The 115,343-nt window shown below is 35.4% G+C and carries 106 protein-coding genes, 3 pseudogenes and 1 riboswitch (1 of these 110 running past the window's edge); of the genes and pseudogenes, 72 read left to right on the forward strand and 37 right to left on the reverse strand.

The annotated features are described in order from the left end of the window. Positions 1-307: 307 nt before the first annotated feature. From walR to BAQ49_RS01830, 9 genes are all read left to right on the forward strand, one after another. Positions 308-1,015, forward strand: coding sequence for a cell wall metabolism DNA-binding response regulator WalR (walR, locus tag BAQ49_RS01790; protein ID WP_000971867.1), 708 nt, complete (start codon positions 308-310; stop codon positions 1,013-1,015). A gap of 3 nt (positions 1,016-1,018) precedes the next feature. Then, positions 1,019-2,854 (forward strand): cell wall metabolism sensor histidine kinase WalK, encoded by a 1,836-nt coding sequence (gene walK, locus BAQ49_RS01795; protein ID WP_071743967.1) that lies wholly within the window; start codon positions 1,019-1,021, stop codon positions 2,852-2,854. Next, positions 2,851-4,194, forward strand: a complete 1,344-nt coding sequence (locus BAQ49_RS01800) for a YycH family regulatory protein (protein WP_071743968.1) — start codon at positions 2,851-2,853, stop codon at positions 4,192-4,194. The genes walK and BAQ49_RS01800 overlap by 4 nt, the downstream gene beginning before the upstream one ends. Beyond that, entirely contained in the window at positions 4,175-5,011 is an 837-nt protein-coding gene (locus tag BAQ49_RS01805; protein ID WP_000383744.1) for a two-component system regulatory protein YycI, read from the forward strand. Before BAQ49_RS01800 ends, BAQ49_RS01805 begins: the two co-directional genes overlap by 20 nt. After that, a complete protein-coding gene (locus tag BAQ49_RS01810) occupies positions 4,995-5,789 on the forward strand; it encodes an exodeoxyribonuclease YycJ (RefSeq protein WP_071743969.1) in 795 nt (264 codons plus the stop codon). The genes BAQ49_RS01805 and BAQ49_RS01810 overlap by 17 nt, the downstream gene beginning before the upstream one ends. A gap of 63 nt (positions 5,790-5,852) precedes the next feature. Next, complete coding sequence (locus BAQ49_RS01815) at positions 5,853-7,040, forward strand: S1C family serine protease (protein WP_071743970.1); 1,188 nt, start codon at positions 5,853-5,855, stop codon at positions 7,038-7,040. Between the two features lie 53 nt (positions 7,041-7,093). Further along, complete coding sequence (locus tag BAQ49_RS01820) at positions 7,094-7,279, forward strand: CxxH/CxxC protein (RefSeq protein ID WP_001052825.1); 186 nt, start codon at positions 7,094-7,096, stop codon at positions 7,277-7,279. Between the two features lie 59 nt (positions 7,280-7,338). Next, positions 7,339-7,818, forward strand: coding sequence for a 23S rRNA (pseudouridine(1915)-N(3))-methyltransferase RlmH (gene rlmH / locus BAQ49_RS01825; RefSeq protein WP_071743971.1), 480 nt, complete (start codon positions 7,339-7,341; stop codon positions 7,816-7,818). Positions 7,819-7,998: 180 nt separating this feature from the next. Then, entirely contained in the window at positions 7,999-8,877 is an 879-nt protein-coding gene (locus BAQ49_RS01830; protein WP_070145736.1) for a radical SAM/SPASM domain-containing protein, read from the forward strand. Between the two features lie 35 nt (positions 8,878-8,912). Here the strand turns inward: BAQ49_RS01830 and pepF are convergent, their stop codons facing one another. Both pepF and guaC read right to left on the reverse strand, forming a co-directional pair. Beyond that, positions 8,913-10,730 carry an oligoendopeptidase F gene (pepF, locus tag BAQ49_RS01835; RefSeq protein ID WP_071743972.1) on the reverse strand — a complete coding sequence of 606 codons (1,818 nt, stop codon included), beginning with the start codon at positions 10,728-10,730 and terminating at the stop codon, positions 8,913-8,915. A 136-nt stretch (positions 10,731-10,866) separates the two neighbouring features. After that, positions 10,867-11,850 (reverse strand): GMP reductase, encoded by a 984-nt coding sequence (gene guaC, locus BAQ49_RS01840; protein WP_033708487.1) that lies wholly within the window; start codon positions 11,848-11,850, stop codon positions 10,867-10,869. 237 nt (positions 11,851-12,087) lie between these two features. On the opposite strand from guaC, the gene BAQ49_RS01845 reads away from it, so the two are divergent. Continuing rightward, positions 12,088-13,119 carry an acyltransferase gene (locus BAQ49_RS01845; protein ID WP_071743973.1) on the forward strand — a complete coding sequence of 344 codons (1,032 nt, stop codon included), beginning with the start codon at positions 12,088-12,090 and terminating at the stop codon, positions 13,117-13,119. Between the two features lie 229 nt (positions 13,120-13,348). Next, complete coding sequence (locus tag BAQ49_RS01850; RefSeq protein WP_071743974.1) at positions 13,349-14,794, forward strand: DEAD/DEAH box helicase; 1,446 nt, start codon at positions 13,349-13,351, stop codon at positions 14,792-14,794. 42 nt (positions 14,795-14,836) lie between these two features. Here the strand turns inward: BAQ49_RS01850 and BAQ49_RS01855 are convergent, their stop codons facing one another. Continuing rightward, positions 14,837-15,397, reverse strand: a complete 561-nt coding sequence (locus tag BAQ49_RS01855) for a DUF1836 domain-containing protein (protein ID WP_071743975.1) — start codon at positions 15,395-15,397, stop codon at positions 14,837-14,839. A gap of 164 nt (positions 15,398-15,561) precedes the next feature. On the opposite strand from BAQ49_RS01855, the gene trhA reads away from it, so the two are divergent. Together trhA and galE are read left to right on the forward strand one after the other, a co-directional pair. Next, the gene (trhA, locus tag BAQ49_RS01860; protein WP_071743976.1) at positions 15,562-16,209 is read left to right on the forward strand and encodes a PAQR family membrane homeostasis protein TrhA; all 648 of its coding nucleotides are present in this window, start codon (positions 15,562-15,564) and stop codon (positions 16,207-16,209) included. Between the two features lie 184 nt (positions 16,210-16,393). Continuing rightward, positions 16,394-17,410 carry a UDP-glucose 4-epimerase GalE gene (gene galE, locus BAQ49_RS01865; RefSeq protein ID WP_071743977.1) on the forward strand — a complete coding sequence of 339 codons (1,017 nt, stop codon included), beginning with the start codon at positions 16,394-16,396 and terminating at the stop codon, positions 17,408-17,410. A gap of 54 nt (positions 17,411-17,464) precedes the next feature. On the opposite strand, the pseudogene pelG reads toward galE, so the two are convergent. Beyond that, positions 17,465-17,869, reverse strand: a pseudogene (gene pelG / locus BAQ49_RS01870) (exopolysaccharide Pel transporter PelG); the annotation flags it as partial. Between pelG and BAQ49_RS01875 the strand changes: the two are divergent. The 5 genes and pseudogenes from BAQ49_RS01875 to BAQ49_RS01900 form a co-directional block, all read left to right on the forward strand. Then, positions 17,860-18,045: pseudogene (locus BAQ49_RS01875) on the forward strand (endo alpha-1,4 polygalactosaminidase); the annotation flags it as partial. The pseudogenes pelG and BAQ49_RS01875 sit on opposite strands and share 10 nt — an antisense overlap. A 438-nt stretch (positions 18,046-18,483) precedes the next feature. Beyond that, positions 18,484-19,074, forward strand: coding sequence for an AmiS/UreI family transporter (locus tag BAQ49_RS01880; RefSeq protein WP_071743979.1), 591 nt, complete (start codon positions 18,484-18,486; stop codon positions 19,072-19,074). Between the two features lie 101 nt (positions 19,075-19,175). After that, positions 19,176-20,054, forward strand: a complete 879-nt coding sequence (locus tag BAQ49_RS01885; protein ID WP_071743980.1) for an NAD-dependent epimerase/dehydratase family protein — start codon at positions 19,176-19,178, stop codon at positions 20,052-20,054. A gap of 379 nt (positions 20,055-20,433) precedes the next feature. Further along, entirely contained in the window at positions 20,434-21,504 is a 1,071-nt protein-coding gene (locus BAQ49_RS01895) for a nitric oxide synthase oxygenase (RefSeq protein ID WP_071743981.1), read from the forward strand. A 362-nt stretch (positions 21,505-21,866) separates the two neighbouring features. Beyond that, positions 21,867-23,435, forward strand: a complete 1,569-nt coding sequence (locus BAQ49_RS01900) for a BCCT family transporter (protein ID WP_071743982.1) — start codon at positions 21,867-21,869, stop codon at positions 23,433-23,435. Positions 23,436-23,571: 136 nt separating this feature from the next. On the opposite strand, the gene BAQ49_RS01905 is transcribed toward BAQ49_RS01900, so the two are convergent. Beyond that, entirely contained in the window at positions 23,572-24,870 is a 1,299-nt protein-coding gene (locus BAQ49_RS01905) for an MFS transporter (protein WP_071743983.1), read from the reverse strand. Between the two features lie 328 nt (positions 24,871-25,198). Between BAQ49_RS01905 and lytS the strand changes: the two genes are divergently transcribed. The 6 genes from lytS (at position 25,199) to msrB (ending at position 31,416) form a co-directional block, all read left to right on the forward strand. After that, the gene (gene lytS / locus BAQ49_RS01910; RefSeq protein ID WP_071743984.1) at positions 25,199-26,968 is read left to right on the forward strand and encodes a two-component system sensor histidine kinase LytS; all 1,770 of its coding nucleotides are present in this window, start codon (positions 25,199-25,201) and stop codon (positions 26,966-26,968) included. Continuing rightward, on the forward strand, positions 26,946-27,686 hold the full coding sequence (locus BAQ49_RS01915) for a LytR/AlgR family response regulator transcription factor (protein ID WP_071743985.1): 741 nt from the start codon (positions 26,946-26,948) through the stop codon (positions 27,684-27,686). Before lytS ends, BAQ49_RS01915 begins: the two co-directional genes overlap by 23 nt. 133 nt (positions 27,687-27,819) lie before the next feature. Beyond that, entirely contained in the window at positions 27,820-28,251 is a 432-nt protein-coding gene (gene lrgA, locus BAQ49_RS01920; protein WP_071743986.1) for an antiholin-like murein hydrolase modulator LrgA, read from the forward strand. 36 nt (positions 28,252-28,287) lie between these two features. Beyond that, complete coding sequence (lrgB, locus tag BAQ49_RS01925; protein ID WP_071151678.1) at positions 28,288-28,980, forward strand: antiholin-like protein LrgB; 693 nt, start codon at positions 28,288-28,290, stop codon at positions 28,978-28,980. 339 nt (positions 28,981-29,319) lie between these two features. Beyond that, positions 29,320-30,354, forward strand: coding sequence for an AI-2E family transporter (locus BAQ49_RS01930; protein WP_071743987.1), 1,035 nt, complete (start codon positions 29,320-29,322; stop codon positions 30,352-30,354). Between the two features lie 96 nt (positions 30,355-30,450). Next, positions 30,451-31,416 carry a peptide-methionine (R)-S-oxide reductase MsrB gene (gene msrB, locus BAQ49_RS01935; RefSeq protein ID WP_071743988.1) on the forward strand — a complete coding sequence of 322 codons (966 nt, stop codon included), beginning with the start codon at positions 30,451-30,453 and terminating at the stop codon, positions 31,414-31,416. 27 nt (positions 31,417-31,443) lie between these two features. Here msrB and BAQ49_RS01940 read toward each other — a convergent pair whose 3' ends face one another. Continuing rightward, a complete protein-coding gene (locus tag BAQ49_RS01940) occupies positions 31,444-34,560 on the reverse strand; it encodes an efflux RND transporter permease subunit (protein ID WP_071743989.1) in 3,117 nt (1,038 codons plus the stop codon). A gap of 301 nt (positions 34,561-34,861) precedes the next feature. On the opposite strand from BAQ49_RS01940, the gene BAQ49_RS01945 reads away from it, so the two are divergent. Beyond that, the gene (locus BAQ49_RS01945; RefSeq protein WP_071743990.1) at positions 34,862-35,737 is read left to right on the forward strand and encodes a TetR/AcrR family transcriptional regulator; all 876 of its coding nucleotides are present in this window, start codon (positions 34,862-34,864) and stop codon (positions 35,735-35,737) included. A 133-nt stretch (positions 35,738-35,870) separates the two neighbouring features. Here the strand turns inward: BAQ49_RS01945 and BAQ49_RS01950 are convergent, their stop codons facing one another. From BAQ49_RS01950 to BAQ49_RS01960, 3 genes are all read right to left on the reverse strand, one after another. Next, on the reverse strand, positions 35,871-37,424 hold the full coding sequence (locus BAQ49_RS01950) for an ABC-F family ATP-binding cassette domain-containing protein (RefSeq protein WP_071743991.1): 1,554 nt from the start codon (positions 37,422-37,424) through the stop codon (positions 35,871-35,873). Positions 37,425-37,706: 282 nt separating this feature from the next. Beyond that, positions 37,707-39,128 (reverse strand): oligosaccharide flippase family protein, encoded by a 1,422-nt coding sequence (locus BAQ49_RS01955; RefSeq protein ID WP_071743992.1) that lies wholly within the window; start codon positions 39,126-39,128, stop codon positions 37,707-37,709. A gap of 93 nt (positions 39,129-39,221) precedes the next feature. Continuing rightward, positions 39,222-40,202, reverse strand: a complete 981-nt coding sequence (locus BAQ49_RS01960) for a glycosyltransferase family 2 protein (RefSeq protein ID WP_071743993.1) — start codon at positions 40,200-40,202, stop codon at positions 39,222-39,224. A 236-nt stretch (positions 40,203-40,438) separates the two neighbouring features. On the opposite strand from BAQ49_RS01960, the gene BAQ49_RS01965 reads away from it, so the two are divergent. Further along, complete coding sequence (locus tag BAQ49_RS01965) at positions 40,439-41,710, forward strand: glycosyltransferase family 39 protein (RefSeq protein WP_071743994.1); 1,272 nt, start codon at positions 40,439-40,441, stop codon at positions 41,708-41,710. 176 nt (positions 41,711-41,886) lie between these two features. On the opposite strand, the gene BAQ49_RS01970 is transcribed toward BAQ49_RS01965, so the two are convergent. The 3 genes from BAQ49_RS01970 to BAQ49_RS01980 all read right to left on the reverse strand — a co-directional run bounded on the left by BAQ49_RS01970 (position 41,887) and on the right by BAQ49_RS01980 (position 43,707). Then, on the reverse strand, positions 41,887-42,249 hold the full coding sequence (locus tag BAQ49_RS01970) for a DUF2304 domain-containing protein (protein ID WP_071743995.1): 363 nt from the start codon (positions 42,247-42,249) through the stop codon (positions 41,887-41,889). A gap of 6 nt (positions 42,250-42,255) precedes the next feature. Next, the gene (locus tag BAQ49_RS01975) at positions 42,256-42,984 is read right to left on the reverse strand and encodes a glycosyltransferase family 2 protein (RefSeq protein WP_071743996.1); all 729 of its coding nucleotides are present in this window, start codon (positions 42,982-42,984) and stop codon (positions 42,256-42,258) included. 210 nt (positions 42,985-43,194) lie between these two features. Continuing rightward, positions 43,195-43,707, reverse strand: a complete 513-nt coding sequence (locus tag BAQ49_RS01980) for an acyl-CoA thioesterase (RefSeq protein WP_071743997.1) — start codon at positions 43,705-43,707, stop codon at positions 43,195-43,197. Between the two features lie 360 nt (positions 43,708-44,067). Here BAQ49_RS01980 and BAQ49_RS01985 point away from each other — a divergent pair, with 360 nt between their 5' ends. Then, on the forward strand, positions 44,068-45,381 hold the full coding sequence (locus BAQ49_RS01985; protein ID WP_071743998.1) for an ArnT family glycosyltransferase: 1,314 nt from the start codon (positions 44,068-44,070) through the stop codon (positions 45,379-45,381). 185 nt (positions 45,382-45,566) lie between these two features. Here the strand turns inward: BAQ49_RS01985 and BAQ49_RS01990 are convergent, their stop codons facing one another. Further along, complete coding sequence (locus BAQ49_RS01990; RefSeq protein WP_000924380.1) at positions 45,567-46,199, reverse strand: trimeric intracellular cation channel family protein; 633 nt, start codon at positions 46,197-46,199, stop codon at positions 45,567-45,569. Positions 46,200-46,694: 495 nt separating this feature from the next. Here BAQ49_RS01990 and BAQ49_RS01995 point away from each other — a divergent pair, with 495 nt between their 5' ends. The 8 genes and pseudogenes from BAQ49_RS01995 to BAQ49_RS33380 all read left to right on the forward strand — a co-directional run bounded on the left by BAQ49_RS01995 (position 46,695) and on the right by BAQ49_RS33380 (position 55,991). Continuing rightward, positions 46,695-48,146 (forward strand): O-antigen ligase family protein, encoded by a 1,452-nt coding sequence (locus BAQ49_RS01995; protein WP_071743999.1) that lies wholly within the window; start codon positions 46,695-46,697, stop codon positions 48,144-48,146. A 95-nt stretch (positions 48,147-48,241) separates the two neighbouring features. Continuing rightward, positions 48,242-49,351, forward strand: a complete 1,110-nt coding sequence (locus tag BAQ49_RS02000) for a glycosyltransferase family 4 protein (protein ID WP_071744000.1) — start codon at positions 48,242-48,244, stop codon at positions 49,349-49,351. A gap of 21 nt (positions 49,352-49,372) precedes the next feature. Beyond that, on the forward strand, positions 49,373-50,113 hold the full coding sequence (locus tag BAQ49_RS02005; RefSeq protein WP_016131015.1) for a WecB/TagA/CpsF family glycosyltransferase: 741 nt from the start codon (positions 49,373-49,375) through the stop codon (positions 50,111-50,113). Positions 50,114-50,267: 154 nt separating this feature from the next. Continuing rightward, a complete protein-coding gene (locus tag BAQ49_RS02015; RefSeq protein WP_071744001.1) occupies positions 50,268-51,467 on the forward strand; it encodes an MFS transporter in 1,200 nt (399 codons plus the stop codon). 210 nt (positions 51,468-51,677) lie between these two features. Next, positions 51,678-52,394 carry a LytR/AlgR family response regulator transcription factor gene (locus tag BAQ49_RS02020; protein WP_071744002.1) on the forward strand — a complete coding sequence of 239 codons (717 nt, stop codon included), beginning with the start codon at positions 51,678-51,680 and terminating at the stop codon, positions 52,392-52,394. 122 nt (positions 52,395-52,516) lie between these two features. Further along, a complete protein-coding gene (cstA, locus tag BAQ49_RS02025) occupies positions 52,517-54,592 on the forward strand; it encodes a carbon starvation protein CstA (protein ID WP_071744003.1) in 2,076 nt (691 codons plus the stop codon). Beyond that, positions 54,585-54,788 (forward strand): YbdD/YjiX family protein, encoded by a 204-nt coding sequence (locus tag BAQ49_RS02030; RefSeq protein ID WP_071744004.1) that lies wholly within the window; start codon positions 54,585-54,587, stop codon positions 54,786-54,788. The genes cstA and BAQ49_RS02030 overlap by 8 nt, the downstream gene beginning before the upstream one ends. Positions 54,789-54,935: 147 nt before the next feature. Beyond that, positions 54,936-55,991 (forward strand): annotated as a pseudogene (locus BAQ49_RS33380) (diguanylate cyclase). Between the two features lie 97 nt (positions 55,992-56,088). On the opposite strand, the gene pdxK reads toward BAQ49_RS33380, so the two are convergent. Next, positions 56,089-56,913: a pyridoxine/pyridoxal/pyridoxamine kinase gene (gene pdxK, locus BAQ49_RS02040; RefSeq protein WP_071744005.1), complete on the reverse strand. Its 825-nt coding sequence runs from the start codon at positions 56,911-56,913 to the stop codon at positions 56,089-56,091. A 134-nt stretch (positions 56,914-57,047) separates the two neighbouring features. Between pdxK and BAQ49_RS02045 the strand changes: the two genes are divergently transcribed. The 3 genes from BAQ49_RS02045 (at position 57,048) to BAQ49_RS02055 (ending at position 60,107) form a co-directional block, all read left to right on the forward strand. Beyond that, positions 57,048-58,619: a GAF domain-containing sensor histidine kinase gene (locus tag BAQ49_RS02045; RefSeq protein ID WP_071744006.1), complete on the forward strand. Its 1,572-nt coding sequence runs from the start codon at positions 57,048-57,050 to the stop codon at positions 58,617-58,619. Between the two features lie 20 nt (positions 58,620-58,639). After that, the gene (locus BAQ49_RS02050) at positions 58,640-59,287 is read left to right on the forward strand and encodes a response regulator (protein WP_071744007.1); all 648 of its coding nucleotides are present in this window, start codon (positions 58,640-58,642) and stop codon (positions 59,285-59,287) included. Positions 59,288-59,480: 193 nt separating this feature from the next. Beyond that, positions 59,481-60,107, forward strand: coding sequence for an FMN-dependent NADH-azoreductase (locus BAQ49_RS02055; RefSeq protein WP_071744008.1), 627 nt, complete (start codon positions 59,481-59,483; stop codon positions 60,105-60,107). Positions 60,108-60,165: 58 nt separating this feature from the next. On the opposite strand, the gene BAQ49_RS02060 is transcribed toward BAQ49_RS02055, so the two are convergent. Beyond that, positions 60,166-60,837, reverse strand: coding sequence for a transcriptional regulator YeiL (locus BAQ49_RS02060; protein WP_071744009.1), 672 nt, complete (start codon positions 60,835-60,837; stop codon positions 60,166-60,168). Between the two features lie 107 nt (positions 60,838-60,944). Between BAQ49_RS02060 and BAQ49_RS02065 the strand changes: the two genes are divergently transcribed. After that, positions 60,945-61,640, forward strand: a complete 696-nt coding sequence (locus tag BAQ49_RS02065) for a YjjG family noncanonical pyrimidine nucleotidase (RefSeq protein ID WP_071744010.1) — start codon at positions 60,945-60,947, stop codon at positions 61,638-61,640. 193 nt (positions 61,641-61,833) lie between these two features. On the opposite strand, the gene BAQ49_RS02070 is transcribed toward BAQ49_RS02065, so the two are convergent. After that, entirely contained in the window at positions 61,834-63,066 is a 1,233-nt protein-coding gene (locus BAQ49_RS02070; protein ID WP_071744011.1) for a chloride channel protein, read from the reverse strand. A 319-nt stretch (positions 63,067-63,385) separates the two neighbouring features. After that, positions 63,386-63,490, forward strand: a riboswitch (SAM riboswitch). A gap of 92 nt (positions 63,491-63,582) precedes the next feature. On the opposite strand from BAQ49_RS02070, the gene BAQ49_RS02075 reads away from it, so the two are divergent. The 3 genes from BAQ49_RS02075 to BAQ49_RS02085 all read left to right on the forward strand — a co-directional run bounded on the left by BAQ49_RS02075 (position 63,583) and on the right by BAQ49_RS02085 (position 67,207). Then, on the forward strand, positions 63,583-64,881 hold the full coding sequence (locus tag BAQ49_RS02075) for a bifunctional O-acetylhomoserine aminocarboxypropyltransferase/cysteine synthase (RefSeq protein WP_071744012.1): 1,299 nt from the start codon (positions 63,583-63,585) through the stop codon (positions 64,879-64,881). After that, a complete protein-coding gene (gene metA, locus BAQ49_RS02080; RefSeq protein ID WP_071744013.1) occupies positions 64,865-65,770 on the forward strand; it encodes a homoserine O-acetyltransferase MetA in 906 nt (301 codons plus the stop codon). Before BAQ49_RS02075 ends, metA begins: the two co-directional genes overlap by 17 nt. A 141-nt stretch (positions 65,771-65,911) precedes the next feature. Then, positions 65,912-67,207 (forward strand): homoserine dehydrogenase, encoded by a 1,296-nt coding sequence (locus BAQ49_RS02085; RefSeq protein WP_071744014.1) that lies wholly within the window; start codon positions 65,912-65,914, stop codon positions 67,205-67,207. A 29-nt stretch (positions 67,208-67,236) separates the two neighbouring features. On the opposite strand, the gene BAQ49_RS02090 is transcribed toward BAQ49_RS02085, so the two are convergent. Then, the gene (locus BAQ49_RS02090) at positions 67,237-67,863 is read right to left on the reverse strand and encodes a YczE/YyaS/YitT family protein (RefSeq protein WP_071744015.1); all 627 of its coding nucleotides are present in this window, start codon (positions 67,861-67,863) and stop codon (positions 67,237-67,239) included. A 97-nt stretch (positions 67,864-67,960) separates the two neighbouring features. On the opposite strand from BAQ49_RS02090, the gene BAQ49_RS02095 reads away from it, so the two are divergent. The 5 genes from BAQ49_RS02095 to BAQ49_RS02115 are packed head-to-tail and all read left to right on the forward strand — an operon-like array spanning position 67,961 to position 72,426. Next, on the forward strand, positions 67,961-68,938 hold the full coding sequence (locus BAQ49_RS02095) for a LacI family DNA-binding transcriptional regulator (RefSeq protein WP_071744016.1): 978 nt from the start codon (positions 67,961-67,963) through the stop codon (positions 68,936-68,938). Positions 68,939-68,948: 10 nt separating this feature from the next. Then, complete coding sequence (locus tag BAQ49_RS02100) at positions 68,949-69,830, forward strand: SGNH/GDSL hydrolase family protein (RefSeq protein ID WP_116733417.1); 882 nt, start codon at positions 68,949-68,951, stop codon at positions 69,828-69,830. Next, positions 69,827-70,744 (forward strand): ABC transporter ATP-binding protein, encoded by a 918-nt coding sequence (locus tag BAQ49_RS02105; RefSeq protein WP_071744018.1) that lies wholly within the window; start codon positions 69,827-69,829, stop codon positions 70,742-70,744. The genes BAQ49_RS02100 and BAQ49_RS02105 overlap by 4 nt, the downstream gene beginning before the upstream one ends. After that, positions 70,737-71,729 carry a DUF2705 family protein gene (locus BAQ49_RS02110; protein ID WP_001206485.1) on the forward strand — a complete coding sequence of 331 codons (993 nt, stop codon included), beginning with the start codon at positions 70,737-70,739 and terminating at the stop codon, positions 71,727-71,729. The genes BAQ49_RS02105 and BAQ49_RS02110 overlap by 8 nt, the downstream gene beginning before the upstream one ends. 19 nt (positions 71,730-71,748) lie before the next feature. Next, the gene (locus tag BAQ49_RS02115; RefSeq protein WP_071744019.1) at positions 71,749-72,426 is read left to right on the forward strand and encodes a uracil-DNA glycosylase; all 678 of its coding nucleotides are present in this window, start codon (positions 71,749-71,751) and stop codon (positions 72,424-72,426) included. A 43-nt stretch (positions 72,427-72,469) separates the two neighbouring features. Here BAQ49_RS02115 and BAQ49_RS02120 read toward each other — a convergent pair whose 3' ends face one another. From BAQ49_RS02120 to BAQ49_RS02130, 3 genes are all read right to left on the reverse strand, one after another. Continuing rightward, positions 72,470-72,760, reverse strand: coding sequence for a DUF3817 domain-containing protein (locus BAQ49_RS02120; RefSeq protein WP_002123681.1), 291 nt, complete (start codon positions 72,758-72,760; stop codon positions 72,470-72,472). Positions 72,761-72,969: 209 nt separating this feature from the next. After that, positions 72,970-73,791, reverse strand: a complete 822-nt coding sequence (locus BAQ49_RS02125) for a Cof-type HAD-IIB family hydrolase (RefSeq protein ID WP_071744020.1) — start codon at positions 73,789-73,791, stop codon at positions 72,970-72,972. A 207-nt stretch (positions 73,792-73,998) separates the two neighbouring features. After that, positions 73,999-75,282 carry a purine/pyrimidine permease gene (locus BAQ49_RS02130; protein WP_071744021.1) on the reverse strand — a complete coding sequence of 428 codons (1,284 nt, stop codon included), beginning with the start codon at positions 75,280-75,282 and terminating at the stop codon, positions 73,999-74,001. A gap of 95 nt (positions 75,283-75,377) precedes the next feature. Between BAQ49_RS02130 and BAQ49_RS02135 the strand changes: the two genes are divergently transcribed. The 3 genes from BAQ49_RS02135 to BAQ49_RS02145 all read left to right on the forward strand — a co-directional run bounded on the left by BAQ49_RS02135 (position 75,378) and on the right by BAQ49_RS02145 (position 77,097). After that, positions 75,378-76,370, forward strand: a complete 993-nt coding sequence (locus BAQ49_RS02135; RefSeq protein ID WP_071744022.1) for a potassium channel family protein — start codon at positions 75,378-75,380, stop codon at positions 76,368-76,370. Between the two features lie 6 nt (positions 76,371-76,376). Beyond that, on the forward strand, positions 76,377-76,664 hold the full coding sequence (locus BAQ49_RS02140; RefSeq protein WP_071744023.1) for a YwdI family protein: 288 nt from the start codon (positions 76,377-76,379) through the stop codon (positions 76,662-76,664). A 64-nt stretch (positions 76,665-76,728) separates the two neighbouring features. Then, entirely contained in the window at positions 76,729-77,097 is a 369-nt protein-coding gene (locus BAQ49_RS02145) for a DUF423 domain-containing protein (protein ID WP_000688311.1), read from the forward strand. A gap of 30 nt (positions 77,098-77,127) precedes the next feature. Here the strand turns inward: BAQ49_RS02145 and gerQ are convergent, their stop codons facing one another. The 4 genes from gerQ to hemQ all read right to left on the reverse strand — a co-directional run bounded on the left by gerQ (position 77,128) and on the right by hemQ (position 80,394). After that, complete coding sequence (gene gerQ / locus BAQ49_RS02150) at positions 77,128-77,556, reverse strand: spore coat protein GerQ (protein ID WP_071744024.1); 429 nt, start codon at positions 77,554-77,556, stop codon at positions 77,128-77,130. A gap of 27 nt (positions 77,557-77,583) precedes the next feature. Then, positions 77,584-78,006, reverse strand: a complete 423-nt coding sequence (gene cwlJ / locus BAQ49_RS02155) for a cell wall hydrolase CwlJ (protein ID WP_000538162.1) — start codon at positions 78,004-78,006, stop codon at positions 77,584-77,586. 172 nt (positions 78,007-78,178) lie between these two features. Beyond that, positions 78,179-79,456: a serine hydrolase gene (locus tag BAQ49_RS02160; protein WP_116733418.1), complete on the reverse strand. Its 1,278-nt coding sequence runs from the start codon at positions 79,454-79,456 to the stop codon at positions 78,179-78,181. Positions 79,457-79,650: 194 nt separating this feature from the next. Next, a complete protein-coding gene (gene hemQ, locus BAQ49_RS02165; protein ID WP_071744026.1) occupies positions 79,651-80,394 on the reverse strand; it encodes a hydrogen peroxide-dependent heme synthase in 744 nt (247 codons plus the stop codon). A gap of 279 nt (positions 80,395-80,673) precedes the next feature. Between hemQ and pta the strand changes: the two genes are divergently transcribed. Further along, positions 80,674-81,645 carry a phosphate acetyltransferase gene (gene pta / locus BAQ49_RS02170; protein ID WP_071744027.1) on the forward strand — a complete coding sequence of 324 codons (972 nt, stop codon included), beginning with the start codon at positions 80,674-80,676 and terminating at the stop codon, positions 81,643-81,645. Positions 81,646-81,708: 63 nt separating this feature from the next. Here the strand turns inward: pta and lipL are convergent, their stop codons facing one another. Continuing rightward, positions 81,709-82,554, reverse strand: a complete 846-nt coding sequence (gene lipL / locus BAQ49_RS02175; RefSeq protein WP_071744028.1) for an octanoyl-[GcvH]:protein N-octanoyltransferase — start codon at positions 82,552-82,554, stop codon at positions 81,709-81,711. Between the two features lie 109 nt (positions 82,555-82,663). Then, a complete protein-coding gene (locus BAQ49_RS02180) occupies positions 82,664-83,356 on the reverse strand; it encodes an RsfA family transcriptional regulator (protein WP_071744029.1) in 693 nt (230 codons plus the stop codon). Between the two features lie 290 nt (positions 83,357-83,646). Between BAQ49_RS02180 and BAQ49_RS02185 the strand changes: the two genes are divergently transcribed. The 6 genes from BAQ49_RS02185 (at position 83,647) to BAQ49_RS02210 (ending at position 89,605) form a co-directional block, all read left to right on the forward strand. Continuing rightward, positions 83,647-83,871 carry a YuzB family protein gene (locus BAQ49_RS02185; RefSeq protein WP_000526075.1) on the forward strand — a complete coding sequence of 75 codons (225 nt, stop codon included), beginning with the start codon at positions 83,647-83,649 and terminating at the stop codon, positions 83,869-83,871. Positions 83,872-84,108: 237 nt separating this feature from the next. Next, a complete protein-coding gene (locus BAQ49_RS02190; protein WP_000388282.1) occupies positions 84,109-85,164 on the forward strand; it encodes a FecCD family ABC transporter permease in 1,056 nt (351 codons plus the stop codon). Continuing rightward, a complete protein-coding gene (locus tag BAQ49_RS02195) occupies positions 85,161-86,177 on the forward strand; it encodes a FecCD family ABC transporter permease (protein WP_071744030.1) in 1,017 nt (338 codons plus the stop codon). The genes BAQ49_RS02190 and BAQ49_RS02195 overlap by 4 nt, the downstream gene beginning before the upstream one ends. 15 nt (positions 86,178-86,192) lie before the next feature. Beyond that, positions 86,193-87,005: an ABC transporter ATP-binding protein gene (locus BAQ49_RS02200; RefSeq protein ID WP_000212073.1), complete on the forward strand. Its 813-nt coding sequence runs from the start codon at positions 86,193-86,195 to the stop codon at positions 87,003-87,005. Between the two features lie 202 nt (positions 87,006-87,207). Next, a complete protein-coding gene (locus tag BAQ49_RS02205; protein WP_071744031.1) occupies positions 87,208-88,155 on the forward strand; it encodes an ABC transporter substrate-binding protein in 948 nt (315 codons plus the stop codon). A 145-nt stretch (positions 88,156-88,300) separates the two neighbouring features. Next, positions 88,301-89,605, forward strand: a complete 1,305-nt coding sequence (locus BAQ49_RS02210) for an HD domain-containing protein (RefSeq protein ID WP_071744032.1) — start codon at positions 88,301-88,303, stop codon at positions 89,603-89,605. A 39-nt stretch (positions 89,606-89,644) separates the two neighbouring features. Here BAQ49_RS02210 and BAQ49_RS02215 read toward each other — a convergent pair whose 3' ends face one another. Further along, positions 89,645-89,830, reverse strand: coding sequence for a 2-hydroxymuconate tautomerase (locus BAQ49_RS02215; protein ID WP_001147171.1), 186 nt, complete (start codon positions 89,828-89,830; stop codon positions 89,645-89,647). Between the two features lie 112 nt (positions 89,831-89,942). Here BAQ49_RS02215 and BAQ49_RS02220 point away from each other — a divergent pair, with 112 nt between their 5' ends. Further along, complete coding sequence (locus BAQ49_RS02220) at positions 89,943-90,617, forward strand: site-2 protease family protein (protein ID WP_071744033.1); 675 nt, start codon at positions 89,943-89,945, stop codon at positions 90,615-90,617. Positions 90,618-90,642: 25 nt separating this feature from the next. Continuing rightward, positions 90,643-91,152, forward strand: coding sequence for a YwhD family protein (locus BAQ49_RS02225; RefSeq protein WP_000136685.1), 510 nt, complete (start codon positions 90,643-90,645; stop codon positions 91,150-91,152). A gap of 165 nt (positions 91,153-91,317) precedes the next feature. On the opposite strand, the gene BAQ49_RS02230 is transcribed toward BAQ49_RS02225, so the two are convergent. Together BAQ49_RS02230 and BAQ49_RS02235 are read right to left on the reverse strand one after the other, a co-directional pair. Further along, complete coding sequence (locus BAQ49_RS02230; protein ID WP_071744034.1) at positions 91,318-93,369, reverse strand: transglycosylase domain-containing protein; 2,052 nt, start codon at positions 93,367-93,369, stop codon at positions 91,318-91,320. A gap of 100 nt (positions 93,370-93,469) precedes the next feature. Then, entirely contained in the window at positions 93,470-94,195 is a 726-nt protein-coding gene (locus tag BAQ49_RS02235) for a glycerophosphodiester phosphodiesterase (RefSeq protein WP_071744035.1), read from the reverse strand. A gap of 152 nt (positions 94,196-94,347) precedes the next feature. Between BAQ49_RS02235 and BAQ49_RS02240 the strand changes: the two genes are divergently transcribed. From BAQ49_RS02240 to speB, 4 genes are all read left to right on the forward strand, one after another. Continuing rightward, the gene (locus BAQ49_RS02240) at positions 94,348-94,755 is read left to right on the forward strand and encodes a MerR family transcriptional regulator (protein WP_071744036.1); all 408 of its coding nucleotides are present in this window, start codon (positions 94,348-94,350) and stop codon (positions 94,753-94,755) included. Positions 94,756-94,760: 5 nt separating this feature from the next. Further along, entirely contained in the window at positions 94,761-95,924 is a 1,164-nt protein-coding gene (locus BAQ49_RS02245; protein WP_071744037.1) for an MFS transporter, read from the forward strand. A 186-nt stretch (positions 95,925-96,110) separates the two neighbouring features. Next, positions 96,111-96,938 carry a polyamine aminopropyltransferase gene (gene speE, locus BAQ49_RS02250; protein ID WP_000424696.1) on the forward strand — a complete coding sequence of 276 codons (828 nt, stop codon included), beginning with the start codon at positions 96,111-96,113 and terminating at the stop codon, positions 96,936-96,938. A 217-nt stretch (positions 96,939-97,155) separates the two neighbouring features. Then, positions 97,156-98,028 (forward strand): agmatinase, encoded by an 873-nt coding sequence (gene speB, locus BAQ49_RS02255; RefSeq protein WP_001209823.1) that lies wholly within the window; start codon positions 97,156-97,158, stop codon positions 98,026-98,028. 99 nt (positions 98,029-98,127) lie between these two features. Here the strand turns inward: speB and BAQ49_RS02260 are convergent, their stop codons facing one another. Further along, positions 98,128-99,165 carry a PTS sugar transporter subunit IIC gene (locus tag BAQ49_RS02260; RefSeq protein WP_071744038.1) on the reverse strand — a complete coding sequence of 346 codons (1,038 nt, stop codon included), beginning with the start codon at positions 99,163-99,165 and terminating at the stop codon, positions 98,128-98,130. Between the two features lie 234 nt (positions 99,166-99,399). On the opposite strand from BAQ49_RS02260, the gene BAQ49_RS02265 reads away from it, so the two are divergent. Beyond that, complete coding sequence (locus BAQ49_RS02265; protein ID WP_071744039.1) at positions 99,400-99,762, forward strand: YxeA family protein; 363 nt, start codon at positions 99,400-99,402, stop codon at positions 99,760-99,762. A gap of 25 nt (positions 99,763-99,787) precedes the next feature. On the opposite strand, the gene BAQ49_RS02270 is transcribed toward BAQ49_RS02265, so the two are convergent. Continuing rightward, on the reverse strand, positions 99,788-100,774 hold the full coding sequence (locus BAQ49_RS02270; protein WP_071744040.1) for a S66 family peptidase: 987 nt from the start codon (positions 100,772-100,774) through the stop codon (positions 99,788-99,790). Positions 100,775-100,976: 202 nt separating this feature from the next. On the opposite strand from BAQ49_RS02270, the gene BAQ49_RS02275 reads away from it, so the two are divergent. Together BAQ49_RS02275 and argS are read left to right on the forward strand one after the other, a co-directional pair. After that, on the forward strand, positions 100,977-101,414 hold the full coding sequence (locus BAQ49_RS02275) for a YwiB family protein (protein WP_071744041.1): 438 nt from the start codon (positions 100,977-100,979) through the stop codon (positions 101,412-101,414). Beyond that, a complete protein-coding gene (gene argS, locus BAQ49_RS02280) occupies positions 101,414-103,084 on the forward strand; it encodes an arginine--tRNA ligase (protein ID WP_071744042.1) in 1,671 nt (556 codons plus the stop codon). Before BAQ49_RS02275 ends, argS begins: the two co-directional genes overlap by 1 nt. Positions 103,085-103,382: 298 nt before the next feature. Here argS and BAQ49_RS02285 read toward each other — a convergent pair whose 3' ends face one another. Together BAQ49_RS02285 and map are read right to left on the reverse strand one after the other, a co-directional pair. Beyond that, a complete protein-coding gene (locus BAQ49_RS02285) occupies positions 103,383-104,783 on the reverse strand; it encodes a M28 family metallopeptidase (RefSeq protein WP_071744073.1) in 1,401 nt (466 codons plus the stop codon). 536 nt (positions 104,784-105,319) lie between these two features. Further along, positions 105,320-106,114 carry a type I methionyl aminopeptidase gene (gene map, locus BAQ49_RS02290; RefSeq protein ID WP_116733419.1) on the reverse strand — a complete coding sequence of 265 codons (795 nt, stop codon included), beginning with the start codon at positions 106,112-106,114 and terminating at the stop codon, positions 105,320-105,322. A gap of 157 nt (positions 106,115-106,271) precedes the next feature. On the opposite strand from map, the gene BAQ49_RS02295 reads away from it, so the two are divergent. From BAQ49_RS02295 to BAQ49_RS02310, 4 genes are read left to right on the forward strand one after another with little or no spacing between them, the layout of a single operon-like run. Further along, complete coding sequence (locus tag BAQ49_RS02295; protein WP_071744043.1) at positions 106,272-107,174, forward strand: ABC transporter ATP-binding protein; 903 nt, start codon at positions 106,272-106,274, stop codon at positions 107,172-107,174. Further along, complete coding sequence (locus tag BAQ49_RS02300; protein WP_071744044.1) at positions 107,171-107,905, forward strand: ABC transporter permease; 735 nt, start codon at positions 107,171-107,173, stop codon at positions 107,903-107,905. The genes BAQ49_RS02295 and BAQ49_RS02300 overlap by 4 nt, the downstream gene beginning before the upstream one ends. Then, positions 107,906-109,036 (forward strand): sensor histidine kinase, encoded by a 1,131-nt coding sequence (locus tag BAQ49_RS02305; protein ID WP_071744045.1) that lies wholly within the window; start codon positions 107,906-107,908, stop codon positions 109,034-109,036. Continuing rightward, positions 109,033-109,635: a response regulator transcription factor gene (locus tag BAQ49_RS02310; protein ID WP_071744046.1), complete on the forward strand. Its 603-nt coding sequence runs from the start codon at positions 109,033-109,035 to the stop codon at positions 109,633-109,635. Before BAQ49_RS02305 ends, BAQ49_RS02310 begins: the two co-directional genes overlap by 4 nt. Before the next feature lie 12 nt (positions 109,636-109,647). On the opposite strand, the gene BAQ49_RS02315 is transcribed toward BAQ49_RS02310, so the two are convergent. Beyond that, on the reverse strand, positions 109,648-109,971 hold the full coding sequence (locus BAQ49_RS02315; RefSeq protein WP_071744047.1) for a bacillolysin: 324 nt from the start codon (positions 109,969-109,971) through the stop codon (positions 109,648-109,650). Between the two features lie 409 nt (positions 109,972-110,380). Here BAQ49_RS02315 and plcR point away from each other — a divergent pair, with 409 nt between their 5' ends. Together plcR and BAQ49_RS02330 are read left to right on the forward strand one after the other, a co-directional pair. Then, entirely contained in the window at positions 110,381-111,238 is an 858-nt protein-coding gene (gene plcR, locus BAQ49_RS02325) for a transcriptional regulator PlcR (RefSeq protein WP_071744048.1), read from the forward strand. A gap of 79 nt (positions 111,239-111,317) precedes the next feature. Next, entirely contained in the window at positions 111,318-111,464 is a 147-nt protein-coding gene (locus BAQ49_RS02330; RefSeq protein WP_000734736.1) for a quorum-sensing peptide PapR, read from the forward strand. A 16-nt stretch (positions 111,465-111,480) separates the two neighbouring features. Here BAQ49_RS02330 and BAQ49_RS02335 read toward each other — a convergent pair whose 3' ends face one another. The 3 genes from BAQ49_RS02335 to cls form a co-directional block, all read right to left on the reverse strand. Next, positions 111,481-114,159 carry a DUF4084 domain-containing protein gene (locus tag BAQ49_RS02335; RefSeq protein WP_071744049.1) on the reverse strand — a complete coding sequence of 893 codons (2,679 nt, stop codon included), beginning with the start codon at positions 114,157-114,159 and terminating at the stop codon, positions 111,481-111,483. A 128-nt stretch (positions 114,160-114,287) separates the two neighbouring features. Then, positions 114,288-115,241: a UV DNA damage repair endonuclease UvsE gene (gene uvsE / locus BAQ49_RS02340; RefSeq protein ID WP_071744075.1), complete on the reverse strand. Its 954-nt coding sequence runs from the start codon at positions 115,239-115,241 to the stop codon at positions 114,288-114,290. Positions 115,242-115,273: 32 nt separating this feature from the next. After that, positions 115,274-115,343, reverse strand: the end of a protein-coding gene (gene cls, locus BAQ49_RS02345) for a cardiolipin synthase (protein ID WP_071744050.1). It continues 1,124 nt past the right edge of the window; 70 of the gene's 1,194 nt are visible here — the last part of the coding sequence; its start codon lies off the right edge, out of view; it ends in the stop codon at positions 115,274-115,276.

The raw sequence follows: 115,343 nt of genomic DNA on the forward strand, positions 1-115,343 counted from the left end.
GGCGGTTCGATTCCGTCCCGAGCCACTCTCAGGATATTAAGTGGGCCCACTTAATATCCTTTTTATTTATGTAATTTTACAAAATTGAGTAGTTATTTTAAAATAGAATGGGGAGCCTCTAGCATTTGAAGCTAGGGGTTTTTCTATAGATCGTATAGGATTCCGTGAAAAAGTGGATCATACATGAGTCTATGAGAATAGAGGAGAAAATACTTAAACAAAGGGTGCGGTCATATAGGGACATACTATATAAACGTCAATGTGTTTAGGGATTATTGACCATATTTTTATAAGGAGGAAATAGACGATGATGGGAAAGAAAATTTTAGTAGTTGATGATGAAAAACCGATTGCAGATATTTTGAAGTTCAACCTAGAAAAAGAAGGTTTTGAAATTGTAATGGCGCATGATGGTGATGAGGCGATTGAAAAAGCAAATGAAGAACAGCCAGATATGGTTTTATTAGATATTATGTTACCGGGAAAAGACGGTTTAGAGGTATGTCGTGAAATACGTAAAAGCTCAGAAATGCCAATTATTATGCTTACAGCAAAAGACTCTGAAATTGATAAAGTATTAGGGCTTGAGCTTGGGGCGGATGATTATGTAACGAAGCCATTTAGTACGAGGGAGTTGCTTGCTCGTGTGAAAGCGAATTTACGTCGCCATCAGCAGGGTGGTGCTGCAGAGAAAGAAGAAAATACTGAAATGGTTATTGGACCAATCGTTATCAATTCGAACGCTTATAGTGTAACGAAGCGTGAAGAAAGCATTGAGCTTACACATCGTGAATTTGAATTACTACATTATTTAGCGAAGCATTTAGGTCAAGTTATGACTCGTGAACATTTATTACAAACAGTTTGGGGTTATGATTATTTTGGAGATGTACGTACGGTAGATGTAACAGTACGTCGTTTGCGCGAAAAAATTGAAGATAATCCAAGTCATCCTACTTTAATTGTAACTAGACGCGGGGTAGGGTATTACTTGCGTGACCCAGAACAGGAATAGTATATGAAGAAAGTTGGTTTTTTTCAATCTATTCATTTAAAATTTGTGCTCATATATATGCTGTTAATATTAATAGCAATGCAAGTAATTGGTGTATATTTCGTTAGGGAATTAGAAAAAAGCCTTGTAAAAGGTTTTCAAGATTCCTTAACGCAGCAAACAAATTTACTTTCTTATAACTTGAAGCAAGAGTTTGTAAAAGAACGTCCTAAAACAGACTCAGTAGATAAAGCTATTAATGATTCGATTCAAAAACTTGCATCGGATCGTAAGAGAGATATTCAAGAAATAAGCGTAATTGATTCTACTAAAAAATTAATGGCAATTTCAGACGCGTCTAAGCAAAATAAAGTAGGACGAACGTCAGCAGACACAGCTGTACAGCGGGTAATGGTACAAAAAAAACCAGAGTCAAAGGTTGAGAAAGACGTGAAAACAGGTCATCGGGTTCAAGTGATGATTACTCCTATTCTAAAAGAGCAAGAAGGAGAGGTACTTGGCGTCATTCGTATTGTTGCATCTATGGAAGATGTGTATAAACAAATGAAAGATATAAACCAAATTTTCGCGACGGGGACAGTAATTGCTTTACTAGTAACAGCTGTACTTGGGATTTTGTTGGCTCAAACAATTACAAGACCAATTTCAGATATGCGGAGACAAGCAATTGAAATGGCAAAAGGAAATTATTCGAGAAAAGTAAAAGTGCATAGCCATGATGAAATTGGACAACTAGCATTATCTTTCAATAATTTATCAAAAAAATTACAACAAGCCCGCTCTTCAACAGAGAGTGAAAGGCGCAAACTATCATCTGTTTTATCACATATGACAGATGGAGTAATTGCTACTGATCGAAAAGGTGACATCATTTTATTAAATGATCCTGCGGAAAAAATGTTAAATGTTTCGCGTGAAACGGCATTAGATCAATCTGTCTTAGAAGTGTTAGGGATACAAGAAGAATTTACGCTGGATCATTTATATGAAGAACCTGATTCAGTTTTATTGGATTTTAGTACGAGGAATGAACCATATATTTTACGTGCTAGTTTCTCTGTCATTCAAAAAGAAACAGGGAAGGCAAATGGTTTAATTGCTGTATTATATGATGTAACGGAGCAGGAGCGTATAGAGCGAGAGCGTCGAGAGTTTGTTGCGAACGTATCTCATGAGCTAAGAACACCGTTAACAACAATGCGCAGTTACTTAGAAGCACTTACGGATGGTGCATGGCAAGATCCGAATATCGCACCGCAATTTTTAACGGTTACACAAGAAGAAACAGAAAGAATGATTAGACTTGTAAATGCGTTGTTACAACTATCTAAACTAGATAGTACAGAACATCGCTTAATGAAGGAATGGGTCGACTTTACTGATTTCTTTAATAACGTTATCGATCGCTTTGAAATGTCTAAAGAGCAAAATGTAAGCTTCAAACGATCTTTCTCTAAAAAATCTCGATTTATTGATATGGATACAGACAAAATTACACAAGTTTTATATAACATTATTTCCAATGCATTAAAATATTCGCCAGAAGGTGGCACAGTAACATATCGCCTGCGTGACCGTGGTGAGTTATTAGAAATTAGTGTGAGTGATCAAGGAATGGGTATCCCGAAGGAAAATGTAGATAAAATATTTGAACGTTTTTACCGTGTAGATAAAGCTCGCTCAAGACAAATGGGTGGTACAGGTCTTGGATTAGCCATTGCGAAAGAAATGATTGAGGCACACGGCGGCTCAATTTGGGCGAAAAGTGAGGAAGGAAAAGGAACAACTATTTATTTCACACTGCCAATGGCAACTGATGAAGAGGACGATTGGGAATGAGTATGGAAAACTTTAAAACGATAGTTTTAATTAATTTAGTTGTTATTAGCCTATTTCTTACTTTTAACTTATGGACATATGTTCCTGATTCTACCTCGATACAAAATGCAAAATTTGTTCAAGGTAATGAAGAGATAAATCCAATAAAACTTTCGGAGGTTGTTCGCCCGTCCTCTGTAATCGTTCATAAAGAGAAAAATCATTATGTGAGTGAAAACAAGAGTAATGTGGATTTAATTTATAGAATTCTTGAAAATGGAGAGTTACATGATTTAAAGGAAATAACAGGGACAGTTCCTAAAGGTGATTTTCTTTCGTATGTACATGGAGAAGAAAAAATTGAATTTGTTTTTCCTACAAACATTCCACTGGGTACGATTAAAAGTATGTTTAATTTTAAAGATAAAAACATAGAAGGTAATAGGAGTTTCAATCGTATTATAATTGACCCTTCTCGAAGTAAGGACCAAGAAATTAAAATTAGTTTTGTTTCCTATGATACTTATCCTTATCGTAAAATATATGAAGCAAAATTGAGTGGTGTTTACGTAAAGGATGTTATAAATGCTCAAAATCAACTTATAACAGTAGCGAGACCGTATTTTGAATATCAAATAAGTGATAGAAAAAAACTTTACTTACCAGATGGAATTACGGAATTAAGTGAGGTAGAGTATTTTGGATCTAGGTTAGATGAGGATACATTTAAAAATGCATTATTTAGTGATCCACGTTATTTAAGCCCTATTTCTGAGAAATCAAAGAAAACATTTACAGATGGTATACGTTCTATGGAAATTGATCAGTCAAATGCAATGTTGAAATATAAAAACTCCGCTGTACATAGTGATGAATCTATGGATAATGCAGCACTTTTACAAAAAAGTTTTGACTTTGTAAGTGGGCATAGTGGTGCGTTAAAACTCTATCGTTTTGATTATATTAATAAGGGGAAAACGTCCTTCCGTTTTTATGAGGATGGGTTGCCTGTATTTAATAGCGATGGAATGGCGGAATTAAAGCAAGCATGGGGTTCAGGTGAAATCATGCAGTATGAAAGACCCTTTTTTGATCCAAGTTTCAAATTACCTAGTAAACAACTAACAACTTCTCTCGCATCGGGTCGTACAGTGATGACATCATTAGAGAATAATCCGCAAATTGATAAAAATTCAATTCAGGATGTTGGAATTGGTTATAAGTTATCATTGGAAGATTCCATTAACGAAGGAAAAAACATTATTTTAAAGCCAATATGGTATGTAAAATGTGAAGAAAATGGTAAGCAAAAAATATTTGAATGGAGTGAGGGGGGACTAAATGGATTGGGATCGAATTAAAACCATATTTATTGTGACCTTTTTTGTTTTAGATCTCTTTCTTATCTTTCAGTTCATTCAAAAGCAAGATAGTAATCAATTGGAACTTGTGACAGAAACAAAAATTGATCAACAATTAAAAGAGTCTAAAATTACTATGGGGAGTTTTCCTAAAGAGCCGAAAAAAGAGTCGTTTATTATGGCGAAAAATAAAAGCTTTAAGGAAGAAGATGTGCAGTCTTTAAAAAATCAAACAGTGCATCTGCAAGAAGAATATAAGATAGAAAGTAAGTTGAAAGAACCATTTTTAAATGCAAAATCGTTATCAAAGGACAAGTATAATGATTTCTTAAAAAACTACGTGCTTGATGGGCAGAAATACGAGTTTGGGGCAATGAAAGATTCAAAAATTTATTTCTTTCAAAAGTATAAGGATAAGCCGATTTTCTACAACAATCATGCAATGATTGTTGTAGATTTGAATGAAAAAAATGAGCTTGTTTCGTATACACAAACAATGTTAACGGATTTGAAGGAAATGGGCGAAAGTGAAAAAACGAAAGAACAAGAAATTATCACTGCTCAAACAGCTTTAGAAAATATATATGTAAAAAATAAAATTGCAGAAAATACGCACGTGAAAGAGGCGCAGATTGGATATGCGACTCTAGCTGAATCTTCTTCTAATATACAAGTGCTTGCTCCAACGTGGAACTTAAAGACAGAGCAGAAAAAGGACTATTTTGTGAATGCGATTGAAGGACAAGTTATGGAATTAGGGGAAACTCAAGTGCCGGAAGAACATAATGGAGTGAGAAAGAATGAGTATGCACTTTAGTGTACTTGCAAGTGGAAGTACAGGGAATATGCTATATGTAGGAACAGATGAAAAAAAATTGCTCGTCGATGCAGGTTTAAGTGGTAAAGCTACAGAGGCCTTATTTAAGCAAGCTGAACTGAATATAAATGACATATCAGGTATTCTTGTAACACATGAGCATAGTGACCACATTAAAGGATTAGGTGTATTGGCGCGTAAATATGATTTACCTGTTTATGCGAACGAGAAAACATGGAATGCAATGGAACATTTAATAGGTAATATCCCAACTGATCAAAAATTCATTTTCTCAGTAGGAGACGTGAAAACATTTGGAGATATTGAAGTTGAATCATTTGGTGTTTCTCATGATGCGGCAGAACCGATGTTTTATGCTTTTCATAACAATAATAGAAAGTTAGCTCTTATTACAGATACGGGCTACGTAAGTGACCGTATGAAAGGTGTTATTAAGGGAGCGAACGCTTTCGTGTTTGAAAGCAATCATGATGTGGAAATGCTTCGTATGGGACGTTATCCATGGAGCATTAAACGACGCATATTAAGTGATGTAGGTCACGTTTGTAATGAGGATGCTGCATTAGCGATGGCGGATGTTATTACAGATGAGACAAAACACATTTATTTAGCGCATTTAAGCTTGGATAATAACATGAAAGAATTAGCTCGTATGTCTGTATCACAAGTATTAGAAGAAAAAGGTTTTGGGGTTGGAGAATCCTTTAAAATACATGATACAGATCCAAAAATTCCTACGAAAATTCAATATGTATAATTCTTCATTTTAGTAAACAATAAAGGTGAATATAGTTGTTTTCAGGAAGATAGGTGAACAAATATGTCCTTTATTGATGAAGAAAAATATCGTATTAAACGTGCAGGGAAAAAGAAACATAAAGGTATTGTTATTTCTAGTATAGCGGGAACAATTGTAGGGGCTTCATTATTTGCATTTGGAGCGCCTTTATTTTCAAATCATGAAGGTAAGCTTCCGCAAGTTGAAGCGAGTGAAAAAAATATGGCTGAAGCTCAAAGCGGAAATGAGTCTGTTAAACAAGTAAGCTTTGTGGACGCTGTTGATCGTGCTTCGGAGGCTGTTGTGGGTGTTATTAATATTCAACGAGATGATTTTTCAGAGGCTGATTCGGAAGCTGGTACAGGCTCTGGTGTGATTTATAAGAGAACAGATGGGCATGCGTATATTGTAACAAATAACCACGTTGTCGCTGGGGCGAATCGTATTGAAGTTAGCTTAAGTGACGGTAAGAAAGTTCCAGGTAAAGTATTGGGAACCGATGTAGTCACGGACTTAGCAGTACTAGAAATAGATGCGAAGCATGTGAAGAAAGTGATTGAAATTGGTGATTCTAATACCGTTCGTAGAGGAGAACCAGTTATTGCAATTGGAAATCCACTGGGGCTACAATTTTCTGGAACTGTCACACAAGGTATTATTTCGGCTAATGAGCGCATTGTTCCTGTGGATTTAGATCAAGATGGACATTACGACTGGCAAGTAGAAGTATTGCAAACAGATGCGGCAATTAATCCAGGTAATAGTGGTGGAGCGCTTGTAAATGTATCTGGACAATTAATAGGTATTAACTCAATGAAAATTGCAGCAAAAGAAGTAGAGGGAATTGGACTAGCTATTCCAGTTACAAGAGCTGTTCCTATTATGAATGAGCTTGAAAAGTACGGTAAAGTAAGAAGGCCTTACGTTGGGATTGAACTAAGATCATTAAATGAGATTCCAAGTTACTATTGGTCAAAAACATTAAACTTACCAGGTAACGTAACAGAAGGAGTCTGTGTTTTAGATGTGAAAAGTCCTTCGCCAGGTACGGAAGCTGGTCTAAGAGAACATGATGTTATTGTCGCGGTAGATGGAAAAGCGGTGCACGATATTATTGAGTTCCGCACGGCCTTATATAATAAAAAAATTAATGATAAAATGACTCTTACGTTTTATCGTGGTACAAAACGAGCGACAACAACGGTGAAATTAGGCATTCAAAAGTATTAAAAACAGGAGGGCCTACCTCCTGTTTTCTATTGTAGAAAAGTGAGGTGAAGAATATGAATTTACCTTGTTGTTTAGAACATGTTGAATTAGCATTAGATATCATTGTGGATGAGTGTGAAGTTGCACCGGTTATTAACAATGTGGATAACTCTGAAGAAGAGAAAAAAACATGTGAATTTTGTCAAAATGAGGCGACATATGTTGTATCGAACACAGATTCTCACACAATATGTGGGTAACATTTGTGGATATGTGGATAAGTGCTGTGGATAACATGTTTGTAAGGTGGGGAATAGATGTGAATATCTCGATTATTTCAATCGGAAAATTAAAAGAAAAATACTTAAAACAAGGTATAGCAGAATACTTAAAACGATTATCTTCTTACGCAAAAGTAGAAGTAATTGAATTGCCAGATGAAAAGGCACCAGAAAATTTAAGTGAAGCAGAAATGTTAATTGTAAAAGAAAAAGAAGGTATACGTATACTGGATAAAATTTCTGATGATACGCACGTCATTGCGTTAGCAATAGAAGGAAAACAAAAATCATCAGAAGAATTTGCAGCAAGTCTAGATCGTCTTGCTACATATGGAAAGAGTAAAGTAACGTTTGTAATTGGTGGATCACTTGGACTTAGCTCAGAAGTAATGAAGCGTTCAAACGAATCTCTGTCTTTCTCAAAGATGACATTACCACATCAATTAATGCGTCTAGTATTGCTTGAGCAAGTGTATAGAGCGTTTCGTATTAATCGCGGTGAACCGTATCATAAATAAATTTTTCATTTGTATATAAAGAGTAAAAAAGGCCATTGGACAAAAATCACCGATGGTCTTTTAAACATTAATAGATGGTATGTAGGTTTCCTAAAATAAGTATGTTTCTATTTCTAAAAAAATATGCTGTAATATGAAGAGGAAAAAAGTATAGGTAGTCAGAGAAGTGAGGAATTAAAGGTGAAGAAGTTTAAGAAGTTTTACTTGGAGATTACAAGTGTATGTAATCTTGCGTGCAGCTTTTGTCCGCCGACGGAAAGGCAGAAGCAATTCATTTCTGTAGAGGATTTTGCTAAAAGATTAGACCAAATTAAACCTCACACAGACTACATTTATTTGCACGTGAAGGGTGAGCCGTTGCTCCATCCAAAAATAGATCAACTATTAGATTTAAGCCATGAAAAAGGGTTTAAAGTTAATATTACAACGAATGGAACGTTAATTAATAAGAGAAGGCATAGACTGTTAAATAAGCCTGCGTTAAGACAAATGAATTTTTCACTGCACAGTTTTGATGGACATCCAGGCTCGCAAGATAAAGAGGGCTATGTAAGGAGTATACTTTCCTTCATTAGAGAAGCGACAAGTCAATCGGATTTAATTGTTTCGCTAAGATTATGGAATTTAACTCAGGACAATAAAACGAATCTTGAAATTCAGCGGAATAGAGATTTATTATCTATTATAGAAAATGAATTTGATCTTTCTTATAAAATTGAAGAGAAGCTTACACCAGGAAAAGGTATAAAAATTGCGGAACGTGTATTTATTAATCAAGATTATGAATTCCAGTGGCCGGCATTGCATGAAGAAGAGGATGATGGAAAAGGATTCTGTCATGGTCTTCGAAATCAAGCAGGTATTTTAGCGAATGGAACGGTTATTCCTTGTTGTTTAGATGGTGAGGGAATTATTAACCTTGGAAATATTAATAATGATTCATTCTCTAATATTATTGAAGGCGATAGAGCGAAAAATATTGTAGATGGATTTTCAAAAAGAGTTGCAGTAGAAGAACTATGTAGAAAGTGCGGATACCGCAAAAGATTTGGAAAGTAATATAGAATAAGCCCTCATAAAGCGAGGGCTTATTTTTATTCTTGATAAGAACGCTCTAATTCATCAATTAAGGAACCGACGTAAGAAACAGCTTTACGGATTGCATCTGGTTGTGACATGTCTACTCCAGCGTGTTTCATTAATTCAAGTGGTTTCATTGTACCTCCTGCGCGAAGTACATCAAGCCAGCGATCAACAGCAGGTTGTCCCTCTTCTTTAATCATTTGAGCTACAGTAGTAGATGCAGTTAAGCCCGCAGAATATGTGTAAGAATATAGGCCCATATAATAGTGAGGTTGACGCATCCATGTTAAGCCAGCGCCTTCATCAATTTCTACGGAATCTCCCCAGAATGTCGAAAGGACCTTTGTTTTTATTTCAGTTAAAGTTGTAGCTGTGAGTGCTTGCCCTTCTTCCGCTAGGGTATATACTCGTCTTTGATATTCTCCCTCAAGTAGATGGGTAACGAAGTTGTGGTAATATGTGCCGAGTAGTTGCAGAATAACCCATCTGCGCATTCTCTTATCGTCAGTAGTTGCTAGTAAATGCTGGGCTAATAGTAATTCATTCATCGTTGATGGTGCTTCAACAAAGTACATAGATGGACGTACATTCATAATGCGCTGATTTTTATTGGCTAAATAAAAATGACCAGCATGTCCAAATTCATGAGCTAATGTGAAGCATCCACGCATCGTATTTTGCCATGTAATTAAAATGTAAGGATGGGAACCATATGGGCTAGAGCAGAAAGCACCTGTTGATTTTCCGATATTATCTGCAAGGTCTACCCATCTTTCCTTAAAGCCTGTTTCGATAATCGTATTATATTCAGGTCCTAATACTTTTAAAGATTCTTGAATTAATTTACCAGCTTCATCGTATGTGATGGTTGGATTAAATTCAGGATCTAACGGTGCGTGTAAATCGCAGAAGAGCATTTGATCGAGACCTAATACTTTCTTTTTTAAATCTGCAAAACGGCGCATATGAGGCGCTAATTCGTTATAAATAATATCTAGTTGATTGTTATACATTTCAAGTGGAACTTTTTGAGGTTCTAAAAGCATATGGGTAACAGACTCGTACTTACGTAAACGAGAAAGTGTCACTTGTTTTTTTACTTCAGTAGCATACGTTGTTGCAACTGTATTTTTATATCGTTTCAATGTGGAAACAAATGATGAATATGCTTTTCTGCGTATATATGCGCTTGGAGAAAATTCATATTTACTTTCAAATAATGCAAACGATACAGGTAAATCATTTCCTTGTTCATCTTGTATAGAAGGGAAATCCATATCGGCTAATTTAGTCATGCCGTAAATTTTGTAGGGAGAACTATGAACTTCGCCGAGTGCAGCAAGAGCTTCTTCTGTTTCAGGAGAGAGCGTGTGCTGCCTTTTTTGTAGTATTTCTAGTAACGATTTACGGAAAGGCTCAAGTTTTGTTTCCTCATTTAAATATTTTTCAATTGTTCCTTCTTCAAAGGAGAGGATTTCATTATGAATAAAGGATAGTGCGGTATGTACTTTCGTCCCTAAAGCGGAAATTTTGGAAGAGTTCGCTTGAATAACTGGATCTGTACGATCAGCGGATTCTTTTAAATTTGCATATGTGCCGAGTTTTGTTAATTTCATTAAAAGCTCTTCTTCTAAAAGTAGGCAATTTAATAAGGTAGCGGGGCCAGTGTGTAATTGTCCTTTAAATGCATCAAGTTTTTTTATGTCGTCTGTTAATACACGTAATGCATTTCCCCACTCTTTGTCAGATTCGTATAAATCTGAAAGATCCCATGTCAATTCAGTAGAGACTTCTGCGCGAATAAGGCGTTGCTCAATTACGTTTTTCATTTGTTATATCCCCCTTATTATAAGTATCTAAAAACATGATACTAGAAAATTCAGTAAAATAAAAATATTTTACATTTTTATACATGAAAAAGAAGGACAAGCATAAAATGCTTGTCCTTCTAATTAGATTTAAAAATTAATATACTTTATCACCGTTGAAAATAGAGTTTTTCACGACTACATAATCTACAGTACGAATTGAGTCTAACTTTGTTCCACCAGCGTAAGAGATAGAAGATTGAAGATCTTGTTCCATTTCGATTAAAGTGTCTTCTAAAGAACCTTTATGCTCAACGAACATTTTCTTACCTTCAACGTTTTTCTTCTCGCCTTTTTGGAATTCAGAGGCTGAACCGAAGTACTCTTTATAAAGTTTGCCATCTTTTTCGATTGTTTCCCCTGGAGACTCTTCATGACCAGCGAATAGAGAACCGACCATAACCATAGTTGCTCCAAATCGAATTGATTTAGCTACATCACCATGCGTACGAATACCACCGTCAGCGATAATTGGCTTACTTGCAGCTTTTGCACACCAGCGAAGTGCAGCTAACTGCCAACCACCAGTTCCAAAGCCTGTTTTAATTTTAGTAATACAAACTTTACCAGGTCCAATACCAACTTTTGTTGCATCAGCACCAGCGTTTTCTAATTCTCTTACCGCTTCTGGAGTTCCAACGTTTCCAGCGATAACGAAGCTTTCTGGTAAATGTTTTTTAATATGTTGAATCATGTTGATCACAGCATTAGAGTGACCATGTGCGATATCGATTGTAATGTATTCAGGTGAAAGTTTCTCAGCAGCTAATTGTTGTACGAATTCGTATTCGTCTTCTTTAACACCAACGCTGATTGAAGCAATTAATCCACGTGATTGCATATCTCTAATAAATGAGATTCGCTTCTCTGGTTGGAAACGATGCATGATATAGAAGTAATTATTTTCAGCTAAATAAGTTGCGATTCTTTCATCAATAATCGTTTGCATATTTGCAGGTACGACAGGTAATTTAAATTTATGTTTTCCTAAAGTGACAGTTGTATCACATTCAGATCGGCTATTTACAATACATTTTGCAGGAATTAATTGAATGTCTTCATAATCAAATACGTTTTCCATCATTTACACCCCTAAAATACGAATATTTTATATAGTTTACTTAAAAATGTTCGTCCAAATGATAATTTACAGTATTTTTAGTAATAAGTCAAAGGTTTTAATGTTTAATTTAAAAAAATAAAGTTTATTTAATATTCTTGGATTTATATGGTTATAATGTATTTTAATGTGTAATCGATTAATGTAGAATTATGTAGAGAGAATAATAGATAAATATATTAATTTAGGGGAGATTTTATGGGACGATTAGTGTATATGGATTGGCTACGTGTATTAGCGACAATTGCGGTCGTTACAATTCACGTTGCTGCTGGTTATGTTTCTACGTTAGATTCAAATAACGTGTCGCGTTGGCTGGCTGGTAATTTTTATGACTCACTTTCGCGTGCTAGTGTACCAATTTTTGTAATGATTAGTGGAGCCCTATTATTAAAGGGAACAAAAGATATTTCTATTGGCGAATTTTTGAAGAAACGTGCAAGTAAAGTGATTATACCTTTTATAGGTTGGAGTGCTATATTTTACATCTATGGGGCTTGTGTAGGATATTTTCCGGCTTCTTTAAAGCAAGGGATAAAGTACTTTTTAACAAATAGTATCGGGTTACATCTATGGTTCTTATACATGATTGTAGGAATATATTTAATCACACCTTTACTGAAAGTATTTGTGAAAAATGCTAAGAAGAGAGAGATAGAATATTTTTTAATTTTATGGATATATGCATCTGTTATAATAAAACTAGTAAATTATTATTATCCTATCAACTTTAATATTGAATTATTTTACGTTACAAATTATGTAGGATATTTTCTACTTGGTTATTACTTATCAAATTATGATATTGCGAAAAAATGGCGTAATATTTCTTATATTGGGGGAGTTGTAGGATGTATTGGTACATTCTTTATTACGTACCATTATACATTGAAAGCGAATGGACAGCTGGATCAATATTGGTATGAATATTTTGCGCCAGGCGTTGTACTTATGGCAATTGGGTTATTTGTCTTTTTCAGATATGCTTTCCAAAATTCAGAAAGACAATTGCCATTTTTATTACGTGGCATAAACCAAGCAAGTCTTGGGATTTATATTCTTCACTTTTTCTTATTAAATAATTATCTATACATAATCATTCCAAAGGTGAATGCACATGTACATGCAATATTGGCAATACCTATAAATGTAATTATTACACTTGTCCTTAGTATGGTAATTACTTTAGTATTGCAAAGAATACCGATTGTAAAAAGGTTAGTTCCGTAAAGAAATATCTGAAAAGAAGATATTTCCCATTATGTAGGTGGACAGGCTTATTATTAAGGCTGTCCTTTATTATGTTGTTTTAAAAAAACAATATAAAAAGAGTTATACTTAGGTTAAGCTGATATTTTAGCGAATTTAAAATATTAGTTTGATATATCATCTTAGTATAATTAAATGTAGGGGAATAAAAAATATAATTATTAAATACAGAATAAAATGAGGTTATTACATGAGTAAAAGAAGCTTTACCGATTATGCATTAAGTAAAGAAATTGTAAGAGCACTTACTGGTTTAGGCTATGAACATCCAACGGAAGTGCAAGGAGAAGTTATTCCTGTTGCATTACAGAAGAAGGACCTTGTTGTAAAATCACAGACTGGAAGTGGAAAAACTGCTTCATTCGGTATACCGCTTTGTGAAATGGTGGAGTGGGAAGAGAATAAGCCACAAGCTTTAGTTTTAACACCGACGAGAGAGCTTGCGGTACAAGTAAAAGAAGATATTACGAATATAGGCCGCTTCAAAAGAATTAAGGCCGCTGCAGTTTATGGAAAATCTCCATTTGCACGTCAAAAATTAGAGTTAAAGCAAAAAACACATATTGTAGTTGGGACTCCTGGCCGTGTGTTAGATCATATTGAAAAAGGTACTCTTTCTTTAGCGTGTTTGAAGTATTTAGTTATTGATGAAGCAGACGAAATGCTGAATATGGGCTTTATCGATCAAGTAGAGGCAATTATTGACGAGTTACCTACAAAACGAATGACAATGTTATTTTCAGCAACACTTCCAGAAGATGTTGAAAAATTATCTCGTAAGTATATGGATTCGCCAACGCATATTGAAATTAAGGCTGCTGGGATTACAACAGATAAAATTGAACATACACTTTTTGAGATGAGAGAAGAGGAAAAGCTTTCACTTCTTAAAGATGTAACAACGATTGAGAATCCAGATAGTTGTATTATTTTTTGCCGTACACAAGAAAATGTAGATCACGTATTTAAACAGTTAGATCGCGTTAACTATCCTTGTGACAAAATACATGGTGGTATGGTACAAGAAGATCGTTTTGAAGTTATGGACGATTTTAGAAAAGGAAAGTTCCGTTATTTAGTAGCGACAGACGTAGCAGCTAGAGGAATTGATATTGATAATATTACACATGTTATTAACTATGATATTCCATTAGAAAAAGAAAGTTATGTACATCGTACGGGAAGAACGGGACGAGCTGGTAATAAAGGAAAAGCTATTACATTCATAACACCGTATGAAAATAGATTTTTAGAAGAAATTGAGGAGTACATCGGCTTTGAAATTCCAAAGGCACTTGCACCTTCAAAGGAAGAAGTTATGAAAGGGAAAGCAGTATTTGAGGAAAAGATACATGCTAAACCAATTATAAAGAAAGATAAAAATGCGGACCTAAACAAAGGAATTATGAAATTGTACTTTAATGGCGGGAAGAAAAAGAAAATCAGGGCGGTAGATTTCGTCGGTACAATTGCTAAAATTAAAGGTGTTACAGCAGAAGATATAGGCATTATTACAATACAAGACAATGTTTCTTACGTTGAAATATTAAATGGAAAAGGACCACTTGTTTTAAAAATCATGAAAAACACAACGATTAAAGGGAAACAATTAAAGGTTCATGAAGCAATTAAATAAACAAAAAAACTATCCACTTCAAACAGGTGGATAGTTTTTTGTTCAAGATTCTTTGAGATCATCAACTAATTTTTCTGCTAAACGTCTATACATATTACTCATAGTCACGAAGGATGTTAGTAATAAAAACTTTTCTAGTGTTGGATCTTCTAAGGAAGAAACCTCATTTACTTCCGTAACACGCTTATTTACGTCTTGCTTAAAGCTTTCCACATTGGTTTCAGTAAGAGAAAGATAATCTTTATATAGAGTATTTAATTCGAATGTATCATCGTTTATTAACGGTGCATTTATATTTTCTAAGGAGCTTTTTATATCATTAATGGAAAGTGCTCCTTTTAATTGATAAATTAAGCTGATTAAAATCATATGTTCTTTTGAATACTTTTTATTTTTGATAGGGATGAATAGTTTCCCTTTTGCGTAATTGTTAATCATTGTTTTTGTTAATACTTTTTCATCATCAGTTCTCGTTGTATCCGCATAAGTATTCTCAAATAGTTGAACGACTTGATCTACATATAAGTCGACATTTGGGATATCCTCAAGTTTAATATTTTTTTCTAAATGTAATGATTCAAGTAATTTATTTATATTTTCCACGTAGAACCCCTCACTTTTATAACTTAGTGGAACTTAATGTTTAGTATATCTTTAAATATGGTATTACGAAACAAATGAAATGTAAATGTTGACCCGTATGAATAATATATATATAATTACAAGTAGTTATTAAAACTACATGTAATTATATGAGGGGTGTTTATATGAATGCTTATGTAAGAGAACCGGTTAATGCATTTACTCACTTAGGAGGAGCTGTATTATCATTTATTGCATTATTAGCTATGATTGTGAAGGTTTCTGTTAAGATGCCATCTTTTGCTGCAATTACAGCTGTTATTTTATTTGGTATCGGGATGATGGTCCTTTATATGGCATCAGCTGTGTATCATAGTGTTGTAGCGAGTGAACGGGTTATTTATTTCTTTAGGAAGCTAGATCATTCTATGATTTTTATATTAATTGCAGGTACATATGCACCCTTTTGCTTAATTACATTAAATTCGGCAAATGGTTTGCTATTATTTTGTTTAGTTTATGCAACTGCGATTTGTGGTATTGTTTTTAAAATGTTTTGGTTTAATTGTCCAAGATGGTTATCGACAGCAATTTATCTTCTGATGGGTTGGTTAATTGTTCTATTCTTTGCACCGCTAGCTGAGAATTTAAGTACAGGAGGTGTTCTTTTCCTAGTACTTGGAGGTATTTTTTATACGATCGGTGGGTTTATTTATGGTGCGAAGCCAAAATGGTTGGAGTTTAAATATATGGGACACCATGAAATTTTTCATGTTTTTGTATTGTTAGGTAGTCTTGCGCATTTTCTAAGTGTATATTGTTACGTAATTTGATCAAAAAACGCCACGCGATGTCTGTTATGTGGCGTTTTTTTAATATCTGATTGGAATCATGTATTATATAAAATAAGTATGGGATAAAATGTAAGTTTCTGTGTTCGCATAATAAACATAGGATAAGAAATATGTGATATACTTTGAGAAGTTTATAATGAATGAAATATGGAGGACTATAATTATGGCAATACTTGTAACAGGTGGAGCAGGATATATTGGTAGTCATACATGCGTAGAATTACTAAATAACGGTTACGAAATTATAGTAGTAGATAATCTTTCGAATAGCTCAGTAGAGTCTATAAATCGAGTGAAAGAGATAACAGGAAAACAGTTTAAGTTTTATAAAGAAGATATTTTAAATCGCGAAGCACTGGATACGATTTTTGAAGAAAATACAATTGAAGCTGTTATTCACTTTGCAGGCTTTAAGGCCGTAGGAGAATCAGTAGCAATTCCGTTAACGTATTACCATAACAACATTACAAGCACATTAGTGCTATGTGAAGTGATGCAGAAGCATGATGTGAAGAAGATGATCTTCAGTTCGTCTGCAACAGTGTATGGTATCCCAGAAACATCACCAATTACGGAGGAGTTTCCATTAAGTGCAACAAATCCATATGGTCAAACAAAATTAATGATTGAGCAAATTATGCGTGATATAGCATTTGCGGATGCAGGATGGAGCATTGCATTACTTCGTTACTTCAACCCATTTGGCGCGCATGAAAGTGGGCGTATTGGAGAAGATCCAAATGGAATTCCAAATAACTTAATGCCATATGTAACACAAGTAGCGGTAGGGAAGTTAAAGGAATTAAGTGTATTTGGAAATGACTACCCAACAAAAGATGGCACGGGTGTCCGTGATTATATTCATGTTGTAGACTTAGCAAATGGCCATGTGAAGGCGCTTGAAAAGGTACTTGGCACTACTGGGATAGATGCATACAATCTCGGTACAGGTACTGGTTATAGTGTATTAGAAATGGTTGAAGCATTTGAAAAAGTTTCAGGCAAGGAAGTTCCTTATAAAATTACGGAACGTCGTCCTGGTGACGTTGCAGTATGTTTTGCAGATGCATCAAAAGCGAAGCGTGAGTTAGGATGGGAAGCACTACGCGGGTTAGAAGAGATGTGTGCAGACTCTTGGAGATGGCAATCAAATAACAAAAGTGGCTATCTAGAAGTTTAATAAACAGATAAAAAAATGACCTTTGCATAAGCAAGAGGTCATTTTTTTATCTGTTTATTTTCCATTAAGTTTATTGCCCAGTTTAGTAAAGAAAGTTCGCTGTTTCATAGAAGTGTTTGACTGACAAAATGTATAGTAGTCAATATCTTTAATATAAGTAAAGAGTCTAGAAATAGCATATAAGAATGTAATAGAAGATCCGAGTGCAAAACTAATACCGTAACCATCGAATCCAAATGGTAGTAGAAGAAGACTTAACAACAGGTTTGCAAAAAAGAACAGAGCCGATGTTCGAAATGCCCCTTTACGATCTTCAAAATATAAGAGTAGTAACGTAATAACAAGAACCATACCGTTTGCATAAGCACCAATTATAGTCAGCTGCAAAATAGAGTATTCAAGTGTTACGTTTCCAGATTGTGAACTAAACATCCATATTATAAAAATGATGGGAAGACTTCAATAAACAAGTTATTGCGAAAGATGAATGGAGTCAAAATTGGATGCGCTATTTTAAACAACAAAGTAATAAAATTGTAACGTTTACCGTTACTCCAAATAACGTATCTAAAAAATATAGTTCTATAAATGGATTTATTCCCACAATTAATCCGAATGATATTTATGATAAATAGCAATTATTAGGAATGAGAAACTATCAAGATTGACTATGACAGTTTAGGTCAGTAATACGATTATCTTATAAAGATGAATGTATTACTGACCAGCACATTCTATAATATTCTATGTTAGAAATTAGTAGAGTGAGATAGGAACAATGCATTATCCTATTAATTTTTTATAGAAATAAAAAACGTAATATTGAAAAGAATTCCAATACTTGTATCATGGTCAGAGTACGTTTATAATCAAGGAATCCTATTTAATGTTTAGATAGGGTTATTTATTATTGAAAGCGTTTTAAAATCGGGCTTTTTTAAGGTAGGAAGTCTGACTTATTTAGATTGAAAATTATGTATGTAGTTTTAAATAAGAAGAAAAATAATAAAGGATCACTTTATATTGTGGGGAGGTTAAGGGTGTGAAAGAGAAAGACTTTCACACGAATATATATGGGTTACGTAGGATTATTACTTTCAGGTGCAGCTTTATTTTTAAATAGTCTTGTTATATTGGGCAAAGTAGAGATGAAAAGCGCAGGTGTCTTTAATTTATTTGTAGGGGCATTACAAATTATTATACCGTTTTATTTAATTATGATTTCTGATCAAAGTAATTGGACGGTATATTCATATGCAGCTACCTTTTTATTTGGTTTAACTTATTTATATGTAGGCATTACTTTTATTAAAGGAATGGATAGTAGTGGACTAGGCTGGTTCTGTATTTGGGTAGCAATTATTGCCCTATTCTATATGGTCGTTTCATTTGTTCAATTCCACGATGTTGTTAATGCGTTAACATGGTTTATGTGGGCATTACTTTGGTATTTATTCTTTGTGTTAAATGCACAAAAAAAGAATATCAATCAATATCTTGGCAGAATTGCCTTTGTACAATCATGGGTAACATTGACGTTGCCTTCACTCTTTTATTTTATGGGAGTATGGGGAGAGGGATTCGTATATGAACTATGGGTTTATGTATCAGTAATTTCTATTTTATATTTCTGCTATTGTATTTTTAAATATCGAGTACGTTAAAGTATCGTATGTAAGAAAGCATGGAATCTTGATAATGATTCCATGCTTTTTGTTTATATGTAGGTTTATAATTAAGGTAGTATTTTACAAAATAGGGGATGATGAAAGTGAAAAAAGTGTTGGTTCTAGGGGGAACAAGGTTTTTTGGTAAGCAGTTAGTAGAAGCGCTTTTACAAGAGGGGCACGATATAACAATTGCAACACGAGGATTTACGGAGGATTCTTTTGGGGATACGGTAAAAAGAATTGTAGTAGATAGAGAAGACGAAAAGTTACTGGAAGAGAGGTTGGAAGGTAAATGCTATGATGTTGTATACGATAATTTATGCTATAGCTCGAATGCTGCGGAAGTTATATGTAAAGTATTACGTGGTAAGGTGAAAAAATATGTTACGACATCCTCAATGGCGGTTTATGAGCCTACATTAAACTTGCAAGAAGAAGACTTTAATCCGTATAAATATTCAATTACGTATGGAGATAGAGGGGACTTCACTTATGGTGAGGGGAAGAGATTGGCGGAAGCAGTGTTGTTTCAACGAGCAACATTTCCTGTCGTTGCGGTACGATTTCCCGTTGTTATTGGAGAAAATGATTATACGAAGAGATTACAGTTTTACGTTGAAAATGTTGTGAAACAAGAACCTATTGTCGTGGATCGTTTAGAAGGGAAATTGTCGTTCATACATGAAAAAGAAGCTGGAGAGTTTTTAGCATGGTGCGGAATGGAAAACATAGAAGGACCAATTAATGCTTGTAGCAACGGGGTAGTTTCTACTGGAGAAGTTATTCATTTCATAGAAGAAAACACGGGAATAAAAGCACTTATTCAAGAAGTAGGAGATAATATAGCACCTTATAATGAAGTGACTAATTGTACGTTACATAATGGAAAGGCTCGTGAATTAGGATTTTCATTCCGAGAATTAAATGCAGAAATAAAAAACGTTTTACAGCATTACATAAACAGATTGAAGTAATTATAAATCCCCCGGTGGCAATCAGGGGGATTTAGGAGGATTTCAACAATACTAGTTTTACATTACCAAATTTACCTTACACGCATGATGAATGGCAGGTATCATCAATATATGGATCTAGTTCACCATAGCCTTATGAAAGATTGGGTAATTGAAAAAACATGCAATTACCGACTTTCTACTCAAAAAGTTGGTTTAGGTAAAAATAATTTCCTTAAGTCAAAAATACACTTGTTTTTTCGAAAGTCAACAATAATTCTAAAAATCTTCTGACAAATATTACGATAAAAGTAACACTTCCACTTTCGTTTGTGACTCTTATCTTTTTTGCTTATACTGTAAAGTAGTAGTGTCTTGTTGAGATAGAAGGAGATTGTTTATGAGTAAAACGAAACAATTAATAGAGGAAGCAAGTGACTTTATTACTATTTGCTATAAGGAACTTAATAAAGAGCAATTAATAAAAGAGCGTATGGAAGAAATTTCAATAGAGATAGAAAAGACGGGCACGTATGAGCATACATTTGAAGAGCTTGTTCATGGATCACGGATGGCATGGCGTAATAGTAATAGATGCATTGGGAGATTGTTTTGGAGTAAGATGCACATATTAGATGCGCGTGAAGTAAATGATGAAGAAGGTGTATATAATGCATTAATTCATCATATTAAATATGCGACGAATGATGGGAAAGTTAAACCGACAATTACGATTTTTAAGCAATATCAAGGTGAAGAGAATAATATACGACTTTATAATCATCAATTAATTCGATATGCAGGATACAAAACGGAAATGGGAGTAATCGGTGACTCACACTCTGTCGCATTTACTGATTTATGCCAAAGTCTTGGGTGGCAAGGAGAAGGCACAAACTTTGACGTATTACCACTTGTATTTTCTATTGATGGAAAAGAGCCTGTATATAAAGAAATTCCTAAAAAAGAAGTGAAAGAGGTACCAATTGAACATCCAGAATACCCAATTTCATCACTAGAAGTAAAATGGTATGGGGTACCAATGATTTCAGATATGCGTTTAGAGATTGGCGGTATTTCTTATACGGCAGCCCCATTTAATGGGTGGTATATGGGGACTGAAATTGGTGCTCGTAATTTAGCGGATTATGACCGTTATAATTTGCTTCCAGTGGTTGCAGAGATGATGAATTTAGATACTTCCAGAAATAGTACGTTATGGAAAGACAAAGCGTTAATTGAGTTGAATATAGCTGTTTTACATTCTTTCAAAAAGCAAGGAGTTAGCATTGTAGATCACCATACAGCAGCCCAGCAATTTCAGCAGTTTGAGAGGCAGGAAGTTGCTTGTGGACGGGTTGTAACTGGCAACTGGGTATGGTTAATTCCTCCATTATCACCTGCTACAACCCATATTTATCATAAACCGTATCCGAATGAAATTTTGAAGCCGAATTTCTTTCATAAATAATATTTAGTATAGGGGTTTTTTCTGCAAAATATAATTTTTTTAATTACTGTTACGTAGCAAATGGAAGCCTTTACTCTCGGTTATTTTTGGAAGGGGCTTTTTGAACCAAGGAGTTCCTTATGCTATAATCAAATTTCTGTTTCGAAGACCTTATAGAAATATAAGGTCTTTTGTTTTGCGATTTTATGTAAGAGGAATAGAATATTCTTTTAAAATAAAGGATTTAGCATATTTTTAGGGACAACATAAGTGTGTGTGAAATCATTAAATCGTTATGTTTATATAATTATTGTGTTTAGGATATAAACAATAAAACATAATGAAGTTGTTTTTTTAGATTGCTGAGGAAGGAGGAAGTGTAAATGAGGATGAAGAGTCGAAAAACAGATTGGCCTGTATTTCTTATTAGTGGTGGCTCACTTTTATTATTTGTAATTGCAGTTTTTTTAAATAAAAGTTACGTAGAGGGAGTCATTAATAGCAGTTTTGCAGCTTCAATTAAATATTTTGGTGCCTTTTGGCAAGTTTTATTAATTGGTACATTTGTGGTTGCTATGTGTATGGCATTCTCGAAATATGGGAGAGTTAAACTTGGGGGGTTAGAAAAACCTGAGATTAGTACGACAAAATGGCTCGCTATTATTATGTCTACATTGCTTGCCGGAGGTGGTGTTTTTTGGGCAGCGGCAGAGCCGATGTACCACTTGATGACGGTGCCACCAATACATGAAGGTATATCTGCTGGAACGAAAGAAGCAGTCATGCCGGCTTTAGCACAAAGTTACATGCATTGGGGTTTCTTAGCTTGGACGATTTTAGGGACAATTAGTGCAGTAGTCATGATGTATGGGCATTATCATAAAGGGATGCCGTTAAAACCCCGTACACTTTTATATCCTATTTTTGGGGAGAAATTGCGAAAGAGTTTGCTTGGAACAATGATCGATGCGTTTGCCATTATTGCGGTAGCTGCAGGGACGATTGGTCCAATTGGATTTTTAGGACTACAAGCAAGTTATGGATTACAAGCATTGTTTGACATTCCTGATGTGTTTACTACTCAATTAGCCATTATTGTTTGTGTAGTAGCTGTTTCTACTATATCTGCGGTAACAGGAATTGATAAAGGGATTCAAATTATAAGTAATTTAAATGTTAGGTTAGCAGTTTTATTAATGGTATTCGTATTACTGTTTGGACCAGGTGGATTTATTATCGATTCATTTGTTTCTTCGTTTGGATTTTATATAAATGAATTTATTCCAATGAGCACATATCGTGGGGATACAGGTTGGTTAGGATCGTGGACAATCTTTTTCTGGGGATGGTTTATTGGATATGGACCGATGATGGCAATTTTAGTGAGCCGAATTTCAAGAGGAAGAACAATCCGAGAAATTATCGTTGCAATTGGAATTATTGCACCCATTATTACAACGTTTTGGTTTACTATACTAGGGGGATCAGGTGTGTTTTATGAGTTAATGAATCCTGGTTCTATCTCGACCGCATTAAGTGAATCTGGTATGCCAGCAGCTATGATTGCAATTACAGAGCAACTGCCACTCTCTAATATTGTTGGACCGGCATTTCTTTTATTAACAATTTTATTTGTAGTGACAACAGGAGATTCAATGGCCTATTCGATTTCAATGGCAGTGACTGGAGATGGAAATCCTAGAATTAGTTTGCGAGTTTTTTGGTCGCTTATTATGGGCGCAGTTGCAGCGATTCTTTTATACATGGGTGAGGGGAGTATTAACGCCTTACAATCCTTCATTGTAGTGACGGCTGTTCCTGTATCCATTCTGTTATTCCCAATGCTATGGTTAGCGCCTAAAGTTGCAGGAGAATTAGCATTAAAACAAGGTATTGTAAAAGAAGAAGATAAAACTTCCTTCTTGTTCCAAAAAGCTAGTAAATCAAAATAAAAAATAAACAAATTGTATGTTTTATTTTATATAAAAAGAGGAAGCATTTCATTTGAGATGCTTCCTCTTTTCTATTTATCCAACTACTTTTCCTGAAGGGGATAGTACTCGAACAAACATTTCGTATAGTTTTAATCTATTCTAATACTTTATCTTTCGTCTCTGGGACACATAATAGCATCGTAACTAAACCGATTGGGTAAATAATGAAGATTAGAGATAGTGCTCCCATTAAATTACCACCTGCGGCAAGTAATCCGATAATAACAGGTCCAAATCCAGCTAACCCACGTCCTGTACCGAAAATAAAGTTTTCTGCTGTCGAGCGAGCTTCAGCAGGATAGTTTTCAGCTAAAATTGCTCCGAATCCTCCCATCATGCCATTGGCAAAGAATCCAAGCAATGCACTTCCCCATAACAATAATGTTGAGTCTGTGAATAAGAAGAAGTAAATGAGACAGTATATAGTACCACCGATATAATAGATTGTAAAAGTTTTACGGCGACCAATTTTATCGGCTAGAATACCAAAAGTCGCAATTCCAATTAGCATGCCGATCGTAGAGATGAACATCCAACCGCTCGCTTTTGCTAATGTGTAGTTATATTTATTCGCTAAAATAGTTGGCATCCATGTGAAGATTCCATAGTATCCGAAGTTCTGGATGAATGACATAATAATAAGACCAATTGTTGTTATCGTTACTTTTTTATTTGCAAATAACTTTCGAAGTGGGAACTTTTTCATTTGCTTTAGTTGTTCTGCCTCAGTAGTTGTTAAATTACCTTCAGCTTCTTTTTGTAACAATTCTTTTTTGTATCGTTGTTTTTGTTCCCATATTTTCGGTTCACTTAAACTTTTGCGGACGTAAACAGCTAGTAGAGCTGGAATGAGTCCAAATAAGAAAACAGCTCTCCATCCAAAATGCGGGACGATAAATGCCGGAAGGAGTGAAGCGACTAGTACGCCAAATTGCCATCCAAGTGCAACAACGGATGTCGCCTTAGCGCGCATTTCTTTAGACCATGTTTCAGTTACGATGGCCATTCCAATCCCGAATTCACCACCAACTCCCATTCCAACTAAAAAGCGAAGAATTAATAATTGCCAATAATCTGTTGCGAAATAAATGAGTGTTGTTGCTAGTGAGAATAGTAAGATTGTGAAGGCCATCGTACGGATACGCCCAAATAAATCAGCAATAAATCCAAATAAATAAGACCCGATTAGCATTCCTATTGTGGTAGCTAATGTTAAGTTTCCACCTTCAACAGGGCTTAAATGAAATTCTTTTAAAATGTAGACGAGTACGAAAGATAAGAGCAACATATCTAAACCTTCTGCTGCATATCCTAGCGCAGAACCAAACAATGTTTTATATCTTTTCTCTTTTGTCTCCTCTGTTGATGATTGTACATTAGTAGTGACGTTCATCATTACTCCTCCTTATTTTCTTCTACAGTCGCTATGGAAGAATAACAAAAGGCCTTCTCACCTGATATGATGAGAAGGCCAAAAAAGCATACGTATCCCTAAAAAAGACCATACGTATAGTATATTCCGACTTCCTTCTCAACCTCACGGGGTTGGGTTAAAGGACTGTATTATATTACTTTATTTTTAGCACTCTTCTGTTAGATTGTCAAATAAAGAGGGAATTGTTATGTGTAAAATATTTCAAAAGATATTTCATTCTTCTTGACGCACACTTCATTATTTTCCCATAATAAAACTAACTAATATAAAAAGGAATGAATCACAGATGCTAAATTTAGTACTTATGATGATTGAACGTGTCGGACTTATTGTTATTTTAGGATTTTTACTTTCTCATATTAAAACGTTTAGGCGCCTTCTTCATAAGCAAGACGGATATGTAGATAAAATTAAGCTTATTTGTATTTTTTCAGTGTTTACAATTGTAAGCAATTACACAGGGATTGAAATAGCGGGAAATACGATTATGAATGAAAATTGGCTACAAGGTGTTTCTTCATCAAGTACAATTGCGAATACACGTATTATGGGTGTTGGAATTAGTGGATTGCTTGGCGGTCCTATCGTTGGAATTGGAGTAGGATCAATTGCTGGTATTCACCGTTATATGCTTGGTGGGACGACAGCAGCAAGTTGTGCCATCTCGTCAATTTTAGCAGGAGTTATAACGGGTTATATTGGATACATTTTCAAAAAATATAATCGCACAATTACACCTAAATTTTCAGCGATTTTAAGTGTCTTTATCGTTTCTTTAGAAATGGTTATGATTCTATTAATTGTAGAGGATGGAATTAGTATTGTGAAAACAATTGCGATACCGATGATCCTTGTGAATAGTTTCGGGAGTTTTATTTTACTTTCTATGATACAAGCCATTTTGCGTCAGGAAGAGAATGCAAAAGCTCTGCAAACACATAAAGTATTACGAATTGCTGATAAGACATTACCGTATTTTCGCCAAGGGTTAACAGAAGAGTCTTGTAAACATGTGGCACAAATTATTCACCGCTTTACGGGAACGGATGCGGTATCCTTAACAGATACAGAGAAAATCTTAGCTCACGTTGGATTAGCATCAGACCATCATATTCCTTCACACAGTTTAATAACAGGTTTATCAAAATCCGTATTAAAAACAGGGGAAATAATGAAAGCGAAGTCGCGTGAGATGATTAATTGTCAACATGAAGGGTGTCCATTACAAGCGGCGGTTGTTATTCCATTAACTTCACATGGAAATACGATAGGGACATTAAAACTTTATTTTAAAAACTCTAATCAATTAAGTCGTGTTGAAGAAGAGTTAGCGGAAGGGCTGGCGAAAATATTCTCCACACAGCTTGAGTTAGGTGAAGCTGAGTTACAAAGTAAGTTATTGCAGGATGCCGAAATAAAAGCGCTGCAAGCACAAATCAATCCGCATTTTTTATTTAATGCAATTAATACGGTATCAGCTCTATGCCGAACAGATGTAGAGAAAGCGAGAAAATTATTATTGCAGCTTAGCGTTTATTTTCGTTGTAATTTGCAAGGGGCACGCCAATTACTTATTCCATTAGAACAAGAGTTGAATCATGTACATGCATATTTATCGTTAGAGCAAGCGAGATTTCCGAATAAGTATGAAGTGAAGATGTACATTGAAGAAGCACTAAAGGTAACCTTAGTACCACCATTTGTGCTTCAACTATTAGTTGAAAATGCATTACGCCATGCTTTTCCGAAAAAGCAGCCAGTGTGCCAGGTTGAGGTACATGTGTTTGAAAAGGAGGGGATGGTTCACTTTGAAGTGAAAGATAATGGACAAGGGATTGAGAGTGAACGTCTAGAGCAATTAGGAAAAATGGTAGTTCCATCAAAGAAAGGGACGGGAACAGCTTTATATAATATTAACGAACGACTTATCGGGTTATTTGGGAAAGAGACAATGCTTCAAATTGAAAGTGAGTTAGAGCAAGGGACAAAGATCCTCTTTGTAATTCCGAAAAAAGTAGAGGAGGAAAAACGGAGTGTTAAAAGTATTAGTAGTTGATGATGAAATGTTAGCACGGGATGAATTGAAATATTTATTAGAGCAAACGAAAGAAGTAGAGATAATTGGTGAGGCGGATTGTGTAGAGGATGTATTAGAAGAATTAATGAAAAACAAACCAGATATTGTTTTTCTAGATATTCAATTATCTGATGATAACGGATTTGAAATCGCAAATATATTAAAGAAAATGAAAAATCCACCTTCAATTGTGTTTGCTACTGCATACGATCAATATGCGCTGCAAGCGTTTGAGGTAGATGCATTAGATTACATTTTAAAGCCATTTGATGAAGAACGTATCGTACAGACATTAAAGAAATATAAAAAACAAAAGCAAATAAAATTAGAAACAAAGCAAGATGTAAAGAGTGTAGATGTAACGACCGAGATGCATAAATTAGCATTACCAATTGAGGAATCAATTGTACTTATTAATATTGAAGATATTGTTTATGTAGGGCTTGTAGATGGGAAAGTAGCTGTAAAAACAATGAAAGAAACATATGTAACACATGATACACTTGTGATTTTGGAAAAGAAATTACCGCAAACCATTTTTATGCGTGTTCACCGTAGTTTCATTACTAATATTAATCATATTTCTGAGATACAGCCGTGGTTTAATTCCACTTATAACTTAATTATGAAAGAGGGATCTAAAGTCCCGGTTAGCCGTACATATGCAAAAGAACTCAAAAAGCTGCTTCGTATTTAAGAAGTAGCTTTTTGTATTTCATCTGCCTATATTTGTAACTAATTTTGTATATTTGACGTTCCGTTGTGTAAACGCTTACAGTTTTGTTTGTATCTTATACAATAAAGGTACCAAATCGAAAGAGGTGGCCAAAATGAGTACGAAAAAAGTATATGGTTTCTTATCACAAGCATTCATATTTTCAGCTATTATGTTAGTTTCTAATATTATTGCAACACATTTACCAATTCCGATGCCTTCATCGGTAATCGGGTTAGTTGTTTTATTTAGCCTATTATGTCTAAAGGTTATTAAATTGGAGCAAGTTGAATCACTCGGAACGGCTTTAACGGGGATTATCGGGTTTCTTTTCGTCCCATCAGGTATTTCAGTTATTAATTCTCTTGGTGTAATGAGCCAATATTTCGTACAAATCTTAACTGTAATCGTTGTTGCAACAATTATTTTACTTGCTGTAACAGGTTTATTTGCACAATTAATTTTAGGTAAAGATGACAAAGAAACAAAAGATACAAAAGAGTTGAAAGTTGTAAACGAAGGAAGCAAACACGGAAAAGTTGCGTAACTATTTTAGACCATACATGGTTAGGAGGTAATGAACATGACAAGCACAATGACTCCATATTTCGGAATCGTCGTTTCATTAATTGCATACGGAATCGGAACATTTTTATTCAAACACTCAAAAGGATTCTTCTTATTTACACCACTATTCGTAGCAATGGTATTAGGGATTGTATTTTTAAAGGTAGGTAACTTTACTTTTGAAGAATATAATACTGGTGGGAAGATGATTAGTTTCTTTTTAGAGCCAGCAACCATCGCCTTTGCAATTCCATTATATAAACAAGTTGATAAGTTAAAAAAATATTGGTGGCAAATTTTATCGGCTATCGTGGTTGGATCTATTTGTTCAGTGGTTGTCGTGTTCATTGTCGCAAAAGCAATTGGTTTAGATACAGCTGTTATGAACTCGATGTTACCGCAGGCAGCAACAACAGCAATTGCATTACCAATATCTGAAAGTATCGGTGGTATTCCAGCAATTACATCATTTGCAGTTATCTTTAATGCAGTTATCGTATACGCATTAGGAGCTTTATTCTTAAAAACATTTAGAGTAAAACATCCGATCGCTAAAGGTTTGGCTCTTGGAACAGCAGGACATGCGTTAGGGGTTGCAGTAGGTATCGAAATGGGTGAAGTAGAAGCAGCTATGGCAAGTATAGCTGTGACAGTAGTTGGTGTCGTAACAGTGGTAGTTATCCCAATGTTCATTCCATTTATTGGGTGATAAAACTTACTTAAAAAAATATAAAAGCAAGCTATTTGTAGGACGGATTTCTACTGATAGCTTGCTTTTTATGTTACAGTGGTGGTAAGACCTATTTTTAGGAGAGTAAAAATTTCCTTAAATCTTCATTAATACTGTGCATAATGCATTTTGAAATAGGTCATTGTATTGTAAAATAAGAAGTAACATAATATATTAGCACAATTAACGAGCGGTTAGGATTGAAGATAAATTGCTCGCAATGGCTTTAATATTAAAGGATAATTATAAGTAGAGAATAGAGAGAAATCTACTTGTTAACGTTTTACTTTATAGGACAGGAGAGAGTACTCGTCGATTATGCAAATAAAAAACCTGTTTCAAAGCAAAGGATTTCAGAGGTTAATCGTATTAGTATTACTTGCTCTCATATTGTATGGGATGCAAAGTATGTTAAATTTAATTTTAATTACGTTTATGTTGACGTATTTAATGGATCGATTCCAAAAGTTTATTTCTCGTAAATTAGATCATTTCATGCCAATTAATCAGAAAATTATTATAGCGCTTTTATATGTAATGTTAGTGGCTGGAATTGCCATTACTCTATTTAAATATTTACCGGTATTAACAATACAAATTTCACAATTGATTTATCAATTTAATGTATTTTTAAGAAATCCACCTGATAGTGAATTAATTAAGTATGCAGTTAATGCTGTTAATCATATGGAGCTTTCTAAATATGTGGGGCAAGGCGTAGACATTTTGTATAAATCTATTACGAATGTTGGGAAATTTGGCCTTCAAGTTTTACTTTCCGTAATTTTAAGCTTATTTTTCTTACTTGAAAAGGCACGTATCGTTGCTTTTACTTCGAAATTTAAAGAAAGTCGACTTGCAATTTTCTATAACGAAATAGAGTATTTCGGAAAGAAATTTGCACGTTCATTCGGAAAAGTAATCGAAGCACAATTTTTAATTGCAATTGTTAACTGTGTTTTATCTGTTATCGCATTATGGATATTAGGATTCCCGCAATTACTAGGCTTGGCGTTAATGATTTTCTTGCTTGGTTTAATTCCAGTCGCAGGTGTTATCATTTCGTTATTCCCACTTTGTATGATTGCTTACAACATCGGCGGTATTATGTATGTCGTTTATATTTTAATTATCGTAACAGTAATTCATGCGCTTGAGAGCTACGTGTTGAACCCGAAATTTATGTCGCAAAAAACAAACTTACCAATCTTCTACACATTTATGGTATTAATTTTCTCAGAGCATTTCTTAGGTGTGTGGGGACTTATTATCGGTATTCCGATCTTCATTTTCTTATTAGATGTTCTAGACGTGACAAATGATGAAAATGAGAAAGATATTTCTAAAAAATAAAGTAAAGAAAAAGCATCGATATTCGATGCTTTTTCTTTTATAACATCATGTTTCTTATGCCATACTGTAAGGAGAATATAGAATAGGGGTGAAATAATGGCTGTAAATGAAAAAATAGAATTGGCTACGTTTGCTGGAGGGTGTTTCTGGTGTATGGTTTCGCCATTTGAAGAAATGGAAGGGATTATACAGGTCGTTTCAGGTTATACAGGTGGTCATAAAGAAGATCCAACCTATAAAGAAGTTTGTTCAGAAACGACGGGGCATTATGAAGCGGTACAAATTACATTTGATGCAAATAAAATGCCGTATGAAGAGTTGCTTCAAATATATTGGAGACAAATTGATCCAACTGACGTTGGCGGACAATTCCACGACCGCGGACAGTCTTATGAAACAGTGATTTTTTATCATAATGAAGAACAACATAAAAAGGCAGAGGCTTCAAAAGAAGAACTTGCGAAGAGCGAGCACTTTTCCAAGCCAATTGCGACAAAAATATTGCCAGCTACTACGTTTTATCCAGCTGAAGAATATCATCAAGGATATTATAAGAAAAACACATTCCGCTATGAGTTATATCGTAAAGGCTCAGGGCGTGATGCTTTTATAAAACAACATTGGCCGAAGGATAATGCTCATTTAAAAGAAAAGTTAAACGAGATGCAGTTTTATGTAACACAGGAAAATGGAACTGAACCACCTTTTCAAAATGAATACTGGAATCATAAAGAGGAAGGTCTTTATGTAGACATCGTTTCAGGGGAACCGTTATTTACTTCTTTAGATAAATTTGATAGCGGCTGCGGATGGCCAAGTTTTACGAAACCGGTTATGGCAGCTAGCGTGAAAGAAAAAATGGATGTTAGTCATAATATGACGCGCACGGAAGTGAGAAGTAAGGAAGGAGATTCACATCTTGGGCATGTATTTCCAGACGGCCCAGGACCAAATGGCCTTCGTTATTGTATAAACTCAGCAGCCCTTCGATTTATCCCAAAAAGGGAGTTAGAGAAAGCGGGATATGGTGATTGCCTAATCTTGTTTGGAGATAAAAAATAACCTCGCTAACTGCGAGGTTATTTTTTATTATTTTACTTTTTTCTTTTTAAACTTGCTTAATACTTCATAAACGATTGGAACGATAAGAAGTGTTAATAACGTTGAACTTGTTAATCCACCAATTACGGTTACACCAAGTCCTTTAGAAATTAAGCCGCTGCCTTCAAATCCTAATGCAAGCGGGATAAGAGCCCCGATTGTTGCAATGGCAGTCATTAAAATAGGACGCAGGCGTGTTGCACCGGCTTCTAGTAATGCTTCGCGTGTGGATAAACCTTCATTTTCTTTATGAATAACACGGTCAATAAGCACGATTGCGTTTGTTACAACGATACCGATTAACATAAGCGCACCAATCATTGCAGATACACTTAACGTCTCACCAGAGATTAGTAAGGCAACGAGTGCACCAATGATTGTGAATGGTAGTGAGAATAAGATCGCAAATGGTGCAAGGGCACCACCAAATGTAACGACAAGAACGAAGTATACAATGGCAATCGCAGCTAACATCGCTAAGCCAAGTTGTTTGAATGATTCTTGAATATCTTTTGTAACGCCTCCCATAGAAACGTCCACACCAGAAGGAAGGTCCATTTTATCTACTTCTTTTTGAACTGCAGCAGATGCTTTTGAAACGTCATCCGATGTTAATTTCGCACTAACTTCTGCATAAACGCGACCATCACGATGTTTTACTGTATTAGAAGTTTCACCTTCTTTTACAGTCATTACATCTTTAACAGCAATTTCATTGCCAAGTGGTGTTGTAATTTTTCGATTTGTTAAATCATCGATTGTATCATAATTTTGTTTTTCAGCTTCTACATATACATTTACATCTTTACCGTCTTTTTTAATTGTTGTTAAAACAGGACGATCATGTTGATTAGAAAGGCCCATTCCAATTTGAGCGGCCGTTAGACCCATTTTACTTAGCTTTTCTTGATCTGCTACTAAAGTGTACTCTGCATATGTTTTTGCAATACTAGAGTCAACGTCTTTTAAATCTTTATTTTTCTTCATGATATTTTGAAGGTCTTTCACCACAGGCTTAATTTCTTCAGAGCTATCTCCATAAACGTATAGCTTAATTTCGTTACTACCGCCACTTGCTCCGAAATCTTGGTTTTTCCATTCGCCTTTTCCAGACATCTTTTGTAAATCTTTCACGACTTGTTCTTTTTCTTTTTCAAAGTTTTTCGTATTGTTATCATATTGAACGAAGAACATTGCTTGATTTGATTGACCAGGACTCATTGGGTTTTCGCCACCTAATGAGAATTGAATTGTTTTGACGTCTTTATTATTTTGGAAGTGCTTCTCAGCTTTCGTTGCAATTTTTTCAACGTCTTCTAACGTTTGACCTGGCTCTGGATTGTACGTTGCAATAATCATTTTTTCTTCTTCAGAAGGTAAGAAACTTACACCGATAATTGGCACAAGTGCGAGACTACCAACTAATAGAAGGACAGCGATACTGGATGTAATGATTTTATGATTTAAAGCCCATGCAAGTATGCGTTTATAACCGTTTGCTAATTTACTTGGTTTCTCTTCATGATGTACTTCTTTTTCTCTCATGCTCTCTTTCTTAAATAAGGAGTGAGCTAACATTGGTACGATTGTAACGGCCACTAGTAACGATGCTAATAAAGCAAAGACAATAGTTAAGGCGAATGGTAAGAACATCTCACCAATCATACCTTTTACAAGTCCAAGCGGTAAGAATACAGCAATGGTTACAATGGTAGAAGACATGATCGGGATAAACATTTCTTTCGTAGCTTCACGAATTAAATCTTTCCCGCGTAATTTTTCTTCTGATAACGACATACGTCGATAAATATTTTCAATAACAACAATGGAGTCATCGACGACACGTCCGATAGCGACTGTCATTGCTCCAAGTGTCATAATGTTAAGCGTAATATCCATTTGTTTTATTACTAAAACTGCGATTAATAAAGAAAGTGGTATAGAAACGACAGAGATTAGCGTTGTTCGAATGTTTCGCAGGAACAACATAATAATAACAATCGCAAAGATAGCACCGAAAATAGCTTTGCTAAGCATTGTTTCGACTGATTTTTCAATAGGCGCACCTTGATCGAATGTTGAAATAATCTCTAAGTCTTTATATTTTTTCTCAAGGTCTGTTACTTTATCTTTAACTGCATTTACAACATCAACTGTATTCGCATCAGCAGCCTTCACAATTTGAATTCCAATTGCTTCTTTTCCATTTGTTCGAGAAATAGACTCTGCTTTTCCGACTTCTTTAATATCAGCAATGTCTTCTAATGCAACCGTTGGTATGCCGTTCATAGCGGCTGGATTCATCTGTGGTGCTTGTGTTCCGGCACCAGCATTTTGATTACCTTGACCATTTGGTGATGAAGGGATAGCTGGAATTTTTAATTCTTTTAATGCTTTAATTGTTGTAATGTTACCATCTACAACAACTGATTTTTCCGTATCTTTAAATGTATATAAGCCAAGTGGTAACGATACGTCCGAACCTTTAATCATATTTTTTACGGTATCTTCACTTAAACCTAATTCTTTCATCTTATCTTTTTTGAAGACAAGCTGTACCTCGTCTACTTGTTGACCTGCGATTTGAACAGATGCGACACCATCAAGTCCTTTTAATCCAGGAACAACATTTTTTTCTACATTTTCTGTTAACGTAGCTAAAGATTCATTTTTACTCGCTACGCTTAACGAAATAACAGGAAAAGCATTAAAGTTTACTCGAGAAACTTTCGGATCTGTTACGCCTTCAGGAAGTTTCACATTCGCGAGAGCTTCTTTAATTTCTGTTTCGGCCTTTTCCATATTTTTATCAAAATCATACTCTACTTGAATAGAAGATGCGTTTTGAAAAGATGATGAACTAACAACGTTCACACCGCTTAAATTCTGCAGTTGCTCTTCCATCGGTTTTGAAACTTTGTCAGCTACTTCTTCTGGTGTAGCACCAGGATAAACCGTAGTTACTGTTACAATAGGCGTTGTAATATCAGGGATTGTTTCTAACTTCATGTTCATCCCAGAATAAATGCCTGCAATGGTAACAATAATGGTTAGTAGCCAAACCGCGAACTTATTTTTTAACGAGAAATTAATGAGTTTGTTCATGTTTGCGCTCCCTTTTTATTGTATTGACCAACTGGTCAGTCTAATACATAATATAACTGACTGATTGGTCAGTCGTCAATGAAAAGAGATGGTATAATAAATTGAAACTATAAGGGGAGAGATTTTTTTATTATTCCTTACTGAATCATTAGCTTTTATTAATGGAGCTTTTAGGTAAGTAGTAGGCCTAAAAATAACTTTTTGACCCGCTATTGGGGTAGGGGTTTTGCTACTTGCTAATATAAGATTAAATTTACATTTACATAAGATGCGAAATTAAGTTTAGGAGAGAAGATATGATATGAAAGAAAAAGAGCGCTTAATTATAGAGATGGCTATGAAGTTATTTGCGACTAAGGGTGTAAGTGCAACGTCAGTACAAGAGATTGTCACAGCTTGTGGTATATCAAAAGGGGCTTTTTATTTGTATTTTAAATCGAAAGATGAGCTTTTATTAGCGACACTTCGATATTATTATGACAAAATCCAAAAGAAAATGTTGGATATTGAAAAAGAGTCTTTATTACCACGTGAAAAATTTGAAAAGCAGTTATATTTTCAGTTTACTGATGTGCAAAAACATAAAGAATTTATTATTATGCATGCAAGAGAAAATGCTATTCCGTTTAATAAAGAAGTAGAAGAGTTTATGATACGGATGAAGTTAGAATCTCATGCATTTTATCGGAATAGCTTATTGTCTATTTATGGTGAAACGGTCAGTCCATATTTATTAGATTTGGTAATTATGGTGGAAGGGATATGCCACGGTTATTTACAATTGATTATTTTAAATGAACCGGAAATTGATTTCTCTCATGTCGCTTCCTTTATTTTAAAAAGAGTAGACGATTTAGTAGAAGGGCTTCTAGATTCTTCGGAGGAGCCTGTTTTAAATGAAGAAAAGATTGGTGAGCTTTTTTGTAGCTCAGAGCTTATTAAAGAACAGGTGAAAGAGCACTTTTTAAATGAAATTATTATATTAAAACGAACATTAGCAGACCAACTGGAAAATGATGAGGTTTTAGTCACTTTAGATGTTTTAGAATCAGAAATGAGAGTTCAAAATCCTAGGATTCCAGTGATTCGAGGGATGTTAGCGAATTTGGAAGCATATAATGATTTAAAGGATTTTAGAGTAAGGTTAGCTCGATATTATAATATCGAGTTGAAATAATGAAATGTTAGTTTAATCTTTTCGTCGTACTGGCCTGAAGCTAATGAAAGTTTCATTATTATAAAAAAATCCGTTCCTAAGTACTTTCTAGGAACGGATTTTATTTTACAATTATAATGAAATAATTTAAGGCTTATTTATTTTGTTCTGCCCACTCTTCAACATTCCAAGTTTTTGTGATCCAACCTTCATAAAATTCTGGTTCGTGACATACAAGAAGGATTGTCCCTTTATATGCTTTCAGAGCTTTTTGAAGTTCTTCCTTTGCTGTAACATCAAGATGGTTTGTTGGCTCATCGAATAGGATCCAGTTACTTTCTTCACCCATTAGCTTACATAAACGAACTTTTGCTTGTTCGCCACCACTTAATTGATTTAGCGGGCGAGAGATATGCTCATTTTTTAATCCGCATTTCGCTAACATCGCACGAATTTGATGTTGGTCCATGCTAGGGAATGTGTTCCAAACATCATCAATTGGTGTTATATTATCCGCTTTTACTTCTTGCTCAAAGTATGCAGGCTCTAAGAAGTCACCAAGACTTGTTTTACCGCTTAAAGGTTTAATTTTTCCTAAAATCGTTTTTAGTAATGTTGATTTACCGACACCATTACAACCAACGATGGCAATTTTTTCACCGCGTTCAATTGTCATTGTTAGTTTTGGTAATAATGGATGTGTATATCCGATTTCTACATCTTCGCCTTCAAAGACGAAACGACTACTTGCACGAGATTCCTTAAATGAGAATTCCGGCTTAATTGCTGTTTCAGGACGATCAATACGCTCCATGCGATCAAGTTGTTTTTGACGACTCTTTGCACGACCTGTCGTTGAATAGCGAGCCTTGTTCTTCGCGATAAAGTCTTCTTGCTTTTTAATAAACTCTTTCTGCTTTTCATAAGCATTTATATGTTGATTTTTGTTAATTTCTGCTAGTTCTAGGAATTTTTCATATGTCGCTGTATAACGCGTCATTTTTGTAAATTCTAGATGGAAAATAACATCGACACATTTATTCATAAATTCCGTATCATGGGAAATTAATAGGAATGCATGTGGGTATTCCTTTAAATAAGTTGTTAACCAATGAATATGTTCAACATCTAAATAGTTAGTAGGCTCATCTAATAGTAATACTTCTGGTTGTTCAAGTAATAATTTTGCTAGTAATACCTTTGTACGTTGTCCACCACTTAATGCAGCAACATCACGGTCTAAACCGATTGCATCAATTCCAAGACCACGTGCCGCTTCTTCAATTTTAATATCTAATAAATAGAAACCACCTGCTTCGAGGGCATCTTGTATTTCCGCCATCTCCTCAAGAAGTTCCTCTAATTCTTCTGGTGTTGCAGTTCCCATTTTTTCTGCAACTTCATTTAAAGCTTTTTCTTTTTCAAATAAAGGTAAAAATGCGTCAGCTAATACATCACGAATTGTGCGACCAGGTGTTAAAATTGTATGCTGGTCTAAGTAACTGTAATTTGTACCAGGTGTCCATTCTACACGGCCCTCATCATGGATAAGTTGACCAGTAATAATATTCATAAATGTTGATTTACCTACACCGTTTGCACCGACTAATCCAACATGTTCCCCTGCTAGTAAACGCATGGATACATCTTTAAATAATGTGCGATCGCCAAATGTATGGCCTAATTTCTCGACTGTTAATAAGCTCATAGTATCCTCCGTCCATTTCAAAATAGTGTCTTGAATCATGATACTAAATTATTGAGTATAATGCTATCCTTTCAAAATGTATATTTTTGCAAGATTAACATCGCGTTGTTTCTGGGAAAATATAGAGTGTAATTGAAAGGTGTTTAATTACATTGTGGGATATGAAAAATGTCGTCGAGAAGAGTTGGTGTTATTAAGGGTCAAAAGAAACCATTTTATATGTAGAGGATAATAAATAAAAAGCCAAGTTCTTTTTCATAAAGATGAAAAAGAACTTGGCCTTTATGCTATTTTCTTACCTAGCTTTTTCTTTACAAATCCTAAAATCAACCCACGTATTTGAGGGTCAATGGCAAGACCGATAATACCGTACAATATACCAGTAAATGTTAAAGCTATTAGTGGTGGTAAGTTAATTAATACTGTGCGGTATATTGCGTAACTGACTATAAATGCTAGTGCATTGAATATTATTCCTTTGAATAGTAATGAAAAGCCTTTACGAACGAATAAAGTAAATCCGATTAATAATGTAATCTCGGTAATGATCGCAGCTGCCGCAGCTCCCATCATTCCAAATTGGCTACCTAATGCGATGTAACTTATAATAGCGACAGCTAATCCAATTCCCATCGTTGTCGCACGTTTCCACTGTTGACCAATTGTTGTTAAATTATCAGCAAGTGGATAGTTGATAGATTGTAAAATGACCATAAAGGCTAAAATTGCAAGAGCATCACCAGCTGGTGCATACTCTTCCCCTAATAAAGTAACAATCCAAAAGCTTGGATCAGCGATAAATGGGATAGAAATTCCCATTCCTAAGAAAGACATAAGCTTTAATTCAAACAGAGATAGTTTTCTATGTTCATCAATATTCTTTTCATTTCCAAAAGTAAATAACTTTGGATAAAAGGCTGCTGCAATTACACCTGGTATTTGATAAAGTACAGCGGGTATTTTCGATGCAGCGCCAAAGAATCCAACTTGCTCATACGTTGAAACTTTTTCTAATATAATAGGCCCTAACTGTGGTAAGAGCATAATGATAATGCCATTGATTGTGAAAATTAGTAATTGATTTAAAATACCTTTGTCCCAGCCTTTATGAACTGTTGTATGGCGGAGCACCATTATAAAGGCGATGACTCCTGTTACAAGACTAGATATACCGTACATGGCAGCGACCATCATAAGTGACCATTTAAATGACATTCCTAGTAGAAGCGCAGCTGCGGCTGTGACACCTTGTATTACAGAAATAATCGCTGTAAATTGCATACGTTCTGTAACTTGGAAATAAGCCATTCCCACACCTTGTAAAGTTGCTCCAAACATGGTCGGTAATACAACCCAATATACCATGGCGCGTAAGTAAGCATCAGTATAGAAGAACTGAGCAAAAATAGCGAAGAGTACGGAAATTACGATAGCTAATACTAAACGAATGCGTAAATAACTGCTGATTAGCACACTAATGTTAGCATCACTTCTCGTTCCTTCACGCATAAACGTATGTGTTAAACCTGCATCTGTAAAATAACAAATAACAGCGGAAACTGCTAATGCAGTTGTAAACATCCCATACTCACCTGGTGAAACATATCTTGCAAAGAAAATCGTCGCAATAGCAAGTACAAATCGAACAGTAATATTTCCTACAAAGAGGTAGGAGGCGTTTTTAAGGATTTTATTTGTTTTCATGGAAAAAGACCTTTCTATTCTTCAGGACGCGCTTCGTCCTATTTGTAAATTTGATTTGTTTACGGAAAGAATGTTTAGAAGCGTATTTTTTATTTAAGAAAACATAAACTTGATTCGTACAAACCAAAGCATCGCGTATAACTTCTTGCTTCGTTTTCCATTTTTTGAATAAATTTTGCGACAATATTTACTTATATCGCTTTTGATTAGTTGGACTTGTGATTTATCTAATTTAGAGCTGCTCTTAATGTATATACAAGCGTTATTAATGACTGTATATGGGAATAGGTAGGTTTCAAGAATTTCAAGAAGTTCTGTAGAATCATTCATGATTAAGTCTTTTGATTTATTATGAGCCCAATCCTTCATTCGATTAAATACTTCTAATTCTTTTGCTGTTTTTAATTCATAATCTTTATACTTTGAAGAAAGATTTCCTTCTGATAAGATTCGGTAATATGTCAAATATTCATCTACATAGCATACGTTTGCTACACTCATTAATTTAAATAGAAATTCTAAATCTTCTCCCCAGCTACATCCTGGTGTGAAACGAATGTTATGATCCATCACGATAGATCTTTTGAAAATCCAAGTACTCGTTTGAGCAACAACTTGATGCGTTAAGAAAGATTTCGTCATATCACCTTTAATAAAGTTTGTCGTGTGCTCAACTTTTTCACCAGTTTCTTCATAAAAGTTCATATAGCCACAATAACAAGCATTCATGTTGTTTTTATGCATGCTTTCAACTTGTTTTTCGATTTTTGTTGGATGCCATAAATCATCACTATCAAGAAAAGCAACATATTCTCCGCTAGCATTTTCAATTCCTGTATTACGAGCAACAGAAACACCTTGATTTTCTTGAGGGATATATTTTATTTGCCCTGGATATTTTTGCTCAAGATTTTTTACGATAGAAGCTGATTGATCTTTACTTCCGTCATCTACAATTACAATTTCAATATGTTTATATGTTTGATTTAGTATCGATTCCATCGTCTCTTCAATATATTTCTCTGCATTATATAAAGGAATAACAACTGAGACGAGTTGGTTTTGTTCTATCATAGAATTTTAACTCCTCAAATTTTTATTATGTAAATCTTTTTGTGAAAAAAGGTTATCAGAATACCTATCTGTATAAGTTTACCGCATATAAAGTTTGTAAATCAACTTTATGCATATAATAATTATTATTAAAAATATAGAAGTCCTATATGGAAATTGTTTATAATGAAAGGATGTATGTGTATATTTTTGTTTAAAATACAAATGTTTTGCAATAAAGGGGAGGAAACTTTAGAATGTTACAAAAGTATATTCGAAGACCTGAGTTAATAATATTGGGCATTATTCTGGTTATTGGCTTGATATTTCGGTTAATGACTTTAAAAACATACGGTAGTGATTTAACACTTGGTAGTGATGATTTAATGTATCAAAGAAACGCTGTCAATTTTTTAGAAACGGGTATGTTAACGTATCATGATCCGACAAAACCAACTGTTCATATTATGCCTGGACAAGTATTTTTATTAGCGGGCATATTCGCCATATTTGGGCACGGAAGCCTAGGGGTTTTATGTGCAAAATTAGTTATGATAACTTTTGGTATCTTAAGCATTTATATGACTTATAAGATTGGTACATATATCTTAAATCCAGCAGTTGGATTAATTGCTGCATTGCTATTAGCATTATACCCTCCTGAAGTGGTAGTAGAGAACTTGACGTTGACAGAAAGCCCGTATCTATTTCTATCATTAGGGCTATTATATTGGAGCTTGAAATTAGCAGATACGCATTCAATGAAAGATTTTTATATTATTTTATTATTCTACTTTGTAGCACTATATTTCAGGGTGCAAATCGCTTTATATCCAATTTTATTATTTGTATACCTTGTATTAAAACGCTATCCATTCCGCCTAATGATAAAGCAAGCCAGTATTAGTGTATTAGTGTTACTTGTTGTGCTTGGTCCTTGGTGGGCACGTAATTATATTCAATTTCACAAGTTTATCCCGCTTACAGCAGGTTCAGGTAATCCGTTGCTACTGGGCACATATCAAGGTGAAGGTTATCCGCCTGGAAAAAGTGTGGAAGAAATTGATGCGGAAATTCTCGCGAAATATCCGGGTATAGAAGCGCATGAATTAATGGCGAAGCAACAAGAAGTAGCGATGGACCGTATTAAGGAATGGTGGCATACAGATAAAAAATCAATGCTGAAAAGTTATTTGATTTTAAAGCCACAAATCTTCTGGGAAAAGGCATATTATTATCCAGCCACTCCAATTAGTATTTTTGATATATCTGGAGAAGATATGAAGAAAATTTATGACCCAATTAAAAAAGGCTTCATAATTTGCTCCATCTTAGCATTTGCATTCTGTTGGAGAAGATGGAGGGAGTATTCGTTTTTATGGATAAGTATTTTATTCCAAACTTATTTCAATAGCTTATACCTTGCATATGATCGTTATGCACTCCCATTGATGCCAATGCTATTTATAATGATAGGTGTAGGTATTGTCGCAACTGTTATGAGAGTTAGCAGACCATTCCTAAAATAGGTATATATATATATAATAAATATTTATATATATCGCTGTACGGAATAGAAGGTTATAATAAGAAAAATTGTATGCAAGTTATACGATTCGATTAAATTTATAAAAAACATTTCATCTAAGAGATATATTTAAAAAAATGACCTACTTTCTAAAAATAGAAAGTAGGTCATTTTTAATTATGCATCGTGTAAAGAATCATTTTGTTCTTTATTATTTAATTTTTGTTTTAGTAGCGCATAATCTTGTGTCAAGGTTACAAGTTGGTGATGCTGTTTAGAAACCTTACGAGTTAAATCAAAAATTAAAATAAAGCAGAATAAAAGTCCAAACAAGAATAAAACAGATGGTGGGTATTCCACGTGTAATAGCTTCCCAATCCAATTTATAATTTTATCTGTAGAGCTTAAAATTGCCATTGCGATACAAACGAAAATCCAAAGGATAGAATATTTTGTGTCTAAAGCACCTCTACGTATAGAATTAATAATTAGGAAAAATAATAATAAGATAAAGATAAATGAAAAGGTAATTATAGGCATGAATTATCAACCTTTCACAATTTTTTGCATTAATATGGCTAAACTTACTTTAATCATGTAATATGCAGATTTTAAAGGTGTAATAGAAGATTGTCCCCCTTGTCTTTCTTGCATATTAACTGATATTTCCTTAATGCGAAGGTTCTTCTTTTTTAAGTGAATGAGCACTTCTGGCTCTGGATAATCTTTCGGATAATTGTGTGCGAAAATCTTAATTACTTCGCGATTAATAGCGCGGTATCCAGATGTTGGATCCATAAATGTTTGTTTTGTTAGTAATTTTAACAAGGCAGTAAAGTAAAATATTCCAATTCGTCTTGAAAGACTTCCTTTATATGCAGTTTTTTTCGTAAATCGAGACCCCAGTACCATATCGCATTGATCTTCAGCAATAGGTTGGATGATTTTATATAAATCTTCTGGGTTATGTTGTCCATCGGCATCAAATTGAATAGCGATATCATAACCATGTTCATAAGCATATTTGTATCCAGTCTGTACAGCTGACCCAATCCCTAAATTATAAGGTAGATTTACAAGATGTACCGGGAATGTTGTGACAATTGCAGGTGTTTTATCTTTGGATCCATCATTAATTACGCAAATATCTAATCCTACAAAGTGTTCTTTTAGTTCTAAAAGTCTTGTTAATGTATCTGCGATCGCTTCCTCTTCATTGTAAGCGGGAATGATAATCAAGGTTTTAGGTATTACAATTGGTACCTCAACAGACATATTGCACCATCCTTTATATGATAATAGGCATTATTATTTTTAGTAAACATCATCTAATATACCATTAATAGTATAACAAAATAAAGGGTAGGTTAGTGGATTATTTTGTAAATAGAGGTTAAGTTTAGATGGTTATATACGTTTATAATTTAAGGAGAAATAAAAAAACACAGGCGAACATATAGGAATGTTTACCTGTGTTAAATAGCGTTAAATGCTCCATGGTTTATTTAAAGTTAACACTTCAGCCATTTCTTTACTTTTCAAACGTCCTTTTTTTCTATTTTCTGCACGCTCTGAACCAGTTGTATGTAGCCAATGTTCTTCCTCTGTTTCAGGAATTACTTGTGGTACAGATGAAGGTTTTCCGTCTTTTAATGCGACAAATGTAATGAAACAAGTTGCGGCCATTCTACGCTCGCCTGCTAGTAAATCCTCTGCAATTACTTTTACGAAAACTTCCATTGAAGATTTTCCTGTATAACATACGAATGCTTCATAACAGACAGAATCTGCTTGGTGAATTGGAGTTAAAAAATCAACGGAATCGATAGATGCTGTTACGCAATGTTTGCGGCTATGTCTCGCAGCTGCGATTGAAGCGATACTATCAATTTCTGCTAATAATTTTCCCCCGAAAAGTGTTTGGTGATTATTTAAATCGTTAGGAAAAACACGTGTTGTTTTAATTGCTTTTGATTCTCGCATGAATTTCTTTTCCATATATTCATCCCCTATTTTTTGTTTTCAATCAGAGTGACATGTGTAAGTGGAGTACTCATATTAGATATTTAATGAAGTAAAGTGTTCCAAGAGGATTATCCCGCGAATAGCAAGCTAATAGTCAGTGGAGGATGAAACCCCCGCGGATTAAAGTTTCACTTTATTGAAATTTCTGTATTTGTATTCATGTAACTGAAAGAAAATTTATCGTATATAAAATGTAGTGTAAAAGAGGATTCGCTTACATTGCAAGTGAAAAAGTAATGACTATGTGTTTGTCATAGAAATTCCCTATTAACCTTGTGCCTATTCATGATAGAATCGTTTTGTTATAAATGGAAGTAGAGGTGCAATGGACATATGAATCATATACAAACAAATTTTTCGTCTTTCTTCAGTAAAATAACGATTGGTGCGATGCTCGCATTTTTTGTTTATAGTTGTTGGTCGGCTTTTGAAACAAGTAAGCAATTTTTTGGGGGAAGTACAACAAGTATAACAATCGTATTAGTGATTTTTGTTATTCTTATTTTGTTAGTGGCATCGATTTTGCAATATCGTTTTACAGATAAACAATTTCTTATCTTTCTTATAAGCATATCTATAGTTGTAAGATTTATCACAGTTCTATTTGTAGATGGTCCAATAATAGGTGACATGAAAGCTATGTATGAGTCTGCAAAGCAGATTGCAATTGGAAATAATATAGCGAATGTAGCGCAGTTACCTTTTATTATTTATGAATCGATCATCATTCGTATATTTGGTGATACGGTATTCGCTTTACAACTATTTAATATTTTATTTTGTACAGGAACTGCATTTTTCATTTATCGCATTGCGGCAAGGGTCTTTGGAGAAGAGTGTGGTCGTATCGCGTCCGTGTTTTATGCTTTATATATTCCAAATATATTTATGAGTTCTGTATTAACGGCGGAATCACTCGCAATATTTTTATTTTATTGTGCTTGTTACATATTTTTATATAAAGGATTGGATCATCCTTATATGTGGGTAATTTCAGCCGTTTTATTTGCGCTTAGCAATATGATTTTCCCAATGGGGTTATTTTTACCTATGTTTATAGCTGTATATGTGCTGTTAATTGAATTATTTCAATCAGCAACGAAGCAAAAATTACTATTAAAAATGATAGGAATACTTATTCTGTTTTATAGTACTCATTTTGGTGTGAGCTATGGTATCAAGATGATGGGAATGTCACAGTATACGATTTCTAATCAGAATTATGTTCAATCTGTTTTAATTGGAAAAAGTCAAAATGAAGAAAAAACATCTGAAAATCAAAGTGTAAAAGAGCAAATTGATCAAGAGTTAAAAGAAATGGAAGTAGAAAGATTTAAACTGTTAAAACCAGTTATTAACCAGTTTTCAAATGAGGGAATAAATTCTATTCTTTTTAAATGTGAAAAGCTTATATATATAGTGGTGACACTGTTTATGGCCATAGCTTTATTACATTTTCTAATTAAGAAACAGCAAAATGAAGGATATATGTTGTTTGTATTATTAATTACCGGATATGTATCGTTAAGGCTCTTTCAAGTAGATATGGCATACTATAATATCATTATGCCAGCTTTGTTTATTTTACAAAGCTTTGGTGTTTATATGGGTTATTTTTATTGCCAAAAAATATTTTTCAGAAAATAAAAGAATCCATTTCGGATTCTTTTTTTGTATCGATTCGCCTTATCGGTTTAGTTCTAGTTGTAAATTATCCGCCGTTAAGGCCATTTTCGAGGAATCGTCTTGAATACTCTTCATTACTTGTGGGATGGTTTCTAATTCATTTTCAACTTTTTATATATAATTACTCTATAGTATGTAGAATTCTCTTAATGGCCTTTATTAATTTTTGCATGTGTTTTAAAGAAAACTGGGAAATGTACATTATATATTACGGTGACTACACGAATAACGAATGTTATTAATAAACAAACATAGAAAGCTAATACGTGTGCCCCCATTGCATGTGTAATTAGGAAACTAACTGCTCCTAAAATAGAAGCAATTGCATATATCTCTTTTCGGAATACATACGGGATATCTTGAGCGCAAATGTCGCGTAAAATACCGCCCCCAATACCTGTAATAACTCCCATTGAAACGACTAAAAATGAGGCGTCAACGTGATGCGACATCGCTGCATTTGCACCAATAGCTGTAAATACACCTAAACCAACAGCATCAGAAAGCATAATAACAACTTGAAGTTTATTAATGCGCTCAAAAAACATACATGTGAATAATGCTGATAGTACACTTACAAAAAAGTAAATGGGTTTTACAAATGCGACAGGAGGCAGGTTACCAATCATAATATCACGAATAATACCGCCGCCGAGCGCAGTAGCTACAGCTAAACAAAGGACACCAAATAAATCTAGATCTTTTTTCAAACCAACTAATGTACCAGAAATGGCAGCGGCGATAATGCCAAGAAACGTAAATATATCGATTAATAACATGGCTTTAATTCCTTCCTCTTAAAGATGTTCCAGAGAAAAAATATACACTAAAGTTTTGGAAATAACAATTACTTTTCGCTACATGTAGAAAAATGGATGAAATAGCTAAAGAAAGCGTTTGAAAATGCTTGATAAGTAGCGATAAAGTAAAGTGAAAAAGTGTGGGAAGATTCATTGCATAGTTTTTTGATGTAGCTTAGTTAGAGGGATGGTACAATAGGAGAAGTCCGTTTTGTACATTTGTATAAAATGATAAAAAAATATTTTTGCACTGTCGAAAATAAGTGCATATGTGTTAGATAGTTTTTATAGGGATAGGAAAGGATAGCTAAAGGACAATGTTTTCGGTTACTAATAATGCTGGATTTGACTAGTTTCGGCATGAAAAATAGTTCTCAATTTAAATATGAGTTATGTTATAATTGCTAGGTGTGTTTAAACAGTAGAAAACTATGATTAAAAGATAATGTGAAGATTTTGTATGGAGGTCTTGGAATGTTAGCAAATCAAGCTAGGGTTAGATTTGAGCATTTTTTGCTCTTTTTTATTATTTTACAGCCTGTTTTAGATTTATTAACGTCTCTTAGCATTGAGTTATTAAAAGTAAATGCGACAGTTGGAATTATGGTAAGATTCCTCATTATGGCAATGGGTGGCATTTATATTTTAATTCAGGCAAAAGAAAGAGAAAATAGGAAGTTTTTGATTTATCTTGTATTACTAGGAGTTGTATTAGGAATAGGATTTATTAATAACAAGTTAATCAAGAGTCCTATTGTACTCGCAGAAGAAGTTAAATTCATTGGAAAAGCATTGTATATATATATTATGCTTGGCTCATACATTTTAGCTTTAAAATCACTGAAGAAGACAGTGAATATTAGCGATAAAGTTAGAAATAACATTGTGTATTCAACATTAATTATTAATGCTGTTATGGTTATTTCTATTACAACTTCTACAGACTTTGGAAGTTATGAGTGGATGAAAGTTGGTTCCCGAGGATGGTTCTATGCAGGTAATGAACTAGGGTCAATCTTAGCTATTATTTTCCCTATTGTGGTACTATATTCTATTCAAAAAACAAAGAGCGTGAAACACGTTTTATATTGGATTCCATCGCTTTTAATGATTTACTCGTTAATTCAAGTTGGTACGAAAGTAGGGATGGGCTCAATTGGTGCTACGTTAGCAGCAGCAATCGGGATTATCGTACTACAATTATTATTTGATAGAAGAAATCCAAACAAAAGGTCCCTTGTACTTAATGGATTAATTGCTATTGCCCTATTAGCTGGTGTTGTCGGAACGTTTAAAATGACGCCATTAGCCCAAAATATGGGTATTCATAACAACTATTTATCAGAACAAAATGTAGCGCAGCAAGGTCAAAAAGAAAAAGAAATTAAAGAGAAAATTAAAAAAGAAGAAAAACAACATAAAGTTGAGAAGCCAGAAGAAAAGGCGAAGGTAGAAGCGGAAGTTAAGAAAGAGCTTGAGAAAGAGCAAAAGAAAGAAAATCAAGAAAATCTTATTTTCAGCGGACGTCAAGTATATGAAGAAAGACATAAGCAATTCTTTAAGGAAGCGCCAATGTCACAAAAACTATTCGGAATGGGTTACGCAGGTAACTTTAAGTATAACGAACAAAAACAACCAGATCCGAAGTTAATTGAAATGGACTTCCATGATTGGTTTTATGATTTCGGAATTATTGGTTTTGTATTAATGATGATTCCATTTATTTATTATGGCTTAAGAATCTTGATAGCATTTGTTACAAGATTTAAGGAAATATTTAATATAAAATATGGAATGATTTCAGCAAGCTTAGTATTAGCACTAGGTATTGCGTACATTGCAGGACATATTTTGACAGCACCAGGAGTGGGAATTTACTTTGTAGTGGTGTTAGCTTATCTAATTGTAGATTTAGAAATTGAATGATAAAAATAAAAGCTAACTTTTGTTAGCTTTTATTTTTTAGTACAGTAAAATAAAGATAGATGGAAATGTAGCGAGGATTTAAAGGAGGAAAAAATATGAGGATATTGCATATGAATGCAGGAGCAGAAGATGGTGGAGGAAAAACACATATTATTTCACTGCTCGATCAGTTTCCGGATGGTGAAGTAGAATTAGCAGTATTTGAAGATGGAATTGTTGCGAAAGAAGCAAGAGAGCTAGGGATAAAAGTTCATGTGTTTTCACAAAAATCTCGCTATGATTTATCCATTTTAAAAAACATAAGTGAATTCATTAATAAAGAAAAATTTGATGTAGTTCATACACACGGTCCTAGGGCAAATTTCTTTGTTTCTTTAATGAAAAAGAAATTCGCGGCAAAATGGGTAACGACAATTCATAGTGATCCATTTCAAGACTTCACTAAACAAGGCCTAAAAGGTTGGATTTTTACTAAGTTAAATTTAAAAGCTTTAAAAAATATAGATTTATTTTTTGTTGTAACGAATAGGTTGAAAAAAAGCTTAGCGGCATTAGGGATTTCAAATGAAAAGATGCATGTTATTTATAACGGTATTGAATATGATCAGGAAAAAGCAGCTGGCTATAATAACAAGGAAATGTTTAATATTGATGAAGATGTGTTTACGGCAATCCAAGTAGCACGTCTGCATCCTGTTAAAGGACATGAAGTTTTATTCGATGCGTTACAACAAACAAAATTGGAGAAGATTAAAGTATTATTAGTTGGTGACGGGCCGTTAGAAGGAGAGTTAAAGGCGTTAGCTACTGAAAAAGGAATTAATGATAAAGTTGAATTTTTAGGGCACCGTCAAGATGTGAAACGATTATTTGCTTCATCACATGTAAATTTATTAACTTCCCATAGCGAAGGATTTCCATTAGTTTTATTAGAAGCGGCAAATCAGCGTGTACCATCAATTGTGACTAGAGCGGGAGAGATCGAGCCGTTAATCGCAGACGAAACTTACGGATGGATTGTGCCAACTGGTGATGGAAAAGCATTAGCATCGGCATTAGAAGAAGCGTATGATAAGTGGAAAACTGGAGAGTTAGCAGCAATGGGTAAACATATTTATGAGCATGCTACTATGAACTTCTCACTTCAAAAATTATATGAAGATACGAAAGAAACATATCAGCAATTAATAACGAAAAACCTTTAATGATAGAGAGGATAGTTAAATATGGCAGTACAAACGGTTGATATTCTAGGTGTTCCTTTTTCTACAATGACAATGGATGAAACAATCCAATATTTAAAGAAACAACTAGAATTGGAGCAAACTCATACTTTTCAGGTAGTAACAGCGAATCCTGAAATTGTTATGTGCGCAAAAAAGGATGAAAAATTCCATAAAACATTATTAAATACAGATTTAATTACACCTGATGGTATCGGGGTTGTTAAAGCAAGTGGTATGCTTGGTACACCGTTAAAAGAGCGTGTGGCAGGTTTTGACTTAATGTGTAATTTACTTGCAAAGTTATCGGAAGATAATAGACCAGTATCTGTTTTCTTATTAGGTGCAAAACCACATGTTGTACAAGCTGCAGCTAATCATTTAACGAAGACATATTCGGCTGTATCTATTGTGGGTACACAAGATGGGTATTTTAAACAAGAAGAAGAAGAGAATATTGTTTCTCGTATTCAAGAAGCAAAACCAGATCTATTACTTGTTGCGCTGGGCTTCCCAAGACAAGAAAACTTTATCCAAAACAATAAGCATCGTTTAGAAACGAAAATGGCTGTTGGAGTAGGCGGTAGTTTAGATGTGTGGGCTGGAGAGGTAAAACGTGCGCCAAAATGGATCCAAGCTATTAACTTAGAGTGGTTTTACAGATTATGTAGTAATCCAACACGCTGGCGTCGTCAGTTAGTACTAGCTGAGTTTTTAAAAGAAGTAATGCGTTCAAAAAAGTAGCGGAACATCGCTACTTTTTTTATTTGTTTATTTTTGATAAACATTTTACCTTTGGGGAATGATGAAGGAGAATTTTTTACACGAAAGTATTTTACTTATACAATACACACATGTAAAATGATGTGTAAAGACAGCTGTGTAAGGAGGACTTCTTGTGAGCAAGGTAAAAGAAATTTCGAAGCGAAAGCTACTTGGTATAGCGGGGCTTGGATGGCTATTTGACGCAATGGATGTTGGAATGCTTTCATTTGTAATAGTGGCGTTGCAAAAAGATTGGGGATTAAGTACTCAAGAGATGGGTTGGATAGGTAGTATTAACTCAATTGGTATGGCTGTAGGAGCGCTTGTCTTTGGGGTACTATCAGATAAAATAGGACGGAAATCGGTCTTCATTATTACATTATTACTATTTTCTATTGGTAGTGGCTTAACAGCCTTAACGACGACACTCACAATGTTCCTCGTGTTACGCTTTTTAATTGGTATGGGACTCGGCGGAGAACTCCCAGTTGCATCTACCCTCGTATCAGAGAGTGTTGAAGCGCACGAACGTGGGAAAATAGTTGTACTATTAGAAAGCTTTTGGGCTGGTGGCTGGTTAATTGCAGCTCTTATCTCGTACTTTGTGATTCCTAAATACGGTTGGGAAGTTGCGATGGTATTAAGTGCAGTTCCGGCTTTATATGCTTTATATTTAAGATGGAATTTACCCGATTCTCCAAGGTTTCAAAAGGTTGAAAAAAGGCCATCTATTATTGAGAATATAAAATCGGTTTGGTCTGGGAAGTATCGTAAAGCAACAATTATGTTATGGATTTTATGGTTTTGTGTTGTCTTTTCCTATTATGGAATGTTCCTTTGGTTACCTAGTGTAATGGTACTGAAAGGTTTTAGTTTAATAAAAAGTTTCCAGTACGTACTTATTATGACATTAGCTCAATTACCAGGATATTTTACAGCAGCATGGTTTATTGAACGTCTTGGTCGTAAATTTGTATTGGTTACGTATTTAATTGGTACAGCATGTAGTGCTTATGTGTTCGGAATTGCGGATTCATTAACAGCATTAATAGTAGCGGGTATGTTATTATCCTTCTTTAACTTAGGTGCTTGGGGTGCATTATACGCTTACACACCTGAACAGTATCCAACAGTTATTCGCGGTACGGGTGCAGGAATGGCAGCGGCATTTGGACGTATTGGTGGTATTCTTGGACCACTATTAGTAGGATATTTAGTTGCTTCACAAGCTTCACTATCGCTAATATTTACGATTTTCTGTGGATCAATTTTAATTGGGGCACTTGCTGTGATTATACTTGGGCAAGAAACGAAACAGCAGGAATTGGTATAAAGTGAAACTTTAATTAGTGGAGGTTTCATCTATTCCCCACTGATTATTAGCACGCACCAATCGAGATAAAAGAAAAGGGGAAACCAAAGTGGTTTCCTTTTTTCTGTTTTTTTAGATAAATAATGGTATAGTAAGAAAAAGGGATTGTTTCTTACTAAAGCGAATGTATACAACAAGACATATGGACAAAGGAATTAGGTGGTTGGATAAATGAAAATTTTACTTATCATGGAAGAGACAGAAGAGCGAAGAAAATTAGTTGAGTACTTTACTGAGAACATTCGAAATGTAGAATGTTTTGAAGCGAGAACCGGAACAGAATCTTTGCTAATAATGAAAAAACATACACCTGATTTTGTTTTTTTAAATTCGCAATTAGTAGACGGCACTGGTTTTGAATATTCGAGCTTGTTACGAGAAGTGAATTGTTATACAAAATTTATTTTTATTGGTGAGGATATAGAAGAGACAATTACAGCTTTTCGTTTCCAAGCATTTTATTATTTATTGCAACCATTTCGTGAAGAAGATTTACAATTCATTTTATATAAAATGGGGAAAGAAAAAAGTGAGAAAGCAAAGAGTCATTTGCGTAAACTGCCGATAGAAGGCCATGAGGGAATTAGATATATTTTTCCAGAGGATATTATATATGTAAGTAAAAATAAGGAAAATAAAACAGTTTCAATTTATACAACGAATAATCATCATATTTCAACATATACACTTCAGGAATTAGAAAATAAGCTTAATGCATATGATTTTTTACGTGTACATAAAAGCTATTTAATTAATATGTTATATGTACAAGAACTTAAACCTTATTATAATGGCACGTATAATTTGTATTTAGACGGGTACGATGAGCAACCGATTCCAGTAAGTCGTAATTATGTAAAACGACTTCGAAATAAAATTGAACTATGACAAGTAATGAGAGAATTTTAACATGATAAACTAGAAATCCTTCATGATAAGGAGGATTTAACTTAAATATTCAGAAAATTTAGTACAATCTCCACTAAGAAGTAGTAATGGGGGGATTGTATGTGAAAACGTTGAAGTCAATTTTACTTTGGGGAGTTATTGCAGCACTAGGAGCATCTGCTTTTGGTGTAATAGCCTTATCTCAAGGCGAAACAATTAATGCTGTATGGCTATTAGTTGCTGCTGTATCAGTGTATGCGATTGCTTATCGCTTTTATAGTAGATTTATAGCGAGGAAAGTTTTCGGACTAGATAATAATAGGCAAACACCTGCTCATGCATTAAATGATGGGAAGGATTATGTTCCGACAAATAAATGGGTTTTATTTGGCCATCACTTTGCAGCGATTGCAGGGGCAGGTCCTTTAGTAGGTCCAATTTTGGCGGCGCAGATGGGCTATTTACCCGGGACAATTTGGATTATCGTTGGAGTAGTTATTGCTGGAGCTGTACAAGATTTTGTAATTTTATTTGCTTCAATGAGACGTAACGGTAAATCATTAGGAGAAATGATTAAAGATGAGATTGGTCCTGTAACAGGATTAATTGCGATGATTGGTATTTTAGGTATTATGATAATTTTATTAGCGGTATTAGCTTTAGTAGTCGTGAAAGCGCTCGTTGGAAGTCCGTGGGGAATGTTTACAATCACAGCAACGATTCCAATTGCTATTTTAATGGGAGTTTATATGCGTTACATTAGGCCAGGACGTGTAGGAGAAGGATCAGTAATTGGTATTATTTTACTAGTTTTATCTCTTGTTGGAGGACAATATGTAGCAGAAAATCCGACGCTTGCAAGTATGTTTACTTTTAGTGGTGAGACAATTGCTATTATGCTTATCGTATATGGATTTATTGCATCAGCATTACCAGTTTGGATGCTTCTTGCACCACGAGATTATTTAAGTACATTTTTAAAAATAGGAACGATACTTGGATTAGCAATTGGCATTTTAGTTGTAGCTCCAGATTTAAAGATGCCGGCAGTATCTCAATTTATTGATGGAACAGGACCTGTTTTCTCTGGAAATTTATTCCCGTTCTTATTTATTACAATAGCTTGCGGTGCTGTGTCTGGATTCCACGCTCTCGTTTCATCGGGTACGACACCGAAAATGATTGAGGAAGAAGGCCATGCAAGGCCAATCGGTTATGGAGCGATGTTGATGGAGTCGTTTGTAGCGGCGATGGCTATGATTGCAGCTTGTGTATTAACACCAGGAACTTATTTTGCAATTAATAGCCCAGCAGCACTAATTGGGACTGATGTATCACAAGCAGCTCAAGTTATTTCCTCATGGGGATTTGCTATTACACCGAATGAATTAAAAGAACTTGCTGTTAATGTCGGAGAACAGACCATTTTATCACGTACAGGTGGCGCACCAACATTAGCAATTGGTATGGCGTATATATTTTCACAAGTAATGGGCGGAACAGCGATGATGGCATTTTGGTACCATTTTGCGATTCTTTTTGAAGCACTATTTATTTTAACGACGATTGATGCTGGAACACGTGTAGGGCGATTTATGATTCAAGACATTTTAGGACATGTATATAAGCCGTTTGCGAAAACAGATTCTACATTAGCAAATGTGATAGCTACAACACTATGTGTACTAGGGTGGGGGTACTTTTTATATCAAGGGGTGGTAGATCCTCTTGGCGGAATTAATACGCTATGGCCACTTTTTGGTATTGCAAACCAAATGTTAGCAGGTATTGCATTATTACTTGGAACGACAATTTTGTTCAAAATGGGGAAAAAAGCATATGTTTGGGTGACACTTATTCCAACTGTCGGATTGCTTATTGTAACAATGACAGCTGGTTATCAAAAGCTATTTCATGAAAATCCTAAAATAGGATTTCTATCACATGCGAAAGTATTCCAGGGAGCATTAGATGACGGGAAGGTATTAGCTCCAGCTAAAAACGTTGCGCAAATGAAACAAATTATTTTTAATGACTATATTGATGCGGCACTTTGTGGGATTTTTATGATAGTTGTAATCGCTGTATTAATTTCTGCACTTCGAATTTGGATCCAAGTATTAAGAAATAAGCCGATGCCGCTAAAAGAGGCGCCATATATTCCTAGAGATGAAAGTGAGTCGAGGAACTATGCTTAAAAGTTTACGGAACGTATGGAGAAAGAGAAAGCAATTTATTAGTTTGCTTGTTGGAGTTCCAAGTTATGAAACGTATGTAAATCATATGAAAGCGCATCATCCAGAAGAGAAAATTCTATGTCAAAAGCAATTTTTTGCTGAGGCACAAGAAGCTAGATTTAATGCAAAAGGCGGAAAGATATCACGATGTTGCTAATGGAGGAGACGAAATTTCGTCTCCTCTTTTATTTTACTGTTCCACGTGGAACAGTAAAATAAAAGATATTGGGAATTATAGGGATTCCGTAATACAATAGCATATGGAAAGAGATAGATGGAAAAGAAAAAGTAGGGAGATTATTTTATGTTCAGAGATCTATTTGTAAATATGACAATCATTCTTTCCTTTATCTTTGTAGGTGCTCAGCTTTTAAGAGATAAGCCGTTAAAAGAAGGGTTCTCTTTTTGGCAGAAATGTTTGGTCGGTATTTTAACTGGAATATTGGGTATATTATTGATGCATTTTGGTGTACATATTGAAGATATTATGTTGGATTTACGTTATTTAGCAGTTATTTTGGCAGTTATAATTGGTGGCCCAATAGCTAGTAGTATAACAGTTATGATCATTTTAATAACGCGGGTGCTTTTTACTGAGTATTCTTTAGCCTCTGAATTGGCTTGCTATACTATCGTGGCAATAGGGATTGGCATTACCCTTATTTGGCGAATGAAAATTTCTATATTTACAAAATGGATAGGGTTCAATGTGTGCAGTTTGTCTATTTTAATACTGCCACTTTATATTTTATTTAAGGATATGTATGTAGTTTCATTATATTTAGTTTGCTGTATTGTAGCGGCATACATCACATTTGTAAGTACAAGTTACGTATTGCAATCAAATGAATTATTTCAAACGATGAAGCATTAAGCAACAATAGATGCATTAACGAATCTAGGAAATGTAAGGCAATTTGATTTAGAGATGAATCGTCATATTGATAACAAGTATATGAAAAATAATTCACTCTGTTTATTACTTATCGATATTGATCACTTTAAGTATGTAAATGATACATACGGTCATCCTGCTGGGGATGAAGTGTTAAAACAAGTAGAGCGTATTTTGTTAGCGAATGGACCATTCTCTAATTTGGTTTTTCGAAAGGGTGGCGAAGAATTTGCCTTGTTGATACCGAAAAAGGGATTAGCATTTAGAACTCGTATAGGGGAACAAATTCGACTAGCTGTTGAAAAGCATTCATTCCAACTGAAAAACGGAACAAAAATTAAAATTACAGTTTCTGTTGGGATTTCAGAGTATAAAAAATCACCTGAGCAATTTATTCAAGCAGCGGATGATGCATTATATTATTCAAAAAGAAATGGTAGAAACCAAGTTAGTTCAGCATCATAGGAATTCGAGGAGTAATTTAAAACATTTTTGCAAAACATACTAAAACCGACAGAGCAATGAATGCTCTGTCGGTTTTAGTATGTTTTTTAATTTATTATTAGACAAGCTCTTTCTGTGCAACGAATTTGCGGTATGCACCGTGATGTGTTGGTCCTACATACTCGTTAATTTTGAATGAATGACGAATTGCAGCTGTGATGAATTCTTTTGCAGTTTTTACCGCTTCTTTTACAGTTTTTCCTTTTGCAAGTTCTGCTGTAATTGCAGCAGAATATGTACAACCTGCACCGTGTGTATTTGTCGTATCAATCTTTTCTGATTCTAGAAGATCGAATGTGTCACCGTCATATAATACATCAATAGCAGTTTCTGTACCTAGTTTGCTACCACCTTTAATTAGTACGTATTTAGCACCTAAAGCATGGATTTTCTTTGCAGCTTCTTTCATGTCCTCAAGAGAATTAATTTTCACACCACTTAATTGATACGCCTCAAATAAGTTTGGCGTTACAACTAGTGCCTTTGGAACAAGAACGTCACGTAAGCAGTCGTTTGTTTCAGGGTGTAACGCTTCATCGGCCCCTTTACATACCATAACAGGATCAACTACTACATTTTTGAAATTGTGCTTTTCAATTGTTTCCGCAACCATTTCGATAATTTCTACTGATCCAAGCATACCTGTTTTTAAAGCATCTACGCCAACACCTTCAATTGTTGTTTCTAATTGTGGTTTTAATGTAGAAGCCGCGATTGGGAATACGTTATGTGCCCAACCGTTATGTGGGTCCATCGTTACGATTGTCGTAAGAGATGTCATTCCATATACGCCAAGTTCTTGGAATGTTTTTAAATCTGCTTGTATACCAGCACCGCCACTTGTGTCAGAACCCGCGATTGTAAGTGCCTTATTTAATGTCATTATGAAAGCCCCCTCAAGTGATATAATGAAAACTATGTTTTCACTATTATATCAATGTTACGAATAAGTACAAAGTGAAAAGTAGATGATTTATGTTAAGTACTATTTAAAATCTTGTATGCAGGAGACGAATTATGTTTCAAGAGAATCGTACAAATGAATTAGTTATATTAAAAGAGATTGCAGAAACGTTGAATACCTCAAATGATACCTATCATGTATTGCAAGCGGTCCTAGAAAAATTACTAAGTGTAACAGGTTTAACGACAGGATGGATTTTTCTTGCGGATGAAAATGGGAAGTATACGAAGTTAATCGATTACCAATTACCAGAGGCACTTACATATGAAAATAAACGCCCGATGTGTGAAGGTGAGTGTTGGTGTTTACGAGGATTTGTAGATGGAAAATTAAAACGAGCAGTTAATATTATTGAATGTAAAAGAATTAATAATGCAATTGAATATAATTGGGGAGATACGGAAGGAATTCTTCATCATGCTACGGTTCCTTTAAAAGCTGGAGGAGAAAAGTTTGGCGTATTAAATGTAGCAAGTCCAGGTAAAACACATTTTTCGGAAGAAGAATTAGTACTACTCCAATCCGTTTCTTTCCAAATTGGAACGGCTTTAAAGCGGGCAAAACTATATGAAAATGAAAAGCGAAGAGCGCATTATTATGTGAAATTGGAGCGTTTTATTCAAACCTTAAGAGCGATTCATAAATTTAATGCATTGCCAGAGGGGATTGTAGAACAAATAGGGAAATTATTTCTATGGGAGCAAGTTGTATTCTTCATTAGAGAAGAAAATGAACTTGCTGTAAGGGCTTCTTATAAGATGGATGAGCTGCAAGAAGATTTGAAGTTAGCAGCACAGGAAGCGCTGGAAAAAGAAGAACCTGTTTTATTAAAGAGTCAGGTTAGTAATATAGCACATCCTAATAGTGCAGTTATTGCCATTCCGATACATATTCAAAATCATATATTTGGCGTATTAAGTGTAAGTTCTAATAATGGAGAATTTGATATAAATACGATAGATGTAGTACAGGCTTTAGCAAATCATATATCATTAATGATAGAAAACTTAAGGTTAAATGAAAAACGCCGAGAGCTTGTACGAATGGAGGAACGTAATCGTTTAGCTAGAGATTTGCATGACTCTGTATCACAAAAATTATTTTCATTAACTTTTATGACGAAGGGTGCTGAAGCTGTTTTAAAAGGCCGAAATGAAAAGGTAGATAGTTCTTTGTATGAAATGCGTGAACTAGCGCAAGGTGCTTTGAAAGAAATGAGGACCTTGATTTGGCAGCTTCGTCCGGCAGGATTAGAGAAAGGGTTATTACCAGCTCTAAAGCAATATGGCGAAAGTTTGGGATTGAAAATTCGGGAACAGGTTACTGGTGTTCGTGATTTGCCACGCGTAGTAGAGGAAGCGCTATGGCGAATTGGACAAGAATCTTTAAATAACGTAAGTAAGCATGCGAATGTACGAGAAGCGACGATTTATTTCAAGGTGACGGAGAAAAATGTATCATTAGAAATAATCGATCAAGGAAACGGCTTTGAAGAAAAGGATATAAAAGAGAAGAAATCACTTGGTATGACTACGATGCGTGAAAGAGTAGAATTAGTTGGTGGAACAATTAAAATTGTAAGTGATAAGAAAAGAACAAGTGTAAAAGTAAATGTACCATTATGATGTGAAAATGAGGGAAGTTTGTGAAAATAAAAGTATTGTTAGTTGATGATCATACAGTCGTTTTAAAAGGATTAGCGTTTTTTCTAAGTACACAGGAAGATTTTGAATTAGTTGGGGAAGCCAATAATGGAAAAGAAGCGTTAGTGAAAGTAGGAGAAACAAATCCCGATGTTGTACTAATGGATTTATATATGCCTGAGATGGATGGGATTGAGGCGACAGCTTGTATTAAAAAAGAATATCCAAACGTGAAAGTAATTGTCTTAACTAGTTTTTCTGATCAGGCTCATGTATTGCCGGCATTGAAAGCTGGAGCGAGTGGTTATATTTTAAAAGATGTAGAACCGGATCAGCTTGTTGAAGCTATTCGAAGCGCATATAAAGGAAATATTCAATTACACCCGGATATAGCAAATGCTCTTCTCTCTCAAACATTACCTGTGGAAGAAAAGGAAGAAGAACCTTCTATTCAAGTGGATGTGCTAACAGCAAGAGAAAATGAAGTATTGCAGCTATTAGCGAAAGGGATGAGTAATAAAGAAATCGCCTCTGTTTTAGTTATTACGGAAAAAACGGTAAAAGCTCATGTGAGTAGTATTTTGAGTAAGTTACATTTATCAGATCGCACACAAGCAGCATTATATGCAGTGAAAAATGGAATTGTATAAGACTAAAGTCGTAAGACTGAGTTCGCCTTTAGAAGGTGGACTTTTTTTATGGAAAAATACGTCTATGTGAGGACGAAATTGTCTTGATATAAAGATAAAATGTATTTGTAAGCAACAACAATTACAAGGGAGAAACCCTTTTTCGTAAGTAATATATAACAACATAAGAGTGAATAGTAGGAGGAAAAGAATCATGGCAACAGTTTTATTTGTAAAAGCAAACAACCGCCCAGCGGAACAAGCAGTAAGTGTGAAATTATACGAGGCATTTTTAGCAAACTATAAAGAAGCACATCCAAATGATACAGTAGTAGAACTTGATTTATATAAAGAAGAATTACCATATGTAGGCGTAGACATGATTAATGGTACATTCAAAGCAAGCAGAGGATTTGATTTAACAGAAGAAGAAGCAAAAGTAGTAGCAGTTGCTGATAAGTATTTAAATCAATTCTTAGAAGCTGATAAAGTTGTTTTCGGTTTCCCATTATGGAACTTAACGATTCCAGCAGTACTACACACGTATATTGATTATTTAAACCGTGCAGGTAAAACGTTTAAATATACACCAGAAGGTCCAGTTGGCCTAATCGGAGATAAGAAAATTGCATTATTAAATGCACGCGGCGGCGTATACTCTGAAGGCCCAGCGGCGGAAGTTGAAATGGCTGTTAAATATGTAGCAAGCATGATGGGCTTCTTCGGTGCAAAAAACATGGAAACGGTAGTTATCGAGGGACATAACCAATTTCCAGATAAAGCAGAAGAAATCATTACTGCAGGTCTTGAAGAAGCAGCTAAAGTAGCAAGCAAATTTTAATTGAAATTATAATCGCCACTCAAAAAACAGCATTAACTTTTATGTTAATGCTGTTTTTTTATATTTTCAGCTCGTCAGCAAGTTTTTCTAATTGATTTCGAGCTTGTATATAATATGTTCGGCCTTCTTTTTTTAAATAATTTTGCTGGCAAAACTGGTTTAATACATATAAAAGATGGCGGTAACTGACGTTTAAGTATTCTGAGGCCTCAGTATGTTTTTCGGTATAGCAATTATTTTGTTCCGTTAATAGAATAAACGCAGCTAATCGGTTTTCAAACGGATAACTATAGTTTTTGGCGTAATTTTCTGTTCGGGTAATTGTTTTTTCTCCAATAAATTTGCATAGTTTCTGTAGAAAGGTATCATCTTGCAATAAAAGATGCTGACAATCTTTAAGAGGAAGCGCTAAGCAAATGCAATCTTCAATCACCTCAACCCCCTTCGTAACAGATTCTACGCCAATTAATCCTAATTCCCCAATGAATGAAGGTGCTTGAATAAAATTAATTAAAGAGACTTTCCCATTTTTATGGCTCATATATATTTTTGCTTTCCCGGAAATTAAGTAATAGAGATAAGGGAGGTCGATTCCCTCCTTACATATCATCTCTTTCTTTTGAAGAGAATGTAGTTCTACATATGGTAAGACATGAAAGGAAAAAAGAGTATGGAATTGATGAATTTGCATGTATTGATAAATTTCTTTCTCATTTTTACTGATTTTCATATTTTCACCCCTGTTTATAGTATGAGATATCTCCTATTATTTTTACAAGGAAGAATGATACGATTTATGTAAATTTGTTTTTGTAGAAAAGAGAGTGTGAGGGGTTTATGAAAAAATATAAAGCATTGCTATTTGATGTAGATGATACATTGTTAGATTTTCAGAAGGCGGAGAAAGTGGCGTTACGTATGCTCTTTGAAGAGAAAGGGATTCCTTTAACTAGCGAGGTTGAAGCGCAGTATAAAAAAGTTAATAAAAGCCTGTGGGATGCTTTTGAAGAAGGTGAAATAAACCGTGATGAAGTCGTAAATACACGATTTTCGATTTTGTTTAAAGAGTACGGGGAAGAAGTAGATGGGATATTATTCGAAAATAATTATCGTAGCTACTTAGAAGAAGGAAACCAACTCATGCAAGGTGCATTTGAATTTATAAATCAAATTCAAAGTGAGTATGATTTATATATAGTGACAAACGGTATTTCTAAGACGCAAGATAAACGTTTACGTAATGCAGGATTACATTCATTTTTTAAAGATATTTTTGTTTCTGAAGATACGGGATTCCAAAAGCCGCTGAAAGAGTATTTTGATTATGTTTTTGAAAGGATTCCTAATTTTGCTTTTGAAGAAGGGCTCATTATTGGGGATTCGTTAAGTGCCGATATTAAAGGTGGATATGTAGCGGGAATTGATACTTGTTGGTTTAATCCAGAAAAGAAACCAAATAATAGCGAGATTGTGCCAACATATGAAGTGCATAGTTTTGAAGAGTTATACGCGCTATTAAAGCAGCGTGTGTAATAAAGTGAAACTTTAATCAGTGGGGGTTTTGTCCATCCCCCACTGATTATTAGCCTTCACCAATCGGACTTTTACGGGCAGTTATCTCCCACCTAACTCCCTCGCACTCGCCGGATTTTGAGGTGAGAGTCTTACTGCCCACAAATAGCGGGATAAAAATAGGCAGTGGAACTTTTGTCCCTACTGTCTATTTTTATTCGTTTGTAGCTTCGTTGTTTTTAGGAAGTGGAAATGCATTACCAATCGCTGCCGCTCCAAGCATTGGTAATAGTAAATTGAGCGGGAAAAACATAAGTAATAACAAGGTTATAGCTATTGGCTTTCGTAATGCATAGCTTGAGATTGCTGTTGTTACGATGGCCACAGATGCTATTGGATCTATAGGAAGAATGGAAGCCATCGCGAATCCGATACTTGATCCAGCAAATATAATTGGGAAGATATGTCCACCGCGCCAACCTGTATTTAAACAAACGGCGGTAATACATAATTTTAAAACTCCTGAAAGAAGTAATACCCAAAAAGATAAATGGCTCCATTCAACAACTAAATCTTTTAATTGATGTTCCCCAGAAAATAGTGTGTATGGGAGAAAAGTCCCCGCAATTCCTAATAAAACCCCACCTATAATTCCAAGTGTTAGTTTGTATTCGCGGAAAGGATGGATAATTTTCTCTAATGTAAATTCTACTTTGAAATAAAGGAAACCGACGATAGCACCGATACAAGCAAGAGGGAGAAAGGCGATCCATTCATTGATTGAAAGAGATCCTTCCCCAAAATCAACAATAAAAGATCCACGATTATCGAGTTTACTAAGCAATAAATAAACGGAAAAACCAGCAAAAGTAGTAGTTAGATATACAATTGCTTTTTTTCTTTTAGAAAACCCATTAATTTGTTCACCCTCATTTTCATTCGGAGCTAAATAACCGAATAATGGAGCGTTAAAAATGACGCTTAAAGTGGCACCAATTCCAACTTCTGTTAGTTCGTTCATTCCCTTTAAAGCGAAGTTAAAGCGATCCCCTACCCATGTACAAAGTCCACCGATAATTCCAACAAGTGCGGCCTCTGGACCTAGACTAGCTCCAAATATTAAAACAATAAGCGCAGTTAAAGTAGCTTTATGTACAAAACGGTATTCAATTCTACCTGTTTTTTTATATTCACCCATTACTTCTGGCATAAGACGTGGATATGTACCGAAGTATTTTTGTGTTAAACCAACGAGGATACCGCCGATGATTGTTACACAAAGAGTGTAATAAGGAGGAGAAGAGAAAGCGTTAGGTAAATATCCCCAAATAAAGTGGATTCCGATATTTAGCGTAACTAAAAATAACCAAACTGTAGCCCCTACTATAGAGCCTAAAAGAATGCCATATAGGACGAGTATATAGTGCATGTCCTTTTTATTTTTCATGTTATACCTCCGTTATGTAAATTTTAATGTAGAAAGGATTAAATATGCTAGTGTGAAATGAATTGAATATATATAGTATCTTTTTGAGAGGCTGGCTTATTCAATATAATGGAGTCTCTTGAGAATCTTGAACCTATACGCTTAAACTACTTATTTAATTCTATATATTGATCGAGGTTTTTAAAAGGTCTTTTTTAAATGAATATGGAATATATTTCTTTTGTTGTCTATATTAAAGTTCACGAATTTGATTTAGAACATTCAGAAAAAACAATTGACATCAGGAAATTATTGCTATAAAATCAACGGTAATTGCATAGTCTTATCAAGAAAAGGTGGAGGGACAGGCCCGATGAAACCTTGGCAACAGCCGTATAACGGAATTGTGCCAAATCCTGCAGGTAATAATCCTGAGAGATAAGAAAGAGCCTTTAGAGCGTGTTTTCAAACTGCTCCTTTCTTGTTTTCAGGAAAGGGGCAGTTTTTTATTTTGTATAAAAGAAAGGAGAATGAGAGATGGGAGAATCATGGGGAAAAGGAACAATTTGTGTGCAAGGTGGCTATACGCCAAAGAATGGTGAACCGCGTGTTTTGCCACTTTATCAAAGTACAACGTATAAATACGATACCTCGGATGATTTAGCGGCACTATTTAATTTAGAGGCAGAAGGATATATATATACGCGTATTGGAAATCCTACTTTAGCTGCATTTGAGCAAAAGTTATCAGATTTAGAAGGCGGTGTGGGGGCTGTTGCGACAGCTTCTGGGCAGGCGGCCATTATGCTGGCAGTTTTAAATATTTGTAGTAGTGGAGATCATCTTCTTTGTTCTTCAACAGTTTACGGGGGAACATTTAATTTATTTGGAGTAAGTTTACGTAAGCTGGGCATTGATGTTACGTTCTTTAATCCAAATTTAACAGCAGATGAAATTGCGGCACTTGCTAATGATAAGACAAAACTCGTTTATGCAGAATCGTTAGGAAATCCAGCAATGAACGTTTTGAATTTCAAAGAACTTTCAGCGGCAGCAAAAGAATTAGAAGTACCTTTTATCGTTGATAATACATTAGCGACTCCTTATTTATGCCAAGCGTTCGAACATGGAGCAAATATTATTGTTCATTCTACGACGAAATATATTGATGGTCATGCAAGCTCTTTAGGTGGCATTGTAATTGACGGAGGAAACTTTGATTGGACAAATGGAAAATATCCTGAGCTTGTCGAACCTGATCCGAGTTATCACGGCGTAAGTTATGTACAAAATTTTGGAGCGGCAGCTTATATTGTGAAAGCGCGCGTTCAATTATTAAGAGACTATGGAAACTGTATGAGCCCATTCAATGCGTATATTAGCAATATTGGCTTAGAAACACTGCATTTACGAATGGAACGTCATAGCGAAAATGCTCTCGCAGTTGCCAAGTGGCTTGCTAACCATGAACGTATTGAATGGGTGAATTATCCGGGGTTAGATAGTAATGAAAATTACTCGTTAGCACAAAAGTATTTGAAAAAAGGTGCTAGTGGAGTTTTAACTTTCGGTATTAAAGGTGGATTAGAAGCAGCAAAAGAATTTATCGCAAATGTAAAACTAGCGACTCTCGTAACGCATGTAGCTGATGCAAGAACTTGTGTTATACATCCTGCTAGTACGACGCATAGACAATTAAGTGCTGAAGATCAGCGTTTAGCTGGTGTTACATCTGATTTAATTCGTTTATCGGTTGGTATAGAAGATGTTTCTGATATTATTGCAGATTTAGAAGCGGCATTAATCGGAGGCAAACAACATGCCGATCATAATTGATAAAGATTTACCAGCTCGTAAAGTATTGCAAAAAGAAAATATTTTTGTAATGACGAAGGAACGAGCAGAAACACAAGATATCCGGGCATTGAAAATTGCCATATTAAATTTAATGCCAACGAAGCAAGACACAGAGGCACAATTACTTCGATTAATTGGAAATACACCGTTGCAATTAGATGTTCATTTGCTTCATATGGAATCACATCTGTCCCGTAATGTAGCGCAGGACCATTTAACAAGCTTTTATAAAACGTTTCGTGATATTGAAAATGAAAGATTTGATGGGCTCATTATTACAGGAGCACCAGTTGAAACTCTTTCTTTTGAAGAAGTAGATTATTGGGAAGAGCTTAAAAGTATTATGGAGTATTCAAAAACGAATGTAACATCTACGCTTCATATTTGCTGGGGGGCACAGGCTGGTTTGTATCATCATTATGGCGTTCCAAAGTATCCTCTTAAGGAAAAAATGTTTGGTGTATTTGAACATGAGGTCCTTGAACAACATGTGAAATTGTTACAAGGCTTTGATGAGTTGTTTTTTGCCCCGCACTCTCGTCATACAGAAGTACGAGAGAGTGATATTAGAAGGGTAAAAGAATTAACATTGTTAGCAAACTCTGAAGAAGCTGGTGTTCACCTTGTTATTGGGCAAGAGGGAAGGCAAGTTTTCGCACTCGGTCATAGCGAATATAGTTGTGATACGTTAAAAGAAGAATACGAACGAGATCGTCAAAAAGGGTTAAATATTGATGTGCCAAAAAATTATTTTAAGCATAATAATCCAAATGAGAAACCGCTTGTTAGGTGGAGGAGTCATGGGAATTTATTATTCTCTAATTGGTTGAATTATTACGTGTATCAAGAAACCCCTTATGTATTGTAAAAAAAGATTGTGTAACACGTGGCAACGTTTTCTTTGTAAAGATTAATCTTTATTTTTCCGAATGTTCAAAATACATTGTTTTTCAGATTTTTTACTCATATAATTTCATCTAAACACAATTTTTGAGGGGTGGACAGTATTATGAAAGAAATTCAAGTTGGTTTATTAGGTCTTGGGACAGTTGGTAGCGGTGTAGTTCGTATTATTACAGATCATCAAGAACGACTCATACACCAAGTAGGTTGTCCAGTGAAAGTAACGAAAGTGTTGGTGCAAAACATTGAGAAGGAGAGGGAGGTCGAAGTATCTTCTACTCTATTAACACAAGATGCGAATGAAATTTTAGATAATCCTAATATTGATGTTGTCATCGAAGTAATGGGTGGCATTGATGATGCAAAAGCATATATTTTACAAGCTTTACAAAGTGGGAAGCACGTTGTGACTGCAAATAAAGATTTAATGGCGTTACACGGAGCGGAATTATTGGCGGTAGCAAAGGATAATAAAGCTGATCTGTTTTATGAAGCAAGTGTAGCCGGAGGAATTCCGATTTTACGAAGCATCGTAGAAGGACTTTCTTCAGATCTTATTACGAAAGTAATGGGAATTGTAAATGGAACGACAAATTTTATTTTGACGAAAATGTCAGATGAAGGGAGAGCATATAACGACGTGTTAAAAGAAGCTCAGCAGCTTGGATTTGCAGAAGCAGATCCAACATCAGACGTAGAAGGTTTAGATGCAGCAAGGAAAATGACGATTTTGGCTACTCTCGGTTTCTCTACAAATGTAGAGCTTGGAGATGTGAAGGTAAAGGGAATTACTTCTATTACAGCAGAAGATATTGAATATAGTAAGAGCTTAGGTTATACAATTAAATTAATTGGTCTTGCAAAGCGAGATGGTGAAAAATTAGAGGTTACAGTTGAACCAACGTTACTTCCAAATACACATCCTCTTGCGGCAGTACAAAATGAATATAATGCTGTCTATGTGTATGGTGAAGCGGTAGGAGAAACGATGTTTTATGGACCGGGAGCAGGAAGCTTACCGACAGCGACAGCTGTTGTGTCAGATCTAGTTGCTGTAATGCAAAATATTAGGTTAGGTGTAAACGGAAATAGTGCGGTATCTCCTCAGTATGAAAAAGTATTAAAAGAGCCAGATGAAATTGTTGTGAAAAAGTTTTTAAGACTTCATGTAAAAGACGAAATTGGTGTATTTGCAAAAATTACATCATTGTTCTCTGAGCGTGGTGTTAGCTTTGAAAAGATTATTCAAATGCCGCTTGAAGAGAAAGGGAAAGCAGAAATTGTAATTGTAACGCATCGTGCTTCTCTTGCGGATTACGAGTACATTCTACATACATTGCAATCGTATGAAGAAATAGATTGTTTGAAAGCAAACTATCGAATTGAAGGAGATGCTAAGTAGTATCTCTTATCATAAAATGAAAAAACCTATTAAGCGGCTTGCTTAATAGGTTTTTTTCTATTTAAAATCTGCGTACCAACTTGAATAAATGCTTGAATAATCCAACCTGTTGTAAAGGATAAGATAATTGTTCCAAAATAGATTGGCCCATCTAATAAGAAGCTTAATGTTAAAAATAAAAAAGCTAATGAAATTTCTGTTCTTCTAAATGTCCACTTCTTTTTCTCAGCAACAGTTAAAACGAAAGCCTCTTGAGGTGCTGCGCAAAGGTTAGTAGAGACGTAAAGACCAATTCCGGCTCCGACGAATAGATTTCCGCAAATAAGTGTTATATATTTTGGAAGAGAGCGGATAGCGTCCATAATAGTCGTAATAGAACCAACCCAATCAACAAAAAGAGAAATAAGAATCATCGTTACAATTGTGCCGATTGTAATTTGTTTTTTGTCCCAAAAGAGTACGATTAGGGTAAAAACAAAGTTAATCATGAAAATCCAAAAACCGATACTTATGCCGAAATTTTGATATAGTGCAATAAAGAAGGAATCATAAGGGCTAAGTCCAAAGGAAGTAATTGTCGTCATCATATTAATGCCGATGGCGAGAATGAGTAAACCACCAATGAAAAATATATATTCTAATTTGAATCGAAGCATAGTTGTATATCCTTTCAAAATGTATTTGCTAGGAAAGGATATATTGTGGAAAGCTTACCAGGTCAAGGGAGAATTTTTGTGAGAAGGGGAAAAAGAGATGACAAATATAAGAAAGATTGCTGAACTTGCTGGGGTGTCTGTTTCAACTGTTTCACGTGTACTGAATAATCATCCATATGTGAATGAACAGAAACGAAAAGAAATTTTAGCAATTATAGAAGAATTGAATTATACGCAAAATGTGAATGCAATTCATTTAGTGAAAGGAAAAACGAATGTCATTGGTGTTTTATTGCCGCACGTAAATGATCAATATTATAGCGCTATTATCGAGGGAATATCAAAGGAAACAGCAAAAAATAATTATAATATGATGCTTTGTCAGACGAATTATAGTGAGGAAAGAGAATTAGAAATTTTGAATATGTTAAAAATGAAAAAGCTTGATGGGGTTATTATATGTTCGCGGGCAAATAGTAAGGAAAAGCTTGAAGAATATACGAAATTTGGTCCAATTGTTATGTGTGAAGAAATAGATTCGAATTTAATTTCGAGTGTGCATATTGATTATTATAAAGTGTTTTCGCGCGGTATGAAGAGCTTAATAGATGCGGGCCATACAAGTATTGGGTATTGCATTGGAAGAAGTAATAGCATTAATAGCCAAAGGAGAAAACAAGCATATGAAGATTCGCTTCAACAGATGGCTGTAACACCGATAGAGGCCTGGAAGTTTAAAGGCTGTTTTACGGTGGAAGATGGACGTAATGTAATTAGGGAATGGGCCTCTATGTCAGTAAAACCAACTGCGTTTCTTGTATCTTGCAACCATATTGCAGCGGGAATGGTAACGGAGGCGAAAAAACAAGGAATTCGTATTCCAGAAGATATTACGATTATCGGTTGTGATGATCAAGATGTGGCAGACATTTTAGGCATTACGACGATTTCATATTGTAGTAAAAATGTTGGTGTGAAGGCATTTGAATTATTATATGAAAAGATTAATGAAGAGCAAATAGATGTAAAGCACGTGGAGTTATTGCCAGAATTAGTACAAAGGGAAACAACATAATAGATAAGGTGTGAAAATCGCTTTTCAAAATTGCGTTTGGTATAATTATGGACAATCTATGAGGGCTAAAAGGGGTTTTGATATGAGATCAAAAGTAGTAAAAGTAACTCTACTCATTACAATTGCATCTTTCTGTTTATTTGCATATGGCTTTGTTTCAGGTGTAAATGATGTATTAAATCCGAAAGCTTCAAGTTTAATTAAGAAAACGGATGTAGTAGCAAAAGAGAAAAAGAAAACCGGAACATTGCAAGTCGTTAGTTTAGGTGATTCATTAACACGCGGTGTTGGTGATAAAGAAGGAATTGGCTATATTGGGCGTATGAAAGAGGATTTACAAAAAGATTATAAGCAAAAGGTTGCATTAACAAACTTAGCTGTTAGTGGTGCGAAAATGCCTGACTTATTAAAACAAATTGAGAGTAGTGGCGCTCAATATTCAATTAAGCAAGCGGATGTAATCGTTTTAACAATTGGAGGAAATGATTTATTTCCAGGCTGGGAATCGCTTGGAAAGATAGATTTAGAAACATACCGTCCTGATACAGCGACGTTCCAAAATGAAGCGAAGAAAATAATAGAAGAAATTCGTAAGTTAAATACAGACAGCCCAATTTTTTGGCTAGGTTTATATAATCCTTTTGAAGATGTAGAAGATTTAAAAGGGTCTTCAAACATTGTTGTAGATTGGAATGCATCTTTAGAAAAATTGGCGATAAATAATAAAAATGTGTATATTACACCGACATTTGATTTATTCCAAAACCGTGGAAAAGATTTATTATACTCCGATCATTTCCATCCGAATGAAGTAGGGTATACATATATGGCGGACCGATTAGTTCAAAATGTTGTGAGTAAATTAAAACTAGAACAAGGAGGGGTAAAATGACGACGATACTTTCTGTACGAGACGTGAAGAAGGTAATTGGAAAGAAGACAATTGTAGAGAATATTTCCTTCGATGTAAAACAAGGGGAAGTGTTTGGCTTCCTAGGGCCAAATGGTGCCGGAAAAACGACTACAATTCGAATGTTAGTTGGATTGATTAAAGAAACAGAAGGTACGATTTCTATAGGTGGTTATTCTATTAAGGAAAATTTCAGAGAAGCGATGCGTCAAATAGGGAGTATCGTTGAAAACCCAGAACTGTATACATATTTAACTGGATGGGAAAATTTAAAACAATTTGCTCGTATGCTAGGTGGTATATCAGATGAACGTATTCTTGAAATTGCTCAAATGGTTCATTTGGATGAAAGAATTCACGACAAGGTAAAAACATACTCACTCGGTATGAAACAGCGCCTTGGAATTGCCCAGGCGCTTCTTGGAAATCCCAAATTGCTCATATTAGATGAGCCAACAAATGGTTTAGATCCAGCTGGAATTAGAGAACTTAGGGAATTTATACATAAGCTTGTGAAAGAAGAAAATATGAGTGTGTTTATTTCAAGTCACTTGCTAAGTGAAGTACAAATGATATGCGATCGTGTTGCTATTATTCATAAAGGAAAAATGATAACAGTTGCCAAGGTTGAAGAGTTAATTAAAACAGCAAGTGATCGTGTAGAATGGATTGTTACACCGATCTCTAAGGCGAAAAATATGCTTGAATTGGCTGAGGAAGTAAGGGAAGTGAGTATAGAAGATGACCGATTACTATGCCGCATGGATATTGCATCTATAAGTAGTTGGAATAAACTCTTTGTAGAAAATGGGATAGATGTGCATAGCGTTAAGGAACTGGTATTTACGCTAGAAGATTTATTTATTGAACTCACAAGGGGTGAGCAGCATGCGTGAATTTGCGAATCTAGTTTTAAATGAATCGGAGAAAATTTATCGTAAGAAACGTATTTTTGTTGTCATGCTTATTTTAGCAATCTTGATCCCACTTTTCGTGTATGCTCAGTATCGTGAAATAGAAACGACGCAAAAAAGGCTCGGTACAACGGATTGGAAAGTTTCATTACAACAACAAATTGTTGATTCACAGAACCGTTTGAACAACTCTAGATTGCCAGAAGAATGGCGTGATTGGCTAAAGGTAAGAGTGGAGCAACAACAATATTATTTAGATCATGATATTAACCCGATGGCGCCGGGCGCACCGACTTTTGTAAGGGCATTTATTGAGCAAGGAATTACATTATTTATTCCGCTTCTTGTAATGATTGTCGCTATTGATATTGTTTCAGGAGAACGAAGTGATGGGACGATGAAGATGTTACTTACGCGGCCGATCCGGCGCTGGAAAATACTTCTTAGTAAGTACGTGACGATGTTATTTTTCATTTCACTCATACTGCTTCTTGTAGGTTTGTTTGCTTACGTATTATCCGGGCTTGTATTTGGATACTCTGGATGGAACTTGCCTGTTTTAACAGGATTCGTCATTGATAAGGAGACATTAAATACGAATTTTGTACATCTTATTCCGCAGTGGCAATACATCTTAATGGCGTATGGATTAGCTTGGTTTGTCGCTATCGTTGTCGGAACTATATCATTTATGGTCTCTGTTTTAATTCGTAATACACCAGCTGGTATGGGCGTTATGCTAGCCGCATTAATTGCAGGAGGCATTTTAAGCTCATTTGCAACATCTTGGGAAGGTGCGAAATATATTTTTAGTGTGAACTTAACGTTAACGGATTATTTATCAGGAAAATTACCTGCATTACAAGGTTTATCGATGGGATTTTCTTTAATGAATTTAACTGTTTGGGCAGTTGTTTCCCTTATTATTTCGTTTGTAGTATTTACAAGGCAGGATATGGTGAATTAATTGGACAGGAAGTGAAAGTATGGAAAACATTTTGCAGAATGATTGGGGACCATTACTGGGGCCAGAATTTGAGAAAGAATACTATCAAGATTTAGCTAACTTTTTAAAAGAAGAGTATGAGGAGCATGTGATTTATCCAAAGGTAGAAGATATTTTTAACGCTCTTCAGTATACAAGTTATGAAAATACAAAGGTTGTTATTTTAGGACAAGATCCATATCATGGACCGAATCAGGCGCATGGTTTAAGCTTTTCTGTACAACCTGGTATTAAAACACCGCCGTCATTGTTAAATATGTATAAAGAACTTCGAGATGAATATGGTTATGAAATTCCGAATAACGGTTATTTAGTAAAGTGGGCGGAGCAAGGAGTTTTATTATTAAATACTGTATTAACAGTTCGACAAGGTGAAGCAAACTCTCATAAAGGAAAAGGATGGGAGCATTTCACAGATCGCGTAATTGAGCTATTAAATGAACGTGAAAAGCCAGTTATTTTCATACTGTGGGGACGTCACGCGCAGGCGAAGAAAAAGTTAATTACGAATACGAATCACCATATTATTGAATCTGTACATCCAAGTCCATTATCAGCAAGACGAGGTTTCTTTGGTAGTAAGCCATACTCTAAAGTAAATGAGATTCTATCTAACATGGATGAAAAAGAAATCGATTGGCAAATTCCGAATATATGAACGCAAAAAAGGTAGCTAACAATTGTTAACTACCTTTTTACTATTATTGTTCATTTTTTAATTTTGCATCTAGTACAAAAGTACCGAATGGGATAACTGATGAAACAAGTGCACCAAGTGCCCATAAAATTGATTTGCGATGTACGATTGTTACTTGAATTACTGCAAATATGAATAGAATAAATAAAACGCCATGAGCCATACCTGTAATTTTAACAGCTGTTGCAAATCCTGCGAAATATTTTAACGGCATTGCTACAAATAATAGTAATAGGAAAGAAATCCCCTCAACTAGTCCGATTGCTCGTAATCGTCCGATTGGTGTAGATAACATGAAGTAGCCTCCTTTAATGAATGCTTGTTTATAGTAAATTTGTATTCTTTTTCAAAATAAAATAGTCTATTTTGTTCCATTATATACAAAAAGAAAGTTTACACTACGAGAATAGTGCAAAGTTCAAAATATAGTCACAAAAGCGTTGTAATTTAAATAAAAACCTATTTGAAGTATTTGACTTCAAATAGGTTTTATGAATGAAAATATTAAACAAGTACTTCCGTTTTTAAAACGAATTTCTCTACAACTTTTGCAACACCATCGTTCATATTTGTGTCTGTCACGTAGTTCGCAATTTCTTTAATATCATCTGGTGCATTGCCCATTGCAACGCCAAGACCAGCAAATTCAATCATTGCTTGGTCGTTATAGCTATCACCCATTGCGATAACTTCTTCACGCTTAATACCAAGTTTTTGGATTAGTTGGTTTAGACTTGTTCCTTTTGTAACACCATATTCAGTAAATTCTAAGAAGAAAGGTTTTGAACGCATAACGCTTAATTGGCCTTCTAGTTGTTTTTGTAGTTTCTTTTCTACTTCAACAAGACGTTCAGCTTCTTTATTCATTAATACTTTTATTACAGGCTCTGTTACAGCGGCTTTAAAATCATCTACTACAACAATTGGCATACCAGTAATTTCGCCTTCAATTTCAGTGTATGGATTATTTTCTTCTGTTACGATATCATCGCCAATATAAGTATGAATCCATACACCTTCAGTTTTACTAATTTCAAATAGGTTGTGAACGATTTCAGGAGATAGCGTACTACTAAAGATTTCTTCATTTGTTTTACAGTTAATAATTTTTGCGCCGTTAAAAGATAGAATGAAGCTGCCGTATTCTTCTAAACGAAGTTCTTTTGCGACGTTGCGCATGCCAAACGTTGGACGCCCTGAAGCAAGTACGACCTTGACCCCCTGCTCTTGTGCTGTCATTAAAGCCTCTTTCGTACGAGGTGAAATGGTATGGTCATCGCGTAATAAAGTATCATCTAAATCTAAAACAATCATTTTATAAGTCATATAGAAAATTCCTTTCTTTGTTGGAATAGAAATAAATTTTTATGAAGATATTGGGGAATATATATAGTAAGACATCGAACCTCTTTGCATGAAGATAAGAAAGGTTCTGCATTGTTAGTATAAATTATCATGAGCGTGTTGCCCATGATAATTTATCATTATCGTAACAACTCTAAAGGTAGAGTGCAATAATGGAAGTTTTCCAATTTACGATAGTTGCTTTTCGTTCGAACGCGAAAATAGTATTTCCAGCAAAATAGCCATAACAGACCCAAGAACGAGACCGTTACTTAAAAATGATGCTAAAAATGGTGGTAGCGTAGAAAATGCTCCTGCCGGAATGAACATAACTCCCACTCCTGTAAATATTGAAAGACCTGCTACTTTAAATAATTGTTCTTTATTTTGTACAGTGTTATATTCGCGAAAAGCGAGACCAATCATGCTTGCAAATACAGGATAAATCGCAGCATACCCAACTGCAACGGGGATTGCTGCAAAGAATGAAGTAATCTTTGGGAATATACTAACAAGAATGATAAAGCTTGACCCTAACATAAATGGAAGGCGTTTATAAATATTTGTCGTTGCGATAAATCCTGCTGATCCAGAAATGGCAACAGGACCAATGGCTGAAAATAGGCCGCCTAGTAATTGATTTATTCCTGTTATAATGCCAGCTTGTTTGAAACGATTTGGAGCGGCATCTTCTTCATACTTAGAAACAACCTTTTGTACAACGCGAATACTTGCTAACATATTTGTTAGAAGTAGTAGTGTGACGAAAATTACTGTAATTGCCATGTTCCATTCAATGCGAGGCATGCCGAAAACAAATAGAGATGGAAGACGAATTATATCTGTCACAGGTGTTACTGGATTAGATAATCCGAAGCATGCGAATAATATCCAGCCGAAGACGATACTGAAAAGAACGGAATATTGTCCAATAATAGGTAGCTTCATAATGAAAAAAGATAGTAAAATAACAATGAGTGAAAGAATAAATACGTTAGCCTGTACTTCTGTATGTTGTCCATCAAGACCAAACATGCCTTTTAAGAAGGAGCCACTAAGTTGTGCGACAAGAAGGAATAAATATGTTCCAATTACTGTCGGTGTAAAGTAACGAACTAGTTTATCGATAAGTCCAAACACACTAAGAATAATACAAATAATTCCACTTAATAGGAAAGCGTACTGAAGAACTTTAAGCGTTTCATTGCTTGATCCAAATAATACGACACCTAAACTTGCATAAAGGGAGAAAATTCCCCACCAAAGGCCTGCAGGACCTTCTTGAATAGGAAGTTTATGACCAAATATAGCTTGCAGTAGGCCGGCAAAGCCAAGAACAAATAATGTTCTTTGTACAAATGCGATAGCTTCAGCACCATCGAGACCATAACTAGTTGCGACACTAATTGGTACAATAAGGCTTCCAGCTAAAATAAATAGTGCCCATTGTAAGGCGGAAAGAAATATCTTCATTATATCAACCTCTTTCATAGATTACGTATCTAGTATATACGTATTTCATTTCCACTGGCAAAGAATGTAGATAGAGAAAAGAGTTGAAACACGATATGAATGCACGCAAGCAATTATGGATAGCAGTTATATGTATGACCTCTGTTGTACTTCTAGGAACATTAGGATTTATGACAATTGAAGAGATTAGTTTATTTCAAGCATTTTGGATGACAATGATTACTGTATTAACTGTTGGATACGGAGATGCCGTTCCTGTAACGCAGGCGGGGAAATTATTTGCACTTCTTATTATCCCTGTTGGCGTCGGTATTGTTACGTATGCAATAGGGGTAGTAGCAGCTATGATTATTGAAGGGAATTTATTTCATGCAGTGCGGAGGAAGAAGATGGATAAACAAATAGCACAGTTACAAAATCATATTATAGTATGTGGGTGTGGTAGAGTAGGACTTCAAGTTGTACATGAATTACAGGAGAAGAAAATTCCATTTGTCGTTGTGGATAAAGATGAAAGTATATTCGAGCAGGAAAAGCTTTTATATGTAAATGGAGATGCAACGGAAGATCACGTATTACATAACGCGGGAATTTCAAAGGCGGCTGGTCTAGTTGCTATCGTAGCAAATGATGCTGAAAATGTATTTATTACATTAACAGCAAGAGGATTGAACGATGCAATTAAAATTGTAGCAAGAGCTGAAAAGCCAGAAACAGAAGAGAAGTTACGGCGTGCTGGCGCGAATAAGGTTATTAATCCGTCTAGTATGGCAGGAATTCATATTGCAAAAGGTATTGCGAATCCATTAACAGTTAATTATATTGATACAGTTTTATATGGAGTAGAACAGTCATTTGTCATTGAAGAAATTTTAGTTGGCAAAGATTCTATATTAGTTGGTAAATCATTATTAGAGAGCGATGTAAGAAATCAGTTTGATGTAACAATTTTAGCTATTTTAAGGAATGGAAATATTATTCATAATCCAACGGGGCAGGAAAAACTGCAAGAACGTGATATGATAATAGTATTTGGTTCAGTACAGAAACTGGGGCAATTTGAGAAAGAATTACAAAGTACGAGGTGATAAGGAATGCAAATATCTAGCGACAAGGTTTTAAATAAAATGGCGAATGAAATTGCAAAGGCAAAAAGTAGTGAAGGGCAAAAGTCTAAAGAACATTTATTAGTTGTGCGAGCATTATGTGATCTATTATTAGATGAACAAGTTGAATCGCATACGTATAGAGAGCCACAAGTTCAATCACAAATAATCGGATCTCAGCCTATGACAACAGTTCAACCAGTTATGCCGATTTCTGGAGAGCCAGTATATATAAAAGAAGATGATGCAAACGGTAACTCTTTATTGGATTTTTAAAAGCAAAATCGTTTGGCTTATATGAAAAAATTGCTTATGATAAAAGTAAAAAAGGGGAATTAAGATGAAAATTTTCTTTTTACTAGGTTGTATTGCAGCGGGGCTATCTGTTGCGTTAGGAGCCTTTGGAGCACACGGTTTAGAAAATAAAATTTCTGCAAAAATGTTAGAAGTTTGGAAAACAGGCGTTACATATCAAATGTTTCATGCGGGTGGACTATTTGTAGTAGCTTTATTGATGGATAAGATTCAATCATCACTTTTAACTACTGCTGGTTGGCTAATGGTAGCTGGGATTATTATGTTCTCAGGCAGTTTGTATGCATTAAGTACGACAGGTATTAAGTTCTTTGGCCCAATTACACCTCTTGGTGGTGTGGCATTTATTGTGGCTTGGATTCTAGTAGGAACTGCAGTTGTAAAAGGATTATAAAAAACAAAAGCTGGCAGGAGCCAGCTTTTTTTATGGTCTTGGAGGATAAGTTGCTTGTTGACTAGGTAAATACGTAATTTCTCCTGGGAATTCTACATAATCTAAGTAAATCATTAGTAGCAAGTAGCGTTTTCCGGATTTCGGTTCACTAATAACGATATGATCACGGCCAGCTGCCTCGATGATCCCTGTATAAGATTGTGTACCAAGCGAACTACCACGTTCATAAGTCATTACAACTGTAGCTGGCTTACCCTTGTTTAAACGAAGGATGTTTTCGATATACGATTGCTCTAGTGGTAACATCCCTTGAGAAACTGCAAGCTGAGCCTGAGCAACTTGTTGTTGCATCGCTTGTTGCTGTTGCTGTTGCCCAGGAGTCATTTGTTGCGGTTGCACATAAGTTCCAGATGGTTGATAAAAACCTGTTCCGTAGTATGGGTTTTGTTGCTGTGCCATTCAAAAATCCCTCCTCATTTTCATTCCTTAATATACGCCAGGACAATCCTCACCAGATGGTTGGAAGAAACAGTGTTTTTTAAAGCGGCCAGAATTTTGTTGGTCATACCAAGTTGGTGGGCAAGGGCCTTCAGGTCTAAAAAACCATAAGGAAAAGTTGGCAGGCCAAAAACGTTGCCCTTGAATGGTTCGTCTTGCTAAGGCGATATCTTGTTCCCTTGCTCGTTGATAAAAATACCCTTTTTGCGTTGCCTCAAAACCACCAGGATTTTGATAAACCATTTGACGTAAATTACGTATTTTTTTAAAATCTAAACAATTTCCGCGGACCCGATTTACCCCAACGTTTCCGACCATCAACATTCCTTGTTGCCCTTCTCCTTCGGCTTCAGCACGCATCAGTCTAGCTAATAACTTTACATCTTCCTCGTTATAAGCAATAACACCCATTATGTGTCACCTCTCTTTTTGGAATACCTTTTGGAAAGAGGTTATTTCTAGATGAAGTGTGGAACAATTACTAGTTCATACGTATGAGAAAAAGGACTCAGATATGACAACCAAACGAAGTTTTACATTTAGAGGGGGAAAGAAAAAAAGCTAGCGTGGGCTAGCTTTTTCATTAGAACATTTTAGACCATAAATTTGAGAAGAAATCACCAACGGAACGCATTGTTAATACGAACCAATTTGCTTTTTCTACTTCTTCTGTCGTTTTTGCAGCAACTTTCATACTTTTATTTCCATCTAAAAATCCGTATTTATCAGTTGGTTCTAAAACGATGGAACCGACCTTTGCATCTTTCTTAATAGGAGCAACTAAATGTCCATCTTCAGCGAGTGATTTATCCGCTTCAGTAGAAATTTTGTAAGGTGCTTTGCTACCTTTTGCAGTAACTACTGTCACTTCTTTTTCTGGTACAACTGTTACGTAGTCTTCTTTTCCTTTTACTACAGAAATTTTGTTATTTTTATCTATTTTTAATTTCTGTTTTTCGAAGTTATTAAACCCGTATTCAATTAATGCGCGAGATTCTGTGAAACGTTCGTCCATTGATTTCGTTTTAATAATAACTGAAATAAGGCGTAAATCACCGCGTTTTGCTGTAATAGTGAATCCATATCCAGCGGTATCAGAACTTCCTGTTTTTAAACCATCCGCTCCTTCATAAGAGAAAGCAGCACCTGGTAACATCCAGTTCCAATTTTCCATACGAATTGGTTTCGGATGATTATCTGGGAAGTTTCTAAATCTTTGTTTTGTATCCTCTAGCATTTCTGGATACTTTGTAATAATTGTTTTTGAAAGAATACCCATATCGCGAGCTGACATAGAGTTTTCTCCATTCGGATCAGTTCCTTCAGGATGTTTCCCTTTTAAATCAGCGTTATTCAACCCAGTAGCGTTTACAAATTTATATTTCTTTAACCCTAGTTTTTTTGCATGTTCATTTGCAAGATTTAAGAAGTTTTTCTCACTGCCTGCAAGTAATTCTGCTAAAGCAATACTAGATCCATTCGCAGAGAAGATAACGATAGAATGATATAATTCTCTCACAGTATATTGGCGTCCCTTTTCGAACGGTACGTTAGAGAATTCATTATTACGTGAAACTTCATAAGCGTAATCAGAAATGTTTACTTTCGTATCCCAAGTGATTTTTCCTTCTTTAATTGCTTCTAATACGGCATAAACAACAATTAATTTTGACATACTAGCGATAGCTAGTAATTCATCTGGATTTTGTTCATGCAGTATTTTTCCTGTATCTGCATCAAATAGAAGTGCAGCAGCTGCCTCTATATGTATTTTTTCTTCTGCATGGGATGTTGTTACTCCTGAGGAAGAAATTGACAATAGAAACACTAGTAAAATAGACAAGATTTTCTTCATATACATTATCACCTTCGCATCGTTATTAGCATATAGCTCGTACCATTTTAGCATAAATTTGGATGTAAAAAGGTTACAATCTTACAAGAAATTTGAAAAGAATTTGTCGATTTTTGTTCAAATTTGCAGAGAAAAGAAGTTTTTGGTGGGTAAATATAGAGGATAATAAAAAAGGAACGAAATTCGTTCCTTTTTCATTATTATATGTGTAAAAATTTCTCTACTTTTTCGTCTGGTAAAATGTTCCCAACGAAGAATGTACCGAATTCACCGTAACGAGCACTTACTTCATCGAAGCGCATTTCATATATAAGCTTCTTAAATTGAAGAACATCGTCAGCGAATAATGTTACGCCCCACTCAAAATCGTCGAATCCGACTGATCCTGAAATTACTTGGCGTACTTTCCCTGCGTATTGGCGACCGATTTTACTGTGACTGTACATCATTTTTTTACGTTCTTCCATAGGAAGCATGTACCAGTTGTCATCACCTTGGCGACGCTTGTCCATTGGATAGAAGCAAATATGATTTGCTTTTGGTAACTCAGGATATAAGCGAGCTAAGATTTGTGGATTTTGGTATGGATCTTCATCAGCTGGAAGGTAGTTGCTTAGTTCAACAACAGATACGTAAGAGTATGCGGGAACTAAATATTCAGCTAATGTTGTTTTATTTAATTCTGTCTCAATTTCATTTAATTCTTCCATTGTTGGACGTAAGATCATAAGCATAATATCTGCTTTTTGGCCAACAACTGTATACATTGCGTGACTGCCTTTTTTCGCAGCAGCTACTTCGTTCCATTTTTCAATGACATTTAAAAATTCAGACACAGCTTGTCCGCGTTCGTCACTAGATAATGTTTTCCATGCTGCCCAATCAATAGAACGTAAATCATGTAAACAATACCAGCCATCTAACGTTGTTGTTGCTTCACTCATTCTATTCACCTCAGTTAATGATATTTTACACGTTAACTATAGCATATATAGGGTTAAAAACATCTACATAAAGTTTCGGCGCATAAAATTGTCACATTTATATTTACTCAAAAACGGGAGAAAATAAGGATTAAGTAGGCTTTATTTTTCGGCTGAATTTTATGAAAATATAATCATTTTTATTTTATCTATTTTTTGGGAGCTATAAGTTTAAAATATAGAGGAAAAGCAGTATTCTTAAAGATAGAGTTTTTTTAACATATGTAGGAGGGTTTATTCGTGAGCAACTTATTTACAACAGTAAAAGAAAAAGTTCAAGGAAAAGGCATTTCTATCGTACTTCCTGAAGGAACTGATGAAAGAATTTTAGGCGCTGCAGAGCGTTTAGCAAAAGAAGAGTTAGTAAAACCAATCTTAGTTGGTAATAAAGAAGAAATTAGCGCGAAAGCTGCTAGCATGAACTTAACATTAGCGGGCGTTGATATTTACGACCCAGCTACATACGAAGAAATGGATGCAATGGTAGCAACTTTCGTTGAACGCCGTAAAGGTAAAGCAACAGAAGAAGATGCTCGCAAAATCCTTAAAGACGAAAACTACTTCGGTACAATGCTTGTATACATGGGCAAAGCACAAGGTTTAGTAAGTGGTGCAGCTCACTCTACAGCTGATACAGTTCGTCCAGCACTTCAAATTATTAAAACAAAACCAGGCGTTACAAAAACTTCAGGCGTATTCATCATGGTACGTGAAGAAGAGAAGTATGTATTCGCTGATTGCGCAATTAACATTGCACCAAACAGCCAAGATTTAGCTGAAATTGGTATCGAAAGTGCGAAAACTGCTGAACTATTCGGCATTGACCCACGCGTTGCTATGTTAAGCTTCTCTACAAAAGGTTCTGCGAAATCTCCAGAAACAGAAAAAGTTGTGGAAGCAACTCGCATTGCGAAAGAAATGGCTCCTGAATTAACTTTAGATGGAGAATTCCAATTCGATGCTGCATTCGTACCATCTGTAGCTGAGAAGAAAGCTCCAGGTTCTACAATTAAAGGTGATGCTAACGTATTCGTATTCCCAAGCCTAGAAGCTGGTAATATCGGCTACAAAATCGCTCAACGCTTAGGTAACTTCGAAGCAGTAGGACCAATCTTACAAGGTTTAAACATGCCTGTAAATGACCTATCTCGTGGATGTAACGAAGAAGAAGTGTACAAGTTAGCTTTAATTACAGCAGCTCAAGCACTTTAATTCTATAATGAATTAATATGAAAAAAGACCACCCTATTTCTTTTGAAATGCGGGTGGTCTTTTTTATTTTTCTAAACCAAGTGCTTTATTATTACGATCAATAATACGTTGCAAATTCGTCTCATATAAAGGAATCTCATCTATTGTTAATTGAGATGGTGTTAACTTTGGAGCGAATTGCTGTAATGTTTTTAAAAGACGCATCATTAAATTTTGTACTGTAATTGTTTCACCAAGTAATTCTGAGAGTGAGGCCATCGTACTCGGTACAATTTCAGGGTACGTGAAGCGTGTTTCTTCGCCTTGAATTGCTACATTGTAAAAGTCGCGAACAAGCGCAGCGCGTTCCGACCCGCTTCCTGTAGCACATAAGTAAATTTGTACAGCAACCCCACCGCGAATACGGCGCTGAGAAATACCTGCGAATTTTTGGTCGCGAATACTTAAATCATAGCTACCAGGACAATAAGAACCAACAATTTCTTTTGCCTCGATTGTAACGTCGTAATCGTTTAACATTTCCTTAATTAAATGCCACATTGTATCGTATCCAAGATCAATATCGATACCTTTTTCTGTTTCTTGGAATAAAAGTGATACGTTTAACACACCTTCATCAAGTACGACCGCAAGTCCACCGGAATTACGAACGATAACATTGAAGTTGTTTTCTTTTAAAAAGGAAATACCTTCTTCTAAGTGTGGTAGGCGTGAATCTTGAATGCCGAGAACGATTGTATTGTGATGAACCCAAGAACGCATTGTTGCAGCGGATGCGCCATTCCCAATACTTGTGCATAATGTGTCATCCATTGCGAATGATTGCAAGGCATGGAATGTCGGTCCTAAACTAGACTGATCTACAATACGCCACTCTGGCTGAGATAAAATTGAACGGGAATTGCTCATATAACTAACCCCTTATCTTTAAAATGACAATCTCTATTATAGCAAAAAATGAGGGGTTTTCTCGGATATAAAGTGAAAGAATAAAAAGGATGCATTGCCTGCATCCTTTTTATTCTGCAATTTTTTCTAAATTACCATTTCGATCCATTCGGAAAGATGTTTGTGAGCGTTCCTCATCATCCATTACTGCCAATTTGCGAGCGCGGTTCATGATATTCATAAGTGTTTCGTAATCTTCTTGTACAGTATGAGATTGTTGCTCTAATTTTTCTAGTTTCTTCTCTAGTTCTTCATTTCGGAGTATTTGCGCTTTAATTTCTTGTTTCAATCTCGTATTCTCGTTTTCAAGAGCTGTTACTTTTATATTTGAAGATCCAACTGTTTGTAAAAAGTAAATAACATCTTGCATTGTTATTGAACTTTTTGAAGTAGGAACAGTCGGTTCTTGATATGGACTAGCTTCTTTATATTGGACAGCTGTTTCGTTTGGCATTAGTTCCTCGTAATCAGTTATTGATCCTGAGGCTGTTGGTGTATAAAGTAAACGTTTTTTCGCTTGTTCACCGCTCGCAGCACGCATTTTATCTTTACGGTGTTTTTTTGCTAGTTGAAGAGCCTGCTCATAACTATAACGAACGACAGCGTTCCAGCGGAAACCACAAGCAGCGGATGTGCGGTTTAACTGATCTCCTACTTCTTCAAATGCATTTAATTGAGTACTTCCTTCTCGAACATGGCGAAGCACCGTTTCAGCAAGTAATAAATCGTCCTCGTCTGTCCAAGCATCTTGTCTTACTTTCATAGATTCAACTCCCTTTCTTTTTATGAACTTCCTATTTTTATAATGGGCAAAAAAAAAAGCTTTTATACAAAGCTTTTAAAAATATGGTAGATTTCGATGAAGAGAAGAAATTTTTGCTATGAATGGTGGAAGCTTTTGAAGGAGAAAATATAAATAATATGTAGCCTTATATAGGAATAGAGCCATGCCCGGAGACTTGCAACAAGCTTCAAAGAGCGGTAAAATACCATTTAGTGTTTATTTTAAAATGTACTTGTGAAAAGTTTAAAATAGAGGAAGTGTTATATATAATGGGAAACGAATTTCGTGTGTGTGATGATTGTCAGGCAACGAACGTTAAAACGTTGATTCCGAAGTTAAAAAAAGTAGATTCATGTGCAACGATTGAGGTCGCATGTCAGTCTTACTGTGGCCCTGGTCGTAAAAAATCATTCGCGTTTGTAAATAATCGTCCAGTTGCGGCTCCAACAGAAGACGAATTAATCGTAAAAATTGAAGCAAAGTTAAATAAGTAAGAAAAAGAAGAGTGAACAGATTACTCTTCTTTTTTTATGTCCATAAGATAGCGTTTTGTATGAATTCGTATTTCAAAATAATGGTTGACAGTCTTTTGACGTGGTAGGTAGAATAGAAAGTGTCTGATTCTGAGAATCATTATCAGGAAAAAGGTCAATTCACCTAATTTTTTTATTATTATTTGAGAATAAATTTCATTTTATTAAATATATGTTGTTGGTTAGGATGGTTGAGGGATGGAAGCGAGCGCAAGGAGTATAGAACAGCAAGATGTGAATGTTAAAGAGATTAAGAGCAGACCGCTCGTTGCTTCTATTATTTTAATAGCAGGCACAATTTTGTTAGCTTTAAGTATGGCAGTTTCTATTTCGTTTGGTGCAGCAGATATTAGTTTAAAGACCGTTTGGCAAGCTGTATTTCAGTTTGATGGTTCCATAACGCACCATAACGTAATTCAAGAATTACGCATGCCTAGAGCAATAGGGGGCGTAGTTGCAGGTGCCTTTTTAGCGGTATCAGGTGCAATTATGCAAGGTATGACGCGAAATCCACTTGCATCACCATCGTTAATGGGAATTACAGATGGAGCTGTATTTGGGATTGCAATTATGTATGCATTTTTCCCTAATTCACCTTATTTAATGTTTGTTATCGCATCTTTTATTGGAGCTGCGTTTGGAGCGAGCATTGTATATGGTATTGGGTCTTCTTCACCAGGTGGATTAACGCCTGTGAAATTAGCTTTAGCAGGTGCAGCAATTAGTGCTTTATTAGGGGCAATTTCATCTGGAATTGCATTGTATTTCAACCTTGCCCAAGAGGTAAGTATGTGGAATGCAGGCGGCGTTGCCGGAGTGAAATGGCAAAGTATTAATATGTTAGTACCAATTGGTCTTGTTTGTCTCATTATAGCAATTATGATGTCGAGATATATCACAATTTTAAGCTTTGGTGAAGAAATTGCGATTGGACTTGGTCAAAATACGACATTAATTAAATTTATAGGAACAGTACTTGTTCTTGTATTAACAGGTTCTGCGGTTTCTATGGCAGGATCAGTTGGATTTGTTGGACTTGTAATTCCGCATATGACTCGTTTCCTTGTCGGCTCAGATTATAGATGGGTTATTCCATGTTCTGCGGTCTTAGGTGGATTGCTAATTGAATGTGCAGATATGTTATCTCGCGTTATTAATCCACCATTTGAAACGCCAATTGGAGCAATTACAGCGCTAATTGGGGTGCCATTCTTCCTCTACTTAGCACGTAATGAAGGGAGAGGAAAGATGTGAGGACGAGCGTCTTAACAAAAAAGAACATTTCTATTTTAACGATTTTAGTAGGATTAATTGTTGCTGTATTTTTAATAAGTTTAAATACAGGAACATTTAAAATTCCTCCAATAGATGTATTAAAGTCATTGGTTGGATTAGGTGCAGAAGATCAATCTGTTATTTTATTTGAATTTCGTATGCCACGTATGGTTATTGCCATATTAGTTGGTTCTGCATTAGCTATGTCAGGTGCAATTTTGCAAGGGTTATCACGAAACCCACTTGCTGATCCAGGTATTATCGGTATTAACGCTGGAGCGGGATTAACAGTTGTTGTATTCGTCTACTTTTTCTTCGGGAAAGTTGGAACAGGTACACTTTTATCTGTATTTATCCTTCCATTCTTTGCGCTAGTTGGAGCGATATTGGCAGCGGTTATTATTTATTTACTAGCATGGAAAGACGGCGTTTCATCAACTCGATTAATTCTTGTTGGTATCGCTGTTGCAGCCGGCTTTGGTGCGGTTAGTTTAATTTTTTCTATGAAGATGACATCGAACGACTTCCGTTTTGCAACGATTTGGTTGGCAGGAAGTTTATGGGGAACAGATTGGAAGTTCGTACTAAGTGTGCTCCCATGGATGGTTATTTTCTTACCACTAGCTATTAGTAAAGCGCACATATTAAATGTAATGAATTTAGGCGACTCTACAGCAGTTGGGCTTGGTGTAAACGTAGAAAAGGAAAGACGGAAATTATTATTTATTGCAGTTTGTTTAGCAGGTGCATCTGTTGCTGTTGCGGGCGGAATCGGTTTTATCGGTTTAATGGCTCCGCATTTAGCGAGGCGCCTCGTTGGCGGTAAGCATCAAATTATGTTACCAACGGCTGCATTAATAGGAACGTTCTTACTTTTATTTGCAGATGTAATTTCAAGAAGTGTGTTACCAACTTCAGAGATACCGGTCGGTCTTGTTATTTCTGTAATTGGCGCACCATATTTCATATATTTACTTATGAGGACAAAATAAAGGGAGGCTTTTTGTATGGCAACTTTAGCAGTTGATGCGGTATCTGTTGGCTATAATGAAGGGTTAATTATAGATGGATTAACAGTTGAAATTCCGGAAGGACAAATTACAACGATTATTGGACCAAACGGTTGTGGGAAATCCACATTATTAAAAACGGCTTCTCGTATTTTGAAAGCAAAACGAGGTACTGTTTATCTTGATGGAAAAGCAATTGAGAAACAGCCAACGAAAGAAATCGCAAAGAAAATGGCGATTTTACCACAAACTGCAGAAGTGCCAACAGGCCTTACTGTGTTTGAACTTGTTTCATATGGACGTTTTCCTCATCAAAAAGGATTTGGAACATTGAAAGAAGAAGATTATCGCTACATTCATTGGGCACTTGAAGTGACTGGAATGACTGAGTTTGCAAATCGTCCAGCAGAAGCTTTATCAGGTGGGCAGCGTCAACGTGTATGGATTGCGATGGCTCTTGCACAAGGAACAGATTTACTTGTGTTAGATGAACCAACAACATACTTAGATATGGCTCATCAACTTGAGGTATTAAACTTACTGAAGAAGTTAAACAAAGAAGAAGGCAGAACGATTGTTATGGTTATTCACGATTTAAATCATGCTTCTCGTTTCTCTGATCATATGATTGCATTAAAAGCTGGGAAGTTAATGAAACAAGGAACGCCAGATGAAGTCATGACAAGTGAAACGCTTCGAAATGTATTTGAAATCGAAGCTCAAATCGTTCCATGTCCAGTAAACTGTAAACCAATTTGTTTAACATACGATTTAGCGATGATTAATAATCAATTGCGTAAAAAAGCGTAATTAATAGGATTTCTCCCTCTTAAAGAGGTGAGAGGGGGAGTTCTAATGGACGTTGAGCTTCTTACCCATGGATGGGAAGTTGAACGCCCGTTAGAACGGGCTATAAACAACAGTTAATAAATATATATTAATTAACTGTTGTTTTCGTTTCTTATAGTTACATGCAAATTATAAGAGAAATACAGCTAGAAGGAGTGGGAATATGAAGAATTTTAAAATGTCACTATTAGCAATGGTACTAGTTGTTACTTCTGTACTATTTGCAGCTTGTTCTAACAAAGAAGAAGAAAAGAAAGCAGATGCGAAGGATGCGAAAACTGAAGAGCGCACTGTACAACATGCAAAAGGGGAAATTAAAATTCCTGCAAATCCAAAGAAAATTGCTGACCTTAGTGGTTCAACAGAAGAATTATTAATTTTCGGTATGAAACCGATTATTACTGCAAATACAACACAAGAAAAAATTGATGGACATATTGCAAAGAAATTAGAAGGCGTGAAACCAGTAGGTTCTGCTTGGGGCGATAAAATTAACATCGAAGCAGTAGCTGCTGCAAAACCAGACTTAATTCTTGTAAACAATCGTCAAGAAAAGATTTATGATCAATTATCTAAAATTGCACCAACAGTTATGTTAAAAACTCCATTAGACCAATGGCGTCCAAAATTCGAAGAAGTAGGTCAAATCTTCGGTAAAGAGAAAGAAACAAAAGAATGGTTCAAACAGTATGATGAAAAAGCAAGCAAATTACATGACAAAATCATCGCTAAAACTGGTGATGCAACATTCATGAAAATGGCTGCATATCCAAATGCTTTCCGCGTATACGGTGACTACGGTTACGGTAGCGTAATCTTTAATGACTTAAAGTTACCAGCAGTTAAAGGTACACCAACTGATAAACCATTAGTACAAGTACAAAAAGAAGCTTTAATCGATTACAATCCAGATTACTTATTCGTATTTACAACTGGTGACGGTTCTCAGCGTCTAAAAGAATTCCAAGAAGAATCAATTTGGAAAAATATGAACGCTGTTAAAAACAATCACGTATTCACAATTAGCAATGAAGACCTAAACAAAGGATACTTCCCACTAGGTAAAGAAATGATCTTAGACGAAGTTGCTGAGTTTGTTTTAGGAAAATAATATATAAAGAAAAATCACTTTTACGTCGGTAAAAGTGATTTTTCTTTATATAACAGGAATTAATATAGTCTTTCATTTCTTTCTGTTTCTTATTTCGTTTATAATATAAAGTAAGAATGTAGTAAAGGAAGGGGGATGTCGGAAGGTGGTATATTTAAACGACAAACTCAGCGAAACAAAAGTGTTTAAAGACCCAGTACATAAATATGTGCACGTGCGTGATCGCGTTATTTGGGATTTAATCGGAACGAAAGAATTTCAACGCTTGCGCCGTATTAAGCAGCTTGGAACGACATTTTTTACATTTCACGGTGCAGAGCATAGTCGCTTTACTCATTCGTTAGGTGTATATGAAATTATTCGTCGTATGATTGATGATGTGTTTGATGGCAGACCGAACTGGAATGCTGAAGATAGATTATTATGTTTATGTGCGGCATTACTTCATGATGTCGGTCACGGCCCATTTTCTCACTCGTTTGAAAAAGTATTTTCGTTAGATCATGAGAAATTTACGCAAAAGATTATCGTTGGCGATACGGAAATTAATCGTGTGTTAAGCCGTGTTGATAAGGATTTCCCGCAAAAGGTAGCAGATGTCATTGCGAAAACATCTACTAATAAATTAGCAATTAGTATGATTTCAAGCCAAATTGATGCTGATCGTATGGATTATTTATTAAGAGATGCATATTTTACTGGTGTAAAGTATGGGAACTTTGATATGGAACGTATACTGCGTGTCATGCGCCCATACGGTAATCAAGTTGTCATTAAAAATAGTGGTATGCATGCTGTAGAGCATTATATTATGAGCCGTTATCAAATGTATTGGCAAGTATATTTCCATCCGGTAACACGTAGTGCAGAAGTTATTTTAACGAAGATTTTACACCGAGCTAAATCACTGCATGAGAAGTATTATGCGTTTAAAAATCATCCTGTTCATTTCTATTCTTTATTTGAAGAAGAGGTAACAGTAGAGGATTATTTAAAGTTAGACGAGAACGTAATGTATTATTACTTCCAAGTATGGCAAGACGAAGAAGATCCGATTTTAAGTGACTTATGCCGCCGCTTTATGAACAGAAATCTATTTAAATATGTAGAGTTTACTGATAAGCACGGTTTAGATAATTGGATGGAATTAAGTAGCTTATTTAAAAAGATTGGACTCGATCCAGAGTATTATTTAGTTGTTGATTCAACATCAGACTTACCGTATGACTTTTATCGTGCAGGAGAAGAAGAAGAACGTCTACCAATCTTACTTCTTATGCCGAATGGGGAACTTAGAGAGCTTTCGCGTGAATCGGATATTGTTGAGGCGATTACAGGTAAGAAGCGAACGGATCAAAAACTATTCTATCCGCATGATTTGATCTATGAAGATGGAAGAAGGGGAAAATATAAAGAGAGAATTATCGAGTTGTTAGAGGGAAAGAAATAAGAAGCAGCTAAGAGCTGCTTCTTATGAAAAAACTTGAAATTATTTGTCGCTTAAGCGTTTTCCGCCAACTGCATAATGGTTTTTAGACATTTCTTCGATGAAAACAACGATGTTTTCTTCAGGAGCACCAGTTGTTTCGCTTACTGCTGCTGTTACTTTCTCAGCAAGAGCTTTCTTCTGTTCTTCTGTGCGTCCTTCTAGCATTTTCACTGTTACGTATGGCATGTACAATCGCTCCTTTTATGTAAGTTACACTCTTATTATAGCGGATTATGAGGAAGAACAATCGAAAAAACAAATAATTTCTTTTTTTGACATATTGAAGAGGAGATGAGTTATGGATCAGTTATTTAGATACCCATTGCAACAAATTCCGTTGGTAGCAATGGCGATTATTATTGCGCTATCTGTGCATGAATTTGCACATGCGTATGTTGCATATAAATTTGGAGACGATACAGCGAAAAAACAAGGACGTTTAACGTTATCACCGATGGCTCATTTAGATCCTATCGGGATGATTGCTGTACTAATTCTTGGATTCGGTTGGGCAAGACCAGTACCTGTTAACCCGTATAACTTTAAAAGACCGCGTCTTGCGGGAATATTAGTTTCTATTGCGGGACCGATAAGTAATCTTATCTTAAGTGCAATTGGTTTAATTATTTGGTATAGCCTAATAACGTTTGGTGTGTTAGATGCGATTCCACCCGCAGTAGGAGAGACGTTAAATCAATTTTTCCAAATTTTTATTATGCTTAATATTGTTTTACTTGTATTTAACTTATTACCAATCCCGCCACTTGATGGATATCGCGTTGTGGAAGATTTAGCACCAGCAAATGTGCGAGCGAAAATGACACAGTATGAAAAGTATGGATCAATTGCGTTATTAATTCTTGTTATTACACCGCTTAGCAATTACACAATTCAGCCTATTTTCAATGTTGTTATCCCATATGTATTAGTGTTTTTACAAAATATCATTGCGCCTATTTTTGGGCTTTTATAATCTTTAAGTGAGGAGGAATTTACATATGACAGAGAAAAAGAAAAAAATCGGTTTTAATATTGTAAAAAATGATTCAACAGATGGACATGGTGGGTTTGGCGTTGGGGCATTAAGCCTAGAAAATATTTCACCTGTATTTGTCGATGTACTAGAGAAAACTGCATTCGTTGATATCGGGGCGATGCATGCGCGTAGTACAGTAGAAAAAGGTATTAAATTTTTAACAAATAAAGATGAAGTTCCAAACGGAAAACCATTTTGGCTTGTTTGGGTAACGATTGAAAGAACACCAAACGGTGCATATTACGCAGGTGTAACTGCTTGTGAAATGACAGTTGATCGTGAAATTCGCCGCGGATATAAATCACTTCCAGAGCATGTAAACAAAATGGATAAATCACTAAAGCGTCACATCATGATCGATCATATGGATGAATCATCTAAAAAAGTACTTGGTACATTCTTAAAAGAGCATAATGAAGCAATTTGGAACGAATCTAGTGAAGAATTGCGCCACGCATTATTAGGTGAATAAAAGAAAAGGATGTCCCGTAAGTCGAGTTTTTTGACTAGGTGACATCCTTTTTATTTAGTGAATAGGACCATGGCATATGAAAATATATCTAACGTAACTCACATATATCAACGATTCGATAAGGAATATCGATTTACCGATAAAGAATGACAATAGCCTTCTTTCTTACCACGGGAGATATTTCTTCCACCAACCCGTCTTTTTCTTCTCTTCACTAACCTTTTCAAACTCTTCTTTATCATCAACGTGATCCATACAATACTCAGTTGGCTCTGTACCTTTTGTGAAATACATTTTCACAGAAATGGGACAATTTTTTGTAGCAATCTTACCGTTTTCAGGGTTAACGTCGACAGCAACAACATCTGCTGGTTGTTTGAACTCTTTTTTAGGCTGTCCATCCAATCCTTTTTCCATTGTATCGGTCCATATTTTTTTCGCGTATCCTTGTTCTGCTACATTTGAAATGGATTTAGGTTGATCGTATCCAATCCAAACCCCTGTTACAAGTTGCGGAGTAAATCCAATCATCCAACTATCAGTTTCTGTTGAACCGGACTTTCCAGCATACGTTCTTGATAGTTTGGATAACATCGATTGTCCGGTCACAGCGGCATAACTACTTAGTTTTTTATTAAACATACCTGTCATCATTTCTTCCATCACAAATGCTTTGCTCTTATCGAGAACTTGATTGCTCTCCAAATGAGCGTCGTATAACATGTTCCCTTCATGATCCATAATGCGCCTTATAAAGATAGGTTTTACTTCTTTTCCGCCGTTTGCAAACATGCTATAAGCGTTCACCATTTCAATCGGTTTTACAGGGGACGTACCGAGAGCTAGAGAAGGCACATCTTTTAATGCACTCTTAATTCCGAATTGCTTCGCTGTTTTTGCGAGCGTGTCATCTCCTAAAAACAAATTTGTTTTCACAGCATATATGTTATCAGAGACTGCGAGAGCTTGCGCCATTGTTACGAAATCATCTGCATAATAATCTTTATAGTTTTTCGGTTTATATTTTGAAACGCCGTCACCTAAAGTGAATACAGTGTATTCGCTTTTTAAGCGCGTAGTAGGGGTGAATCCTCGTTCCAAGGCCGCGTAATATAGAAATGGTTTAAATGTAGAGCCAGGCTGACGAACGGCTTGTGTAGCCCTGTTAAATTGACTCGTATTATAATCAGTTCCTCCAACAAGAGCAGCCACTTCACCTGTTTTTGGATTCATAGAGACGAGGGCAGTTTGGATGTTTGTTGTTTCAGGTATATGATCTTTGACAGCTTGTTCTGCTACAGATTGTAACTTAGGATCTAGCGTTGTATAAATACGCAAGCCACCTCGTTGTAAGGCTTGCTCATCTAATCCGATATCCCGAAGAAGAGAAGCTTGTACAGCATCTTGGAAATAAGGCGCGACCTCTGCCACTTTTTTCGTATCTAATGAGGCGAAAGTTAGCGGTTCTTTTTTTGCTGAAGCTGCTTGCAGCTTCGTAATATAACCTTGCTCTACCATTTCATCTAATATGAGAGATTGACGTCCTTTAGCACGTTCTTCTTTTAAAAAGGGAGAGTAGACACTAGGTCCTTTCGGGATTCCTGCAAGCATACTAGCTTCTGCTAATGTTAATTCTTTTGCTGTTTTATCGAAATATAGACGAGACGCAGCCTCGATGCCATAAGCGCCATGTCCGTAATAAATTGTATTTAAATATCCTTCTAAAATATGATTTTTATTATAATTCACTTCAAGACGGACAGTGTACATTGCCTCTAGTAGTTTTCGTTTCCACGTTTTATCATGATCTAAATATAGATTACGTGCGTATTGTTGTGTAATCGTACTAGCTCCTTGCACCTTTGCCATTGCTTTTAAATCAGCAACAATTGCACCTGCAATACGTTTCATATCGAAGCCATGATGCTTATAAAATCTTTGGTCTTCAATAGAAAGTGTCGCTTCTTTTACATAGGGAGAAATTTCATCAAGAGAGACATTGTAACGCTTTTGTATTTCGTTACTTTGTCCAATCACTGTATCATCGTTCGCGTAAAAGACACTCGTTTGCGGAACTGCAACAGGGGGAGGCCCCATAATTTTTGCAGCTATAATGATAATGAAAAAGGAAAAAACGAAAAAAAGAACACAAGAAAACATTACGGTGAAGAAAAGACGTTTATATTTTTTAAGTTTTGGATTCATAGTTTGATCCATCTTTTTCAGCCCCTCATTAATACAAGCATTATTGTATTAGTATTGAGGGTTTTGGTTTATTTTAAACAATGAAATTTTGAAAACAAAAAAGCCCCTTCAATTAAGAAAGGAGCTCAAAGGCACGTGCTGGCCAATCGGTAATAATGACATCTACGCCATAATCAATCATAGTTTGCAAATCTTTGTATTCGTTCATTGTATAAGGACGGAAAACATATCCTTGTTCTTGTGCTAACTGTACAAATTCTTTGGTTAATAGCTGGAAATTTGGATGTAATCCAGTTGCTTCTCTACGTTTTGCCTCGGCAATAGGATCAGCAAGTGGCGTATCATATAAAATTGCCCTTGGGATTTCAGGGGCTATCTCTGCTAATAATGAAACAGAGTCATGGTTAAATGATGAGAATACAATTTGATTAGATAGATGGTATTCTCGAACAAGAGCGACAACTTTCTCTTCAATATTAGGATAGTGAATCACATCTGTTTTTAACTCAATGTTAAGTTGTAAATTTGTTGTAGATAGCCAAATGAATACTTCGCGTAACGTTGGAATTTTTGCTTCATGGAAAGAAGGATCTTTATGGCTACCAGCATCTAGAGTTTGTAATTCCTCTACAGTTTTTTCAGAAACAAGTCCTATGCCATTTGTTGTACGATCGACGGTTTCGTCGTGAATTACAACAAGTTCACCATCTTTTGATAAATGGACATCAAGTTCAATTCCATGAGCACCAATGCGTTCGGCTTCTTGAAAGGCAATCATCGTATTCTCTGGATGTGTCCCTTTTACCCCGCGGTGAGCGAAAATAAGTGGTTTATTCATGTGAAAATCTCCTTATCATCTCTTTTTCTTCATTATGAAACTGCCTTGGGAAAAATACAATTGAATAGGACAAACATTTACAAAAGTCTAACAGTTGCATAAAAGTTAACGTTAACGTAAAATGTAATAATCAAGTGAAGGGAGGAATAAACATGTATAAAATCGATGAAGTAACAAAGCAAGTTGGTTTAACAAAGCGTACACTTCGTTATTATGAGGAAATTGGTTTAATTCATCCCCCAGAACGAAGTGAGGGGAACATTCGCCTGTATACAGATGAGGACATTGCAAGAATTAAAAAGATTGTGGAAGCGAAAGAAGTGCTAGGAATTACACTTCAAGAAATGCAACATTTCTTATCGTTAAAAGAACGAATGGAACAAAGAAGAAATAGCGAGAATCCTCGTGACCGTGAAGTTATTCAAGAAATTAAAGAGATGCTTGAAAAACAAGTGCAAACGTTAGACGAGAAAATGGAGCAAATGCAGCGCGTGAAGGCAGAGCTAGAGGATAGTTTAAGTCGAGCGGTTACATTTTTAGAGAATACAAAAGGAGAGTAATCAAAATGGAGAGCAAACAAAAATTAGGGAGATTGATTACAGTGGTGGCTACCTTCCTTGCCTTTTCAGGTATAGGAGTAGTTGACCCAATTTTACCAAGTATTGCTGAACAAATTGGTGCTTCGCATTGGCAAGTCGAGATGTTATTTACAGCTTATATTTTAACGATGGCAATTATGATGTTACCAGCTGGAATATTTGCATCAAGATTTGGTGATAAACGAATGATGACGATCGGTCTTGCGATTGTAACTGTGTTTGCATTTATATGTGGTATATCGCAAACGATTGCTCAATTATCTCTTTTCCGTGCAGGGTGGGGATTAGGAAATGCGATGTTTTTTGCTACAGCAATGACACTTTTAATAGCATTAAGTAAAGAAGTTCATGAAGCAGTAGGATTATATGAAGCAGCTATCGGTTTAGGGATGGCAGGTGGCCCATTGTTAGGTGGTATATTAGGTGGACATTCTTGGCGTTACCCATTTTTCGCAACGAGTATTTTAATTTTCTTAGCATTTATTTTAGTATTCTTTTTTGTAAAAGAACCGGAGCGAGAAGTGAAGCGTAAAGCAGCAGGCGTAGGTGAATTACTTAACCTGGTGAAGTATAAACCGTTTATGCAAGGTGCCATTTCAGGAATGTTATACTACTACGGATTTTTCGTCGTGTTAGCATATTCACCACTGATTATGCATTTATCTGCTATTCAATTAGGATTTGTATTTTGCGGATGGGGATTAGCATTAGCTTACGGATCAGCAATTTTAGCGCATAAGCTAGAAGGTAAATATGAACCAAAAACATTGTTAAAAGGTAGTTTACTCGTATTTGCGATTTTCTTAATTGCACTATTCTTCGTTAAAATCATGTGGTTACAAATCGTGTTAATCGTTCTATCAGGATTAGCATCAGGATTAAATAACGCGTTATTTACAAGTTATGTAATGGATATTTCACCTTATGAAAGATCTGTTACATCAGGTGTTTATAACTTTGTTCGTTGGTTAGGAGGCGCGATTGCTCCAATTTTATCAGGAGTCATCGGTCATACAGTTTCACCACAAAGTCCGTTTTTAGTCGGTGGAATTGTTGTATTAGTTGGTTGCGTAATGATCTTAATTCCGATTCGTAAACCGGTAGAAATAGAGACAGAAACCCTTTCTTAAGAAAGGGTTTTCTTTCCTGGTGCAGAGCAAACCCTTTTTGCATATATGTTAGAACCCTCTGACTAAAATATATTTTCGGTATTTTTGTACTTTTAACTATACTTTTTGGATGTTTTGTTTTATTTTTGTTAGGGGACATTAATGATGTCCCTATTATAAATTTGCATTGAAAGGCGTGATTGTACGATGGAACTATGGTTCACTGAAAAACAAACAAAGCATTTTGGGATTACGGCGCGTATTAACCGCACATTACATACGGAGCAAACAGAATTCCAAAAACTTGATATGGTTGAAACGGAAGAGTTCGGAAACATGCTTATTTTAGATGGCATGGTTATGACAACTGAAAAGGACGAGTTCGTTTATCATGAAATGGTAGCGCACGTACCTTTATTTACACATCCAAACCCTGAAAACGTATTAGTTGTAGGCGGTGGCGATGGCGGTGTTATTCGTGAAGTGTTAAAACACCCAAGCGTAAAGAAAGCAACTCTTGTTGAAATCGATGGAAAAGTAATTGAGTACTCTAAACAATACTTACCATCAATTGCAGGCGCATTAGATAATGAGCGTGTAGAAGTAAAAGTAGGAGACGGTTTCCTACACATCGCAGAAAGCGAAAATGAATATGACGTAATTATGGTAGATTCTACTGAGCCAGTAGGCCCAGCGGTAAACCTATTTACAAAAGGCTTCTACGCTGGAATTTCTAAAGCGTTAAAAGAAGATGGTATTTTCGTTGCTCAAACGGACAACCCTTGGTTTACACCAGAACTAATTACAACTGTGTTTAAAGACGTAAAAGAGATTTTCCCAATTACTCGTTTATACACAGCGAACATTCCAACTTACCCAAGTGGACTTTGGACATTCACAATCGGATCTAAAAAACATGATCCACTAGAAGTAAGTGAAGAGCGTTTCCACGAAATCGAAACGAAATACTACACAAAAGAATTACACAATGCAGCATTCGCATTACCGAAATTTGTTGGCGATTTAATTAAGTAAGAAATCGAGTTTGAACAAATAAAGTGTAAGTAGCTCATTTAAGGTGTTTGTCCAGAAGACTTGAGCATGCTAGCTATTTACACTTCTGTAAATGAAATAATCTTCTTGTTATGAAACAGAAGACCCCGGTAAATCGAGAAAGAGGAGCAGTGCGCTCCAAATTTGAGAAATATGAAAGGTTGGGATACCTTAAGTTCCACATAAGGAGGAAAAGAATATGCGTTTTGATGAAGCTTATTCAGGTAAAGTATTTATTAAAAGTCATCCAAGTTTTGAAGAGTCAGAGGCAGTTATTTACGGGATGCCAATGGATTGGACAGTAAGTTACCGTCCAGGTTCTCGCTTCGGCCCTGCACGTATTCGTGAAGTATCGATTGGACTAGAGGAATACAGTCCGTATTTAGATCGTGAACTAGAAGAAGTAAAGTATTTTGATGCGGGTGATATCCCATTACCATTTGGGAACCCACAACGCAGCATAGACATGATTGAAGAATATGTATCAAAACTTTTAGATGCCGATAAGTTTCCACTAGGTCTCGGCGGTGAGCACTTAGTGTCTTGGCCAATTTTTAAGGCAATGGCAAAAAAATATCCGGATTTAGCAATCATCCACATGGATGCTCATACTGATTTACGTGAATCGTATGAAGGAGAGCCTTTATCTCACTCTACACCAATTCGTAAAGTGTGTGATTTAATTGGTCCGGAAAACGTATATTCTTTCGGAATTCGTTCTGGAATGAAGGAAGAATTTGAATGGGCAAAAGAAGTAGGTATGAACCTATACAAATTTGACGTATTAGAACCGTTAAAAGAAGTATTACCGAAACTTGCAGGACGCCCAGTCTATGTCACAATTGACATTGACGTATTAGACCCAGCTCACGCTCCTGGAACAGGAACGTTAGAGGCTGGAGGTATCACATCTAAAGAACTATTAGATTCCATCGTAGCAATTGCAAATTCAAATATAAATGTAGTTGGAGCAGATTTAGTAGAAGTAGCTCCTGTCTACGACCATAGTGATCAAACACCAGTTGCAGCAAGCAAATTCGTGCGGGAAATGCTGCTCGGCTGGGTAAAGTAAAAGTGAAGCCGACTTGTTCAGAGTCGCCGATATAATTTCACTTAATGTCATATGACATAAAAAAGAGCTATTCTCATCATTTGAGAATAGCTCTTTTTCTTATGCGACTTTCTCTTCCGAAGTAATGCCACGAATTTCATCAGCAGAACGGATTGGATATTTACGGAATACAATTGATCCAACGTATCCAACAATAGTGGTAACGATTCCACATAATATAGCAGCGATTGTTACTTTTACAACGTCATTAAATCCGAATAAGACAAGAAGTCCTGGAATTGGTGATGCTGTTCCTGGCGCGTTATTAACGAGCTGGAATAGCGATGTAATAATACCAGCAAGTGCACCGCCAACGAAGTTAGTCGTATAAATTGGAATTGGATTTGCTGAGACAACATCGGCTTGTGTTAACGGTTCGATTGCTACAGCGATTGTATCTTTCTTTGAACAAATTTTTAGTCGTTTAAAGAAAATAAAGTTCAACGGGGCTGAGGCTGCTACGGCAAGACTACCAATTGCCATTGGTAAACCTGTTAATCCGAGCATTGCAGTTAGTGCCATAGAACTTAATGGAGAGGTAGAAATAACTGTTATTAATCCGCCAAGCATAATACCCATAATGATAGGACTTTCTGTAGTTGCAACTGAAATCATAGAACCGATTTTACCGAGTGTTGCGTTAACAAGCGGGTCCATAAGCATTGCCATTCCGCGTGAGATTGGTGCAGCAATAAATAAAATTGCTAAAAATTCTACACCAGCTGGTAATTTCTTTTCGAGAAATTTCACAACGAAAGCACAAACGTATCCGGCGAAAAAACCTGGTAAAATACCGAATCCACTAGTAGCGATACCGATTAAAACAGCATATACGGGTGAAACACCGATTGCTAATGCTACTAAAATCGCTGCTGCGACACCGCTCATACTACCAGAAGCTTCTCCTACTGATTGTAAAAAGTCATTATGAAACATTTCTCCACCGATATAACGGTGAAATGCTTCAATCAGAAAACTTGCGATTGCTGCATTAGCCAAAGCACCCATTGCTTTCATTCCGTAAGGAGCACGGTAACTAAAAAGTGTAAATAGACAAAGTACAACAAGTAATAGTGCTAAACCTTGCAAGATAGCCATTTGAAAACTGTCTCCTTTGATTTTTGTAATAAAAATTTGTATCATTCAATAATAATATAAAAGTTTGTTAAACGGGAAAACTTTTTGCCCGGAAATTGCTGTAAGGTGAAAAAGCCTTACAATAATGTAAGGGAAGTGTAAGACATTTCGATAGAGTATAGTAGGCTTTTTTTCGTATAATACAGGTATAGACATACGGTTAGTGAGAAAGAAGTGCAAACAGGAGGCGCATTTATGAAATTGGTAATTAAAGTTTTAGCTGTGTTCGCTATTATTTTGGGTGGAACAGCGTACTATTTAAACACAAAAACAGAAGGTGTGCATGCTTTTGTAGACAACTTCTTTTCAAATAAAGAAATACAAGATTATTATGCAGTTATAGATAAAGGTGAGAAAAAAGACGATGAATATTTGTATACATTTAAAGGGTATACAGAAGATGGAAAGTTACAAGTTATTAAAAGAATGGTGAACCGTGAATTGCACACGGGTGCTTTTATAAAAATTTATGCAAAAGGTATGCAAGGAAAAGGATGGGCTGAAATCCCGGAAGAGTCAATTCCACAAAAAGCATTGCAAAAGATAGAAAAACCATAAAAGGAGCGAATCGTTCGCTCCTTTTTTAGTGCGTTAAAATGGTGATAGCTGAACTTTCTTTATTAGAAATGATTTTTGCACGTCCGCCAATTGGGAAAGTGAAAATCGGAGTTGTATGCCCGAAACTAGCGTTTGCAATAATAGGTATATGTGTAAGTTCGGATTTTGAAGCAATCATTTCTTGAATGTCTTCTATCGTACATTCTGCTCCTTTTTGCATTCTTCCTATAACAATGCCTTTTACATGTTCAAAGCCAGGTTGCTGCATAAGAGAATGTAAATATCGATCAAAAGTTTTTAGGGTAGCTTTTCCGGTTAAACTATCCTCTTCAAGAAATAAAATTTTGCCCTGTAAGCTTGGCATATATGGTGTACCTTGCAGTAAATTAAATGTGCTCATATTACCACCAATAATATCTCCCGTCGCTTCCCCTTCTTGAATTGAAACATATCCTTCATTTTTAATAAATTCTCGATTTTCTTGATCCATATACCAAGAATCATCGCTCCATGTTTCAGCCGGTAATATTTCAATAGGCTCATTAGAAGCTAAACATTTTAAAAAGTAATCGGTCGTATAATCGAGCCCTTTTTCCATTCCGAATGAAGAGAAGTGAGGACCTGAATATGTAACTAAGCCTGTTTTTGTGTAAAGTGCGTTATTTAAAGCGGTAATATCAGAATAGCCACAGAAAAATTTCGGATTTTCTCGAATTAAATCGTAATCGAGATGTTTTAATAAACCGTTAGAGTTGTATCCTCCAAGTGTCGTCAAAATTGCTTTTACATTAGGGTCTTTAAATGCTTCATGAAAATCTTGAACGCGTGAAGAAATAGAAGAGGAAGCAAATTGATCTATCTCATCAGCATATTTTGAGAATGTAACTTGAAAGCCCATGTCGGTTAATCTTTTTATAGCAAGTTCTCGGTTCGTATTTGAGACAATACTTAAACTACAAGATGGTGAAATAATCCTTATTTCATCACCTTTTTTTAATTTTGTTGGTAGCATTAGATTCACCTCTTTAAATGAAAAAATATTCAGATTTTAAAAATATTTTAACATACGAAATAAAGAGAAGTTGAATTATTTTTTGAAAAGGAGTTTTCCTGATTTTTCAGCAGACAGACAGAGTCTTTTTTTGATATGATAGGAAAAGTGATTTATTATAAGTAGTATTTAATATCTATAACATTTGAAAGGTGTGCAAGACGTGAAGAAACAACTTGCAGGCTTGCCAGTACACGTTCATTTCGTAACAGAAATCCGTGAAGGGGCGAGGAAGGAAACCGTTGCTTTTGAAGCAAATGGTCAATACTATGTAAAAGGTCAAGGTACATATATAACATTCCAAGAGCCGAACGAACAAGGCGAAGTGAAAACAATTATTAAAATTCAAGATGAACAAGTTCTCATTATGCGTTCAGGTGCTATTTCTATGCGTCAGACGCATGTGAAAGGTGAATGGACAACTGGTACGTATACGAGTGAACTTGGTACGTTTGTATTGCAAACGAAAACTGATAATGTTCTTTTTAAATGGTCGGATGAAAAGAAAAAAGGACAACTCTTCTTAACGTACGCATTGCTTCTAAGTGAACAAGAAGCTGGCAGATATACAATTACAATTAATTTGAAGGAGGCAAAATAATGAATTCTTTAGAACAAGTAAAAGGATTGATTAAAGAAGAAATTCAAGCTGCTGTATTAAGGGCAGAATTAGCAACAGAAGAACAGATTCCAAACGTTATATTAGAATCTCCAAAAGATAAAACAAATGGTGATTTCTCTACAAATATGGCAATGCAACTTGCACGCGTTGCGAAAAAAGCACCTCGTATGATTGCAGAAGAATTAGTTGCAAACTTCGATAAAGCAAAAGCTTCTATTGAAAAAATTGAAATCGCTGGTCCTGGTTTCATTAACTTCTACATGGATAATAGCTACTTAACGGACTTAATCCCAACAATCGTAAACGCTGGTGAAGCATACGGTGAAACGAATACTGGTAAAGGTGAAAAAGTACAGATTGAGTTCGTATCTGCGAATCCAACAGGCGATCTTCACTTAGGACATGCACGTGGTGCGGCAGTAGGTGACACTTTATGTAACGTATTAGCGAAAGCAGGATACGATGTATCTCGTGAGTACTATATTAACGATGCGGGTAACCAAATTAATAACTTAGCTCTTTCTGTTGAAGCTCGTTACATGCAAGCGTTAGGTTTAGAGAAAGAAATGCCAGAAGACGGTTACCACGGTGCAGACATCATTGGAATCGGTAAACGTTTAGCTGAAGAGTTCGGCGATCGTTATGCGAAAGCTGATGCGGAAGAAAGCTATGAATTCTACCGTTCATACGGTTTGAAATATGAGTTAGCGAAACTTCAAAAAGACTTAGAAAGCTTCCGTGTTAAGTTTGATGTATGGTTCTCAGAAACATCATTATACAAAAACGGAAAAATTGATCAAGCTCTTGCTGTATTAAAAGAACGTGAGGAAATCTTTGAAGAAGACGGCGCAACTTGGTTCCGTTCAATGACTTACGGCGATGATAAAAACCGTGTATTAATTAAAAACGACGGTTCTTACACATACTTAACGCCAGATATCGCTTACCACCGCGATAAATTAGAGCGTGGTTTCGATAAATTAATCAACATTTGGGGTGCTGACCACCACGGTTATATTCCTCGTATGAAAGCTGCTATTCAAGCGCTTGGTTACGATAAAGATACTCTTGAAGTAGAAATCATTCAAATGGTACAACTGTATCAAAATGGTGAAAAAATGAAGATGAGTAAGCGTACAGGTAAAGCAGTTACACTTCGTGAGCTTATGGAAGAAGTAGGCGTGGACGCAATGCGTTACTTCTTCGCAATGCGTAGCGGTGATTCTCATTTGGACTTCGATATGGACTTAGCTGTATCAACATCTAATGAAAACCCAGTATACTATGCACAATATGCTCATGCTCGCGTATGCAGTATCCTTCGTCAAGGTGAAGAGTTAGGATTAGCTACAGGCGGAGAGGTGAATTATAAACTTGTTACCTCTGAGAAAGAAGTAGAGTTACTGAAAAAACTTGGTGAATTCCCAGCTGTAGTTGCAGATGCAGCGCAAAAACGTCTGCCACACCGCATTACAAGCTATGCATTTGAATTAGCAGCAGCATTACACAGCTTCTACAATGCAGAAAAAGTATTAAACCAAGATAACTTAGAATTAAGTAAAGCTCGTTACGAATTAATGAAAGCAGTACGCACTACACTTCAAAATGCATTAGCAATCGTAGGAGTATCTGCACCAGAAAAAATGTAATAAAGAAAAGCGGAAACGGCTTGCTTAGAATAGGAGGGGGATGGAGCTCCTGACAGAGAGGCGTACTTTGCCTCGGAGGAAGGCGCGAAGCCACCGATTATTCTAGCCGTTGGAGCTGGACATAAAGAAAAGCGGAGCCGACTGTTTAGTCCCGAAGGCTAAGGTTCTTTCCCACAGAAGATGCAGTTTATCTTCTCATGGGGAAGGTTCTTATACAGAAGGGGCTAGAAGGCAGAGCTCGACATACAGATCAAAAAAGGCAATCACAATAACATGTGGTTGCCTCTTTTGATCTGTATTAAGCAGCTTTTTGACCTGTTTGAGTAACAGGTTTTTGAAGGGTGTTATAAACACCAGTTCCGATAACTTCTAATGCCATTTTCATACGTTCTGGTGAAATGTTCTCAAATACATTATCTTGAGGCGTGTGATATACCTTTTCGATATGATAGATTAATGGATTCCAACTATCGACACCCATCCAAATAAATAGTGCAGAAGGAATACCCACTTCAGCAAATGGTACGTGATCACTAGAGCCGAATTTTCCTTGAAGAACGAGATCATTATTTAATTGTTTACCTGCTTGTAAGGCAGCATCTGTTACAAGGTTCGTTGATCCATCAGGAGTCATTGCATATAAATTCTTTGCTTTATCATAATTTGTTGCAACCATGTCTGCGTTAAAGACACCTAAAATTCGATCACGTTCTTTTTGGGACAGACTATTAACATAATAATCAGAGCCAAGTAAGCCAGTTTCTTCAGAACCAAAAGCAATAAAACGAATTTCTTTATCAGTTTCTACATTTTGAAAAGCACGAGCTAATTCTAATACTAATCCTGTACCAGAAGCATTATCATTCGCCCCAGGTGCCCCAACGACACTATCATAGTGTGAACTTACAACAACAGCTTTTTCATTACCTGTACTATTTTTTGGTTTCTTTTTAGCGATGACATTTAGGGATGTTAAATTAGACTCATGTCTCGCTTTTAGGGAAAGCATCGATGTCTCTTTTTTAGCAATTTCTTCTTTAAACGCATTTCCTTGAGCATAAGCAAGACCAAAGACAGGGATAGACTGCTTTTTAGTTAAGCGAGGATTGAAGGTTTGTCCGTAGTTTCCACGACCTCCAATTAAGCTGTATAAAAGCACACCTTTTGCCCCTTTACTAACAGCATTTTCAACTTGTTTATTATAATCTGCTACAGTTGTACCTCTTTCGAATAAAACAATTTTCCCGTTTACCTCATTTGGAATATCGTCTAATTTTGTACCACCTTGAACAAAGATAAGCGGAGCTGTAACAGCTTCTGTAGAAATTAGTGCATTTGGAGCAGCGCCAGCTTGCCAATTACGCTTTGTCCCTAATGGTGATTCGATAAATCCAACGTATTGATCCGGCACTTGAAAGGGCTGATATTCTACCTCATATCCCATTGATTTAAGCTTCATACCAACATAGCGAGAAGCCCATTCTTCTGATTTTGTACCACCTGGGCGGGGACCGATTGTTTCGGATAAGAAACGGATATGCTCGAGGGCACGGCTTGCATCAACTTGTTTTGTAATAGATGGAGTTTGTGTAATTTCTGACGTGGAATCAGCTTTTGCTTGTCCGATTGGAGCTAAGCTAACGGCGAGTGATACAGCAAGCAAGGAGCTTACTATTTTTTGTTTCAGTGATTTTCTCATTTTTTCCTCTCCCATTCTTCTATTCTCTCTGACTGACAAAAGAAGACGGATAACGACTTAATCTTACCTTTATTTTTCTTAATTTTCAATAATTGTAAGTTGAGAAATAAAAAACGCTATATGCACATTTGCATATTTTTAGCGGATATATGTATGCTATCATTTTAAATGAAGGATCGCTTTCAGTTCTGAAGCCTCCTACATTGCATGAATCTAGTGTACCCAAACTTTAGATTATGTAGGGAAAAGAGATCTGTTATAGGGTTTCTTTTCTTTTGTTTGAATCATGTGATGATAACTATGTTTCCGCATTTCATAATTATCATCAATGATATATGTAAGGCATCCATATGAAAATACGAGGCTGTTCAAGAGTTTTACGTACTTTTGGGCAGCCTCACCCCGTTAAAAAGGTGATACTTTGATGTATCACCTTTTTATTTTTATAAGCTTTCTGTTTATGGGGATGTTACATACTTAAAAATAATAAAAACAGCCGCTTTAGTAGAAGGAATCTACAAAACGGCTATTTTTTATTATAGTTGAGTTAAAATAATTGGCTCGCCACGAGTGACGACAACTGTATGTTCACATTGTGCAACAAGGCTTTTGTCTGGCGTAACGAATGTCCAACCATCATCACCGCGCTCAATAATATGATCTGCTTTCATTGAGATGAATGGTTCTACAGCGATAACAAGACCGTCTTTTAGAAGTGCATTATCCATTGGATCATAGTAGCTTAAAATGTGGTTTGGAGCTTCGTGTAAACTAAGACCAATGCCGTGACCAGTTAAGTTTTGGATTACGTTATATCCACTTTTATGTGCAAAGTTAGAAACAGCACGACCAATTTGATTTTGTTTTGATCCAGCTTTTACTTTTTTCATTGCTTCCCAAAATGCATCTACTGCAGCTTGGCATAGCTTTTCTTTTTCTTCATCTTCTCCAAGAACAAATGAGATACCTGTATCTGCATAATAGCCGTCAAGTGCTGCCGATACGTCTACGTTTACTAAATCGCCTTCTTTTAATACACGATCGCCTGGAATACCGTGAGCAACTTCTTCGTTTACACTAATGCAAGTTACACCTGGGAATTTATATTCTTTTTCAGGCGCTGAAATAGCACCGTTCTCGTCTAATACTTTTTTACCAATTAAATCAAGCTCTTTCGTTGTCATACCTGGCTTCGCTTGTTTCTTCATTTCTTCGCGTGCAAGTGCAACGATGCGGCCGATTTTTCGTAAACCTTCTAAATCTTGCTCATTACGAATAATCATGAAAACCACTGTCCTTCCTCGAATATATGTCTTATCCGATTGTATCATGTTTGTTTTTGTACTGCTACTCGCGTGCGGTATGCGGGTTGATTCCTCTCATAGAGAATACATGACAATTGTCATATGGATGTCATGACGCATCATACTGTTTCCTAACTTTTCCAGAGCATACAATGTAAATATAAGAAACGGCGGGGGTGGAGAGATGGAAAAGATTATTGAAGTAAATGGTGTTTCTAAAACATTTAAACATAAAAAAGCAGTAAATAACGTTTCATTTCATGTGAATAAAGGGCAAATAGTAGCATTACTCGGCCCGAATGGTGCGGGGAAAACAACGACAATTTCAATGATGCTCGGGTTAAAAGATCCAACAGAAGGGAATATCTCTATATTTGGAAAGAGTCCGAAGCATAGAGAGGTTCGCAATAGCCTCGGTGCGATGCTGCAAGAAGTAAGTGTGATTGATAGCATCACGGTAGAAGAGGCAATCGAGTTATTCCGTAGTTATTATACGAATCCTGTAGAGAAAGAAACATTACTGCAGTTGTCAAACTTGGAATCAGAACGAAAGCAAAGATGTGAGAAATTGTCGGGCGGTCAAAAAAGAAGGTTAAATTTTGCGCTGGCACTTGCAGGGAATCCAGACTTGTTATTTTTAGATGAGCCAACTGTAGGAATGGACATTACATCTCGAAAAACGTTTTGGGAAACGATTAGAAAATTAGCAAGTGAAGGGAAAACGATTATTTTAACAACACATTATTTAGAAGAAGCGGATGCGTTAGCAGATCGAATTTTATTATTTGCGAACGGAAAGATTATCGCAGATGGCACACCGGATGAGATGAAAGCGACGATTTCTCGAAAAACAATCTCGTTTTATTCGAAAGAAAAAATTCCTAAGAGTTTACTAAAGGAATTACCGCATGTAACGGAAGTACAGTCAAATGAAGAGCGCTTCACTTTAACGACGGAAGATACAGATGCCACTTTACAAGCAATTTATCAGAGGAATCTACCTGTAACAGACGTTTCAGTTGAACGTGGAAGCCTCGATGAAGCATTTGAACAGTTTGTTGCAAATCAGAAGGAGGGAATCGCATGAGAGCATTATGGATGCAATGTAAAATAGAGGTTTTACGTACGTTCCGCAATAAATTATTCATCTTTTTCTCATTATTAATGCCAGTTATGTTTTATTACATCTTTACAAATGTTGTTCAAGTCCCGCAAAACGGAGATGCATGGAAAGCACATTATTTAATTTCAATGGCGACTTTCAGTATTGTAGGGACTGCCCTTTTTAGTTTCGGTGTGAGACTTTCTCAGGAGAAAGGGCAAGGATGGACACATTTGTTAAAAATTACACCGCTTCCAGAGGGCGCATATTTAGCAGCTAAAATTATTGCTCAAACAGTAGTGAATGCTTTTTCAATCTTAGTTATTTTTATGGCAGGAATATTAATTAATAATGTTGAGTTAACGATAGGCCAATGGATTGGTGCAGGATTATGGTTATTACTAGGCGTGACACCATTTTTAGCCCTTGGAACAGTAATAGGTTCAATTAAGAAGGCGGATGCAGCTGCTGGCTTAGCGAATATTTTAAATATGAGTCTAGCTGTAATCGGTGGATTATGGATGCCAATTGAAGTATTCCCGAAAATATTAAGATCTATTGGTGAATGGACACCAACATACCACTTCGGAAGCGGGGCATGGGCTATTGTAGCTGGAAAGTCGATTGGTTGGGAAAATATCGCGGTACTAGGAGGTTATTTCCTTATATTTGTTGTAGTATCAATATATATAAGAAAAAGACAGGAAGCGGTATAAATGATAGAGAATAAAAGGTTTGAAGTTTTTCCGAAACAGATGGGTTTCTTCCCGTATATGTGGCTCGTGTATTTATTATTTCCAATCTATAATTTAACACAAGTATCAGGATGGAAGCTTGTAATAGGGATCGGTATGTTGATAGTCTTCACCGTCACATACCGGCAGCTTTATTTTGTTAAGAAAACGTTCATTTTGTGGGCGTGTATTCAAATGATGCTCACATTCTCATTTGCTTTATTTTATAATCCCTTCATGATATTGTTTGGATATTTCACGGCGAGTGCGATGGGATTTGCGCCAAGTAAGAAAGCGTTTCGTGTGCTATTAGGTTTATTAGTTGTAATGCTTGGAGCTTTTATATTTGTAAATGTTAATCAACTAACAATCCCGAGTTTAGTGAATATCGTTCCGATGTTTATTTTAATGCTTCTTACGCCATTCGGAATGCGTAATTTTAATCAGAAAAAGATGTTGAAAAATCAACTAAACGAAGCAAACGAACAAATTAAAGACTTAGTAAAACGTGAGGAACGGCAGCGAATCGCAAGAGATCTTCATGACACATTAGGACACACACTATCTCTTATTACTTTAAAAAGTCAGCTAGTGGAGAAATTGATTGTGAAGAACCCAGAACGCGCAAGTATCGAGGCGAAGGAAATTACACAAACATCTCGTACCGCTTTAAAGCAGTTAAGGGAATTAATTTCGGATATGCGTATGATTACAGTGGAAGAAGAGCTTGAGCAAATAAAAGCAATCTTACAAGCTGCTACTATTGAATTAGAAATAAAACAAGAAACAAGTGCAAGTTCGTTATCACCGATTGAACAAAATATTTTAGGAATGTGTTTACGTGAGGCTGTGACGAATGTTGTAAAGCATAGTAAGGCGACGGAGTGCATTGTATCTATATTAGAATCGCAAGGTGAACTGATTTTGAAAGTAGAGGATAATGGCGTAGGTTTGGAAAATCAAAATCATGATGGAAACGGTATTCGCGGTATGAAGGAGCGGATTGCTCTTATTGATGGAGTAGTTGAACTGGATACGATTAACCCAGGAACGTTGTTAACGGTGAAAGTTCCAATTGTAATTAGAACAGGAAAAGATGAGGTGAGGGCATGATTCGAATTATTATTGCAGAAGATCAACGAATGCTTCGTGGTGCATTAGGAGCCCTGCTTGATCTAGAGGATGATATTGAAGTAGTTGGGCAGGCTGCGAATGGGGAAGAGGCGTTAAAATTAATCGAATCGCTAAGGCCTGATATAAGTATTATGGATATTGAAATGCCGATTCAAAGTGGCTTAGATGTGGCTGAAACTTTAAAAAAAGAAAAGTCCTCTTGTAAAGTAATGATTTTAACAACATTTGCACGACCGGGTTATTTTGAAAGAGCGATGAAAGCTGGTGTACACGGATATTTATTAAAGGATAGCCCAAGTGAAGATTTAGCTTCAGCAATTCGTAATGTCATGAAAGGGAAGCGAGAGATTTCTCAGGAGCTAATGTTTGGCTTATGGCAGGAGCAAAATCCGTTATCGGATCGCGAACAAGAAGTATTGTTACTTGCGAAAGAAGGAAAGACGGCAAATGAAATTGCGAAGGCACTTTATCTTTCACCTGGTACAGTACGTAATTATATTTCTGAAGTATTAACGAAGCTTGATGCGAAAAATAGAATTGAGGCAATTACAATTGCGGAAGAAAAGGGATGGATATGAAAAGAAGTTTACCTATGAGTGGTAAGCTTCTTTTTTCTTATAAACAAGTATTTCAATAGAGAGTTTCGTCGCAGTCGCATAGCTCAGAATTTGAAGTATATCGCGTAATTTAGATTTTACTTCATTTTTCGACAAAAAATTTGTTATAGTAAGATTAGGTTGTTGGTCTAAATTTTGGACAACTTTACCACTAACAGTTGTAATTACTCCATTTTTATCTACTTTTACAATAAGATCTTGGCCATATACTTTATAATTTTTGTAAGTTTGTGCAAGGCGAACTTCGGTTTTATTTTCTTTTGTATCTTTATTTGTAGGTTGGGAATCTACATTCATTTCAGTTGTCACTCACCTTTGTTGAGCTTTAGCCTCATTTATCTCACCCTTTAAATACTTTTTCGCCATATATTTTTGTATCATTTTGAGGTTGTGTTAATTTTTAAATCGTTAAACTAGGCTGAGCAATTTCAACGTTTACTTCATTTCTATCTAGTTCTTGGGTGTGAATAGCTTCTGCTGATAAAGGATAAAGAAGACCGAATGTAACGAAAGCACGGGCAAATTTTCTATAATTTATCTATAAAATTACTAGTCTATTATATTATGTGAGATGGATTGTATGAAAAATTTGCCGAATCTTATATATATTATGCATTATTTCATATCAAAAATTGTCGAATTCACATTATTGTAGTGGTATGACAACTCAAAAAATTAGATTGTTATAATGGGATGGTGAGTAAGTATGCACGCAGAAAAACTAGGAAGTGAAATTAAGAAAATTAGGGTGATGAGAGGATTAACACAAAAGCAGTTATCCGAGAACATATGTCATCAATCGGAAGTGAGTCGAATTGAATCGGGCGCGGTATACCCAAGTATGGATATATTGCAAGGTATTGCAGCGAAGTTACAAGTTCCCATTCTTCATTTTTATGAGGTACTCATTTATTCTGATATTGAGAGGAATAAGCAATTAAAAGATCGAATTATTATGCTTTGTAAGCAAAAGAAATATAAAGAAATTTATACTAAGGTATGGAATGAGTTGAAAAAGGAAGAATATCATCCCGAGCTTCAGCAATTTCTTCAATGGCAATATTATGTAGCTGCTTACATATTGAAAAAAATCGATTACGAATATTGTATTTTAGAATTAAAGAAATTGCTCAATCAACAATTGGCAGGAATAGATGTATATCAGAACCTTTATATTGAAAACGCAATTGCAAACATTTACGCTGAAAATGGCTATTTTAAGAAGAGTATTGAGTTATTTGAAAATATATTAAAACAATTAGAGGCATTACATGATAATAAAGAGTTTGATGTGAAGGTGAGACATAATCATGCAAAAGCATTATACTTAGACAATCAATACGAAGAAGCGCTTTGTCACGCAAATAAAGCCATTGAACTATCGTGTCGAATTAATAGTATGACATTGATTGGACAGTTATACTATCGAAAAGGTGAATGCCTAGAAAAGCTCGAGTGTGATAGAGCAGAAATTGAAGATGCTTACGAAAAAGCGTGCTTCTTTTTCGATATATTAGGAAACCATACGTTAAAAGAGTCAATTATAAAAAAAATAAAGAAATAAAAAAACAAATATGCATAATTGCATAAGATGTGGATAAATTTTCATGATATATTTAAAGAAAAAATGCGGGTGATGGAATATGAAAAAACTACTTATTGGTAGTCTATTAACGTTAGCGATGGCATGGGGTATTTCATTAGGAGATACAGTTTTAGAGAAAAATCAAGTAATTTCTTATAATGATCAAGAGATACAAGTAGCTTCAGATGTACCTTTTGAGTACTAAAAAACAACCGTCTTACTTAGACGGTTGTTTTTTCGTGGAGTAACATCCAAACATCTTTACTAGAAACAGGCTTGCTAAATAGGAATCCTTGAATGTGGTCACAGTTTTGTTCGTGTAAAAACTTCCATTGTTCTTCTGTTTCTACACCTTCCGCAATAACCTCTAAATTTAATTCTTTCGATAGCGTAATAATGGAAGCGATAATCGCTTCTTCTAAAGGGCTATTTGTAATTCCACAAATAAACTCTCGAGCAATTTTTAATGTATTGATTGGATATTTCGTTAAATAAGCTAAAGAACTATAACCTGTTCCAAAGTCATCAATTGAAATTTGGATACCGAGATTTTGAAGTTCTTCTAGTTTAGCAATTACAGAATGATTTTGATTAATCGCGATACTTTCTGTAATCTCAATATCTAGCGCTTCTGGTTTTAGTTCTGTTTCTTCCAAGACTTTTGAAATAGTTGATATTAAATCTGCGTGATTAAATTGAACAACAGATAAATTTACACCAACCTTTAAGTGAGAAAATCCTTGGTTATGCCACTTTTTTGCTTCTAAGCAGGATGTACGTAAAATCCAATTACCAAGTTCAATAATAAATCCTGTCTCCTCTGCTAGAGGGATGAATTGGGCAGGTGATACAATCCCGAGTTTTGGGTGTTTCCAACGAATTAACGCCTCAAAACCGATAATTTGTTTTGTTTTTGTGTTTACTTGTGGCTGGTATTCAAGGAAAAATTCATTTTGTTGTAGTGCTTTTGAAAGCTCACCTTCTAGGAAGTGTATTTCATTTTGAGCAATACTCATTTCTTTTGAGAAGAAAACGAATCTGTTTTTTCCATTTGCCTTTGCTCGATACATAGCCATATCTGCATTTTTCATTAATTCGGTTACATCGGTTCCGTAGTCAGGGTACATTGCAATTCCGATACTCGGTGTAACAGAAAGTTCTTCATCTTTAATAAAGTAAGGCTTATTTAAGATAGTTAAAATTTGTTCAGCTATAAAAGAAGCACTTTTTTCAGAGTACATATCTGGTAATAGAATCGTAAATTCATCTCCGCCTTGGCGGGCAACGATATCTTTTGAACGCAAACATCCACGTAATCTTTTTGCCACTTCAATTAATAATAAATCTCCGACATCATGACCGAGTCGATCGTTAATTTTTTTAAATCGGTCTAAGTCGAGGAACATGACGGCAACGTCATTAGTTTCGTTTTTCGCTGTATTTAAAATCGTTTTTAAATCTTTTTCGAATTTTCGTCGATTCGGCAGTCCTGTAAGTGCATCATGGAAAGCCAAATGCTCTACTTGTTTTTGTTTTTCATATAAAGTTGTAATATCACGTGCTATACCAAACATCCCAACAACTTCTTTATTTATAAAAATAGGGATGAGTGTAATGTGAAGGTAATAATAATAGCCTTCTTTTTCTTTTGTACGAATTTCTAGAGTTTGTGGTCTACCTTCTCTTGTACTTTGTAAAGATTTCTTCAATAATTCATGATCTTGGGGATCAATGAAGTGTAGAAGAGAATAGCTTGTTACTTCACAATAATAGGGTGTAAATAAACTTTCACAAGCCTTATTAGATTGTTGAAAAATCCCGTTCATATTTAAAGAAAAAACAGCATCAGGATGATCTTCGAATAAAGACTTATAACGCTGTTCACTTTTTGATAGGGCAGATGCACCTTCTTCGACTTCACCTTCTAGTTGTGTAGTCAACTGTTCGTACGTATCGATTAATACTTGATTATCTTTCCACATGTAAAGTTGTCGTAGGAATAATAAGATTAGTGATAATACTAGACCGATTAGCATGAACTTATCGTCCCAAGGCTGAATGACAATAAAGGAAAAAGTAATGATTATACTAAAATAAGGTAATATAAAGCGTACATAATCGAATCGATAATACTTCATTTTCGTTTCATGTTGCATTGGTTTATCCAAAATGTACAGTATGGACGATAAACCGATTAGTAAAATCGAAGCAGTATGTATTAAATAAGAGACTTCAGAAGAAGTTTCCATTCCTTTGTTTAATTGGAACAGATGTATATATCCGTACATAAGTATGATAGTAAAGCCGATAATTAATGAGATTCTACTAGAAGAATATTGTTCTCTCCTATATAGGCTAATAACGGCGTAAATTACTAATGATTGTGCGATAAAATACCCAATCAAAAGCCACGTGTCCGTCTTCAACATACGAAAGCTAGAAATATCTAAAATAAAGGTTAGGGCAAAATAAATATTCATAATAACAATGAAGATGCTATCGAATGAAAATTGAGCAAGACCTCTAATGGAGTAATGTTTTATAAACTTTATAGCAAAGCCAGAAAAAAGCAAAATATATTGTATGATGAAAAAAGGTAGTGCTTTATATGAGAATATGACTTGATCATAAATAGAAGGTGACTGAAGAAATAAAGTTATTTCCATAATTAGTCCACATATGCAAGTACATAGTAGTAAAACCCAAAATAGTTTGTCACTGCTGTTCATCTTCTTAATTGCCTTATATAAGCAATAGAAAGAAAAGAGTGCCGCAAAACAAAATAAGAAGAGAATTCCAATTTCTTTTATATTTAAATTCCTAGGGATAAGGAATATCCAAAGAGAAAATATAATTATATACATCATGACAAATTGTACATATTTCTTTTGATTAATCATATTATGACTCCATTTCAATAAAGTTGAATCTCAGGGGGAAAATGCTAATTTAAATAATAGCATATAAATTGGGATATTTTTTACTGTGAAAATTACTTTTTTTTGAAAAAATAGCGCAATGTTACAAATTACCATTGTAACGTTGCGCCATTTTTTCTTTTTATTCCTCTTATTGAAGAGATTTCACTTATTAATTGGAGAAGTGCTAAATCCTTTTGTTTGCTTTCAATCATAATATCGAAATTACGGCCAACTTTTTTTGCAATGTGCAAAAAGGGTTTAATAAATTCTAAATCAATATAATCTGAGTGGGCCCTAAATTCTTTTTCTGATTTAGGAGAAGAAATATGAACTTTAGGTGGGATATTTGTATGTGACCAAGTTTCAAATATCATAGGAAGTAACTCTTCTAGCGGTTCACCACAAAGGTTCGCTATGTGATGATGATAATCGAACACGAAAGGGATTTTTTCTTTTTGGCAAATAGCCAAAGTTTCAGAAGTTGTATATGTTTTATCGTCATTTTCAAGAGTCATTTGTCTTTTTATATGATAAGGAAGTTTTTGTATGTTTTCATGAAACCGTTCGATTGCCTTCTCCTTATTTCCATACGCGCCACCTACATGAATATTAATGTAGGAAGAATCTGCAATTCCCATAGCATTTAACACGTTATAATGATAGGTCATATCTGTAATTGCATTAGTTGTAATATGTGGTTTGTCGCTTGTAAATAGTGTGAATTGGTTAGGGTGAAAACTTACGCGTAAATTGTGTTCTTGAATTAATGCTCCTATTTTACGCCATAGTGGAGCAAATAGTTGAATGTAATCAAATTCAACTTCAGGATGTGTTGCAAGCGGAACGATAGAAGATGATAAACGATATAATGGAATTTCGTGTGCAATATTGTAATGAAGGATGCGTATTGTATGCTCTAGATTCTGCCTTGTAACATGGTACAATTTATCTTCTCGCTCTTGTTTATTGAGTTTTTTAAAGCTTGTAAATGTCATCGTTTTAGCAGGAGAACAGTCCCAGAGTGCCATTGCATGTGAGACATATCCAAACCGCATAATCATAAAGGATACACCTCTTTTATTCATCGCCTTTCCTATAAAAAGAACGCAAATATCGTTCCTATCCATTCTTTGCCCCTATCAATAAGGGAAAGTGGGCTGACA

It is taken from the genome of Bacillus proteolyticus (assembly GCF_001884065.1).
Taxonomy (GTDB): Bacteria; Bacillota; Bacilli; order Bacillales; family Bacillaceae_G; genus Bacillus_A; species Bacillus_A proteolyticus.

What these genes read in the sequence shown, in the direction of transcription:
- walR (WP_000971867.1), top strand. Translation starts at nt 308, where the DNA reads ATGATGGGAAAGAAAATTTTAGTAGTTGATGATGAAAAACCGATTGCA.
- walK (WP_071743967.1), top strand. Translation starts at nt 1,019, where the DNA reads ATGAAGAAAGTTGGTTTTTTTCAATCTATTCATTTAAAATTTGTGCTC.
- BAQ49_RS01800 (WP_071743968.1), top strand. Translation starts at nt 2,851, where the DNA reads ATGAGTATGGAAAACTTTAAAACGATAGTTTTAATTAATTTAGTTGTT.
- BAQ49_RS01805 (WP_000383744.1), top strand. Translation starts at nt 4,175, where the DNA reads ATGGATTGGGATCGAATTAAAACCATATTTATTGTGACCTTTTTTGTT.
- BAQ49_RS01810 (WP_071743969.1), top strand. Translation starts at nt 4,995, where the DNA reads ATGAGTATGCACTTTAGTGTACTTGCAAGTGGAAGTACAGGGAATATG.
- BAQ49_RS01815 (WP_071743970.1), top strand. Translation starts at nt 5,853, where the DNA reads ATGTCCTTTATTGATGAAGAAAAATATCGTATTAAACGTGCAGGGAAA.
- BAQ49_RS01820 (WP_001052825.1), top strand. Translation starts at nt 7,094, where the DNA reads ATGAATTTACCTTGTTGTTTAGAACATGTTGAATTAGCATTAGATATC.
- pepF (WP_071743972.1), bottom strand. Translation starts at nt 10,730, where the DNA reads ATGAAAAACGTAATTGAGCAACGCCTTATTCGCGCAGAAGTCTCTACT.
- guaC (WP_033708487.1), bottom strand. Translation starts at nt 11,850, where the DNA reads ATGGAAAACGTATTTGATTATGAAGACATTCAATTAATTCCTGCAAAA.
- BAQ49_RS01845 (WP_071743973.1), top strand. Translation starts at nt 12,088, where the DNA reads ATGGGACGATTAGTGTATATGGATTGGCTACGTGTATTAGCGACAATT.
- BAQ49_RS01850 (WP_071743974.1), top strand. Translation starts at nt 13,349, where the DNA reads ATGAGTAAAAGAAGCTTTACCGATTATGCATTAAGTAAAGAAATTGTA.
- trhA (WP_071743976.1), top strand. Translation starts at nt 15,562, where the DNA reads ATGAATGCTTATGTAAGAGAACCGGTTAATGCATTTACTCACTTAGGA.
- galE (WP_071743977.1), top strand. Translation starts at nt 16,394, where the DNA reads ATGGCAATACTTGTAACAGGTGGAGCAGGATATATTGGTAGTCATACA.
- BAQ49_RS01880 (WP_071743979.1), top strand. Translation starts at nt 18,484, where the DNA reads ATGGGTTACGTAGGATTATTACTTTCAGGTGCAGCTTTATTTTTAAAT.
- BAQ49_RS01885 (WP_071743980.1), top strand. Translation starts at nt 19,176, where the DNA reads ATGAAAGTGAAAAAAGTGTTGGTTCTAGGGGGAACAAGGTTTTTTGGT.
- BAQ49_RS01895 (WP_071743981.1), top strand. Translation starts at nt 20,434, where the DNA reads ATGAGTAAAACGAAACAATTAATAGAGGAAGCAAGTGACTTTATTACT.
- BAQ49_RS01900 (WP_071743982.1), top strand. Translation starts at nt 21,867, where the DNA reads ATGAGGATGAAGAGTCGAAAAACAGATTGGCCTGTATTTCTTATTAGT.
- BAQ49_RS01905 (WP_071743983.1), bottom strand. Translation starts at nt 24,870, where the DNA reads ATGAACGTCACTACTAATGTACAATCATCAACAGAGGAGACAAAAGAG.
- lytS (WP_071743984.1), top strand. Translation starts at nt 25,199, where the DNA reads ATGCTAAATTTAGTACTTATGATGATTGAACGTGTCGGACTTATTGTT.
- lrgA (WP_071743986.1), top strand. Translation starts at nt 27,820, where the DNA reads ATGAGTACGAAAAAAGTATATGGTTTCTTATCACAAGCATTCATATTT.
- lrgB (WP_071151678.1), top strand. Translation starts at nt 28,288, where the DNA reads ATGACAAGCACAATGACTCCATATTTCGGAATCGTCGTTTCATTAATT.
- BAQ49_RS01930 (WP_071743987.1), top strand. Translation starts at nt 29,320, where the DNA reads ATGCAAATAAAAAACCTGTTTCAAAGCAAAGGATTTCAGAGGTTAATC.
- msrB (WP_071743988.1), top strand. Translation starts at nt 30,451, where the DNA reads ATGGCTGTAAATGAAAAAATAGAATTGGCTACGTTTGCTGGAGGGTGT.
- BAQ49_RS01940 (WP_071743989.1), bottom strand. Translation starts at nt 34,560, where the DNA reads ATGAACAAACTCATTAATTTCTCGTTAAAAAATAAGTTCGCGGTTTGG.
- BAQ49_RS01945 (WP_071743990.1), top strand. Translation starts at nt 34,862, where the DNA reads ATGAAAGAAAAAGAGCGCTTAATTATAGAGATGGCTATGAAGTTATTT.
- BAQ49_RS01950 (WP_071743991.1), bottom strand. Translation starts at nt 37,424, where the DNA reads ATGAGCTTATTAACAGTCGAGAAATTAGGCCATACATTTGGCGATCGC.
- BAQ49_RS01955 (WP_071743992.1), bottom strand. Translation starts at nt 39,128, where the DNA reads ATGAAAACAAATAAAATCCTTAAAAACGCCTCCTACCTCTTTGTAGGA.
- BAQ49_RS01960 (WP_071743993.1), bottom strand. Translation starts at nt 40,202, where the DNA reads ATGATAGAACAAAACCAACTCGTCTCAGTTGTTATTCCTTTATATAAT.
- BAQ49_RS01965 (WP_071743994.1), top strand. Translation starts at nt 40,439, where the DNA reads ATGTTACAAAAGTATATTCGAAGACCTGAGTTAATAATATTGGGCATT.
- BAQ49_RS01970 (WP_071743995.1), bottom strand. Translation starts at nt 42,249, where the DNA reads ATGCCTATAATTACCTTTTCATTTATCTTTATCTTATTATTATTTTTC.
- BAQ49_RS01975 (WP_071743996.1), bottom strand. Translation starts at nt 42,984, where the DNA reads ATGTCTGTTGAGGTACCAATTGTAATACCTAAAACCTTGATTATCATT.
- BAQ49_RS01980 (WP_071743997.1), bottom strand. Translation starts at nt 43,707, where the DNA reads ATGGAAAAGAAATTCATGCGAGAATCAAAAGCAATTAAAACAACACGT.
- BAQ49_RS01985 (WP_071743998.1), top strand. Translation starts at nt 44,068, where the DNA reads ATGAATCATATACAAACAAATTTTTCGTCTTTCTTCAGTAAAATAACG.
- BAQ49_RS01990 (WP_000924380.1), bottom strand. Translation starts at nt 46,199, where the DNA reads ATGTTATTAATCGATATATTTACGTTTCTTGGCATTATCGCCGCTGCC.
- BAQ49_RS01995 (WP_071743999.1), top strand. Translation starts at nt 46,695, where the DNA reads ATGTTAGCAAATCAAGCTAGGGTTAGATTTGAGCATTTTTTGCTCTTT.
- BAQ49_RS02000 (WP_071744000.1), top strand. Translation starts at nt 48,242, where the DNA reads ATGAGGATATTGCATATGAATGCAGGAGCAGAAGATGGTGGAGGAAAA.
- BAQ49_RS02005 (WP_016131015.1), top strand. Translation starts at nt 49,373, where the DNA reads ATGGCAGTACAAACGGTTGATATTCTAGGTGTTCCTTTTTCTACAATG.
- BAQ49_RS02020 (WP_071744002.1), top strand. Translation starts at nt 51,678, where the DNA reads ATGAAAATTTTACTTATCATGGAAGAGACAGAAGAGCGAAGAAAATTA.
- BAQ49_RS02030 (WP_071744004.1), top strand. Translation starts at nt 54,585, where the DNA reads ATGCTTAAAAGTTTACGGAACGTATGGAGAAAGAGAAAGCAATTTATT.
- pdxK (WP_071744005.1), bottom strand. Translation starts at nt 56,913, where the DNA reads ATGACATTAAATAAGGCACTTACAATCGCGGGTTCTGACACAAGTGGC.
- BAQ49_RS02045 (WP_071744006.1), top strand. Translation starts at nt 57,048, where the DNA reads ATGTTTCAAGAGAATCGTACAAATGAATTAGTTATATTAAAAGAGATT.
- BAQ49_RS02055 (WP_071744008.1), top strand. Translation starts at nt 59,481, where the DNA reads ATGGCAACAGTTTTATTTGTAAAAGCAAACAACCGCCCAGCGGAACAA.
- BAQ49_RS02060 (WP_071744009.1), bottom strand. Translation starts at nt 60,837, where the DNA reads ATGAAAATCAGTAAAAATGAGAAAGAAATTTATCAATACATGCAAATT.
- BAQ49_RS02065 (WP_071744010.1), top strand. Translation starts at nt 60,945, where the DNA reads ATGAAAAAATATAAAGCATTGCTATTTGATGTAGATGATACATTGTTA.
- BAQ49_RS02070 (WP_071744011.1), bottom strand. Translation starts at nt 63,066, where the DNA reads ATGAAAAATAAAAAGGACATGCACTATATACTCGTCCTATATGGCATT.
- BAQ49_RS02075 (WP_071744012.1), top strand. Translation starts at nt 63,583, where the DNA reads ATGGGAGAATCATGGGGAAAAGGAACAATTTGTGTGCAAGGTGGCTAT.
- metA (WP_071744013.1), top strand. Translation starts at nt 64,865, where the DNA reads ATGCCGATCATAATTGATAAAGATTTACCAGCTCGTAAAGTATTGCAA.
- BAQ49_RS02085 (WP_071744014.1), top strand. Translation starts at nt 65,912, where the DNA reads ATGAAAGAAATTCAAGTTGGTTTATTAGGTCTTGGGACAGTTGGTAGC.
- BAQ49_RS02090 (WP_071744015.1), bottom strand. Translation starts at nt 67,863, where the DNA reads ATGCTTCGATTCAAATTAGAATATATATTTTTCATTGGTGGTTTACTC.
- BAQ49_RS02095 (WP_071744016.1), top strand. Translation starts at nt 67,961, where the DNA reads ATGACAAATATAAGAAAGATTGCTGAACTTGCTGGGGTGTCTGTTTCA.
- BAQ49_RS02105 (WP_071744018.1), top strand. Translation starts at nt 69,827, where the DNA reads ATGACGACGATACTTTCTGTACGAGACGTGAAGAAGGTAATTGGAAAG.
- BAQ49_RS02110 (WP_001206485.1), top strand. Translation starts at nt 70,737, where the DNA reads ATGCGTGAATTTGCGAATCTAGTTTTAAATGAATCGGAGAAAATTTAT.
- BAQ49_RS02115 (WP_071744019.1), top strand. Translation starts at nt 71,749, where the DNA reads ATGGAAAACATTTTGCAGAATGATTGGGGACCATTACTGGGGCCAGAA.
- BAQ49_RS02120 (WP_002123681.1), bottom strand. Translation starts at nt 72,760, where the DNA reads ATGTTATCTACACCAATCGGACGATTACGAGCAATCGGACTAGTTGAG.
- BAQ49_RS02125 (WP_071744020.1), bottom strand. Translation starts at nt 73,791, where the DNA reads ATGACTTATAAAATGATTGTTTTAGATTTAGATGATACTTTATTACGC.
- BAQ49_RS02130 (WP_071744021.1), bottom strand. Translation starts at nt 75,282, where the DNA reads ATGAAGATATTTCTTTCCGCCTTACAATGGGCACTATTTATTTTAGCT.
- BAQ49_RS02135 (WP_071744022.1), top strand. Translation starts at nt 75,378, where the DNA reads ATGAATGCACGCAAGCAATTATGGATAGCAGTTATATGTATGACCTCT.
- BAQ49_RS02140 (WP_071744023.1), top strand. Translation starts at nt 76,377, where the DNA reads ATGCAAATATCTAGCGACAAGGTTTTAAATAAAATGGCGAATGAAATT.
- BAQ49_RS02145 (WP_000688311.1), top strand. Translation starts at nt 76,729, where the DNA reads ATGAAAATTTTCTTTTTACTAGGTTGTATTGCAGCGGGGCTATCTGTT.
- gerQ (WP_071744024.1), bottom strand. Translation starts at nt 77,556, where the DNA reads ATGGCACAGCAACAAAACCCATACTACGGAACAGGTTTTTATCAACCA.
- cwlJ (WP_000538162.1), bottom strand. Translation starts at nt 78,006, where the DNA reads ATGGGTGTTATTGCTTATAACGAGGAAGATGTAAAGTTATTAGCTAGA.
- BAQ49_RS02160 (WP_116733418.1), bottom strand. Translation starts at nt 79,456, where the DNA reads ATGTATATGAAGAAAATCTTGTCTATTTTACTAGTGTTTCTATTGTCA.
- hemQ (WP_071744026.1), bottom strand. Translation starts at nt 80,394, where the DNA reads ATGAGTGAAGCAACAACAACGTTAGATGGCTGGTATTGTTTACATGAT.
- lipL (WP_071744028.1), bottom strand. Translation starts at nt 82,554, where the DNA reads ATGAGCAATTCCCGTTCAATTTTATCTCAGCCAGAGTGGCGTATTGTA.
- BAQ49_RS02180 (WP_071744029.1), bottom strand. Translation starts at nt 83,356, where the DNA reads ATGAAAGTAAGACAAGATGCTTGGACAGACGAGGACGATTTATTACTT.
- BAQ49_RS02185 (WP_000526075.1), top strand. Translation starts at nt 83,647, where the DNA reads ATGGGAAACGAATTTCGTGTGTGTGATGATTGTCAGGCAACGAACGTT.
- BAQ49_RS02190 (WP_000388282.1), top strand. Translation starts at nt 84,109, where the DNA reads ATGGAAGCGAGCGCAAGGAGTATAGAACAGCAAGATGTGAATGTTAAA.
- BAQ49_RS02200 (WP_000212073.1), top strand. Translation starts at nt 86,193, where the DNA reads ATGGCAACTTTAGCAGTTGATGCGGTATCTGTTGGCTATAATGAAGGG.
- BAQ49_RS02205 (WP_071744031.1), top strand. Translation starts at nt 87,208, where the DNA reads ATGAAGAATTTTAAAATGTCACTATTAGCAATGGTACTAGTTGTTACT.
- BAQ49_RS02215 (WP_001147171.1), bottom strand. Translation starts at nt 89,830, where the DNA reads ATGCCATACGTAACAGTGAAAATGCTAGAAGGACGCACAGAAGAACAG.
- BAQ49_RS02220 (WP_071744033.1), top strand. Translation starts at nt 89,943, where the DNA reads ATGGATCAGTTATTTAGATACCCATTGCAACAAATTCCGTTGGTAGCA.
- BAQ49_RS02225 (WP_000136685.1), top strand. Translation starts at nt 90,643, where the DNA reads ATGACAGAGAAAAAGAAAAAAATCGGTTTTAATATTGTAAAAAATGAT.
- BAQ49_RS02230 (WP_071744034.1), bottom strand. Translation starts at nt 93,369, where the DNA reads ATGGATCAAACTATGAATCCAAAACTTAAAAAATATAAACGTCTTTTC.
- BAQ49_RS02235 (WP_071744035.1), bottom strand. Translation starts at nt 94,195, where the DNA reads ATGAATAAACCACTTATTTTCGCTCACCGCGGGGTAAAAGGGACACAT.
- BAQ49_RS02240 (WP_071744036.1), top strand. Translation starts at nt 94,348, where the DNA reads ATGTATAAAATCGATGAAGTAACAAAGCAAGTTGGTTTAACAAAGCGT.
- BAQ49_RS02245 (WP_071744037.1), top strand. Translation starts at nt 94,761, where the DNA reads ATGGAGAGCAAACAAAAATTAGGGAGATTGATTACAGTGGTGGCTACC.
- speE (WP_000424696.1), top strand. Translation starts at nt 96,111, where the DNA reads ATGGAACTATGGTTCACTGAAAAACAAACAAAGCATTTTGGGATTACG.
- speB (WP_001209823.1), top strand. Translation starts at nt 97,156, where the DNA reads ATGCGTTTTGATGAAGCTTATTCAGGTAAAGTATTTATTAAAAGTCAT.
- BAQ49_RS02260 (WP_071744038.1), bottom strand. Translation starts at nt 99,165, where the DNA reads ATGGCTATCTTGCAAGGTTTAGCACTATTACTTGTTGTACTTTGTCTA.
- BAQ49_RS02265 (WP_071744039.1), top strand. Translation starts at nt 99,400, where the DNA reads ATGAAATTGGTAATTAAAGTTTTAGCTGTGTTCGCTATTATTTTGGGT.
- BAQ49_RS02270 (WP_071744040.1), bottom strand. Translation starts at nt 100,774, where the DNA reads ATGCTACCAACAAAATTAAAAAAAGGTGATGAAATAAGGATTATTTCA.
- argS (WP_071744042.1), top strand. Translation starts at nt 101,414, where the DNA reads ATGAATTCTTTAGAACAAGTAAAAGGATTGATTAAAGAAGAAATTCAA.
- BAQ49_RS02285 (WP_071744073.1), bottom strand. Translation starts at nt 104,783, where the DNA reads ATGAGAAAATCACTGAAACAAAAAATAGTAAGCTCCTTGCTTGCTGTA.
- map (WP_116733419.1), bottom strand. Translation starts at nt 106,114, where the DNA reads ATGATACAATCGGATAAGACATATATTCGAGGAAGGACAGTGGTTTTC.
- BAQ49_RS02295 (WP_071744043.1), top strand. Translation starts at nt 106,272, where the DNA reads ATGGAAAAGATTATTGAAGTAAATGGTGTTTCTAAAACATTTAAACAT.
- BAQ49_RS02300 (WP_071744044.1), top strand. Translation starts at nt 107,171, where the DNA reads ATGAGAGCATTATGGATGCAATGTAAAATAGAGGTTTTACGTACGTTC.
- BAQ49_RS02305 (WP_071744045.1), top strand. Translation starts at nt 107,906, where the DNA reads ATGATAGAGAATAAAAGGTTTGAAGTTTTTCCGAAACAGATGGGTTTC.
- BAQ49_RS02310 (WP_071744046.1), top strand. Translation starts at nt 109,033, where the DNA reads ATGATTCGAATTATTATTGCAGAAGATCAACGAATGCTTCGTGGTGCA.
- BAQ49_RS02315 (WP_071744047.1), bottom strand. Translation starts at nt 109,971, where the DNA reads ATGAATGTAGATTCCCAACCTACAAATAAAGATACAAAAGAAAATAAA.
- plcR (WP_071744048.1), top strand. Translation starts at nt 110,381, where the DNA reads ATGCACGCAGAAAAACTAGGAAGTGAAATTAAGAAAATTAGGGTGATG.
- BAQ49_RS02330 (WP_000734736.1), top strand. Translation starts at nt 111,318, where the DNA reads ATGAAAAAACTACTTATTGGTAGTCTATTAACGTTAGCGATGGCATGG.
- BAQ49_RS02335 (WP_071744049.1), bottom strand. Translation starts at nt 114,159, where the DNA reads ATGATTAATCAAAAGAAATATGTACAATTTGTCATGATGTATATAATT.
- uvsE (WP_071744075.1), bottom strand. Translation starts at nt 115,241, where the DNA reads ATGATTATGCGGTTTGGATATGTCTCACATGCAATGGCACTCTGGGAC.